Annotated in this window: 106 protein-coding genes, 4 tRNA genes and 1 pseudogene (1 of these 111 only partly in view); 57 read left to right on the top strand and 54 right to left on the bottom strand. The window is 63.0% G+C overall.

All coding sequences use genetic code 11. The features are described 5' to 3' along the window. Positions 1–211 precede the first annotated feature (211 nt). On the bottom strand, positions 212–1789 hold the full coding sequence (locus AC04SG_RS15570) for a trimethylamine methyltransferase family protein (protein ID WP_488551768.1): 1578 nt from the start codon (positions 1787–1789) through the stop codon (positions 212–214). A 244-nt stretch (positions 1790–2033) separates the two neighbouring features. Here AC04SG_RS15570 and AC04SG_RS15575 point away from each other — a divergent pair, with 244 nt between their 5' ends. The 4 genes from AC04SG_RS15575 to AC04SG_RS15590 all read left to right on the top strand — a co-directional run bounded on the left by AC04SG_RS15575 (position 2034) and on the right by AC04SG_RS15590 (position 7524). Then, positions 2034–3209, top strand: coding sequence for an MFS transporter (locus AC04SG_RS15575; protein WP_488551769.1), 1176 nt, complete (start codon positions 2034–2036; stop codon positions 3207–3209). A gap of 135 nt (positions 3210–3344) precedes the next feature. Continuing rightward, positions 3345–5402 (top strand): prolyl oligopeptidase family serine peptidase, encoded by a 2058-nt coding sequence (locus AC04SG_RS15580; RefSeq protein WP_488551928.1) that lies wholly within the window; start codon positions 3345–3347, stop codon positions 5400–5402. Between the two features lie 253 nt (positions 5403–5655). Continuing rightward, positions 5656–7035 carry an aspartate aminotransferase family protein gene (locus tag AC04SG_RS15585; RefSeq protein ID WP_488551770.1) on the top strand — a complete coding sequence of 460 codons (1380 nt, stop codon included), beginning with the start codon at positions 5656–5658 and terminating at the stop codon, positions 7033–7035. A 123-nt stretch (positions 7036–7158) separates the two neighbouring features. After that, the gene (locus AC04SG_RS15590) at positions 7159–7524 is read left to right on the top strand and encodes a hypothetical protein (RefSeq protein WP_488551771.1); all 366 of its coding nucleotides are present in this window, start codon (positions 7159–7161) and stop codon (positions 7522–7524) included. Between the two features lie 368 nt (positions 7525–7892). Here the strand turns inward: AC04SG_RS15590 and mmsB are convergent, their stop codons facing one another. From mmsB to AC04SG_RS15605, 3 genes are read right to left on the bottom strand one after another with little or no spacing between them, the layout of a single operon-like run. Beyond that, entirely contained in the window at positions 7893–8777 is an 885-nt protein-coding gene (gene mmsB / locus AC04SG_RS15595; protein WP_488551772.1) for a 3-hydroxyisobutyrate dehydrogenase, read from the bottom strand. 55 nt (positions 8778–8832) lie between these two features. Further along, on the bottom strand, positions 8833–9201 hold the full coding sequence (locus tag AC04SG_RS15600) for a four helix bundle protein (RefSeq protein WP_488551773.1): 369 nt from the start codon (positions 9199–9201) through the stop codon (positions 8833–8835). Positions 9202–9244: 43 nt separating this feature from the next. Continuing rightward, positions 9245–10411, bottom strand: coding sequence for an isobutyryl-CoA dehydrogenase (locus AC04SG_RS15605; RefSeq protein ID WP_488551774.1), 1167 nt, complete (start codon positions 10409–10411; stop codon positions 9245–9247). A 127-nt stretch (positions 10412–10538) separates the two neighbouring features. Here AC04SG_RS15605 and AC04SG_RS15610 point away from each other — a divergent pair, with 127 nt between their 5' ends. After that, the gene (locus AC04SG_RS15610; RefSeq protein ID WP_488551775.1) at positions 10539–11171 is read left to right on the top strand and encodes a dimethylsulfonioproprionate lyase family protein; all 633 of its coding nucleotides are present in this window, start codon (positions 10539–10541) and stop codon (positions 11169–11171) included. A gap of 3 nt (positions 11172–11174) precedes the next feature. Continuing rightward, positions 11175–12650 carry a cobyric acid synthase gene (locus tag AC04SG_RS15615; RefSeq protein WP_488551776.1) on the top strand — a complete coding sequence of 492 codons (1476 nt, stop codon included), beginning with the start codon at positions 11175–11177 and terminating at the stop codon, positions 12648–12650. Here AC04SG_RS15615 and AC04SG_RS15620 read toward each other — a convergent pair. From AC04SG_RS15620 to AC04SG_RS15635, 4 genes are all read right to left on the bottom strand, one after another. Continuing rightward, a complete protein-coding gene (locus tag AC04SG_RS15620; protein ID WP_488551777.1) occupies positions 12647–13066 on the bottom strand; it encodes a VOC family protein in 420 nt (139 codons plus the stop codon). The two genes, AC04SG_RS15615 and AC04SG_RS15620, sit on opposite strands and share 4 nt — an antisense overlap. A 71-nt stretch (positions 13067–13137) precedes the next feature. Beyond that, positions 13138–13962: a helix-turn-helix domain-containing protein gene (locus AC04SG_RS15625; RefSeq protein ID WP_488551778.1), complete on the bottom strand. Its 825-nt coding sequence runs from the start codon at positions 13960–13962 to the stop codon at positions 13138–13140. A gap of 146 nt (positions 13963–14108) precedes the next feature. Continuing rightward, positions 14109–14279, bottom strand: coding sequence for a hypothetical protein (locus AC04SG_RS15630; RefSeq protein ID WP_488551779.1), 171 nt, complete (start codon positions 14277–14279; stop codon positions 14109–14111). Positions 14280–14331: 52 nt separating this feature from the next. Further along, entirely contained in the window at positions 14332–15117 is a 786-nt protein-coding gene (locus AC04SG_RS15635; protein WP_488551780.1) for a TSUP family transporter, read from the bottom strand. A 203-nt stretch (positions 15118–15320) separates the two neighbouring features. Here AC04SG_RS15635 and AC04SG_RS15640 point away from each other — a divergent pair, with 203 nt between their 5' ends. Then, on the top strand, positions 15321–15746 hold the full coding sequence (locus AC04SG_RS15640) for a TerB family tellurite resistance protein (RefSeq protein ID WP_488551781.1): 426 nt from the start codon (positions 15321–15323) through the stop codon (positions 15744–15746). 119 nt (positions 15747–15865) lie between these two features. Here the strand turns inward: AC04SG_RS15640 and AC04SG_RS15645 are convergent, their stop codons facing one another. From AC04SG_RS15645 to AC04SG_RS15665, 5 genes are all read right to left on the bottom strand, one after another. Continuing rightward, positions 15866–17488, bottom strand: a complete 1623-nt coding sequence (locus AC04SG_RS15645; RefSeq protein ID WP_488551782.1) for an ABC transporter ATP-binding protein — start codon at positions 17486–17488, stop codon at positions 15866–15868. Beyond that, on the bottom strand, positions 17485–18354 hold the full coding sequence (locus tag AC04SG_RS15650; RefSeq protein ID WP_488551783.1) for an ABC transporter permease: 870 nt from the start codon (positions 18352–18354) through the stop codon (positions 17485–17487). The genes AC04SG_RS15645 and AC04SG_RS15650 overlap by 4 nt, the downstream gene beginning before the upstream one ends. Then, positions 18351–19298, bottom strand: coding sequence for an ABC transporter permease (locus AC04SG_RS15655; protein WP_488551784.1), 948 nt, complete (start codon positions 19296–19298; stop codon positions 18351–18353). Before AC04SG_RS15655 ends, AC04SG_RS15650 begins: the two co-directional genes overlap by 4 nt. Further along, positions 19295–20773: an ABC transporter substrate-binding protein gene (locus AC04SG_RS15660; RefSeq protein WP_488551785.1), complete on the bottom strand. Its 1479-nt coding sequence runs from the start codon at positions 20771–20773 to the stop codon at positions 19295–19297. Before AC04SG_RS15660 ends, AC04SG_RS15655 begins: the two co-directional genes overlap by 4 nt. Before the next feature lie 122 nt (positions 20774–20895). Beyond that, positions 20896–22176: an acetylornithine deacetylase/succinyl-diaminopimelate desuccinylase family protein gene (locus AC04SG_RS15665; RefSeq protein ID WP_488551786.1), complete on the bottom strand. Its 1281-nt coding sequence runs from the start codon at positions 22174–22176 to the stop codon at positions 20896–20898. 223 nt (positions 22177–22399) lie between these two features. Between AC04SG_RS15665 and AC04SG_RS15670 the strand changes: the two genes are divergently transcribed. Further along, complete coding sequence (locus AC04SG_RS15670; protein ID WP_181056001.1) at positions 22400–22831, top strand: L,D-transpeptidase; 432 nt, start codon at positions 22400–22402, stop codon at positions 22829–22831. 4 nt (positions 22832–22835) lie between these two features. Here the strand turns inward: AC04SG_RS15670 and AC04SG_RS15675 are convergent, their stop codons facing one another. The 10 genes from AC04SG_RS15675 to AC04SG_RS15720 form a co-directional block, all read right to left on the bottom strand. After that, positions 22836–23846: a lipid A biosynthesis lauroyl acyltransferase gene (locus AC04SG_RS15675; protein WP_488551787.1), complete on the bottom strand. Its 1011-nt coding sequence runs from the start codon at positions 23844–23846 to the stop codon at positions 22836–22838. A 4-nt stretch (positions 23847–23850) separates the two neighbouring features. Continuing rightward, positions 23851–24879: a zinc-binding dehydrogenase gene (locus tag AC04SG_RS15680; protein WP_488551788.1), complete on the bottom strand. Its 1029-nt coding sequence runs from the start codon at positions 24877–24879 to the stop codon at positions 23851–23853. A 37-nt stretch (positions 24880–24916) separates the two neighbouring features. Beyond that, the gene (locus tag AC04SG_RS15685; RefSeq protein WP_488551789.1) at positions 24917–26188 is read right to left on the bottom strand and encodes a beta-ketoacyl-ACP synthase; all 1272 of its coding nucleotides are present in this window, start codon (positions 26186–26188) and stop codon (positions 24917–24919) included. A 42-nt stretch (positions 26189–26230) separates the two neighbouring features. Beyond that, on the bottom strand, positions 26231–27421 hold the full coding sequence (locus AC04SG_RS15690; protein WP_488551790.1) for a beta-ketoacyl-ACP synthase: 1191 nt from the start codon (positions 27419–27421) through the stop codon (positions 26231–26233). 56 nt (positions 27422–27477) lie between these two features. Next, positions 27478–27759, bottom strand: a complete 282-nt coding sequence (locus AC04SG_RS15695; protein ID WP_006335407.1) for an acyl carrier protein — start codon at positions 27757–27759, stop codon at positions 27478–27480. 177 nt (positions 27760–27936) lie between these two features. Beyond that, positions 27937–29082, bottom strand: a complete 1146-nt coding sequence (locus tag AC04SG_RS15700; RefSeq protein WP_488551791.1) for a slipin family protein — start codon at positions 29080–29082, stop codon at positions 27937–27939. A 367-nt stretch (positions 29083–29449) separates the two neighbouring features. Further along, positions 29450–29519: transfer RNA gene (locus AC04SG_RS15705), tRNA-Asn, on the bottom strand. 2 nt (positions 29520–29521) lie between these two features. After that, a tRNA-OTHER gene (locus tag AC04SG_RS15710) sits at positions 29522–29595 on the bottom strand. A gap of 216 nt (positions 29596–29811) precedes the next feature. Next, a complete protein-coding gene (locus tag AC04SG_RS15715) occupies positions 29812–30357 on the bottom strand; it encodes a histidine phosphatase family protein (RefSeq protein WP_192257444.1) in 546 nt (181 codons plus the stop codon). Between the two features lie 204 nt (positions 30358–30561). Beyond that, complete coding sequence (locus AC04SG_RS15720; RefSeq protein WP_488551792.1) at positions 30562–33576, bottom strand: caspase family protein; 3015 nt, start codon at positions 33574–33576, stop codon at positions 30562–30564. A 110-nt stretch (positions 33577–33686) separates the two neighbouring features. Here AC04SG_RS15720 and AC04SG_RS15725 point away from each other — a divergent pair, with 110 nt between their 5' ends. The 3 genes from AC04SG_RS15725 to AC04SG_RS15735 all read left to right on the top strand — a co-directional run bounded on the left by AC04SG_RS15725 (position 33687) and on the right by AC04SG_RS15735 (position 37501). Then, entirely contained in the window at positions 33687–34637 is a 951-nt protein-coding gene (locus AC04SG_RS15725) for an AEC family transporter (protein ID WP_488551793.1), read from the top strand. Positions 34638–34831: 194 nt separating this feature from the next. Then, entirely contained in the window at positions 34832–36289 is a 1458-nt protein-coding gene (locus AC04SG_RS15730; protein ID WP_112565342.1) for an NAD-dependent succinate-semialdehyde dehydrogenase, read from the top strand. 186 nt (positions 36290–36475) lie between these two features. Further along, on the top strand, positions 36476–37501 hold the full coding sequence (locus AC04SG_RS15735; RefSeq protein WP_488551929.1) for an aldose epimerase family protein: 1026 nt from the start codon (positions 36476–36478) through the stop codon (positions 37499–37501). 7 nt (positions 37502–37508) lie between these two features. Here AC04SG_RS15735 and AC04SG_RS15740 read toward each other — a convergent pair whose 3' ends face one another. After that, positions 37509–38429, bottom strand: a complete 921-nt coding sequence (locus AC04SG_RS15740; RefSeq protein WP_488551794.1) for a sugar kinase — start codon at positions 38427–38429, stop codon at positions 37509–37511. 156 nt (positions 38430–38585) lie between these two features. Between AC04SG_RS15740 and AC04SG_RS15745 the strand changes: the two genes are divergently transcribed. Both AC04SG_RS15745 and AC04SG_RS15750 read left to right on the top strand, forming a co-directional pair. Next, a complete protein-coding gene (locus tag AC04SG_RS15745; protein ID WP_477341982.1) occupies positions 38586–39029 on the top strand; it encodes a FixH family protein in 444 nt (147 codons plus the stop codon). A 4-nt stretch (positions 39030–39033) separates the two neighbouring features. Then, the gene (locus tag AC04SG_RS15750) at positions 39034–40233 is read left to right on the top strand and encodes a cytochrome-c peroxidase (protein ID WP_488551795.1); all 1200 of its coding nucleotides are present in this window, start codon (positions 39034–39036) and stop codon (positions 40231–40233) included. Position 40234: 1 nt separating this feature from the next. On the opposite strand, the gene AC04SG_RS15755 is transcribed toward AC04SG_RS15750, so the two are convergent. Further along, positions 40235–40687 (bottom strand): Lrp/AsnC family transcriptional regulator, encoded by a 453-nt coding sequence (locus AC04SG_RS15755; protein WP_488551796.1) that lies wholly within the window; start codon positions 40685–40687, stop codon positions 40235–40237. 164 nt (positions 40688–40851) lie between these two features. Here AC04SG_RS15755 and putA point away from each other — a divergent pair, with 164 nt between their 5' ends. Continuing rightward, entirely contained in the window at positions 40852–44460 is a 3609-nt protein-coding gene (gene putA / locus AC04SG_RS15760) for a bifunctional proline dehydrogenase/L-glutamate gamma-semialdehyde dehydrogenase PutA (protein WP_488551797.1), read from the top strand. 88 nt (positions 44461–44548) lie between these two features. Beyond that, positions 44549–45610, top strand: coding sequence for a glycosyltransferase (locus AC04SG_RS15765; protein WP_488551798.1), 1062 nt, complete (start codon positions 44549–44551; stop codon positions 45608–45610). Positions 45611–45648: 38 nt separating this feature from the next. Here AC04SG_RS15765 and hmuQ read toward each other — a convergent pair whose 3' ends face one another. Genes hmuQ through AC04SG_RS15790 form a run of 5 tightly spaced genes read right to left on the bottom strand, consistent with a single transcriptional unit; the run spans position 45649 to position 49955 of the window. Continuing rightward, positions 45649–45963 (bottom strand): heme-degrading protein HmuQ, encoded by a 315-nt coding sequence (gene hmuQ, locus AC04SG_RS15770; RefSeq protein WP_112565354.1) that lies wholly within the window; start codon positions 45961–45963, stop codon positions 45649–45651. A gap of 51 nt (positions 45964–46014) precedes the next feature. Further along, a complete protein-coding gene (locus AC04SG_RS15775; RefSeq protein WP_488551799.1) occupies positions 46015–47097 on the bottom strand; it encodes an energy transducer TonB family protein in 1083 nt (360 codons plus the stop codon). Position 47098: 1 nt separating this feature from the next. Beyond that, positions 47099–47539: a hypothetical protein gene (locus AC04SG_RS15780; RefSeq protein WP_488551800.1), complete on the bottom strand. Its 441-nt coding sequence runs from the start codon at positions 47537–47539 to the stop codon at positions 47099–47101. Between the two features lie 5 nt (positions 47540–47544). Further along, positions 47545–49692 (bottom strand): TonB-dependent hemoglobin/transferrin/lactoferrin family receptor, encoded by a 2148-nt coding sequence (locus AC04SG_RS15785; protein WP_488551801.1) that lies wholly within the window; start codon positions 49690–49692, stop codon positions 47545–47547. Continuing rightward, on the bottom strand, positions 49638–49955 hold the full coding sequence (locus tag AC04SG_RS15790) for a hypothetical protein (RefSeq protein WP_488551802.1): 318 nt from the start codon (positions 49953–49955) through the stop codon (positions 49638–49640). The genes AC04SG_RS15785 and AC04SG_RS15790 overlap by 55 nt, the downstream gene beginning before the upstream one ends. Here AC04SG_RS15790 and hemP point away from each other — a divergent pair. From hemP to AC04SG_RS15815, 5 genes are read left to right on the top strand one after another with little or no spacing between them, the layout of a single operon-like run. Beyond that, on the top strand, positions 49948–50154 hold the full coding sequence (hemP, locus tag AC04SG_RS15795) for a hemin uptake protein HemP (protein WP_477231294.1): 207 nt from the start codon (positions 49948–49950) through the stop codon (positions 50152–50154). The two genes, AC04SG_RS15790 and hemP, sit on opposite strands and share 8 nt — an antisense overlap. Positions 50155–50177: 23 nt before the next feature. After that, positions 50178–51236 (top strand): hemin-degrading factor, encoded by a 1059-nt coding sequence (locus AC04SG_RS15800; protein ID WP_488551803.1) that lies wholly within the window; start codon positions 50178–50180, stop codon positions 51234–51236. A 12-nt stretch (positions 51237–51248) separates the two neighbouring features. Further along, positions 51249–52145 (top strand): heme/hemin ABC transporter substrate-binding protein, encoded by an 897-nt coding sequence (locus AC04SG_RS15805; RefSeq protein ID WP_488551930.1) that lies wholly within the window; start codon positions 51249–51251, stop codon positions 52143–52145. 4 nt (positions 52146–52149) lie between these two features. Then, positions 52150–53247, top strand: a complete 1098-nt coding sequence (locus AC04SG_RS15810; RefSeq protein ID WP_488551804.1) for a FecCD family ABC transporter permease — start codon at positions 52150–52152, stop codon at positions 53245–53247. A gap of 23 nt (positions 53248–53270) precedes the next feature. Beyond that, a complete protein-coding gene (locus AC04SG_RS15815) occupies positions 53271–54059 on the top strand; it encodes a heme ABC transporter ATP-binding protein (RefSeq protein ID WP_488551805.1) in 789 nt (262 codons plus the stop codon). 5 nt (positions 54060–54064) lie between these two features. On the opposite strand, the gene rirA is transcribed toward AC04SG_RS15815, so the two are convergent. Continuing rightward, positions 54065–54526, bottom strand: a complete 462-nt coding sequence (gene rirA / locus AC04SG_RS15820) for an iron-responsive transcriptional regulator RirA (protein ID WP_112565484.1) — start codon at positions 54524–54526, stop codon at positions 54065–54067. Positions 54527–54806: 280 nt separating this feature from the next. Between rirA and AC04SG_RS15825 the strand changes: the two genes are divergently transcribed. From AC04SG_RS15825 to AC04SG_RS15835, 3 genes are all read left to right on the top strand, one after another. Next, positions 54807–56102: a DUF445 domain-containing protein gene (locus AC04SG_RS15825; protein ID WP_488551806.1), complete on the top strand. Its 1296-nt coding sequence runs from the start codon at positions 54807–54809 to the stop codon at positions 56100–56102. A gap of 267 nt (positions 56103–56369) precedes the next feature. Beyond that, positions 56370–56795, top strand: coding sequence for a phasin family protein (locus AC04SG_RS15830; RefSeq protein WP_488551807.1), 426 nt, complete (start codon positions 56370–56372; stop codon positions 56793–56795). A gap of 178 nt (positions 56796–56973) precedes the next feature. After that, positions 56974–57471, top strand: coding sequence for a MaoC family dehydratase (locus tag AC04SG_RS15835; protein ID WP_112565372.1), 498 nt, complete (start codon positions 56974–56976; stop codon positions 57469–57471). Positions 57472–57486: 15 nt separating this feature from the next. Here AC04SG_RS15835 and AC04SG_RS15840 read toward each other — a convergent pair whose 3' ends face one another. After that, positions 57487–58941, bottom strand: coding sequence for an MFS transporter (locus AC04SG_RS15840; RefSeq protein ID WP_488551808.1), 1455 nt, complete (start codon positions 58939–58941; stop codon positions 57487–57489). A gap of 131 nt (positions 58942–59072) precedes the next feature. Here AC04SG_RS15840 and AC04SG_RS15845 point away from each other — a divergent pair, with 131 nt between their 5' ends. After that, positions 59073–59966: a LysR family transcriptional regulator gene (locus AC04SG_RS15845; protein WP_488551809.1), complete on the top strand. Its 894-nt coding sequence runs from the start codon at positions 59073–59075 to the stop codon at positions 59964–59966. A 4-nt stretch (positions 59967–59970) separates the two neighbouring features. Here AC04SG_RS15845 and AC04SG_RS15850 read toward each other — a convergent pair whose 3' ends face one another. Continuing rightward, a complete protein-coding gene (locus AC04SG_RS15850; RefSeq protein WP_488551931.1) occupies positions 59971–61320 on the bottom strand; it encodes an aminotransferase-like domain-containing protein in 1350 nt (449 codons plus the stop codon). 190 nt (positions 61321–61510) lie between these two features. On the opposite strand from AC04SG_RS15850, the gene AC04SG_RS15855 reads away from it, so the two are divergent. Then, on the top strand, positions 61511–62374 hold the full coding sequence (locus AC04SG_RS15855) for a DMT family transporter (RefSeq protein ID WP_488551810.1): 864 nt from the start codon (positions 61511–61513) through the stop codon (positions 62372–62374). A gap of 26 nt (positions 62375–62400) precedes the next feature. Here AC04SG_RS15855 and AC04SG_RS15860 read toward each other — a convergent pair whose 3' ends face one another. Genes AC04SG_RS15860 through AC04SG_RS15870 form a run of 3 tightly spaced genes read right to left on the bottom strand, consistent with a single transcriptional unit; the run spans position 62401 to position 64843 of the window. Next, a complete protein-coding gene (locus AC04SG_RS15860) occupies positions 62401–63441 on the bottom strand; it encodes a zinc-dependent alcohol dehydrogenase family protein (RefSeq protein WP_488551811.1) in 1041 nt (346 codons plus the stop codon). A 39-nt stretch (positions 63442–63480) separates the two neighbouring features. Further along, entirely contained in the window at positions 63481–64131 is a 651-nt protein-coding gene (gene maiA, locus AC04SG_RS15865; protein WP_488551812.1) for a maleylacetoacetate isomerase, read from the bottom strand. Between the two features lie 4 nt (positions 64132–64135). Then, entirely contained in the window at positions 64136–64843 is a 708-nt protein-coding gene (locus AC04SG_RS15870) for a fumarylacetoacetate hydrolase family protein (protein ID WP_488551813.1), read from the bottom strand. 208 nt (positions 64844–65051) lie between these two features. On the opposite strand from AC04SG_RS15870, the gene AC04SG_RS15875 reads away from it, so the two are divergent. Beyond that, positions 65052–65735 carry a response regulator gene (locus AC04SG_RS15875; protein WP_023681717.1) on the top strand — a complete coding sequence of 228 codons (684 nt, stop codon included), beginning with the start codon at positions 65052–65054 and terminating at the stop codon, positions 65733–65735. Positions 65736–65840: 105 nt separating this feature from the next. Here the strand turns inward: AC04SG_RS15875 and AC04SG_RS15880 are convergent, their stop codons facing one another. From AC04SG_RS15880 to AC04SG_RS15895, 4 genes are all read right to left on the bottom strand, one after another. Beyond that, positions 65841–66269 carry a hypothetical protein gene (locus AC04SG_RS15880; protein ID WP_488551814.1) on the bottom strand — a complete coding sequence of 143 codons (429 nt, stop codon included), beginning with the start codon at positions 66267–66269 and terminating at the stop codon, positions 65841–65843. A 49-nt stretch (positions 66270–66318) separates the two neighbouring features. Then, the gene (locus tag AC04SG_RS15885) at positions 66319–66624 is read right to left on the bottom strand and encodes a DUF6392 family protein (RefSeq protein WP_488551815.1); all 306 of its coding nucleotides are present in this window, start codon (positions 66622–66624) and stop codon (positions 66319–66321) included. A 151-nt stretch (positions 66625–66775) separates the two neighbouring features. Continuing rightward, positions 66776–68119, bottom strand: a complete 1344-nt coding sequence (locus AC04SG_RS15890) for an ATP-binding response regulator (RefSeq protein ID WP_488551816.1) — start codon at positions 68117–68119, stop codon at positions 66776–66778. Positions 68120–68123: 4 nt separating this feature from the next. Beyond that, complete coding sequence (locus AC04SG_RS15895) at positions 68124–69230, bottom strand: FIST N-terminal domain-containing protein (protein ID WP_488551817.1); 1107 nt, start codon at positions 69228–69230, stop codon at positions 68124–68126. 325 nt (positions 69231–69555) lie between these two features. On the opposite strand from AC04SG_RS15895, the gene AC04SG_RS15900 reads away from it, so the two are divergent. The 4 genes from AC04SG_RS15900 (at position 69556) to AC04SG_RS15915 (ending at position 73472) form a co-directional block, all read left to right on the top strand. Beyond that, positions 69556–70056 carry a (2Fe-2S)-binding protein gene (locus AC04SG_RS15900; RefSeq protein ID WP_112565388.1) on the top strand — a complete coding sequence of 167 codons (501 nt, stop codon included), beginning with the start codon at positions 69556–69558 and terminating at the stop codon, positions 70054–70056. A gap of 108 nt (positions 70057–70164) precedes the next feature. Next, positions 70165–72516 carry a xanthine dehydrogenase family protein molybdopterin-binding subunit gene (locus tag AC04SG_RS15905; protein WP_488551818.1) on the top strand — a complete coding sequence of 784 codons (2352 nt, stop codon included), beginning with the start codon at positions 70165–70167 and terminating at the stop codon, positions 72514–72516. A gap of 12 nt (positions 72517–72528) precedes the next feature. Further along, positions 72529–73326, top strand: coding sequence for an FAD binding domain-containing protein (locus tag AC04SG_RS15910; RefSeq protein ID WP_477341932.1), 798 nt, complete (start codon positions 72529–72531; stop codon positions 73324–73326). Positions 73327–73361: 35 nt separating this feature from the next. Next, entirely contained in the window at positions 73362–73472 is a 111-nt protein-coding gene (locus AC04SG_RS15915; protein WP_488551819.1) for an MFS transporter small subunit, read from the top strand. A 17-nt stretch (positions 73473–73489) separates the two neighbouring features. On the opposite strand, the gene AC04SG_RS15920 is transcribed toward AC04SG_RS15915, so the two are convergent. The 3 genes from AC04SG_RS15920 to AC04SG_RS15930 all read right to left on the bottom strand — a co-directional run bounded on the left by AC04SG_RS15920 (position 73490) and on the right by AC04SG_RS15930 (position 75298). Beyond that, positions 73490–73978: an SRPBCC family protein gene (locus tag AC04SG_RS15920; RefSeq protein ID WP_488551820.1), complete on the bottom strand. Its 489-nt coding sequence runs from the start codon at positions 73976–73978 to the stop codon at positions 73490–73492. 73 nt (positions 73979–74051) lie between these two features. Continuing rightward, positions 74052–74543, bottom strand: a complete 492-nt coding sequence (locus tag AC04SG_RS15925) for a GNAT family N-acetyltransferase (protein WP_488551821.1) — start codon at positions 74541–74543, stop codon at positions 74052–74054. Next, on the bottom strand, positions 74540–75298 hold the full coding sequence (locus AC04SG_RS15930; protein WP_488551822.1) for a copper homeostasis protein CutC: 759 nt from the start codon (positions 75296–75298) through the stop codon (positions 74540–74542). The genes AC04SG_RS15925 and AC04SG_RS15930 overlap by 4 nt, the downstream gene beginning before the upstream one ends. A 201-nt stretch (positions 75299–75499) precedes the next feature. On the opposite strand from AC04SG_RS15930, the gene AC04SG_RS15935 reads away from it, so the two are divergent. Further along, the gene (locus tag AC04SG_RS15935; protein ID WP_488551823.1) at positions 75500–75928 is read left to right on the top strand and encodes an SRPBCC family protein; all 429 of its coding nucleotides are present in this window, start codon (positions 75500–75502) and stop codon (positions 75926–75928) included. 32 nt (positions 75929–75960) lie between these two features. On the opposite strand, the gene AC04SG_RS15940 is transcribed toward AC04SG_RS15935, so the two are convergent. Both AC04SG_RS15940 and AC04SG_RS15945 read right to left on the bottom strand, forming a co-directional pair. Continuing rightward, complete coding sequence (locus tag AC04SG_RS15940; RefSeq protein WP_488551824.1) at positions 75961–76392, bottom strand: cupin domain-containing protein; 432 nt, start codon at positions 76390–76392, stop codon at positions 75961–75963. A gap of 64 nt (positions 76393–76456) precedes the next feature. Further along, a complete protein-coding gene (locus tag AC04SG_RS15945; RefSeq protein ID WP_210388284.1) occupies positions 76457–76618 on the bottom strand; it encodes a hypothetical protein in 162 nt (53 codons plus the stop codon). A 254-nt stretch (positions 76619–76872) separates the two neighbouring features. On the opposite strand from AC04SG_RS15945, the gene AC04SG_RS15950 reads away from it, so the two are divergent. Both AC04SG_RS15950 and AC04SG_RS15955 read left to right on the top strand, forming a co-directional pair. Next, positions 76873–77250 carry a hypothetical protein gene (locus AC04SG_RS15950; protein ID WP_488551825.1) on the top strand — a complete coding sequence of 126 codons (378 nt, stop codon included), beginning with the start codon at positions 76873–76875 and terminating at the stop codon, positions 77248–77250. A gap of 1324 nt (positions 77251–78574) precedes the next feature. Continuing rightward, positions 78575–78780: pseudogene (locus AC04SG_RS15955) on the top strand (IS1 family transposase); the annotation flags it as partial. Here the strand turns inward: AC04SG_RS15955 and AC04SG_RS15960 are convergent. Further along, positions 78777–78965, bottom strand: a complete 189-nt coding sequence (locus AC04SG_RS15960; protein WP_112563427.1) for a DUF1059 domain-containing protein — start codon at positions 78963–78965, stop codon at positions 78777–78779. The pseudogene AC04SG_RS15955 and the gene AC04SG_RS15960 overlap by 4 nt on opposite strands. A 418-nt stretch (positions 78966–79383) precedes the next feature. On the opposite strand from AC04SG_RS15960, the gene AC04SG_RS15965 reads away from it, so the two are divergent. Further along, positions 79384–79548 carry a hypothetical protein gene (locus AC04SG_RS15965; protein WP_488551826.1) on the top strand — a complete coding sequence of 55 codons (165 nt, stop codon included), beginning with the start codon at positions 79384–79386 and terminating at the stop codon, positions 79546–79548. Positions 79549–80481: 933 nt separating this feature from the next. Then, on the top strand, positions 80482–81372 hold the full coding sequence (locus AC04SG_RS15970) for an adenylate/guanylate cyclase domain-containing protein (protein WP_488551827.1): 891 nt from the start codon (positions 80482–80484) through the stop codon (positions 81370–81372). A gap of 249 nt (positions 81373–81621) precedes the next feature. On the opposite strand, the gene AC04SG_RS15975 is transcribed toward AC04SG_RS15970, so the two are convergent. Next, positions 81622–81696 (bottom strand) — tRNA-Asn (locus AC04SG_RS15975). A gap of 231 nt (positions 81697–81927) precedes the next feature. Here AC04SG_RS15975 and AC04SG_RS15980 point away from each other — a divergent pair. The 9 genes from AC04SG_RS15980 to AC04SG_RS16020 all read left to right on the top strand — a co-directional run bounded on the left by AC04SG_RS15980 (position 81928) and on the right by AC04SG_RS16020 (position 93696). Continuing rightward, positions 81928–82188 (top strand): hypothetical protein, encoded by a 261-nt coding sequence (locus AC04SG_RS15980; RefSeq protein ID WP_192257346.1) that lies wholly within the window; start codon positions 81928–81930, stop codon positions 82186–82188. Between the two features lie 449 nt (positions 82189–82637). Next, positions 82638–82711 (top strand) — tRNA-Cys (locus tag AC04SG_RS15985). Between the two features lie 109 nt (positions 82712–82820). Continuing rightward, a complete protein-coding gene (locus tag AC04SG_RS15990; protein WP_488551828.1) occupies positions 82821–83495 on the top strand; it encodes a protein-L-isoaspartate O-methyltransferase family protein in 675 nt (224 codons plus the stop codon). Positions 83496–83681: 186 nt separating this feature from the next. Beyond that, entirely contained in the window at positions 83682–85070 is a 1389-nt protein-coding gene (locus AC04SG_RS15995) for a TolC family outer membrane protein (protein WP_203278402.1), read from the top strand. Between the two features lie 211 nt (positions 85071–85281). Beyond that, a complete protein-coding gene (locus AC04SG_RS16000) occupies positions 85282–86226 on the top strand; it encodes a PopZ family protein (protein ID WP_488551829.1) in 945 nt (314 codons plus the stop codon). A gap of 256 nt (positions 86227–86482) precedes the next feature. Next, a complete protein-coding gene (locus tag AC04SG_RS16005; protein ID WP_488551830.1) occupies positions 86483–89266 on the top strand; it encodes a valine--tRNA ligase in 2784 nt (927 codons plus the stop codon). 358 nt (positions 89267–89624) lie between these two features. Then, on the top strand, positions 89625–90869 hold the full coding sequence (locus AC04SG_RS16010) for an OmpP1/FadL family transporter (RefSeq protein WP_488551831.1): 1245 nt from the start codon (positions 89625–89627) through the stop codon (positions 90867–90869). Positions 90870–91160: 291 nt separating this feature from the next. Next, positions 91161–92885 (top strand): dihydroxy-acid dehydratase, encoded by a 1725-nt coding sequence (ilvD, locus tag AC04SG_RS16015; RefSeq protein WP_488551832.1) that lies wholly within the window; start codon positions 91161–91163, stop codon positions 92883–92885. Further along, entirely contained in the window at positions 92872–93696 is an 825-nt protein-coding gene (locus AC04SG_RS16020) for a tetratricopeptide repeat protein (RefSeq protein WP_112564806.1), read from the top strand. Before ilvD ends, AC04SG_RS16020 begins: the two co-directional genes overlap by 14 nt. 61 nt (positions 93697–93757) lie before the next feature. On the opposite strand, the gene AC04SG_RS16025 is transcribed toward AC04SG_RS16020, so the two are convergent. The 4 genes from AC04SG_RS16025 to erpA form a co-directional block, all read right to left on the bottom strand. After that, positions 93758–94012: a hypothetical protein gene (locus AC04SG_RS16025; RefSeq protein WP_488551833.1), complete on the bottom strand. Its 255-nt coding sequence runs from the start codon at positions 94010–94012 to the stop codon at positions 93758–93760. Positions 94013–94127: 115 nt separating this feature from the next. After that, positions 94128–94922 carry an exodeoxyribonuclease III gene (gene xth, locus AC04SG_RS16030; protein ID WP_488551834.1) on the bottom strand — a complete coding sequence of 265 codons (795 nt, stop codon included), beginning with the start codon at positions 94920–94922 and terminating at the stop codon, positions 94128–94130. Positions 94923–94929: 7 nt separating this feature from the next. After that, a complete protein-coding gene (locus AC04SG_RS16035; RefSeq protein ID WP_488551835.1) occupies positions 94930–95322 on the bottom strand; it encodes a VOC family protein in 393 nt (130 codons plus the stop codon). Positions 95323–95326: 4 nt separating this feature from the next. After that, entirely contained in the window at positions 95327–95674 is a 348-nt protein-coding gene (erpA, locus tag AC04SG_RS16040; RefSeq protein WP_142865088.1) for an iron-sulfur cluster insertion protein ErpA, read from the bottom strand. Positions 95675–95750: 76 nt separating this feature from the next. Between erpA and AC04SG_RS16045 the strand changes: the two genes are divergently transcribed. The 9 genes from AC04SG_RS16045 (at position 95751) to tatC (ending at position 107041) form a co-directional block, all read left to right on the top strand. Further along, positions 95751–96965, top strand: coding sequence for a deoxyguanosinetriphosphate triphosphohydrolase (locus AC04SG_RS16045; protein WP_488551836.1), 1215 nt, complete (start codon positions 95751–95753; stop codon positions 96963–96965). A 62-nt stretch (positions 96966–97027) separates the two neighbouring features. Further along, positions 97028–98785: an arginine--tRNA ligase gene (gene argS, locus AC04SG_RS16050; RefSeq protein WP_488551837.1), complete on the top strand. Its 1758-nt coding sequence runs from the start codon at positions 97028–97030 to the stop codon at positions 98783–98785. Positions 98786–98888: 103 nt separating this feature from the next. Continuing rightward, positions 98889–102203, top strand: coding sequence for an SPOR domain-containing protein (locus AC04SG_RS16055; RefSeq protein WP_488551838.1), 3315 nt, complete (start codon positions 98889–98891; stop codon positions 102201–102203). A gap of 133 nt (positions 102204–102336) precedes the next feature. Beyond that, the gene (gene nagZ, locus AC04SG_RS16060) at positions 102337–103356 is read left to right on the top strand and encodes a beta-N-acetylhexosaminidase (RefSeq protein ID WP_488551839.1); all 1020 of its coding nucleotides are present in this window, start codon (positions 102337–102339) and stop codon (positions 103354–103356) included. 61 nt (positions 103357–103417) lie between these two features. Further along, a complete protein-coding gene (locus AC04SG_RS16065; protein WP_192257679.1) occupies positions 103418–104221 on the top strand; it encodes a segregation and condensation protein A in 804 nt (267 codons plus the stop codon). Beyond that, on the top strand, positions 104218–105003 hold the full coding sequence (scpB, locus tag AC04SG_RS16070) for an SMC-Scp complex subunit ScpB (RefSeq protein ID WP_488551840.1): 786 nt from the start codon (positions 104218–104220) through the stop codon (positions 105001–105003). Before AC04SG_RS16065 ends, scpB begins: the two co-directional genes overlap by 4 nt. Positions 105004–105183: 180 nt before the next feature. Further along, positions 105184–105405 (top strand): twin-arginine translocase TatA/TatE family subunit, encoded by a 222-nt coding sequence (locus AC04SG_RS16075; protein ID WP_023667688.1) that lies wholly within the window; start codon positions 105184–105186, stop codon positions 105403–105405. 29 nt (positions 105406–105434) lie between these two features. After that, a complete protein-coding gene (tatB, locus tag AC04SG_RS16080) occupies positions 105435–106181 on the top strand; it encodes a Sec-independent protein translocase protein TatB (RefSeq protein WP_488551841.1) in 747 nt (248 codons plus the stop codon). Beyond that, a complete protein-coding gene (gene tatC / locus AC04SG_RS16085; RefSeq protein ID WP_488551842.1) occupies positions 106178–107041 on the top strand; it encodes a twin-arginine translocase subunit TatC in 864 nt (287 codons plus the stop codon). Before tatB ends, tatC begins: the two co-directional genes overlap by 4 nt. Before the next feature lie 264 nt (positions 107042–107305). Here the strand turns inward: tatC and AC04SG_RS16090 are convergent, their stop codons facing one another. Continuing rightward, complete coding sequence (locus AC04SG_RS16090) at positions 107306–107629, bottom strand: VOC family protein (protein ID WP_488551843.1); 324 nt, start codon at positions 107627–107629, stop codon at positions 107306–107308. 15 nt (positions 107630–107644) lie between these two features. Then, entirely contained in the window at positions 107645–107848 is a 204-nt protein-coding gene (locus AC04SG_RS16095; RefSeq protein WP_488551844.1) for a hypothetical protein, read from the bottom strand. A 272-nt stretch (positions 107849–108120) separates the two neighbouring features. Between AC04SG_RS16095 and serS the strand changes: the two genes are divergently transcribed. The 4 genes from serS to AC04SG_RS16115 all read left to right on the top strand — a co-directional run bounded on the left by serS (position 108121) and on the right by AC04SG_RS16115 (position 112495). Continuing rightward, on the top strand, positions 108121–109425 hold the full coding sequence (gene serS, locus AC04SG_RS16100) for a serine--tRNA ligase (RefSeq protein ID WP_488551845.1): 1305 nt from the start codon (positions 108121–108123) through the stop codon (positions 109423–109425). Then, a complete protein-coding gene (gene surE / locus AC04SG_RS16105; protein ID WP_488551846.1) occupies positions 109425–110186 on the top strand; it encodes a 5'/3'-nucleotidase SurE in 762 nt (253 codons plus the stop codon). Before serS ends, surE begins: the two co-directional genes overlap by 1 nt. Positions 110187–110212: 26 nt before the next feature. After that, entirely contained in the window at positions 110213–110866 is a 654-nt protein-coding gene (locus AC04SG_RS16110) for a protein-L-isoaspartate(D-aspartate) O-methyltransferase (RefSeq protein WP_192257302.1), read from the top strand. Between the two features lie 117 nt (positions 110867–110983). After that, positions 110984–112495: a peptidoglycan DD-metalloendopeptidase family protein gene (locus AC04SG_RS16115; RefSeq protein WP_488551847.1), complete on the top strand. Its 1512-nt coding sequence runs from the start codon at positions 110984–110986 to the stop codon at positions 112493–112495. A gap of 126 nt (positions 112496–112621) precedes the next feature. Here the strand turns inward: AC04SG_RS16115 and AC04SG_RS16120 are convergent, their stop codons facing one another. Next, positions 112622–113247, bottom strand: partial view of an NAD-dependent epimerase/dehydratase family protein gene (locus tag AC04SG_RS16120; RefSeq protein WP_488551848.1) — the 3' portion only. 487 nt of this gene lie beyond the right edge of the window; 626 of the gene's 1113 nt are visible here — the last part of the coding sequence; its start codon lies beyond the right edge, outside the window — the gene reads right to left on this strand; it ends in the stop codon at positions 112622–112624.

The following is a 113247-nucleotide window of genomic DNA, read 5'->3' on the forward strand; positions in this document are numbered from 1 at the left end:
CGAAGATCCCAAGCTCTCCCGCGGCTGTAACCTCAGGTGGTACGGGCGACTTCGCCAAGCCAAGGTCCGGGCGGCCGCCCGGACCTTGGCTCAATCGCTTCAATCCCACGAAATCTCTCTCGTGTAGATACAAGGTGGCTCGGCGAAGCTCGGGGGTCGACCGTTCATCAAATCCATACGAATGATCAGTTCATCAAACCAACACAGATGATCAGAAATCGGTCGGCGCGCCGCCTTCGGAGCGGCGCTTTTCGACGAAGTCGTTGAGCTCTTCGCGGATCGCCGGGTCCATATAGGGCTCTTCGTAGGACGCCAGCCGTTCCTTCCACACCTTGTTGGCCTTTTCCAATGCGGTCGGCGAGCCGGCTTCGGCCCAGGTTTCGAAATTGCGCCAGTCGGAGAGGATGGGCGAGTAGAAGGCGTTCTTGTAGCGGTCTTGCGTGTGCTGGGTGCCGAAGAAATGGCCGCCGGGGCCGACAGACTGGATGGCGTCGAAGCCGAGCGCCTCTTCGGAGAGGTCGAGCGGGGTCAGGAACTCCGCCACCATCTGCAACAGGTCGATATCGAGAATGGTTTTTTCGTAGGAGCAGCGCAGGCCGCCTTCGAGCCAGCCGGCGCCGTGCATCATCAGATTACCGCCGCCCTGGATGGCGCCCCACAGCGAAAACACGCTTTCATAGGCGGCCTGCGCGTCGACCGTGTTGGCGGCGCAGGTGTTGGAGGTGCGGTAGGGGATCTTGTAGCGGCGGGCAAGCTGGCCGCCGACCAGCTGTGCCTTCATGTATTCGGGTGTGCCGAAGGCCGGAGAACCGGACTTCATGTCGACATTGGAGGTGAAGCCGCCATAGCCGACCGGCGCGCCCCTGCGCACCATCTGCGCAAAGGCGATGCCGGACAGTGCCTCGGCATTCTGCTGCACCAGCGCGCCGGCGATGGTGACCGGCGCCATCGCGCCCGACAGCGTGAAGGGCGTGACGACGACGACCTGGCCCTTGCTCGACATCTGGATGATGCCTTCCATCATCGGCACGTCGAGTTTGAGCGGCGAATTGGTGTTGATGATGGTGAAGACGGACGGCTCTTCCAGCATCTGCTCGTGGCTGATGCCGCGCGCGATGCGGGTGATCTCGATGCCGTCGACATTGCGTTCCTTGCCGAGCGAATAGATGTGAAACACCTTGTCGGTCAGCGTGGCGAGGTCGCGGATGCATTCGAGATGGCGCACCGAGGGATGGATGTCGGTCGGCTCGACCGGATAGCCGCCGGTGCAGTTCAGGATGTTGTGCATCTGCGCCAGGCGCAGGAAGTTGCGGTAGTCCTGCTGGTTACCCGGGCGGCGGCCGCGATCGAGGTCGGAGCAGTTCGGCGCCGAGGCCATCATCGACAGGATCACATTGTTGCCGCCGAAGCGGACATCGTGCGCCGGGTTGCGGGCATGCAGCGTGAATTCCGACGGGCAGTTCGAGATGAGATCGAGGATCATGTCACTGTCGAAGCGCACGCGCTCGCTGCCCGCGGTCACGTCGGCGCCATGTTCCTTCATGATGCGACGGGCTTCGTCATGCAGCACGTCGACGCCGATTTCCCTCAAGACGCGCAGCGAGGCGAGGTGGATCGATTCCAGCTCATCGTCGGAGACCAGCTTGGTCGGCGTCAGCGGGTTTCTCAGCTGTCGGAAAGCCGGCTGTTCGAAGGCGGCCAAGCCGCCGGCGCGCTTGCCCGCACGGCCACCACGACGGGCGCGGTCGGTTGCCAAAGGCGGTTCGGCTGGGTGCAGGGCGGCGGTCATGATGGTCCTCGTACGATGCGGGTAGCGGGCGGCATAATGGACCGGCGGCTGTCCGGCCATTGCGGAGGCGGCGACCACTAGGACGAGGGAAGCGACATGCCGGAACGGCAGTTTGCGACAGATAGGACGCGTCCACTGGCCCTTGGCGCAAGGGGATTTCGGCGGCGGCCCTTCCTTTCGCGAATTCGAACCGCTAGCTCATGGTTTGCCGCTGAATGGTCCGGCAGTTCACATGGAAAGCAGCATGGCCGCGACCGGTTCGAGCGATGGCGAAGCGGGGACGCAATGGGCAGCGCTTGCCGGCGTTACCGCGGCGCTCGCCATGTTCGGCGCCGCGCAAGGGCTGAGTTCGCCGCTGTTTACGCTGCTGATGCAGAAACAAGGCATGTCGCCGGCGCTGATCGGCTTGTCGGCTGCGATGATGCCGCTTGGCCTGATCCTTTCGGCATCGTTCGTGCCGGCAGCCGTTCGGCTGGTCGGCGCGCGCACGCTGGCTGTCGGTTGCTCCTTGATCGGGGCGCTGTGCTTCCTCGGCATCGGCTATCTGCAGGACTGGGTGGGCTGGTTCGTCCTCCGCTTCATCATCGGTATCGTCATCAACCCGCTCTATGTACTGGGCGAAGTTTGGGCGCTCTCGCTAGCGCCGCCATCGCGCCGTGGCAGGGTGATGGGGGCATTCAACACTGTGCTGGGCGCGGGCTACGCTGCAGGGCCTTTGGTCCTGACCGCGGTTGGCATATCGGGTTGGGTTCCTTTCCTGGTGGGGACGGCTGGCTTCGTGCTGTGCGCCGCGATCCTGCGTGCTGTTTCGTCAAGCCTTGCCGGCTTCGAGGACGACGGCCAGTCGTCCGGTGGATTTTTCGATTTCGCCAGGCTGGCGCCGGCACTGTTGTTTGCCGTGCTGGTTTCGGCGGCGGTCCAGCAGGGCACCTACGCATTGATGCCGGTCTTCGGTGCTGCCTATGGCCTGCCCGAAAGGATACTGGCGGCGCTGGTGATGGCGCTGTCGCTGGGAAACATCTTCCTGCAAATCCCGCTCGGCCTGCTGGCCGAGCGTTTCGGCGGGCGGGCGATGATCATCTTCTGCGCATTGGCGACAACGACGTGCGCGGTTCTGCTGCCGTTGCTGATCACGACGCCGGCCATCTGGCTCGTCCTTCTCGTCATGGGTGCGGTCGGTTATGGCGTCTACACCATGGCGCTGGTCGAGCTCGGCAGCCGCTTCAAGGGAACGGTGCTGGTCGCCGGCAACGCCGCCTTCGCCTTGATGTGGGGCGCTGGCGGCATTGTCGGCCCGCCCGGCGCCGGCGCCTTGATGCAGGTCATCGGCCCGCTCGGCCTGCCGGTGGTCATCGCCGGCCTCGACGCACTGCTGGTGAGCTTCGCGCTCTACCGATCCTTCAAGCGCCAAAACGCCTGACGGGGGTTGTCTGGAGCGGGGCTAACCTCCATCAGTCTCGATGCCCTGACGTCACCATCTTGAATAAAACCGCCTGGGACGCGATGTAGGCAGGGCCGCCCGCCAATAGCTTGGAGACCATGCGTGACCCAATCGATGACAAAACGCCAGACCGAGACCGCCGCCGAGGATAATTTCCTCTGGCTGGAAGATCGGACCAGCAAGCAATCGCTCGACTGGGTTCACCAGCAGAATGAGGTGACGGTCGGCGAGTTGCAGGGCGATCCGTCCTATCAGGCGGCGTTCGAGACAGCGCTCGACCTGATGACGGCCGAAGACAACATTGCGGTCGGTGCTGCGCTCAACGGCCATGTCTATAATTTCTGGCAGGACAAGACCAATGTGCTCGGCCTCTGGCGCCGCACGACGGTCGCCTCCTACAAGGCCGAGAAGCCCGACTGGGAGACGATCATCGACTTCGACGTGCTGTCGGCCAAAGAGGGGGTGAAGTGGGTGTTCAGCGGCGTCAGCCGGCTCTATCCCGACTTCAATCTATGCCTGGTGGCGATGTCGCCGGATGGCGGCGATGCCAGCGAGATGCGCGAGTTCGACATTGAAGCCAAATCCTTCGTCGAGGGCGGCTTCCGGGCTCCCGCCTCCAAATCCGGTTTTTCCTGGCTGGACAAGGATGCCGTCCTTGTCTCTGCCGCATTCGAGGAAGAGGACAAAACCCAGTCCGGCTATCCGCGCGTCGTCAAACTTTGGAAGCGCGGCACCCGTCTGGAAGACGCGACGCCGATCTTCGAGGCCGAGAAGCAGGATCTCGCGGCCGGCGTCGGGGTCGAATATGACGGCGACAAGCAGTATCTGTTTCTGGCACGCGCGATCGCCTTCTTCTCCTCGCATAGTTTCCTGCGCCTGCCATCGGGCGAAAACCGGCGCATTCCGCTGCCGGACGATGTCACCGATACGGCCCTGTTCAAGGGTCGGTTTGTATTCAGCGTGCGCAGCCCTTGGACGGCGCCGGACGGCACTGAATGCTTGCCGGACGGCCTCTATTCCCTGGATTTCGAGCGCTGGATCGACACCGGCGACCTAGCTCCTGTCGAAACCATGCTTGCGCCGGCGCACCGCGTGTCGATCGCCGGCATTGCCCGCACGCAGGACCGGCTGTTCATCAACCTGATGGACAATGTGCGCGGCAAGGTCATCGTCGCCGAGCGCAAGGGGGAAAGCTGGTCGCTCAAGCCGGTCGCGCTGCCCGAAAACGGCAATGTCGGCATTGCGCATGCCGAGCATTTCGGGGCCAGCGTTTCGTTCTCCTTCACCGATTTCCTGACGCCGAGCTCGATCATCTGGTCGGACGACGATGGCGAGACGCTGGCCACGGTGAAGTCGCAGCCGGCGCGTTTCGATGCCGCGCCGCTGATTTCCGAACAGTTCGAGGCGCGCTCGAAGGACGGCACCATGATCCCCTATTTCGTCGTCAGGCGGCGCGACCAGAAGGGTCCGGTGCCGACGCTGCTTTACGGCTATGGCGGCTTCGAGGTGCCGCTGCTGCCCGGCTATGCCGGCGTGCGCGGCAGGCTGTGGCTGGAAAAGGGCAATGCCTATGTGCAGGCCTGCATCCGCGGCGGCGGCGAGTTCGGACCGGCCTGGCACCAGGCGGCGCTGAAGGGCAATCGCCAGACTGCCTTCGACGATTTCGCCGCGGTGGCCGAAGATGTCGTCGGGCGCGGCATCGCCACCGCCGGCTCGCTCGGCATCCAGGGCGGTTCGAATGGCGGCTTGCTGACCGGTGTTTCGCTGACTCAGCACCCCGAGCTGTTCGGCGCCGTCATCATCGAAGTGCCGCTGCTCGACATGCTGCGCTACACCGACCTGCCGCCGGGCGCCTCGTGGATGGGCGAATACGGCGATCCGTCGAAACCGGAAGAGGCCAGGTGGTTGGGCACCTACTCGCCCTACCAGCATGTCTCGGGCGATGCCGCCTATCCGCCGGTGCTGCTGACGACGTCGACCGCTGACGACCGCGTCCATCCCGGCCATGCCCGCAAGATGGCGGCGCGATTGCAGGAAGCTGGGCACGACAGGACTTTGTTCTTCGAGGAGACCGAGGGCGGACATGGCGGGCGCGGCGACCGCCGACCGCAGGCTGCACAAACCGCGATGAAATATGTCTTCCTGCAAAGGGCGTTGTCCGCCAAGGCCTAGACCCCTCGTGGGCCAAGCGAAGGGTGGTTCACCTCGACCAGCCTTTGCTCTAAGGTGCCGGCCATGGCTCTCGTCAGGATCTTGGTTAGCGCCTTTGGGGCTCGCGTATTTCGGGTCGCGGTGACGCCGTCACCGCGCACGCTGCGTGCGGAGCTTTTGCGGTTGTGCGCCCGCATCGGTTATTCACCACCTGCCGTCCTCTGACGAATTCGCCCCGGCATCGCCGGAATGATTTCAGAGGAAAGATCCAGACATGACCTATCAGAATTATTCGCTGAAGCAGCTTCAGCAGATCGACGCTGCGCATCATCTGCATCCGTTCACCGACCACAAGGAATTGCGAGAGGCCGGCTCGCGCATCATCACCCATGCCAACGGTCCGTTCATCTACGATGCCGAGGGTACGGAAATCCTCGACGGCATGGCCGGCCTGTGGTGCGTCAATGTCGGCTATGGCCGTGACGAACTGGCCGACGCTGCCTACGCGCAGATGAAGGAATTGCCCTACTACAATTCCTTCTTCAAATGCTCGACGCCGACGCCGGTGCTGTTGTCGAAGAAGCTGGCCGAACTGGCGCCCAAGGGCGTCGCCCAGGTATTCTACGGCTCCTCCGGCTCGGAGGCCAACGACACGGCGCTGCGGCTCGTGCGCCACTACTGGGCGCTGGAGGGCAAGCCTGACAAGAACCGCATCATCTCGCGCAAGATGGGCTATCACGGCTCGACAATCGCCGGCACCTCGCTGGGCGGCATGGACCTGATGCACAAGCAGCTCGGTGGGCCCGTTCCCAACATCGTCCATGTGATGATGCCCTATGCCTATGAGTTGGCTCTGCCTGGCGAAAGCGACCATGATTTCGGCCTTCGCGCCGCCAAGGCGGTCGAGGACGCCATCCTCGAAGCCGGCGCCGACAAGGTCGCCGCGTTCATTGGCGAACCGGTGATGGGAGCAGGTGGGGTAAAAATCCCACCGATGAGCTACTGGCCGGAAGTGCAGCGCATCTGCCGCAAATACGATGTGCTGCTGATGCTGGACGAGGTCATCACCGGCTATGGCCGCACCGGCGAATGGTTCGCCGCGCAGACCTTCGGCATCGAGCCCGACACCATCACCACCGCCAAGGCGCTGACGTCGGGCTATCAGCCGCTTTCGGCACTGCTGGTCGGCGACCGCATCGCAGCGACACTGGTCGAAAAGGGCGGCGAGTTCTATCACGGCTATACCTATTCCGGGCACCCGGTCGCTTGCGCGGTGGCGCTGAAGAACCTGGAAATCATTGAGCGGGAAGGTCTGGTCGACCGGGTCAAGAACGACACCGGGCCTTATTTTGCCCAGGCGCTGCAGGAGCGCATCGCCGGCCACGAGCTGGTCGGCGAGGTGCGTTCGATCGGGCTGATGGGGGCGATCGAGATCGTCAAGAACAGAGCGACCAAGGAACGCTTCCTGCCGGCGGGCAGTGCCGCCGTTACGGTCCGTGACCACGCCATCGCGCAAGGCATGATGCTGCGCGCCACCGGCGACACGATGATCCTGTCGCCGCCGCTGATCTGGACGCGCGAGACGATCGACATGGCTTGCGAGCGCATCGCCAGGGCGCTCGATCTGGCGCTAGCGGATTTGCGCAAGAAATAGGCGAATCGATCGCAGGGGCGCTGCGATCAGGGCGCCCCTGGCAACTTCGTGACTTCAGGGAACGATAGCCGCCGTCGCGCGTAGTGTCCTCAGCCGGCGGGATCGGCTGCAGTTGAGGGGTTCATGAAAAAGATCACGAAGACACTGCGCACGCGAGGATCGGGCGCCATAGGAGCCGACCTGATGCTGGCGCCATTGGTGATGGCCATGCGCCTGCCTCTGATGGCGGCCGACGCACAAAACGGCAGAGGCCTTGGCTCCGAGACTGCACGCGCCATCAATGAGAAAGCCACGGCCGTTGCCGAAGGTGCGTTTGCCGCGCAAATGGCGCTGTTCCAATCGGCAGCGCGCTTCTGGCCGGAGATTTTTTCCGGCCGCACGCCGTCGCTGTTCAACGGCATAGCCGTGGAACGGTCGATCAGTGCGGCGCTGAAGCCTGCCAGCCGCGCGGTGAAAGCGAATTTCCGCCGGCTGTCGTCAAAGGACTGATTGAGGCTTCGGGCCCACCTCTGCCGACTTTGGCGTCGGGTCAAAGCCGGTTTCCGGTTTTGCTGCGCCTGCGCTGGAAATATAATCGGACGACGCAGTAATAGTGCCTAGAAACGCAAAAACCGCGCCCCATAGGGAACGCGGCTTTGCCAGATACGCATGGCGTTTCGCCAACAAAACACTTGCGAAACTTACGGGCTCCGGTACGCGAGACCTGATCCGGAGCGCCGGGCGGATGCGATATGTCCGCCTCGCCATCCGTTGTATAGGCACATCGTTACCGTCGGGTTATCGAGAACTTAAGCAAATCTAAATTTGCAATTTTTCCATACGAGAAAAATCGATAAAAACGCTGCAAAATTCGAAACTTATAGAGAATTGCCGCGCAGGAAATTTATGATCCCGGAAAAATCGGCGCCGCCATTTCCCTGCGCGTTGAACAGCGCATAAAGCTGGGCTGCTTCGGCCCCCATCGGCGTCACCGCGCCGGCACTTTGGGCAGCCTCCTGCGACAGTTTCAGGTCCTTCAGCATGAGTGCCGCGGCAAAGCCCGGCTTGTAATCCCTGTTGGCCGGCGATGCCGGCACTGGGCCGGGCACCGGGCAGTAGGTGGTCAGCGACCAGCACTGGCCGGACGAGGTCGAGGCGACGTCGAACAGCGCCTGATGCGAGAGGCCGAGTTTTTCGGCCAGCACGAAGGCCTCGGCAACGCCGATCATTGAAATGCCGAGCATCATGTTGTTGCAGATTTTTGCCGCCTGGCCGGCGCCGTCATCGCCGCAATGGACAATGCGGCCGGCCATCGGCTTCAGGATCGGTTCAGCGGCAGCAAAAGCTTCGGTCGACCCGCCGGCCATGAAGGTGAGGGTGCCCGCGGCAGCTCCGCCGGTGCCGCCGGAGACGGGGGCATCGATCGAATGCAGACCGTGCTTCTTTGCAACGGCATGGGCCTTGCGGGCTGATTCGACGTCGATGGTCGAGGAATCGATGAACAGCGCGCCTGGTTTGGCCTTGGGCGCGATGTCTTCATAGACCGACAGCACGTGTTTGCCGGCAGGCAGCATGGTGATGACGACATCGGCGTCTTTCACCGCGGCAACAGCATTGGCCATTACCGTCACACCATGTTCACGGGCGACCGTGAGGTTTTCCGACACAAGGTCAAAACCATTCACCGTATGCCCCGCTTTGACCAGGTTGGCGGCCATCGGATTGCCCATGTTCCCTAGGCCGATGAAGGCAATGGTAGTCATAGTGGTGCTCCATGATCAGTAGGCAGTAGGCAGTAGGCAGTAGGCAGTAGGGCGACTATTCGGGTGCAAGTTTGATGATAAGTTGGCGAAGCATTTTTCCGATGCCCTCGGCCGCCAGCAGCAGGTGATCGGCTTGATCATGCGTGGCAAGGCCAATGCGTTCAGCGATCTGGAGGTGTGTCTCGAACTCCTTCAGCGAGCCTTGAGCTATCCTGAGAAATTGCTGATAAGAGCCTCGGTTGTCTCGACCATATCCTTCCGCGATATTTGCTGGGATAAAGGTTGCTGAGCGGCGGATTTGACTGGTCAGCCCATACAATTCCTCTTTTGGCCATGTCTTTGTCAACGAGTGCGTGGCGACGGCCAGATCCATCGCCTGCTGCCATACGATAAGATCCTTGTACGAATTGATCTTGCCGGTCATCCTACTGCCTACTGCCTACTGCCTACTGCCTACTGCCTACTGCCTATCGGCCGATCAATGCCCGCGCGATAATCACGCGCATGATCTCGTTGGTGCCTTCGAGGATCTGGTGCACGCGCAGGTCGCGCACCAGCTTTTCGATGCCGTAATCGTGCAGATAGCCGTAGCCGCCATGCAGCTGCAGCGCCTCGTTCGCGACGTTGAAGCCGATATCGGTGACGAAGCGCTTGGCCATGGCCGACCATTTGCCGGCATCCGGTGCCTTGCGGTCGAGTTTCGAGGCGGCGGCGTAGAGGAAAATGCGGGCCGCCTGCAGCTCGGTCTCCATGTCGGCCAGCCTGAACTGCAACGCCTGGAACTGGTTGATCTTCGAGCCGAAGGCCTTGCGCTCGGCGGTATAGGACAGCGCCTTTTCGAGCGCCGACTGCGCGCCGCCGAGCGAGCAGGCGGCAATGTTGAGGCGGCCGCCGTCGAGCCCGGCCATGGCGATGCCGAAACCGGCGCCTTCGCCCGACAGCAGGTTTGCCGCCGGCACCTTGCAGTCTTCAAAAATGACCTGGCGGGTCGACTGCATGTGCCAGCCCATCTTGTGCTCATTGGCGCCGAAGGAAAGGCCGGACGCATCCTTGGGCACGACGAAAGTGGAAATACCCTTGGGACCGTCGGCGCCGGTGCGCGCCATGACGACATAGAGGTCGCTGTCGCCGGCGCCGGAAATGAACTGCTTGGCGCCGTTCAGCACATAGTCGTCGCCGCTCTTCACCGCGCGCGTTTTCAGCGCCGCCGCGTCGGAGCCCGAGCCGGGCTCGGTCAGGCAGTAGCTCGCCAGCCATTCCATCGAGGTCAGCTTCGGCAGCAAGCGCTGGCGCTGCTCGTCATTGCCGAAGCGGTCGATCATGGAGGCCGCCATGTTGTGGATGGAGATGAAGGAGGAAAACGCCGGATCGGCGTGCGCCAGCGCCTCGAAGATCAGCACGGCGTCGAGACGGCCGAGCGCCGAACCGCCGACATCGTCCCCGACATAGATGCCGCCGAGGCCAAGCGGGCCGGTCTCGCGGATCACATCGGCGGGAAAGTGTTTTGCCCGGTCCCATTCGAGTGCATTGGGCGCGACGCGATCGGCGGCGAAGGCCTGCGCCATCTCCTGGATGGCGCGCTGCTCCTCGTTGAGTTCGAACTGGTTGGTGCTCGCATCGACCGCGGCGTCCATGGCGTGCTCCCTGTGTTTCCCCTTGCTGGGGGTTGGCTTGCTGGCCTGTTGTTTTTGGCTTTGCGCGCCGCCCAATCTAGACCAATGATGCCGCCGCGCAACCCGGCCTGCCGCGCAGCCGCTTTGCATGAATGGATCAACGGAGCATTGTGTGCCGACATATCTCAGTGAGCTGCTCGGCCGTTTCCACGGCTATCTCCGAGGCGTGGACAATGCACTGGTGCGTGACGCTGTCGCCCGAATCGACTGGACAATGCCGGCCCGTGCGCTCGAACCGCATCCGCTGCCTTGCCTTTCTCAACTCGACCTCATCGCCGAACTGGCGCCTCCGGATGCGCAGCCTCTGGTGCAGCTGCTGGCGGAGCGCCGCAACGATCTGCATTGGGGGCAGACCTACAATGCGGCGGATTTCGGCTCGGCGTTCCTGCAGAAATACGGCTGGCTGGAGGTTTTTGGGCTACGCGGCCATTTCGCCAACGACGAGGTCGCGGCCGGCCTGCTGATCCTCGGACCTGATATCACCTATCCCGATCATCATCACGTTGCCGAGGAGATCTACATTCCGCTGACCGGCGGTACCGAATGGCGGATGGGCGAGGGCGGCTTTCACGTCCGCCAGGCACGCGAGGTGATCCACCACGCCTCCAATGTCAGCCATGCCATGCGCACAGGCAGCGAGCCGCTGCTGGCGCTCTACATCTGGCGCGGCGGGCCGCTGGCGCAGAAGTCGACCATTCCTGGCGCGCAAGGTAGGGGCTGAGCCATGGCCAAAGCGATCATGCTGCAAGGCACCGGCTCGGATGTCGGCAAGACCGTGCTGGTGGCGGGTCTCTGCCGCGCCGCAAAAAACCGTGGGCTGAAGGTCAGGCCGTTCAAGCCACAGAACATGTCGAACAATGCCGCCGTCGCCGACATTCCCGGCGATGTCAGCGCCGGCGGCGGCGAGATTGGCCGTGGGCAATGGCTGCAAGCGCTGGCCTGTGGTGTCCAGCCGACCGTGCATATGAATCCGGTGCTGCTCAAACCCCAGAGCGACATCGGTTCGCAGGTGATCGTGCAGGGCAAGGTGTTCGGCGAAGCGCGAGCGCGCGACTACCAGACGATGAAGGCAGGGCTGATGGACGCCGTGCTGGACTCCTGGGGCAAGGTCGGTGAGGGCGCCGACCTGGTCATCGTGGAAGGCGCAGGCTCGCCGGCTGAGATTAATCTGAGAGCCCGCGACATCGCCAATATGGGCTTTGCCACGCGCGCCGATGTGCCTGTCATCCTGGTCGGCGACATCGACCGCGGCGGGGTCATCGCTTCGGTCGCCGGCACGCATCTGATCCTGCCGGAGGAAGACCGGCGCATGATCGTCGGCTACCTCATCAACAAGTTCCGGGGCGATGTCTCGCTGTTTGACGACGGCATCGGGTCGATCGAAAAATTCACCGGTTGGCGCTGCTTTGGTGTCGTACCCTGGCTGAAGGCGGCAGCGCGGTTGCCGTCGGAGGACTCGGTTGTGCTCGAACGCCTGGCCTCCGGCGAGAAGCGGGCGTTGAAAGTCGCGGTGCCGATGCTTGGCCGCATCGCCAATTTCGACGATCTCGACCCGCTCAAGGCCGAACCGCAGGTCGAAGTGGTGTTCGTGCCGCCGGGACAGCGCCTGCCGGAAGATGCCGGGCTGGTGGTCATTCCCGGCTCGAAATCGACGGTCGGCGACCTCATAAAGTTCCGCGAGAATGGCTGGGATCGCGATCTCCTCGCCCACCGCAAGCGCGGCGGCCACGTCGTCGGCATATGCGGCGGGTTCCAGATGCTGGGTCGCATGGTGCGTGACCCCGCCGGCATCGAAGGCAGCGTCACCGAGGCCGAAGGGCTAGGTCTGCTCGACATCGAGACGGTGATGGAACCGGAAAAGACGGTGCGCAATGTCAGCGCGCGCTCGGTGCCGTTTGGCTTGCCGCTCGAGGGCTACGAAATCCATCTCGGCCGCACCACCGGGCCTGATATGGCGCGGCCATCCGCAGTGATCAACGGCATCGACGACGGCGCCATTTCCGCCGACGGCAAGGTTTTCGGCACCTATCTGCACGGCCTGTTTTCCGCCGACGCCTTCCGGGCAAGATTCCTGGAGAGCCTCGGCGTCAAAGGCGGCGGCATCGACTATCGCGCCGAGGTGGAAAAGGCCCTGGACGAGGTCGCAGCCGAGCTGGAGAGGCATCTCGACTGCGATGCAATTTTCGGGCTGGCCCGTTAGCCGGCTTCGCCCGCCTTCGGCCAGTACGTCCCGAACGACCAGACATTGCCTTCCGGGTCGCGGCAAATGAATTCGCGGCTGCCATAGTCGCGGTCGGTCAATTCCTGGATGATCGTGGCGCCGGCCTTTTTGGCTCTGGCATGGGCGGCATCGGCATCGTCGACGGCGACATAGATCGACTTGCCGCCGCCGGAACCGGGCTCACCGACCATCTTGCCGTAGTCGTCGCTGCGCGCTGTACCCAGCATGATCATCGAGGTGCCGAACACCAACTCGGCATGGTGCACGATGTCGTCCTCGCCATAACGGGCGCGGACTTCGAAGCCGAAGGCCTCGCCCAGCCAGTCGATCATTTTTCCTGCATTCTTGTAGCGCAGCGCCGGATAGAGTCGGGGTGCTTCAGCGGTGGCGGGCATGAAAACCTCCTTCATTGGGTTGGTCGATAACCCACTCTGTTCGAAGGCTTTCCCGCCGTCTTGAAGAAATGTTACCTCAGCGCTGTGGGGGGATCGCCGGCGAGCTGGCGGAACTCCCGCACCAGATGTGCCTGGTCGGCATAGCCGCAATCGGCGGCGATATCGGCCCAGTCGCTTTGGTCCTGCCGCGACAGGCCGAGCGCACGGTTGAAGCGCACGATGCGCGACAGCGTCTTCGGCCCGATGCCGGTCGCATTGGAGAACTTGCCGGCGAGATGTTTCCGGCTCCAGCCCAGTTTGGCGGCAATTGAGGAAATACGGGTTCGGCCGCCGGACGCGATGATGCGGTCATAGGCCCAAGTGATTTCAGGCGGCGTGTCAGCCGCATGCCCGAGACGGGCGGCGATGAAGGCCTCGACAAGGTCGAAACGCGCCGCCCAGTCCGGCGCGTTGCCAAGCCGTTCACGCAGCGCCGTGCCCTCGGCGCCAAGCACATCGTCGAGCACGACCATGCTGTCGGTCAGCTCGCTCATCGGAAGGCCGAAGAAGCGGCGGGCGCCAAGCGGGGTGAAGTTGATCTGCACGCAGCAGGCGGCGCCAAAGGATTCGATGATTACCGGGCCGGCAAACAGGCCGGCGGCGAAACTGGCGAAACGGTCATTGTCGCCGGGATCCTTGCCAAGGCCGATGGCGAACGGCTCGGCGAAGCTGACCACTAGCGGCACGGTCAGCGAGGCATATTCGATGTTGCGGAAATGGCCGGGCGCGGTTTCGCGATAGCCGCAAATGTCAGACACAATGCCCTCGAGCGCGGGCGGCGGAGCCCGCCGGCGCATCTCGAACCGCCCGGCGATGGAGAGGTCCTGTTCCTTGCGGCGCTGCATATCGATCGGCATAGGCCATCCTTTGCCGACCAAATCTAGCAGACGCCCAATCCCGAATCAAAACGGGGCCTGAATCAAAACGGGGCCTGATCAAAAGGGGCCGAAAGCAAAGCGCCCGGCTTTTGGCCGGGCGCTTCGGTTGCCTGAGATATGCGTGCTTAGGCGCCGCGCATCATGCAGCCGGCGGCAAGCACGATGTAGGCGATGAGCATAATCCAGACCGATGCCAAGGGAATAAACGCAAGAACGCCAAGTGCGGCGAGAACGCCGATGATGGCGATGACAACGGAAATAATGAAAATAAGCTGAGTGGGTGCACTAAGATTCATGTGTGGTCCCTCCAACATGATTCGTACGGCTACATTCTATCAAAGCGTGGGCTCATACACCAATTAGCTGGCGTAGTGGGTTTGCCGGATCGGCCAGCAGCTTGATCGCCAGCGCCAGGCAGATGATCACCAGAAGCGGCTTGATCAGCCTTGCGCCGATGCGGATGGCAAGGCTGGCGCCGAGACGCGCGCCGAGGAACTGGGCGACACCCATCATCAGCCCGATCTTCCAGTAGATGACACCGGCGATGGCAAAGACGATGAAGCCGCCGATGTTGGAGGCGAAATTGAGCAGCTTGGTGTGCGCCGTCGCCTTAAGCACGCCGAAGCCGGCGAGGCTGACGAAGGCCAGCATGTAGAAGGAGCCGGCTCCCGGCCCGAACAGGCCGTCATAGAGGCCGACTAAAGGGCCGATGATCAGCCCGAACAGGAAGGGTGACAGGCGCTCGGCGCGGTCGACATCGTTCATGTTGGGTTTCACCGCGAAGTAGAGCGCAATGGCGATCAGCAGCAGCGGCAGCAGCGCCCGCAAGAGATCGCCGGGCACGAAGGCCGCCAGCAAAGCGCCGACGGCACTGCCGGCAAGGGCGAGAATCGCGGACGGCAGCTGGCGCCGGAGATCGACATGGCCATTCATGGCGTAGTGGATGGTCGCCGAAGCGGTGCCGAAGATGCCTTGCAGCTTGTTGGTTCCAAGTGCTGCCACCGGCGGGAAACCGGCAAGCAGCAGGGCCGGGATGGTGATCAGGCCGCCGCCGCCGGCTATCGAATCGACAAAGCCGGCGGCAAAGGCGGCGAAGGCGAGCATGATGATTGTCTGGGTGGCGAGGTCAAACATCGGGATTTCTGGGCATTCCGGCGGGAAAAGAGATGCCGCGCCTTCGATCATGGCGACCTGGTTTGCGCAAGGCCGAATCCGCGCACCTCTATCCAGGCACGTTGCGCTTGGATTTCCTGTGGTGCATGTCATTATCCCAAAACCGCTGCGCACTTTTGGGTCACATGCGCCGGGCGGATCAGGAACAAGGGACGCTGTTAGCGATGGCATTGCTCGATCAGATACGCTCGATCTTCGATGGCGACCCCGGCGTGCGCAAGGTGGCCGACGACCCGGTGCTGTCGGCGGAACTGCTGATGTTGTTTCGCATGATCCTCGCCGACGGTTCGGTGTCGGAGAGCGAGATGGTCGCCTTCCGGCGTATCTGCAAGGAGGCCTTCGGCATCCCGGAAACCAGCATCGACGCGGTCATCGAATACCTCAACGAGTTCGGCTACGAGACCAACGGCTCGCAGGCCATCGCGCTGTTTCGCGATCTCGATGTCGAGCGGCGCAAGCTGCTGGCACGCCATATGGCCGAGATCGCCAAGGCCGATTCAAAATTGGCCGAGAGCGAGGTGCGGCTGCTCCGCCGTACGCTCGATCTGCTCGACATCAGCCCGGTCGATGTGGTGAAGCCGGAAGAGTGAAGCCGGAAGAGCTGGGCTCGACGGCGGCTAGCCGGGTCCCCGCTGCTTCGCAGCGTCCCAGCGTTCGCGACCTTTCATCGTGCCACTGGCACGATGAATTCGCTGCGCGAATCGGCCGCTCACCCCTGTTCCTGCATGCGCCGTGCGATCGCCCGGTGCAGGTCGGGAGCGGCCGCCACCAGCGCCTTGGCGGCCTCCGACTGCGGATGGTCGAGCACATCACTCGTCTTGCCGCGCTCGACGATCTTGCCGTCATGCATGACCAGCACCTCGTCGGTGATGGCGCGGGCGACGGTCAGATCGTGGGTGATGAAGAGATAGGCGATGCCGAGCTTCTGGTTGAGCTCGGCGAACAAATCGAGGATCTGGGCGCGGATCGAGACGTCGAGTGCCGAGACCGGTTCGTCGGCAACCACCAGCTTCGGCCTGGTAATGATGGCGCGGGCGATCGACAGGCGCTGGCGCTGGCCGCCGGAAAATTCATGCGGATATTTGTCCATGTCGCTGGCGCCGAGACCGACCTCATACAGCGCATGCGCCACCATCTCGCGGCGCTCGGCAGGCGTCGGCTTTTTCTCCAGCACATGCAGCGGCTCGGCGACCAGTTTTTCGACCTTCTGGCGCGGGTCGAAGGAGCCGTAAGGGTCCTGGAACACCACCTGCATGTCGCGCCGCGCTGCTTTGAGCTCTGCCTCGCTCTTGCCGGTGATGGTTTTGCCGCGAAAGCGGATCGTTCCCGAGGTGGATTTGTCGAGTGCCAGGATCATGCGGGCGAGCGTTGACTTGCCGCAGCCGGAGCGGCCAACCAGCGCCACCGATTGACCCGGCGACAGCGACAGGGAAACGTCGTCGACGGCGCGGATTGGCTTCGGGCGTTGGAACAGGGAGGTGCGTCGGCCGGAATAATCGCGCGTCACGCCTTCGACCTGAAGCAGGGGTTTGCCCTCTACGGTAGCATGCGCCTTGGCGCGCGCCGGCACATGCATCGAGGCCAGCGCCAGCTGGCGCGTGTAGGGATGCAGCTGTTCCGACAGCGTGCGCGCGGTGTCACCGGCCTCCATCACCTCGCCATGGCGCAGGATGGTGATGCGGTCGGCCATTTCGGTCACGACCGCGAGGTCGTGCGAGATCAACAGCAGACCCATGCGGTTTTCGCTGACAAGGCCGCGCAGCAGGTCGAGGATCTGCGCCTGCAGCACCACGTCGAGCGCCGTGGTCGGCTCGTCGGCGATCAACAGCTTGGGTTTCAGCGCGCAAGCGATGGCGATGACGACGCGCTGGCGCTGGCCGCCCGACAGTTCGTGCGGATAGCGCGACAGCGGGAATTTCGCTTCGGGCAGGCCGACGCGGTCGAGCATTTTGCGCGCCCGGTCTTCGGCGTCTGCGCGAGTTGCTTTGGTGTGCCAGCGTATGCCTTCGGCGACTTGTTCGCCGATGGTTTTTACCGGATTGAGCGCCGTCATCGGCTCCTGGAAGACCATGCCGATGTCGTCGCCGCGCAGCGCGCACATCTGGTCCTCGGTGGCCGCAAGGATGTCGATGCCGTCGAAAGAGACGCGGCCGCTGGCGCGCGCGGCGTGCGGCAGAAGCTGCATGATGGTCAGCGCCGTCATCGATTTGCCGGAGCCGGATTCACCGACCAGCCCCATCACCTCACCGGGCGCGACTGAGAGCTCCACCCCTTTCAGGATCGGCGTGTCGCCGATCGCCAGCAACAGGTTTTCGATCTCCAGCAGGCTCATCGCTGCCGCCGCGATTTCGGGTCGAGTATATCGGCAATGCCGTCGCCAAGCAGGTTGAGGCCGAGAACGGTGACGACGATGGCCATGCCCGGGAAAATCGCCATCCATGGCGCCACCACCATGCGCGTCTGGGCGTCGAACAGCATGCGGCCCCAGCTCGGCATTGGCGGCTGTGCGCCGAGGCCGACATAAGACAACCCGGCTTCGGCGAGTATGCCGAGCGCGAACTGGATGGTGCCTTGCACCAGAAGCAGCGTGGCGATGTTGGGCAGCACGTGTTCGATGCTGATCTGAGTCCTGCTCTTGCCGGCAGCACGCGCGGCGAGGATGAATTCGCGCGGCCAGATCGCCAGCGCGCCGGCGCGGGCGACGCGGGCAAACACCGGAATGTTGAAGATGCCGATGGCGATGATGGCGTTGATCGCGCCCGGCCCGAAAATGGCGGTGATCATGATCGCCGACAGCAGCGCCGGGAAGGCGAAGACGAGATCGTTCAGCCGCATCAGCGCCTCGTCGACAAATCCGCCGCGCGCCGCGGCAAAGGTGCCGAGCGGCACGCCGACGCCCATGCCGATGCCGACCGCGACCAGTGCCACGGCGATCGAATTGCGGGCGCCGACCATGATCATCGACAGGATATCGCGGCCGAAATGATCGGTGCCGAACCAGTGCGCCGAAGAGGGCGCGAGCGTCTTGTCCGAGATCACCAGCTTGGTCACGTCGTAAGGCGTCCAGACGTAAGAGACGAGCGCCATTGCCACCACCAGCACAGTGATGGCGAAGCCGATGAGGAAGGAGCGGTTGCGGAATGCTTTGGCCAGGATGCTGCCAAACGTCTCCTCTGGGATGTCGATGTGCAGCGTCATTGCCGGCCTCGAAGGCGGGGGTCGACGATGGCGTAGGAGACATCGACGACGAGGTTGACCGCAATGACGGCGACGACCAGCAGCATGACGATGCTTTCGACGACAATCAGGTCGCGCTGGGTGATTGCCTGGAACACCAGCCGGCCGAGGCCGGGGAGATAAAAGACGTTTTCGATGATGATTGTGCCGGCAAGCAGGAAGGCGAATTGCAGGCCCAGAATGGTCAGCACCGGGATCATCGCATTGCGCAGCGCGTGCCGCCACAGCACGGCGCGGTAGGGCAGGCCCTTGGCGCGAGCGGTGCGAATATAGTCCTCGTTCAACACCTCGATCAGCGCCGAGCGGGCGACGCGAGCCAGGATCGCCGCCTGCGGCAGAGCGAGTGCTACGGCCGGCAGCAGCAGCGATTTCAGCGCCGGCCAGACACCGGCGCTCCAGCCGGGAAAGCCGCCGGCCGGCACCAGCCGCAGCCAGACGGCAAAGAGGTAGATCAGCATCAGCGCGAACCAGAAGTTCGGCACGGCGACGCCGAGCTGGGCGGCGCCCATGGCGATGGTATCGCCGGCCCGGCCGCGCCGGCTGGCGGAATAAAGCCCGACAGGGATGGCGATAACGGTGGAAAGCACCAGCGCGATCAGCGCCAGCGGCAGGGAAACCGCCATGCGTTCGCGCGCAAGGTCGATGACCGGCACCGAATAGGTGTAGGAGCGGCCGAAATCGAGGCTGAGCAGGCCGCCCACCCAGTGGAGGTAGCGCAAGACCAGTGGCGCGTTGAGCCTCATCTGGTTGCGCAGCAGCTCGACCTGCTCGGCGCTGGCGTTGAAGCCAAGCATCAACCGTGCCGGATCGCCGGGCAGGATTTCGAGCACGGCGAATACCACCATCGAGGCCAGGATCAAGGTCGCGATGGCGATGGCGAGGCGTTTGAGGAGGTAGGCGGTCAATCCGTCCACTTCACCTTGGTCAGGTCATTCGCCTGGATCGGCGCGTTCTCCCACAAGCCTTGCAGCTTGGCGTCCCAGACGCCGACCTTCGGCAGTTCGTAGAGGAAGCCGACCACGGCATCGTCGGCCAGGATCTTCTGCGCTTCGCCGAGCAGCGTGTTGCGCTTGGCGTCGTCGGAGGTGAGGTTCAGCTCGGCGATGATCTTGTCGAAGGCCGGATTGTCGTAGTTGAAGTAATAATCCTTGCGCGAATAGATATCGATGTCGTTGGGCTCGGTGTGGGAGACGATGGTGAGGTCGTAATCCTTCTTGGTGAACACCTGATCCAGCCACTGCGCCCATTCGACCGGAATGATCTCCAGATCGATGCCGACATCGCGCAGCTGCGAGGCGATGATCTCGCCACCGAGGCGGGCATAGGAGGGCGGAGGCAGTTTCAGCGTCGCCTTGAAGCCATTTTCCAGGCCGGCCTGTTTCAGCAATTCCTTCGCCTTGTCGACATTGTGCGGATAGAGGCCGGTGAGGTCGACATAGGCCTTGCTGGCGGGCGACATGTGCGAGCCGATCGGCACGCCGAGGCCGGCCGAGGCGCCGTCGATGATCGCCTTGCGGTCGAGCGCGAAGGCAATCGCCTGCCGCACCTCGAGCTTGTCGAAAGGCGGCTTCTTGTTGTTGATCGCCAGAATGGTTTCGCCCTCGGTCGAGCCGATCACCACCTTGAAACGCGGGTCGTCCTTGACCTGCGCGACGCTGTCGGGATCGAAGAAAGGGAAGGCCTGGATGTCGCCGGAAAGCAGCGCCGGCACGGCAGCCGCGGCATCGGGAACGATGCGGAACTCGGCCTTGTCGAGAGATACCGGAGCGCCCCAGTAGGTGTCCGATTTCACCAGGGTGATCGACGAGCCCTTGGCCCAGCTCTGGAACTTGAACGGACCGGTGCCGATGGGCTTTTCCTTGTTGGTGTCGGCGCTCTCGGGCGCCACAATCACCGCGTCGCCCCAGCCCATATTGTAGAGGAACGACCCTTGCGGGTTCTTCAGCGTGACCTTGACCGTCGCCGGATCGACGACTTCGACCGTGTCGATGGCAGCGAACAGGCCCTTTTGCGCGTTGACGGAATTGTCGGCGCGGGCGCGGTCGAGCGAGAATTTCACGTCGCTGGCGTCGAAATCGGTGCCGTCATGGAACTTGACGCCGGTGTGCAGCTTGAAGGTGTAGACCTTGCCGTCATCGGAAATGGCCCAGCTCTCGGCGAGGTCAGGCAGCACTTCGCCGTTCGGGCCGATGCGGGTCAGGCCCTCGAAGACGTTGGCATAGAGCACTTCGTCGATCGCGGCGGCAGCACCGGCGGTCGGATCGAGATGCGGCGGTTCGAGGGTAATGCCGATCACCAGGTCAGTACGCGCGGCAAACGCCTGGGAGTTGGTGGCCAGCGCCAACAGCGCGGCGGCAAGAATGGTTTTCCACAATTTCATCGTGCAACTCCCAAATGCTCGAACCCTGATGCGATAGAAGCGTGATTTCGAGGTGGAGTAAATTGCGTTTCGTGCTCTGCGGCGGCGCCGGGAGGAATGTTTTTTCGGCTGATGTCGACGGATCAGCCGGTAGCCGTTCCTCTAAGCAGCACATTGAGCCCGATCGCCATCACTTTGGCCGACTCCACCATGTCCGAGATACCGACCCATTCGTCGGGCCGGTGGGCGAGATCGAGAATGCCCGGACCATAGGCGATGCAATCGTAGAGGTGGCCGATGCGGGCAATGTGCTTCTGGTCGTAAGTGCCTGGCGAAATAATATAATCCGGCTCGCGGTCGAAGATCGCCATGATGCCTTGCGCCACCGCCTTGACCACTGGCGCATCGCGCTCTGTCATCAGCGGCAGAACCTCCATCAGGTCGCGGATTTCGTAGTCGAACTTTTTGCGCTCGCGCTTAAGCCGGTCGAGGATATCGGTCACTTCGCTTTTGACCGTGGCAAGGTCCTCCTCGAGCAGGAAGCGGCGGTCGATGGTCAGCCGGCAAGCATCGGGCACGTTGGGCGAGGGCAGGCCCGGGCGGAAATCCTCGGTCTGGCCGCCATGGATCGAATTGATGTTCATGGTCGAGCGCTTTGCCCCTTCAGGGACGACAGGCATGCGCGTCACCTTGCGGTCGAGCGCCGGAAACAGCTCGTCCTCGAAGGCCTGCAGCACCGCGCCCATGTGGCGCACCGCATTGTCGCCTAGGAACGGCATCGAGCCATGCGCGATCTCGCCCTTGGTCTCGATCTCCGCCCACCAGACACCGCGATGGCCAAGGCAGATGCGGTCCTTGTTCAGCGGCTCCGGGATGATGACGTGGTCGACCTTCGGTTTCGAGAAATAGCCAAGTTTCGCCAGGTGGGCGACACCACCGAAGCCGCCTGACTCCTCATCGACCGTGCCCGAGATTTCGATGGCGCCGGGAAAATCGGGGAAAACCTCCATGAAGGCCTCGGCCGCGATGATCGAGGCGGCCATACCGCCCTTCATGTCACAGGCGCCGCGGCCGTAGACCCTGCCGTCCTTCACCATGCCGGCAAAGGGATCGACGCTCCAGCCTTCGCCGGCTTCGACGACATCGATATGCGAATTGAAATGGACGCAGGCGCCGGGCGAGCGGCCGTCGAAGCGGGCGACGACATTGACGCGCGGATAGCGGTCGGTATCGCCGGGCGTGCCCTCGGCGCGGATGAATTCGGTTTCGAAGCCGCGCTTGCTTAGCCGGGTAGCAATATATTCCGCGCAGGGGCGATAGGCTTCACCCGGCGGGTTGATGGTCGGGAAGCGGATCAGGTCGGCGGTAAGCTGGACCAGTTCATCGGAACGGTCGTCGATCGCTTTGAAGAGTCGTTCGTTCATCAGGAGAGTTGAGCAACGAACGGGTGGCTTTTGCAAGCGTCACGCCATCGGCGTGGAAAGTACGTATCGCAGCAGCAACTATAGCGGGAAAATCGTTCAAATTCGCTGCTTTAGATTGGCGATTTTATCAAGGAGTGTGTGTTAGATCACTCACCTGTCGTTAAAAAGATGAAAAACCGCGTGATGACAGAGCAGGCAAGGGGCATCAAAGGGGTTTGATCTCATGACTAAAATCGTTCTCATGGCGGCAGCTTTTGCTGCGATGCTGTTTGGCACGTCCATCGAAAGCAGGGCTGCTTCGCTGGTGGCCAGCATCGACGTCTCATCGCAGACCATGACCGTCAGCCAATACGGCCAGGTGCTATATCGCTGGAGCGTGTCGACCGCGCGGCGCGGCTATTTCACGCCGCCGGGCACCTATCGGCCGCAACGGACGGCGCGGATGTGGTATTCGAAGAAATACCACATGTCGCCAATGCCTTATTCGGTGTTCTTCCATGGCGGCTACGCCATCCACGGCACCAATGCGGTGAGGCAGCTTGGGCGTCCGGCCTCGCATGGCTGCGTGCGGCTGCACACGGCAAATGCCGCGACCTTCTATTCGATGGTGCGGGAAGTCGGCTTCGGCAACACCCGGATCGTGGTGACGAACTGACGACCTAAGATTGCCGCTGCCGCTGGCCGGCAGCGTCCTTGGACTGCCCACGCCGGCGGCGACGCCGGCCTGAGATTTCCCACCTCTTGTGGAACCACATCCACTGTCCCGGGTCCTCGCGAACCCAGCGCTCGACGACGTCGGCGAGCAGTTGGGTGGTGGCTGGTACGTCGACGCTGCCGCTCTCATTGCGCGGTAGAGTGAGCTTGTCTTCGATCTCGAGGCGGAAGCGGTTGCCGGGCAACCGGATGCAGCGCGCCGGATAGACATCGCAATCATAGTGGCGGGCGAGCATGCCCAGAACCGGATTGCTCTGGCACGGGCGGCCGAAGAAGGTCGTCTCCAGTCCGCTGGAGAATTTCTGGTCGACCAGAACGCCGATATTGCCGCCACTCTCGAGAATGGACGCCAGCGCGAAGGAGGCGCCGGTGGAGGAGGGCAATAGAGCGCCCATGCTCGAACGGCGGGTCGAGTGGATGTAGTCAGCGAGGTACGGGTTGTTGGGCGGGCGAAACAGCGCCGTGATCTGCATGCCGAAGGTCGCGGCCGCCACCGGCAAAAGCTCGAAATTGCCGAGATGGCCGGTGAACAGGATGTGCGGCTTCTGCTCGGTGGCGATGTGCTTGAAGTGATCGACGCCACCGACTTCGACGCGCCCGGGCGTCGTCGCGTTCGGGTCATAGTCGAACAGCGCATCGAGGAAGATGTATTCAGTGGCGAGGCGGGCCATGTTGCCCCACATGTCGGAAGCGATGGCCTCGATCTCGGCGTCGCTCTTGTCGGGGTAGGCGAGACGCAGATTGTTGATGGCGACGCGGTGGCGTCCGACCCGCGGGCCGATGCGGCGGGCGGCGCGGTCAGCGAAATTGAGCGCGCTGTCGGCCGGCAGCAGACGCAGCAGCGAGATGATCGTCATCGCCGCACGTGCCACCAGCCAGTGCTCCATCTGGCGCAGTCTTCGGCCATAGCGGAACATGAAGTCCCGACGGGCTTTTTTGAACACCTTGCCGACCATTGTCCTAGGAGACGCGCAGGATGATCTTGCCGAACACGTCGCGGCCTTCCATGCGCTTCAGCGCGGCGTCGATCCCATCGAAGTCGACTTCGGTGTCGATGACCGGGGCGACCTGACCGGCCGCCATCTTCTGCATGGCGTTGGCCATGTTCTCCATGCGGCAACCGAAGGAGCCCAGCAACTTCAGCTGCTGCTGGAAGAGCTGCATCAGATTGATCTGTGTCGACACGCCCGAGGTCGAACCGCACGTGACCAGGCGGCCGCCGCGCTTGAGGCACAGCATCGAGGCGGCAAAAGTGTCGGCGCCTACATGTTCGAAGACGACGTCGACGCCCTTCTTCTTGGTCAGCTTGCGCACGACGCCTTCGAAACGGTCGTCACGGTAGTTGATGACATGGTCGGCGCCGAGTGCCTTGGCCTTGTCGATCTTGTCGTTCGAGCCGACCGTGGTGATGATGGTGCAACCCATGCGCTTGGCCAGCTGGATCGCCGCCGAGCCGATGCCGGAGCCGCCGGCATGGATCAGGATGGTTTCGCCCGGTTGCAGCTTCGCATTGTCGAACAGCATGTGCTCGACCGTGCCGAAGGTGACGGGCGCGACGGCGGCGCCGACATCGGTCACGCCGGGCGGGGCAGGGACCAGCAGGCGCGCCGGCAGGTTGATCTTCTCCTGCGCGAAGCCGTCGAGATGGAAGCCGTGCACGCCCGATACATGTTCGCAGAGATTGTCGCGGCCTTCGCGACAGGCACTGCAGAGGCCGCAGGTGCGGGCGCCATAGATCGACACCAATTGCCCGGGCAGCAGGCTGGAAACGCCGGGACCGACGGCGTCGACTTCGCCGGAGGCTTCGGCGCCGACGACCAGCGGCAGCTTGCGCTTGGCAAAGGCCATGCCACGCCAGCCCCAGACGTCGATGTGGTTCAGCGCCACCGCCTTGATGCGCAGCGTGACCTCACCTAGTGCGGGCGGCGGCGGGGGCGGCAGGTCCACCGTTTCAAGACGGCGGTCCTCGATAAGTTGCAGTGCGCGCATAAGGCCTGTCGGTTCTGTTTGAGCGGAAAGCGCTCGCTTAGACCGGTTCCCGCGCCATGACAAGGCAGGTGTTCTGGCCGCCAAAGCCGAAGGAGTTCGACAAAACCGTGCCGACTTCGGCATTGCGCTTCTTGTTCGGCACCACGTCGAGCACGATCGCCGGGTCGGGATTGTCGTAATTAATGGTCGGCGGAATAACGCTTTCGCGCATGGTCATCAGCGAAAACGCCGCTTCGACGGCGCCCGCGGCCGACAGCGTGTGACCGATCATCGACTTGTTCGACGAGATCGGCATCGAGCCGATCCGCTCGCCGAACACGGTCGACAGCGACAGATGCTCCATCTTGTCGTTTTCCGGCGTGGAGGTGCCGTGGGCGTTGACATAGTCGATCTCGTCCTCGCTCAAACCGGCGTCGGCCAGAGCGGCGCGTACCGCCGCAATCGCCGGCGAACCGTCGGGCTTGGAGCGGGTGCGGTGGAAATCGTCGGCCTTTTCGCCGCAGCCACGCAGGATGCCGAGGACGCTGGCGCCACGGGCAAGGGCAGCCTCAAGCGATTCCAGCACCAGCGCGCCGGAGCCTTCGGCCAGCACAAAGCCGTCGCGGTCCTTGGAGAAGGGTTTTGAGGCCTTTTCCGGGATATCGTTGTGGGTCGACAGCGCCGACAGCAGCGAGAAACGGATCAGCGCCTCGGCGGTTGCAGAGCCGTCGGCGCCGATCGACAGCGCCAGGTCGCATTCGCCGCGGCGGATTGCCTCGACCCCGAGCTGGATGGCGGTAGCGCCCGATGCGCAGGCGGTCGACAGCGTGATCGGCAGGCCGCGCGTGCCAAACCGGTCGGCCAGCCGGTCGGCGATGGAGCCGAACTGTGTTGTTTCGAATATGTCCAATTCCTTCAGGCCGCGCGCCACCCTGAGCAGCCTCTCGGCGCCGGCGTCCTTGTTGTCGGAATTGTAGAGCGAGAATCGATCATGCCAGTCGAGCTCGACCGGCGGTGAGGCAAGGAAGAGCGGCCCGCCGAAATCAGAGGAATCGAGGCCGGATTCGGCCACGGCCTCATTTGCTGCGGTTTCGGCCAGCTCGTAAGTCAGCAGGCTGGCGCCCTTAGAGCTTGAGTCGAGGAAGTCGACCATGCCGGAGATGCGGGTGTTGAGGTGGTCGACGGGAAAGCGAGTGATGGGGTGGATGCCCGATTTGCCGGAGGTCAGCGCCGCCCAATTGTCTGCCTTGCCGACGCCGAGCGAGGTCACCACGCCGATGCCGGTGACGGCGACGATCGGCCTGCCCATGTGATCTCTGAGATTGGCCATCCGGAACCTCTTAACTTTGCAGCATGGTCGCGCAGCGCCGCCTCAGGCGGCGTTGACCATCGCCATGCCCTCGAATTGGTGATAGCCGATCGCCGTTGCAAGCACAGCTTGCGGAGTGCCTTCGAACGGCTTCTCGGTCGCGGCGTCGAAAACGGGGTAGGCGGCCTTGCGGTCGACAGCCAGTGCGGCGAGCGCCACAGCGAACGGAAACTGCGCTTCCTTCATATGCCCGGTCAGCGTCGCGAAACCGCGCGCCGATATCGCCGGATTGGCATCGAGCGCGGCCTTCTCGGCTGATGTTGCCGTATGCGCGCCGGAAGCGCCGGATATGGCAAGCAGCTTACCGTTCGGGAGTGCTGCCTGTTTGAGCAACGCCGCGATCTCGGCGTCGAGTTCGCCGCGCGAGCGCCGGGCGCGGCCGGAGACGACCGGTCCGAGCTCGGCATAGATCTTGCGGCCACGGCTTGTCGCGTGTTCGCGCTGTTCCAGCACCAGGAAGGCACCGCCGGAGCCGGAGACCAGGCCGCCACCCTCGGCACCCTGTCTTTGCCAGACCGGCTTCCACGGGCCGCGATGCAGATAGCCGGCCAGTTCATAGCCGAGCAGCATGTCGGAATGTTCGGTCTGGAAGGCGCCGCCGACCAGAATATGCGTCGACTGTCCCGAGCGGATACGCGCGGCAGCCGTCTCGACGGCGGCGACACCGGCACCTTCCTCGCCCATGAAGGTCCTCGACGATCCGGTCACCTTGTGGACGATGGAGATGTTGCCGGCGAGCAAATTGGAAAGCTGCGCCAGGAAGAGCGTCGGCCGCAATTCGGTGGTCAGCTTCTCGTTCAGCAGCACGTCGCGGTCGTTGCGGCTTTCCGAAGCGGCGAGGATGGCGGCATCGACCGCCTCGTCGCGCTCGCCGCCGCCGGCGGCGACAACCATGTCCATGGTCGTGCAGAGCTCGTCATTGCCCTTGATGCCGGCATCGTCCAGCGCCAGGCCGGCGGCATAGGTGCCGAGCCGCTGCCAGGTTTCCATCTGCCGCTGGTCGCCGCGCTTGGCGATCTGCAGGTTCCAGTCGATCTCGGGCAGCGGATGCACGGTATAGGGTGCAAAGCGCGCGGGTTCGAGCACCGGCTGCAGGCCAGGCTGCGCCAGCTTCTGCCAGTGGGCGTCAGGGCCTTCTCCCAGCGAGGAGACAAGGCCAATGCCAGTGATGACGACGTCGCGGGGGCTGCTCATGAGCGGCTTTGTGGGTCAGGCGGCGCAGCCCGTCAAGGCCGCGCGCTTGCCCGATATCAGGCGTTCTTGGCGGCGACCAGCGCGTCGATCTTGGCGCACAGGTTCTTCATGACGAAGTAATCGTCGGTCGAGGCCTTGCCGTCATTGACTTCCTGGGTCCACTTTTCCAGCGGCACCTTGATGCCGAATTCCTTGTCGATGGCGAAGACGATGTCGAGGAAATCGAGGCTGTCGATGCCGAGATCGTCGATCGTGTGGCTCTCGGGGGTGATGGTGTCGATATCGATCTCGCTGGTGTCGGCAATGATCTTGGCGACTTTGTCGAACGTGGTGGACAAGGGCTCTTCCTTCGGTTGCGGGCGGAATCTGTCCGCATCTGGTTTGGGCGCTGTCTAATCGGTTTTTCCCGGCAGGAAAAGGCCTGATGCGCCGGGCGCAGATGGGGAGGGGTCTCAAGAAGCGCAAGAAGGGCCGCCGGCTGATCCGGCGGCCCTTCCATTTGACGTAACGTCAGCTCAGCTCTCGCGCAGCTTGACGATGTCGTTGAGCAGTCCGCCCGTTCCGTTGTGGACGGTCAGCCGCTCGACCTTGCCGGCGATGGTTTCCAGAGCCTCAAGCTCCTTCAACCGCAGCATCACCGGGTTCTCGGCCATCACCCTGGCTGTGTTGAGGAGCGAACGCGTGGCGTTCGTCTCTTCGCGGCGGCGGATGACGTTGGCCTCGGCCTGCTTTTCGGCCGAAACCACCTGGTTGAGGATTTCGCGCATCTCGCCCGGCAGGATCACATCCTTGAGCGAGATATCGCTGAGCTCGACGCCGATCGCGGCCATGTCGGCACGGACCTTGGCCGCCGCCTCCTCGTCGACCGTCACCTTCTTTTCGAGGATCTGGTCGAGCGTCAGCGCGCCAAGCGTCTTGCGGAAGGCGTACTGCAGGGCGCGGTAGAGGGCTTCGGAGAAGTCCTTCACCATGCTCACCGCCTTGACCGGGTCGACGACCTGGTATTCGGCGGCAATGTTGATCCGGATCGTCACCCGATCCTTGGTCAGCACTTCCTGCCCTGCGACATCGAGCGACTGGCGCTTGAGGTCGACGACCTTCACCTGCACCATGCGTCCGACATTCCAGAACGCATGCACGCCCGCCGACAACGTGCGCACCAGCACACCGTCGACGAACAGCAGTCCGGCCTGGCCATCGACGACCGGATGGACGGACATCAATTCCGTCTTCCTGCTTTGGCCGAGCCGGCGCATCAGCGCCGGATCGATGGCAAGATCGACTGCGGTGTCGACCAGCGTCACCTTCCACGGGCCGGCATCCGTCCACAGCACCAGCTTGCGATCCGGCGCCAGCGCAGCATGCAGATTGCCGTCACGCTCGATGACGGCGACCTCCGTGCGTCCGGTGCGAACCACGGTCAAATGACGCGAGGCTACATCCGGGAGCTTGTCGAACAACGCCTTCTCGTACGCCGAAGCGAATTCCGGGTTCTTCAGATCGTGCCGCGACACCTCAAGGTTGCCGCGCCGGTTGGCGAGCGAATGCTCACCCGGCAGCAGGACAGCCTTGATCTCCCCCTTGTAAAGGGTGAGGGCACGTTCGTTTTCCCTCACGAGGACGCGCTCGCGTCCAAGAACCTTGTCGAGAATAGTCGTCATTGTCTTACTCCTGTCGGGCATGGCCCCATGCGAGGCGTCACGTCATGCGTCGATCTTCCCTTCGTTTCTCGTTTCAAATCGTCTCGTACTTCCAGCCCGGCACGAATGATCCGGGGACCGGTGACATCAATCCGTGGCGGGCCTTCGGGAGCGGATCGCGGGGCAGCCAAGCGGGCGCCGGAGGCCTTGGCCTCCCTTGCCGGCGACGCTGCGCCTTGATCGTCACCGCGAGCCTGGCCGCGAGCCGATGGCGTCGGACCCTTCGATACGGCCTCGGCCCGTGGGCTTCGGCCGCCTTGAGGTCTTCAGCATTCCGGTCCCCGGACCGTTTTTGGATAACACCACCCAAAGGTGTTGGCTTATCAGGCCAATGGAGAAGGACTCGAACCTTCGACAATCAGATTAACCGTCTGATGCTCTACCCAAACTGAGCTATCCGTGGTGCAGACAGCAGGACTCGAACCTGCGACCTCCGGACCCAAATCCGGCGCTCTCCCCCTGAGCTACATCCGCGATCCCAATCCCCGAAACGGCGCCGTATACAGGGCGACAAAGCCGCCTGCACGGGCGGAGACGAAAGCTCCAACCGTTGTGCTCGCTTCGGTTTTCGTGACCGGGAGCGCGCCTATAGACCCTGCGACGGGTTGTCGCAAGCGGCATTGTAGCGGCGAATTTGCGGCTTCTTTCGGCGGTGGTATTTCGGCAACAGTGCGAGGGATGGCGGCCTTGTCAGAAAGTGACGCGACCGAGCACGCGCAGGCCGTCCCCTTGCGGCTCGACCACCACCGCTTCGCCTTCGCGCGGCGAGACGCCGGTCAGCGCGACGATGTTTTCGAGATGGGTGACCATGACCAGATTGTCGGAGCCGGAATAGGCACGGATCTCCTTTATGACCGCTGCGAGCTGCGCGGCCTTCTCGGTCGGATCGCTCTTCAGCAGATCGAGCGGTGCAAAAAGCTCCGGCTCGGCTTCGAAGGCGATACGGGCGGTATCGAGGCAGCGGCAGTAGCGGCTGGACAGCACCCGCTCGATGGGCGCGGCGCGGGCGCCGAACAAGGCGCCGATCTTGCTTGCCTGCTGCTTGCCGCGCGCCGACAGATTGACCTGGGTGGCGCAGTTGTCGATGTCGAAATTGGCCGGGTCGGTGGTGCCGGTGACCAGCGCGTGGCGAAGCAGCACGACATGGCCGCCGTCACGCAAAAGCGCCCAGCCGGCATCTGTCGCATGGGCCGCGGCCGGGAGAACAAGCAGAAATAGCGCCACAAATCGAATCATCTGATACCTTCCGAGAGCCCGATGTCGGCCCCGGTTATTCGCATATAGGGATCGGAAAGCCGGCACAAAGACAAGCGAAAGGCGGACCCAAGCGCGTCGCGCCCGAAACGGATTCACGCGACGCGCTCTGGATTTTGTTCTTATGCATGTCGTTGTCCCAAAACCGGGGTCACTTTTGGGCGACATGCATTGGCGTCCGCAATTTCATTTTTTCGCCATCTGCTTCTTCGCCAGATCGATCTTCTGGTCGGTGAGCGGGATGGGGATCGTGTAGCCGGCTTCAGTAAAGCCCTGCTTGGCGTTCTCGAAGAATTCGATCGCCTTGAGATATTCCGGCTTGCCCGCCCCATAGCTGGCGCGGTTCCAGTGGACGTCACCAAGATTGTTCTGCTCGAAGGCCCACTGCAGTGGCTGGGTTTCACGCGTAAACACCTTCAGCGTCGCCGTGAACGCCGCTTCGGCGTCGTTGAGATATTTGTCGGTCCGCTGGAGATTGCCGAGATTGAGCAGGCTCATACCGATGCCATTTTGAGCATTGGCCCAGTCAACCGGTGCTGCCTCGATGGTGAGTATTTCGAGCGCTGCCCGCCGCGCCGCAATCGAATCCTGCAAGGTCTTGGGATCGGCATTGCTCATGCTCAACCAGTGCAGCGTCGAGCCCAGGCCGGCCTGGGCCAGTGCCCATTGCCGCGGGTTGGTCTCGCGCTTGTACTCGCGCAACGCATTGCCGTAGGCGTCGACCGCATCGCTATAGTGTTCGGGCTTGTCGGTCACGCCGCCCAGCAGCTGCAGCGTGTTGCCGAGATTGTAGTAACTCATGGCCCAGTCCTGCGGGAACTTCCGCCTGACATAGACCTGCCGTGCCGCCTGGAAGGCTGCCGCCGACTGTTCCAGCTTGGCCGCATCACGCGTGCGCTGGCCGAGCGTCTGGTAGATCGAGCCGAGATTGTTCTGCGCCGAGGCCCAGTCCATCGGGAAGCGCTGGCGGGTGAACACAGTCAGCGCGTCATCATAGGCGGAAGCTGCTTCTTCAAGCGTAGCCGTGCCCATATCGAAGCGGGCAACACCGCTCAGCGCATTTCCGAGATTGAGACGACTGGTGGCCCAGGACACCGGAAAGGTTTCCCGGGTCCGCACTTCCAGCGCGGCGCGGAAAGCGTCGGCCGCCTCATTGATCTTGGCCTTGTCGTTGAGCTGGATGCCAAGTGTGACCAGCGTGTTGCCGAGATTGTTCTCGACCATCGCCCATTCCACCGGCGTTTTGGCGCGTGTGTACTCCTCGAGCGCCAGCCGGTAAGCGGCTTCGGCCTGCTTCAGATGCTCGCCGACGGGTTCGCGTTCGGAGAGTGCATAGAGGGCGAGGCCAAGATTGTTCTGCGAAGATGCCCAGTCCACGGGCAGCTTGTCGCGCGGGCGCTTCTCCAGCGTGGCGCGCATTGCTGCCACCGCATCGTTCAGGCGCTTGGGGTCGCTTTCGCGTTCCCCTATCTTCAGCAGTACATTGGCCAGGTTGTTCTGCGCAGCGGCCCAGTTGCGATCATCTTTCTCGCGCTCGAAGACGACAAGCGAATCGCGAAAGATCTGCGCCGCTTCTTCCAGATGCGCGGTCTCGGTTTCGCGTTCGCCGATGGTTTGCAGCACGACTGCCATGTTGTTGCGAGTGATTGCCCAATCGCGATTCAGTTCACCGTCGGGGATGAAGTTCAAGATGACATGATAGGCCTCGATGGATTGTTGCAGGGCATTGAGGTCGCCCGTGGCGTAGCCATAAGCGTTCAGCGCCTCGGCCTCCTGGTTCTTGTAGTTCCAGCGCAGCTTGTCGTCCCATTTCTCGACCAGCGAGAACGCCTTGGCATAGTCGTTGGCGGCGGATTTGTAGTCGAAGACCAGTGCGGCGGCGTCGGCGCGTTTGGCATAGATGGCGGCGTCGGCGATGCGCTTTTGCCTGACCAGATCCTCGGCTTCGTCAACCGCACCGCTGTTTTGCTCAACCCGGCCGACCGCGTCATCGAGGAATTTGCGCGCCGTCACCATGGCGCCCTGGTTGATGGCTTTGTCGGCGGACGCGACCAGGCGGCTGATCTCGGGATCGTCGGTGCGCAGCGCCGCGCGCTCGGCCATCATCTTCTTCAGGCGCTCGGCCTGGCCGTCCAGGACCTTCTGCAGGTCGTTCGGGTCTTCCGGGATCTTTTCCGTTCCGAGCGCCCTGAGCACGCCGTAGAGCGCATCGAGCGGCACGCCGTCCTGCAGCGAGGCCAGTTCCACCTGCGCCCGCTTGGGATCGGGCAGGTCGGAGATGGTCAGCAGCAATTGCCGTCGCTCACCAGTGATCAGCCCATCATCGCCGGTCGGTTCCGGCGGCGCGACGCCGAAATAGAGCAGACGGCGCAGGCTCTCGCTGACCCAGGGGCGCTGCTTTGCCTTGGTGTCGAGATAGACCTCTTCGGTCACCATGCGCATGACCGAGCCGAATTCCGTACCCTTCATCGCCGTGAGGTGACGCAGAAGCGCCGCCGCATAGGGGCTGTTTTGGCCTACGGCGCCATCGAGCGCCGGGCGGCCCGGCTCCGCGGCAAAGCCGACCACCGTGCCGAGGCTGGCATCCTCCGCCGTTGCATTGCCGAGCGCCTTCGCGCCACGCACCGGTTCCAGCCCGCCGGCGCCGATGGGCTCGGCGGAAGCCGTCGGCGCCAGGCGTACGACCGCATCGGCCGGAAACGGATTGGTGCGGCAGGCGTCGAGCAGCACGATCGTCACCGGCACGGTCTTCTTCAACTCGTCCATGACGGCCGAAATCGGCACCAGCGCCTCACCGGCATTTTTCAGCGAGGAGACGTCGGCGTCGACCGGCACCAGAAAGTTCTCGCCGCCGGCCTCGATGCCATGGCCGGAATAGTAGATGAAGGCGACGTCGGCGCCTTCGGCATCCTCGGTAAACCGCTCCAGGTCGCGCTTCAGCTTGGCGGCATCACGATCGGTGACGTTGCGGGCGTCGAAACCGAGGTCGGTCAGCATCTTGGCCATGTCGCGGGCATCGTTGGCCGGATTGGCCAGGGCCGCGATATGGTCGTATCTCGATTGGCCGATGATCAACGCCACGCCCTTGAGGCTTTTGGTCTCGGCCGCCTGAGCCACCGATACGGCAAGGCAAAGCAGCACGGCGACGAAAGCCGCCAGCCGCCGGACAAGATTGCCTTTCGAGGTGCCGACAAAGGCCATTTGTCGTGTCGTCCGCCCAATGATCCAAACCCTCTATAAGCCTGCCAGCCGACGATGATCAAATTCGGGCGCGATTGCGCCGCGAGCATGGCTCGCTTATCCCTCGGGAAATGTCGCCGCTCACCGAAACTGTCCTCTTCGTCTTCAGCCTTGTCGCGCTCGGATATGTCGCCGGGTGGACCGGCTATCTCCGGCCGGCGAGCGGCGAGGGCATCTCCGAATTCGCCGTCAACGTGGCGATGCCGTTGCTTCTGTTCCAGACGATGGTGAAGTCCGACTTCCATGGTGTCGCGCCATGGTCGCTATGGGGCGCTTACTTCGCGGCCGTCGCGATCACCTGGGCCGCCGGCCATCTGGTCACCACCCGTGTCTTCGGCAGGGATTCTCGTGCCGGTGTCGTTGGCGGCGTGTCGTCGGCGTTTTCCAATGTCGTGCTGCTCGGCGTGCCCTTTATCCTCGGCATATTCGGTGCGGATGGCTTCGAGGTGCTGTCTCTGCTGGTCTCCGTGCATCTGCCGACCATGCTGATGGCCTCGATCGTGCTGTTCGAAGTGTTCGGCCGCGGGAGCGGCGAACCCGTGCATCCCTTGCGCGTTGTGCGTAGCTTCCTCAGGCGGCTGTTCATGAATCCGTTGATCATCGGCATTCTGGCGGGGCTTGCATGGCGCATCACCGGTGCGCCGCTGCCGGATGTCGCCATGCGCCTGGTCGATGCGCTGGCCGCTACGGCGGCGCCGGTGGCGCTGTTCGCCATGGGGCTCAGCCTGCGCCGCTTCGGCATTTCGGGCAATGTCCGGCCGGCGCTGGTGCTTTCGGCGCTGAAACTATTCCTGATGCCGGCGCTGGTGCTGGTCTTCGTCTGGCTGCTCGGCCTGCCGCCCTTGACGGCCAAGGTGGCGGTGATGGTGGCCGCGATGCCATCCGGCGTCAATTCCTACCTGATCGCCGTGCAGTTCAACACCGGCCAGGCGCTGGCGTCGAACCAGATGACCATCGCCACCGCCTGTGCCGTTCTCACGACGACCTTCTGGCTGACGGTGGTGGTTCACGTCTTCGGTTAGGCCACACGGCAATTTGCCTGTTGCGGCTCTCGTCTTGCTCTGGCCCAACCCCTATATGCCATCTTGCGATTGCTTGCGGGGCTTGCCCTAGGTTAAGAGCAGTGGCTTCAGCGTGCCGGCTCCGCAGCCTTTGCGCACGCTCGTCGAAGAGATCCAGAAACCGGCCCGTCAGTGCGCCGAACGGAGGCTAGACCATGCTTCAGAAAACCAGCCATTTCATGCGCCAGGCCAATCTCATCAACGGCGAATGGGTGCAGGCCGACAGCGGCCAGACGGTCGACGTCAACAACCCGGCCACCGGCCTCAAGATCGGCACCGTGCCGAAGTCGGGCAAGGCGGAAACCCGCCGCGCCATCGAAGCCGCCGCCGAAGCCTTCAAGAGCTGGCGCAAGACCACCGCGCTCGAACGCTCGAAGCTCTTGCGCAAGCTGCATGACGCGATGATGGATAATCAGGACGTGCTGGCCGAACTGCTCACCATCGAGCAGGGCAAGTCGCTGGCCGAATCCAAGGGCGAGATCGGCTCGGCCGCCGCTTACATCATGTGGTTCGCCGAGGAAGGCCGGCGCACTTACGGCGACGTCGTGCCGTCGCCGTGGGGCGATCGCCGCATCCTGGTGACCAAGGAGCCGGTCGGCGTCATCGCCGCCATCACGCCGTGGAATTTCCCGTCCTCGATGCTTGCCCGCAAGCTCGGCCCCGCACTTGCCGCCGGCTGCACCGCCGTCGTCAAGCCGGCCTCGCAGACGCCTTACTCGGGTCTCGCCTGGGGCGCGCTTGCCGAGGAAGTCGGCTTCCCCAAGGGCGTCGTCAACATCCTGACCGGCTCGGCTGCCGAAATCGGCGATGAGATCTGCGCCAACCCGCTGATATCGAAGATCACCTTCACCGGCTCGACCGAGGTCGGCAAGATCCTGATCCAGAAGTCGTCGGTCACCGTCAAGAAAGTGTCGATGGAACTCGGCGGCAACGCGCCGTTCCTGGTCTTCGACGATGCCGATCTCGACCGTGCCGTTGCCGGTGCGATCACCGCGAAGTACCGCAATTCCGGCCAGACCTGCGTTTGCACCAACCGCTTCCTCGTGCAGGCCGGCATCTACGACAAGTTTGTCGAGAAGCTGGTCGCAGCCAGCAATGGCCTGAAGGTTGGCTCGGGCCTCGAAGAGGGTGTGCAGCAGGGACCGCTGATCGACGTGAAGGCGGTCGAGAAGGTCGAGGAATTCATCGCCGACGCCACGTCCAAGGGCGGCAAGGTTGTTGCCGGCGGCAAGCGCCACGCGCTTGGCGGCTCGTTCTTCCAGCCGACTGTCATCGCCAATGCGAAGCCTGACATGCGCTTCATGAAGGAAGAGATCTTTGGCCCGATCGCCCCTGTGTTCAAATTCGAGACCGAGGAAGAAGCCATCGCGCTCGCCAACGACACAGAGTTCGGCCTTGCCGCCTATTTCTACACCGGCGATCTCGGCCGCGCCTTCCGGGTCATGGAAGGTCTGAAATACGGCATGGTCGGCGTCAATGAAGGCCTGATCACCACGCCGGAAGCGCCGTTCGGCGGTGTCAAGGAATCGGGCCTCGGCAAGGAAGGCGGACATCAGGGCATCGAGGATTATCTCGACACCAAGTATGTCTGCATTGGCGGCCTCGGCCTCTAACGCTTAGAAAGGCGGGGCAGGCTATGCGCCTGCCCTTGCCAGACGACATTCAGCCGGCCTAGAGCGGTTCAGCGGAAACGCCGAACCGCTCTATCTCATTGTTTTTCGCAATTCCGGACGGAAAACCGTTTCACACTTTTCCTGGAATTGCTCTAAGTCGACAGATCAACGAATTAGCATTTGGGCATAGCGATGAAGGACGGCGAGGTCTTCGGCACGACGCAGGCGGGCGAACCCGTCCGCCGGTTCACCATCCGGGGCGGCGGCATCAGCGCCAACATCATCGGGCTCGGCGCCATCATCCAGGATCTGCGGCTTGCCGGTCACGACGCCCCGCTGGTGCTGGGCTATGACCGCTTCGAGCCTTATGAGACCGACCGGGCCTTCTTCGGCGCGGTCGTCGGCCGTTATGCCAACCGCATCCGCGACGGCCGCTTCACCATCGCCGGCCAGCGCTACCAGACCGAACGCAATTTCCTGGGCAAGCACACGCTGCATGGCGGTTCGCGGGGCTTTTTCCATCGGCCATGGACGGTTTCGCTGCACGGCCGGGATTTTGTCACGCTGACCCTGCACGATCCCGACGGCACGATGGGCTTTCCCGGCGCGCTCGACGTCACCTGCACCTACCGGCTGAAGATCCCCGGCACGCTCTCCATGGAGCTGACCGCCACCTGCGAGGAGCCGACGCTGTGCAATCTGGCGCAGCATTCCTATTTCAATCTCGACGATGGCGGCAGCAGTGACATTCTCGACCACCGGCTGATGCTGAATGCCGGCGCCTATACGCCGGTCGATGGCGAGATGATCCCGACCGGCGTGATCAAGCCTGTCGACGGCACACCTTTCGACTTCCGCCAGGCGCGGCCGCTGCGCATGGAAACGGAAGGCGAGCAGCTCCCCTACGACGTCAATTTCTGCCTTGCGTCCAGCCGTGGTCCGCTTCACCAGGTGGCGTGGGCGCAAGGCGCCAATTCAGGCGTCGAGATGGAGGTCTGGACCACCGAGCCAGGCCTGCAGCTTTACACCGGCCAATATGTCACGCCGACCTCGGGCGGCCTGGGCGGGCGGCGCTACAAGGCGTTTTCCGGCTTTTGCCTCGAGGCACAGGCCTGGCCCGACGCGCCGAACCGGCCCTATTTCCCGCAGGCCACGCTGTGGCCGGGACAAATCTATCATCAGGTCACGGAGTATCGTTTCCGCTTACCCTGAGATTTCCTCAGCTGTTGAAAGCGGTTTTCAGCGTTTCGAACGGCGCCAGCGCACCGCGCACCTGCACGACAGCGGCGGCGACGCGATGCGCGCGCTGCACGGCCTCTGCTGGCGCATGGCCGGCAAGCCGGGCGGCGAGATAGCCGCCATTGAAGGAATCGCCGGCGCCGGTGGTGTCGACGGGGGTGGCGACATGCTGGGCCGGGACCGGCTGCAGGGTTCCGCCAGTGGCGATCAATGCCGGCTCCTCGCCATTCTTGACGACAACTTCGCCGACCAGTTTTCCAAACCGCGCTGCGGTCGCTTGCGGCGCGGTGTCGCCAAACAGCATCTGCTCGTCGGGGAAGGTCGGCAGCGCGATGTCGGTGACGGCAAGCGCATCGAGGATCGCAGCTTGCGCCTCTTTGCGACTCTGCCAGAGGCGCGGCCGGTAGTTGGGGTCGAAGGCGACCAGCGAACCGGCAGCGCGCGCCTTGGTCACCGCTGCCAGCAACGTCTTGCGCGCGGCGGCGTCGAGAATTGCCAAAGTGATTCCGGAGAAATAGACAAGCGCCTGGTTTTCAAGGCTTTTTGCCAGGGCGACCGAGTCCGAGGCAAGCCGCCTGGCCGCCGCGTCGCCGCGCCAGTAGGTGAAGGCGCGTTCGGCGCCGGTCAAGGTGATGGCGTAAAGGCCGGGCCGGGCACCCGGGATGACCGGGCTGGCGCCGATGCCGATGCCGTTTTCTGCGAAAAAGGAAATCTGACCCTGCGAGAACGGATCGTCGCCGAAGGCAGAGACGTAAGTGGCGGGCCTCTCGCCGCTCAGCGCATGCAGTGCCCATAGCGTGTTGAACGTGTCGCCGGCAAAGCCCATGCGCCAGTTGGGCCCGGTCTGGCCGGACAGTTCGAGCATGCATTCACCGATCGAAGCGATGCCGTCTGCTGCCATAATTCTCCCTCGGGGTTTGGTTTCGGTCCTGTAGCTTTTTGCGGCCGGCAGCGCCATGCTTGGCGGCGACGGATTTTTGCGCCAGAAGCGTTTTCCCACAGAAGCGGCGGGACGCGAATTGCTTCCCGGGACGTTATGTTTGGAAGAGGAACCGGTTTGGCATCGATATGGCGTTATCTTCTTGCGGGCCTTGGTCTGGCCGCCTTGCTGGCTGGCATACTGGCGATCGTCTATCTGACCGCGCCGCAGTCGGCGCCGGGCCCGGATGTTTCGCGCTCGAAGAAGACGGCGAATGGCCTGTTTGTCGCAAGTTTCCAGCCGGAGCGGGGCGTTATCAAACAAGGCGAGCTGCAATCCTGGCTGCTCACCTTGAAGACGGTCAAAGGCGATCCCGTGGAAGGTGCGGCGATCTCGGTCTCCGGCGGCATGCCGCAGCACAATCACGGCCTGCCGACCAGTCCGCAGGCGACCGATTATCTGGGCGAGGGGCGCTACCGCATCGAGGGGTTGAAATTCACCATGAGCGGCGTGTGGCAGTTGCGCTTCGCCATTTCAGCCGCGGCCGGTTCCGACACGGTCGTCTTCAACGTGGTGCTGTGACCCGATGAGCCGCCTGTCGCGTCTTCTGGCACTGGTGGCGGTTTTGCTGGTTGCCGGCTGCGGCAAGCCGGATTTTTCCGATGCCGAGAAGAAGACCATCGCTTCGCTGGCGCTGAACGCCTTGCCGGTGCTGAAGCCCGACACCACCAACCGCTTCGCTGACGTGCCGGCCGCAGCGGCTTTGGGCTCCACTCTGTTCTTCGACCAGGGCATGAGCCATGACGGCAACGTGTCGTGCTCGACCTGTCACAAGATCGACCGGCAATTCCAGGACGACCTGCCGCAGGCCGTCGGCGTCGGCCGCACCAATAGGCGCTCGATGCCGCTGGCCGGGGTGGCGCGCAATCCGTGGTTCTTCTGGGACGGACGGCGCGACAGCCTGTGGGCGCAGGCGCTGACGCCGCTGGAAAACCCGCTCGAGCAGGCGGGAAACCGCGCCGCCTTCGCGCATTACATCCAGAAGCGGTTCGGCGAGCGCTACGAGCGGATCTTTGGGCCGATGCCTGACCTTTCCACCGTGCCGGCCAATGCCAGTCCGCTCGGCAACGAGGCCGAGCAGGCGGCCTGGAAGGCGATGACTGCGGCCCAGATGGACGATGTCAACCGCGTCTTTGCCAATATCGGCAAGGCGATCGCCGCCTTCGAACGGTCGATCGAACCGGCGCAGACGCGCTTCGACCGTTTCGCCATCGACCTGGCGTCCGGCGCCAAGCCGAAAGCCGACGATGCCTTTTCGCCGGAGGAAATGCTCGGGCTGAAATTGTTCATCGGCAAGGCCAATTGCGTGACCTGCCATAACGGGCCGCGCTTCACCGACAACAGTTTCCACAACACCGGCGTGCCACCGGTGAAGGACTTGCCGCTGGATCGCGGCCGCTTCGATGCCGTGGCGCAGGTTGAAGCTGATCCGTTCAACTGCTTCGGCGCGTTCCGCGATGGTGACGCCGGCGCCTGCGGCGAACTGCGCTTCATGGTCAAGGACGCGCCCGAACTGATGCGCGCCTACAAGACGCCGTCGCTGCGGGGCGCGGCGACGCGGCCGCCCTATATGCATGCCGGCCAGTTCTCCTCGCTGGAGGAGGTGGTGGCGCATTATTCGGCGGCACCCGCTGCTGTCGAGGGCATCTCCGAGGTGCACCCGCTGCAGCTGTCGGACCGCGAACGCGCTGCGCTGGTGGCATTCTTGAAGACGCTGTCGGAGTGAGTCAGCGGTCCTTCACCGTCTCCATTGCCACGAAGGTCGAGGTCTGGGCGACGTGCGGGAGCGCCGAGATGCGCTCGCCGAGCACGCGGCGGTAGGCGGCGATGTCGGTGGTGCGGACCTTCAGCAGATAGTCGAAGCTCGACGCCATCATGTGGCACTGCTCGATTTCCGGCACGGCCTGCACCGCGCGGTTGAAAGCGTCGAGGGCGGCCGAGCGCGTATCCGACAGTTTGACCTGGACGAAGGCGACGTGGCCTTCGCCCATGCGCTCGCGGTCGATGATCGCCTGGTAGCCTCTGATGTAGCCGTCCTTTTCCAAGCGCTTTACCCGCGCCTGCACCGGCGTCTTCGATAGGCCGACGTTGCCGGCCAGTTCCGACATGGACAGCCGTCCGTCGCGCGCCAGGGATGACAGGATGTTTTTATCGATGCGGTCCAATTGGTCTTCTGTCACTGATATTGCAGTCCAATTTATGAGGAAATGAGCACAATGATAGTTCATTCGGCCTGCAATGTCGATTTCTTTGGACCGGTTGAAAATACGGCTCTGTGCTAGCTTGCGCCATTCGGTCCGGCGACCGCCGGCCCGTTCCCTGATGCTCGCTCCGCAGGACCGCCATGCCGCTCGACACCATCCGCCAGCAGATCCGCGCCAACTACCTGCCCGACGAAGACGCGGCGGTGAAGAGGCTTGCCGAAGCAACCGGGCTTTCCACCGAAGACCGCGATGCGATCTCGGCTCGTGCCGCCGATCTGGTGCGGGCGGTGCGCGGCTCGTCCGACCCGCGGCTGATGGAGGTTTTTCTCTCGGCCTACGGCCTCTCCACCAAGGAAGGCGTGGCGCTGATGTGCCTGGCCGAGGCGCTGCTGCGCGTGCCCGACACCGAGACCATGGACGACCTCATCGCCGACAAGATCGCGCCGCATGACTGGTCGGCGCATTCGGGCGGTTCGAGTTCGATCTTCGTCAATGCCTCGACCTGGGCGCTGATGCTGACCGGCCGCGTGCTCGACGAGGGCGAAGGCGGCATCGAAGGGACGCTGCGCTCGATGGTGCGAAGGCTGGGCGAGCCGGTCATCCGCAAGGCGGTCGCCGCCGCCATGCGCGAAATGGGCGAGCAGTTCGTGCTCGGCCGCACCATTGCCGAGGCGATCAAGCGCGGCCGTCCGATGATCCAGAAAGGCTATCTCTATTCCTTCGATATGCTGGGCGAGGCGGCCCGCACCGAGGCCGACGCGCTGCGCTATCTCAAGGCCTATGCCGACGCCATTTCCTCGCTCGATTCCGGTTCGAACGGTCCCGATATCCGGCAGAACCACGGCATCTCGGTCAAGCTGTCGGCGCTGCATCCGCGCTATGAAGAGGCGCAGAAGGAAAAGATGCTGCCTGTCATGGCTGAGCGGCTGCTGTCGCTGGCGCTGGCCGCACGCCATTCGCGCATGGGCCTCAACATCGACGCCGAGGAAGCTGACCGGCTGGATCTGTCGCTGGATGTCATCGAGCGCGTGCTGGCCGAGCCGGAGCTTGCCGGCTGGAACGGCTTTGGCGTCGTCGTCCAGGCCTATGGGCCACGCGCGGCCTTCACCATCGACTGGCTCTATGCGCTGGCGAAAAAGTACGACCGCAACATCATGGTGCGGCTGGTCAAGGGCGCCTATTGGGACACCGAGATCAAGCGGGCCCAGACGCTCGGGCTTTCCGGCTACCCCGTCTTCACCCGCAAGGCCAACACTGACGTTTCCTACATCGCCTGCGCCAAGAAACTGCTTGGCATGACCGACCGCATCTATCCGCAATTCGCCACCCACAATGCGCATACCGTCGCCGCCATCCTGTCGATGGCCGACAATCGCGACGCCTTCGAATTCCAGCGCCTGCACGGCATGGGCGAGGCGCTGCATGAGACGGTGCGCCAGGCCGAAGGCACGCGCTGCCGCATCTATGCGCCGGTCGGCGCGCATTCCGATCTGCTCGCCTATCTGGTGCGCCGCCTGCTGGAGAACGGCGCCAACTCCTCTTTCGTCCATCAGCTGACCGACGAGGATGTCGAGCCGGAGGATATTGCGCGTGATCCGCTCGAGACGGTCGAGAGCCAGGGCCCCGCCGCCAATCCGGCGATCGCTCGTCCGGCGACAATCTTCGGCGCTGGGCGGCGCAATTCGAAGGGGTTCGACATCGCCGATCCGGTGACGCTGGCGGCGATCGACAAGGCCAAGGCGGCCTTCGCCGGGCCCGAGCGCTGGCATGCCAAGCCGATCACGCGTGCGGCCGGCTACGGCAAGCAGCGCCGGGTGGTCAATCCGGCGAAGCCCGACGAGGTCGTCGGCACGGTCAGCGAAGCCGCCGGCAAGCAGGTCGCGACGGCCGTGCGCTTTGCGGTGGAGGCGCAGCCTGCCTGGGCGAAGCGGCCCGTCGCCGAGCGTGTCGCGATCCTCAACCGCGCCGCCGATCTCTATGAGGCCAATGCCGTCGAGTTCTTCGCGCTCGCCACCCGCGAGGCCGGCAAGTCGCTGGCCGACGGCGTCGCCGAAGTGCGCGAAGCCGTCGACTTCCTGCGCTACTACGCTGCCGAAGCGGCGAACAATGAAGCGGGCACCGAGGCGCGCGGCGCCATCGTCTGCATCTCGCCTTGGAATTTCCCGCTCGCCATCTTCACCGGCCAGATCGCTGCCGCGCTCGTCACCGGCAATTCGGTCATCGCCAAGCCGGCCGAACAGACGCCGCTGATCGCCTTCCGCGCCGTCGAACTGTTGCGCGAGGCCGGTGTGCCGGAGGATGTCATCCAGCTTCTGCCCGGCGATGGCCCGTCGGTCGGCGGACCGCTGACCGCGGACCCGCGCATCGCCGGCGTCTGCTTCACCGGCTCGACCGAGGTCGCCAAGCTGATCGAAAAGCAGTTGGCCGAGACGGCAGCGCCTGATGCCATGCTGATCGCCGAGACCGGCGGCCTCAACGCCATGATCGTCGATTCCACGGCACTCCCCGAACAGGCGGTGCGCGACATCCTGGCGTCTGCCTTCCAGAGTGCCGGCCAGCGCTGCTCGGCGCTGCGCGTGCTCTATGTGCAGAAGGACGTCGAGAAGAAGATGCTGGAGATGCTGAAGGGCGCCATGGAGGCGCTCACGATCGGCGATCCTTGGGCTATTTCGACCGATGTCGGTCCGGTCATCGACGATGAGGCGCAGGCTTCGATCCGCGACTATTGCACCACGATGGGCCTGCAGGGCCGGCTGATCGCCAAGCTCGAAGCACCGAAAGATGGCCGCTTCGTCGCGCCGCATGTGGTCCGGGTCAAAGGCATCGAGGAGATGGAGCGCGAGGTGTTCGGCCCGGTGCTGCATGTCGCCAGCTTCGACGCCGACGGGATCGACGCCGTTATCGCCGCCATCAACCGCAAGGGCTATGGCCTGACCTTCGGCCTGCACACCCGCATCGAGGGCCGCGCCCAGCATTTCGTCGACGGCATCCATGCCGGCAACATCTATGTCAACCGCAACCAGATCGGCGCCGTCGTCGGTTCGCAGCCCTTTGGCGGCGAGGGGCTTTCAGGCACCGGGCCGAAGGCCGGCGGTCCGCATTATCTCCGGCGGTTCCGCAAGGGGCCGGAGGCCGGCACCGAGATTGCGGAGGGCCACAAGGTGACGGCGACCGAGCTCGCTGACAACCTGCCTGATCCGACGCTTGGCGGCTGGTCGACGCGGCCGGACCGCATCGCCATTTTGAGAAAACATCTGCGCGGCAAGGGCGCAGCGGCGATCGGCGCTGCCGCTGCAATCGATTTCGGCCAGGTCGACCTGCCCGGGCCGACCGGCGAGGCCAACACGCTGTCGCTGTCGCCGCGCGGCCGGGTGCTGTGCCTCGGGCCGGACGCCGACACGCTGCTTGCCCAGACGATCCAGGCGCTTGCCGCCGGCAACGCGGTGCTGGCCGTGGCGCCCGGCGCGCCGGCAGCCCTCTCCGCGTTGACCGGCAAGGGGCTGCCGTTGGCAGCCATAGATGGCCGGCCCGACCCGGTCGAGGCGCGTTCGCTGCGCGTCGACGTTGTCGCCTTCTCGGGCAAGCCGGAAGCAGCCCGCATCGTGCGCAGGGTCATCGCCAACCGGAGCGGCCCGATCGTGCCGCTGGTCAGCGAAGTGCTCAACCCGGCGGCCTATGCGCATGAACGCGCCGTCTGCGTCGACACCACCGCTGCCGGCGGCAATGCCAGCCTGCTCGCCGCGGCGTAGGGAACTCTTCGCGGCTCGCTTGCCTGTGACTGGTTGCAAGGATATGCGCTGATAGAGAACAGTAACCCGAGCGGGCGCAGCCGAGCCGATGGAAGACACGTCCCTACCGTTCGAGCTGCCGCGCGTGGCCGTGGTCATCACCTGCTATAATTACCGGTCTTATGTCGAGCGTGCCATACGCTCTGTGCTGGCGCAGACCTACCGGAATTGGGACTGCGTCATCGTCGACGATGCCTCGACCGACGGCTCGGCCGAGCATGTCCGGCAGCTTCTCCAGATCATAGACGATCCGCGCCTGCGCCAACTGGTGCGCCAGGACAATGGCGGGCAGATCGCGGGCTTCCGCGATGGCTTTGCCGCGACCGATGCGCCTTTCATCGCATTTCTCGATGCCGATGACGTCTGGCTGCCGGACTTTCTCCTCGCGCATCTGTCGGCCCATCTCAACACGACGCATTCGGCCGCGCTGTCCAGCTCCGACGTTTTTCTGGTCGATGGCAACGACACCTTGCTCGCCGGTACTTTCCTTGCGTTGTGCAAACCGCGTTCCGGGCCGGAACGCAATGGCGTCGCCATTGGCCCCGGCGGCCAGCTTTCCGGCATGGCGCCAGGGATCCCCTATGCATCGCAGCATCCCGTAACCTATTTTGCTCCGAACGTGTCGGGCTGGCTGTGGTCGCCGTGCTCGGCCATCCTGTACCGGCGTGGTGCGCTGGAGCCGGTATTGTCGTTCCCTTTCAAGGCGAAAGTGGGGACCGACTACCTGACGGCAACATGTGCGCATATGGCCGGTGGCAGCCTCATCTTGTCCGAATGCCTCGGTCTCTATCGCCTGCACGGGTCCAACCTATCTACCAGCACTGCCTTTGCCGGTGGTCCTGTGCTGCAAACGCCTGGCTTCAGAACCTACAGGAGCGTCCTGGCTGCGGATGTCGTCGACTATGTGCTGGCGAATTCAACTTGGCTCAGCGATGTCAACGGGCGCAATTTCATACCCGCATTCCTGAAGCAGCATGTGCGCCAATTCAGGGAAATCGCCCGCGATCCGCGCCTTGTGCGTTATCTGTCCCGCGGACAGCCTTTGCAACGGCTGCGCCTGCACATTGCCGGATGGTTGCGGCGGCTGGGCGGCCGCGGCTCGATGCGATAAATGACAAGAGCGCCTGAGGTTCTCACGCTCGAGTCGCGTCAGGCGCCTTCGACGACCGAGAAGCCTTCGAACTGCGGATGGCCGAGATAGTGCACCTTCGAGGTGCCGGCGTTGCGGTGGGCGGCGCGGAAATTCTCGGATTTGGTCCAGGCGACGAAATCCTCGTGACTTGCCCACACCGTGTGCGAGGCAAACAGCGTGTAGCCCTCGGTCTCGTTGACCGGGCCGCGCAGCAAGTGGAATTCCCTGAAGCCTTTCATCTCCGAGAGGCTGGAATCGCGGTTCTTCCAGACATCCTCGAAGGCGGTCTCCGAGCCATTCTGGACCTTGAAGCGGTTCATCGCGATGTACATTGGCTTCCTCTTGAATTGGCGGACGACATTTGGCGAAGGTCTACGAGCTGCTTAAAACGGGCCGATCCGCGCCCTGAACACCCAGCTTGACATGCCGGTCTCGGGTGGAATGGGCGGGAACGGGGCCTGCTGGCGTACCAGTTTCAAAGCGAATTGGTCGAGTTCTACGGATCCTGAACTTTCGGCAAGCTGCAGGTCGCTGATGCTGCCATCGGCCATGACGACGAAAACGACCCTGGCATTGTTGAGAGCCTTTTCCTGAATCTCTTTCGAAACACGGCGGTTGGCGCGGGCAAGCTTGTTTTGAACTTCAACGCTGTAACCGGATTCCATCGCATTGCCGGCTGCGTCCTGTTTTTTACCCTTGCTGGCCGCCGCCAGCGCGTCACGTTCCTCGCCATCTGTCGCGCCAGCGTCTACCGATTCTGATGGGCTAGGCCTCGGGCTCGGGACCGGGGCCTTGGCATCAGGCAAATCAACAGGAGGCTCGTCGGCGGGCGGCGCCTCTGAACTTTGCGGTTGAACGGCTGGCGATGTCGGCTTCTCAGCCACTGGGGCGGCACTTTGATCATTCGGGATCGCCGCCGTCAGTGTATCTGGAGCGACGATTGCCTGTTTGGCGGCTTCCGACGCAGGCTTGGGTGCCGGCGGCTCCTTGACGGGTTTGGCCGCCTCGGTTGACGGCGCGGGTTGAACGGCCTCGGGCTTGGCCGGCTGCGGATCGGCTACCAGGGCAACATCGATCGCGTCGGGCGGCAGGTTTTTCAAAGCGGTGCCGACGACATCGGCGCCGGATTGTTGGGAGCCTTCGGCTTGTATCGCATCTCCGGTATCGAACGTTCCGGCGGGTGCGACCAGGAAAGCGGCTGCTGCCGCCGCGTGCAGCAGGCAGGAGGCAACGATCGCCACCGTCCATTTGCGATCGGCCGCCGGCCGCGCAAGCGGCGCGGGCGGCGCAATCGCCAGTTCGTTGCCGGCGTCGTCGGGGAGGGGGCTGATGTCCTGCATATCTTGCGGCGAGACCTGCCGCGAGCGAGGCGGGATTGTCAAATCAAGATCGGTTGCCGGCCATGACGGCGGACCGGAGACGGGCCAAGCCGCGCTGTCCTGCCAGAAGGCGGGATGCAGGCCCACCTCAGACGCCGAAAGCGATACCAGTCTTGGTCTGCGTTTTCAGCCCGCGCATGCAGGCGCCCGGCTCGACACCGGTGCCGGCGCATTCGGTGGCGCTGTTGATCAGCACGCGGCTGAGTTTGGCGCAGTTGGTGCCGGCGAGGTCGAAGCGGGTCACCTTGGTCTTGCCGGCGGGTAGATCCTTGAAGTCGAGCACGCTCAGACGGTCGACGACGCCGGCCTCGTTGAACAGCGCGATCTCGAAGGCCGCCTTGGACAGATCGGCGCCGAGCGCATTGTTGACGACGAAAGTCAGCCGGCAACCCTTGTCGGAGGGTTGGGCGGCATTGAGCTCGAGGCTGAGTTGCGGCGCCGGCGCGGACTGCGACCACGCCGGCATCAAGCCGAGCGACATCGCCAGCGTCGAGGTCAAGAGACGAAGCGATGTCGTCAACTTTATCATCAGTGTCAGCCTCCAAAGCGCATGGTTGCGGCCAGCTTCAGCGTGATGCCGGGCTCGTAGATGACGGCGGTGGTGCCGCCGTTCAGCGGGTTGGTGTATTTGACATCGAACAAATTGTCGGCGCGGAAGTCCACCTTCAAATTGTCGGTTGCCTGGTAACTGGCGAAGGCGTTGACCAGCGTATAGTCCTTGGCAACGGGATTGCCCTTCGGCTTGCCGTTGTACTGCACCTCGCCGCCGACGGTCAGCCTATCCTCGAGGAAACGGAAGCCGAGCTGCCCGGTGACCTGCGAGGACGGGATGGTGGCAAGGTCGGCCCGCTCACCTTCATAGGAGATGGTGTGACCGTTGATGATAGAGGCCGACAGCCCGGCATAGCCCCAGGCGGCATCGTAGACGCTTTCCAGTTCGAAGCCGTTGATCTTGGCCTGGGCGAAGTTCTGGTACTGGAAGCAGATCGGGATGCCGGGGCCAAACGGGCAGCCGCTGGTCGGGTCGAATGCCGACAGCGTCACGCCCTCGATGTAGTCGTCGACATTGTTATGGAAGTAGGCGGCCTTGAGCCGAAATGCGTCGCCGGCTTCGATGATGTCGTTCAGCTTGTAGTTGACGCCGAATTCGGTGGTCTTGCCGGTTTCGGGCCGCAGGTTCGGGTTGGGCAGGAACGGGAAGGTGACGCCGGCCGGATGATTGCCGCTGATCAGCGTCTCGGTCAGCGACGGCGAGCGGTAGCCTTCGGCGTAGGTGCCATAGAATTGCAGGCTAGCCAGGCTGGCGCTTTCGAAGGGCGAGACCCCAACGGTGATGCGCGGCGACAGCCTGTCGCCTGAGGTTTCGTTGTCGGAGTCCTTCAGGCTGTAATTGTCGTAACGCAGGCCGGTGATGACTTCGAGCCAGTCCCAGCTCAACTTGTCCTGGATGTAGGCGCCCGAAACGTTGCGCTTGCCCGACGGCGTGTAGAAGCTGTCGCCGCCCGACGTGCCGCCGGTCTCGACATCGTCGCCGACCCAGTCGCCGCCATAAGTCAGCTCATGCGAGATGCCGGCGGTCTCCAAGCGCGACGTGTTCCAGATGTCGACGCCGGTGGTGCCGACATCGAAGGTCGACGTCGAGCCTGCCGGAAGCACGACGGGAAGACCGGTGACCGGATCGAAGCGGTTTTGCGGAACAAGCGTGGTCAGGTCGAGATTGGTCTTGTTGTAGGAGGCGTTGATGTGGAGATCGAGCCAGCTCTTGGCGTCGTCGGTGATACTGTAGCGGGCGGTGAAGGTGTTCGACTTCAGGTCGACATCGTTCGCCGGCACGCCGCCGCTGGTTTCCGTCCAGCCATCACTCGAACCGACCCAGCCGAGCTTCAATTCGCTGTCTTCACTCGGGCGGATGGTGGTCTTGAGCAGGCCGCTCAGCACGTCGAAGCCGGTGCCGGCGACGGTGTCGCCGCTGCCATTCTTGTAGTCGTCGTAGTCGCGGTAGACGATGTTGCCCAGGACATCCCAGTTGTCGTTGAATTTGTAGGCGCCGCTGGCGCTGGTGGTCCAGCCCTTGCCGTTGCTTTCATAGCGCCCGGTGATGGATGCGCCCCAGGTCTCGCCTGGCCTGAGGAAATCCTCGGCATCCTTGGTGTCGAAGAAGACGACGCCGCCGATGGCGCCGGAGCCATAGGTGTTGGCGGTCGGTCCGCGAATCACGTCGACGGACTTGATGAGTTCGGGATCGACATAGAAGGTCGACTGCGTGCCGTGGTCGGAGCGCTGGAAATTCTGCCTGGCGCCGTCGACGATCACCGCGACGCGGCCGAAATCCTGCAGGCCGCGGATGTTGATGCTGGAACTGACGCGCCGTGCGTCGGCCTGCACGGTAACGCCCGGCACGCCGAGCAGCGTTTCATTGGGTGTCGTCGCCATGCGGCGTTCGAGCTGTTCCTGGTCGACATGGCTGGCCGAGGCCAGCGATTCGATCGCCGTTTCGCCGGTGCGGCTGATGACGAGGATCTTGTCGAGCAGCGTCACGCCGGCCGGCGCGGGCTTGGTGTCCTCGGTTTTCTTGCTCGGATCAGTCTGCTGCTGGTCGGTAGCTTGTTGTGCGCTGGCCGGCGGCGTCAACAATGCGATCGCTGCTGCCCCCGCAAGCAAGGCTGCAATTGCCTTTGCCATAGGCCGATGCGCCGGATCGGCGTTTGCCAGATCCAGTCGTCCACGATTTGCCAACCCCATTGCCCCAACTCCAGGTTCGATGCTGGCTGGCGGCGGCGCTCGCTGGCATTTTTCATTTCGTCCGGCGTCTTAAATGTTGACTCATTTGGTCCGGTAATGCACTGACTAATAAACATGACTATTCGAGTCAAGAAATGAATCGGCATTTTTGCAACGCCTAGCCAGACGCCCGGCACAGGAAAGGGATCGACAGAAATGAACACCCACAATCCCAACGACTTCCGTTACCGCGTCCGCCGTTCCGAGGAGGCGCCAGCCCGTTTCGACCGGGTGCCGCTGGCGGTGCGGACCTTGTCGTCCAACACGCTGTTCCAGGGCGAGCACGAGATCGGCATCGAGCACCATGGCGCGCTCTACCGGCTCAAGATCACCCGTCAGGGCAAGCTCATCCTCAACAAGTGACGAACCAGACAGGTAAGTAGGGCATGGACCAGCGCGTAAAACCCGCTCCGCGTGAAATCCGGCGGGCGCGGGCAGATAATCCGAAAGCGCGCGAGCGCGATCTTGCCGCCGAACTCGGCATTTCGGAGGCCGAACTGGTCGCCGCCCATTGCGGCGAGGGGGTCGTGCGCGTCGAGCCGCGCGTCAACGATCTGCTGACCGGCCTCGACGCCGTCGGCGAAGTGATGGCGCTGACCCGCAACGAAAGCGCGGTGCACGAGAAGATCGGCGTCTACGACAAGGTCGTGCCGGGCACGCACAATGCCATGGTGCTCGGCGAAAACATCGACCTGCGCATCTTTCCCAAAGTCTGGGCGCATGGTTTTGCCGTGGAAAAGCGCGACGGCGGCGACATCCGCCGCAGCCTGCAATTCTTCGACGAGGCGGGCGATGCGGTGCACAAGGTGCATCTGCGGCCGGCGTCCAATCTTTACGCCTATCAGAAGCTGGTGGCTGGGCTCGAATCGTCGAACCAGGAGCCGACCGTTTCTGTCGCAGGCTTGGCCGAGGACGACGCTGAAACGCCAGGCGTCGCCGCAAACATCGATGATCTGCGTGACCGCTGGAGCCGGCTGACTGATGTGCACCAGTTCTTCGGCATGCTGAAGGCGCTGAAACTCAGCCGCCGCCAAGCCGTGCGCATGGTCGGCCAGGATTATGCCTGGCTGCTCGACAATGACGCCGTCAGCGCCATGTTCCATCATGCCGCCGCCGGCGGCATGCCGATCATGTGCTTCGTCGGCAACCGCGGCTGCATCCAGATCCATTCAGGCCCGGTCAAGTCGATCAAGCCGATGGGGCCGTGGATCAACGTCATGGACGAGACTTTCCATCTGCATTTGCGCACCGATCACATCCAGGAGGTCTGGGCCGTGCGCAAGCCGACCAAGGACGGTCATGTCACCTCGCTCGAAGCCTATGGCGCCGACGGCAAGATGATCATCCAGTTCTTCGGCAAGCGCCATGAAGGCGAAGGCGAGCGCGACGACTGGCGGTTCCTGGCCGAAAACCTGCCGCGCATTCCAAGCCCGACCGCAGCCTGAGGACCCATGACCATGTTTTCTTTTCCCAGGCTGTTCGGCTTGCGGCTTGCTTCGACGATCGGCCTTTCGCTGCTGATTGCCGCCTTGCCGGCACGTGCAGCTGAAGGTGTCGCTGTCTTTGCCGACACATCCAGGATTACGGCGATTGGCGGCTCCATCACCGAGATCGTCTACGCGCTTGGCGAAGAGGGCCATCTCGTCGCCCGCGATTCGACCAGCCGCTACCCCGCCGCCGCGATGGCGCTGCCCGACGTCGGCTATATGCGCCAGCTGTCGGCGGAAGGTGTTTTGTCGGTCAATCCGTCCGGCATCCTGGCGCTGCATGGCAGCGGGCCGAAGGAAGCGGTCGATGTGCTGAAGAAGTCGAGCGTTCCGTTCATCGACGTGCCCGAGCACTATAGCCATGACGGCATCCTGGAAAAGATCCGCATCGTCGGCAAGGCGCTCGGCGTCGACGCCAAGGCCGAGACGCTTGCTGCCGAGACCGATGCCAAGCTGAAGGCGGCCGAAAAACAGACGGCGTCGATCAAGGAGCGCAAGCGCATCCTGTTCGTGCTGTCTATCCAGGGCGGCAAGATCCTCGCCGCCGGCAGCGACACTGCCGGCGATGGCATCATCAAGCTCGCCGGCGCGGTCAATGCGGTCGAAGGTTTTTCCGGCTACAAGCTGATGTCCGACGAGGCCATCGTCACCGCCAGGCCCGACGTGATCCTGGCGATGAAAAATGCCGGACCGCCGATTGCGGAGGCTGAGCTGTTCGCCATCCCGTCGATCACCTCGACGCCGGCGGGTGAAGGCCACAAACTGATCCTGATCGATGGCAGCTATTTGCTTGGCTTCGGGCCGCGCACGGCCAACGCCATTCACGATCTCGCCGTCTCGCTCTATGGCAGTCAGGTCACGGACTGAGCGAATGGTGGATCAGTCGATCGCCGGCGCGGCGGGCAAGGTGGTGGCCGAAGGCGATCGTTCGGGGCGCGCGCGCCTGGTTATTTTGCTCCTGTGCGTGGTTCTTGCGCTTTCCATGTTCCTGTCGCTGACATCGGGCGCCTCCGATGCGTCGGCCGTCGGCGTCATTCGTGACTGGCTGACCGGCGTTGTCCCGGCCGATGCCGCACTCGGCGCTCGCGACCGGCTGATCGTCTACGACATTCGCATGCCGCGCGTGCTGCTCGGCGTGCTCATCGGAGCGGCACTCGCCGTGTCGGGCGCGGTGATGCAGGGCCTGTTTCGCAATCCGCTCGCCGACCCCGGCCTGATCGGGGTGTCAGCCGGATCGAGCCTGGGCGCCGTCGCCGTCATCGTGCTTGGGACGACCTGGCTGGCGCCGCTGACTTTGGCGCTGGGCAGGATGGCCTTGCCGCTCGCCGCCTTTTGCGGTGGGTTTGCGGTGACGCTGGTGCTCTACCGCGTCGCCACGCGGCAGGGGCGCACCTCGGTCGCCACCATGCTGCTTGCCGGCATTGCGCTCGCCGCACTTGCCATGGCGCTGACCGGCATCCTCATCTTCATGGCTGACGACCGGCAATTGCGCGACCTGACCTTCTGGCAACTGGGCTCGCTTGGCGGCGCCACCTGGCCGAAGATCGCCTCCGTCGGCCCGATCATCGTTCTGGCGCTGGCGGCAATGCCGTTCATGGCCCGCGGGCTCAATGCACTGGCGCTCGGCGAGGCGACAGCCGGCCATCTCGGCATCCCGGTGCAGCGGCTGAAATACACCGCGATCGTCGGTGTCTCGGCCGCAGTCGGCGCTTCGGTCGCGGTCAGCGGCGGTATCGGCTTCGTCGGCATCGTCGTACCGCATCTGCTGCGGCTGCTGATCGGTCCGGACAATCGCTATCTCTTGCCGGCATCGGCGCTGCTCGGCGCCTCGATGCTGCTTCTGGCCGATGCCGTCGCCCGTGTCATCGTTGCGCCGGCCGAATTGCCGATCGGCATCGTCACGGCGATCGCAGGCGCGCCGTTCTTTCTCTGGATCCTGCTGCGCAAGCGCGGCGTAATCGATTTGTAAGACTTGAAACCTGTGAGGCGGGCATGATCGAAGCACGCGATGTCTCGGTGGCGATCGGCGGCAAGCGCATTGTCACCGATGTCGACTTTACCGCGCGGCCCGGCGAGATCGCGGCAATCGTCGGGCCTAACGGCTCGGGCAAGACCACCTTTCTCAAGGCACTGTCAGGTGATCTGCCGTTTTCAGGAACGGTTGATATCAACGGCCGCGACCTGGCGGCGATGAAGCCGGTGGAGGCTGCAGCCGCGCGTGCCGTGCTGCCGCAGGCGACGACGCTGTCGTTCCCTTTCACCGTGCGCGAAGTGGTCAGGCTCGGTCTTGTCGGCGGCCGCTCCGGCATGCTGCCGGGCGAAAACGACCGACTGCCGGAGCGGGCGCTGGCTCGTGTGGATCTCGACGGCTTTGCCGGCCGGTTCTACCAGGAGCTTTCGGGCGGCGAACAGCAGCGTGTGCAGCTGGCGCGCGTGCTGTGCCAGGTCTGGGCGCCGGTGCTCGACGGCAAGCCGCGTTACCTGTTCCTCGACGAGCCGGTTTCCAGCCTCGACATCAAGCACCAGCTGATCATCATGAACATTGCCCGAGATTTCGCCCGGCGCGGCGGCGGCGTGATTGCCATCCTGCACGACCTCAATCTGACGGCCATGTATGCGGACCGGGTTTTCGTCATGCATCGCGGCCGGCTCGCCGCTGACGGTTCGCCGCAAGAGGTGCTGAGCGACGACCTGATCGAAAAAGTCTTCGATTGCCGGCTGCGGGTCGGCGTGTTGCCGGCCGCCAACATGCCGTTTGTTTTGCCGCAGTCCGCTGTCTAGAAAGTTCAGGCGGCCGGAGCGCGCTGCACCAGCATGTCGATGCCGAGCAAATGGCGCACGTTCGGCCGCGCCGCCACCATATCGGCAATCGTGTAGCGGGAGAGTACGGCAAAGAAGGCGTTGAGCGCCTCGCGCAGCGCCGAGTTGAGGGCGCAGCTGTCGACCAGCGGGCATTCGGCGGCGTCGTTCTCGAAGCACTCGGCCATGGCGAAGCTCTCTTCGGTCACCCGCACGACGTCGAACAGGTTGATCTGCTCGGCGGGACGGCCAAGCCTGACGCCGCCATTGCGGCCGCGCACCGTCTCGACCAGACCGTGTTCGACCAGCGGCTGCAGGATCTTGAACAGGAAAAGCTCCGACACAGAATAAGCGGCCGCGATCTCCGGAATGCGGCTCAGCCTCTCGGTGTTTGCCGCGCAATACATCAGGATGCGCATGGCGTAGTTGGTCTGGCGCGTTAACCGCATTTCATTCCTCACCAAGTGCTGGCGCATTGGAACTGCACCAGATTTTAGATTTGTGCTGGTGCGGCTTTCTCACCCGGAGTTTCGGATTCGCCCACACTGGCCTCTAGGGAATATGGCCTATACCTTGGAACAATTCCAGACTGGGATTGCAGGATAGATGAATATTCCTGTCAACTTTGTGTGCGTAATCGGCATGCCTTGAGGCGAAATCGGCCGTCCTGTCATGTCACGGGCCGAAACAGTCCCTAAATACCCTGAGATCGACGAGGAGCGGCCCACAATGTCTCAATCGGCCCCGTCCCTGGTGTCCGGCGGTTTCGATACCGAAGCAGGCGCCAAGCTTTCCGCGCTGCGGTGGACAAAGTTCCTCGCCACGGCCGCGCTGGCGCTTTGCGTCGTGGTCTTTGCCGTCGCCAAATCGTTCGAGGGCACTTATCCGTGGCTGGGCTTTGTCGCGGCCTTCGCGGAGGCGGCGACCATCGGCGGCCTGGCAGACTGGTATGCGGTGGTGGCGCTGTTCAAGCGGCCGCTCGGCCTGCCGATCCCGCACACAGCCATCATCCCGGCGAACCAGAACCGCATCGCCGACAATCTCGGCCGCTTTATCGAGGTCAATTTCCTGGCGCCCGAGCCGGTGCGCAAAAAACTCGCCGAGGTCGATTTTGCGGTGCTTGTGGCCGACTGGCTGACTGACGCCGAACGCTCTGCCGGCCTGTCACGCTTTGTCGTGCAGCTGGTGCCGCAGACGCTTGCGGCAATCGAGCAATCCGGCCTGCGTGGTTTCGTCACCAGCCGCATGCTGGAGCAGATCGACAAGGTGCCGCTGGCGCCGCTGGCGGCCGAGCTGCTGTCGGCGCTTACCGACGACCGCCGCCATCAGAAACTGTTCGATGAGTTCACCCGGGTGATCGGCCGGTTCCTGAACGACGAAGAGGCGCTGGCGACCATGCGCGAAAAAATCCGCGAGGAATTGCCGTCGCTGTTCAACCTGTTCCGCGCTGACGCTTACCTGTTGAAGAAAATCGTAGCGTCCGCCGGTTCGCTGCTCGACGAGGTGCGGGCCGATCCCGATCACCCGATGCGCGCCGAATTCGATCGTTTCGCGCATTCCTTCATCGAGCGGCTCAGGACCTCGAAGCAATACGCCAAGCGGGCCGAGAAACTGAAGCGCGATTTTCTGGCGCGGCCGGAGGTCAAGGCGCTGGCCAGCGACATGTGGGAGAGTCTGCGCCTGTTCATCGAACAGGACGCCAAGGCGGAGAATTCGATTGTCCGCGAGCATCTCGCTAACATGTTCGTCGAAGTCGGCCGCCATCTTGCCGGCGATCCGCAGATCAGGGCCGACATGAACCAGGGCTTTGTCGTGGCGCTGGCCTCGTTCGTGGAGAGCCAGAAAAGCGGCGTGTCGACATTCATCGCCGACCAGGTCAAGCGCTGGGACCTTGCCCAGCTGACCAGGCTGATCGAGATGAACATCGGCAGGGACCTGCAATATATCCGCTTCAACGGCATGATCATCGGCGGCCTTGCCGGCGTCGCGCTCTATGTTGGTGAGCTGCTGTTGCTTGCCGGTTGACCTGCTCTTTGTTGGAGCATGATCTTTTTCCGAAAACCGGTTCCCACTTTTCGGGATCATGCTCGCCGCCAAATTGCATTGCGCGGGCGAATGGACACGCGGCGCGCGAGTGCTATTGTCCAGCCTAGAGCAGTTCACCGTTTCACGGAAAACGGCGACCTGCTCTAACTCTTTGTTTTGACGCAATTCCGGACGGAAAACCGTTTCACACTTTTCCTGGAATTGCTCTGGGTTCAGCATTTGCGCAAACTGGGGAGCAAGCGACCAATGGCCAAACAACCCGAATCCGATTCTTTCCTGGACATGTTCAGCCGGTTCGGCCGCGACCTGAAGGTGCCGAATGTCGAGGCGATCCTCGCGCATCACCGCAAGAACCTCGAGGCGCTGGAGAAATCGGCGCGGGCGGGGGCTGCCGGCGCGACCTCGCTGCTGTCCCGGCAGCGCGAGATGCTGCAGGACACGCTGCGCGAAATCAGCGACATGGCGCAGAACTACAAGGCGCCGGGCAATCCGCAGGAGTTGATGGCGAAACAGGCGGAGTTCGCCAAGAAATCCTTCGAAGCCGCCCTGAAAAATGCCAGCGAAGTGGCCGAACTGGTCAAGAGGTCCGGCACCGAATCCGTCGAAATCCTGCGCGAGCGCATCAAGGAAGCGATGGAGGAAATCCGCTCCGGCTACGAGAAGAAGAAGTGATCTTGGGCACGGCCTGACCCGCTGCCCGCCGCCTCTGCACAGACGGCCGTTTGCGGCGCATGGCCATGGATGAGGCGTACCGTTCGGCGGAAAATGACGGAACGGAATCGCAACAGGCGAATTGACAGGGGCGGTCGGTTCGTGGTCCGAGGCATTTGGAGCCATCGGGAAAGCAGGAATGACGGAAATACGGCCGAAAACGCCGCCGACCTTTGAGCAGCTAAGGGCGATGGCCGGGCAGGAGCTCGGCGTGTCGGAATGGACGACGATCGACCAGAGCCGCATCAACCAGTTCGCCGAATGCACCGGCGACCATCAGTGGATTCACGTCGATCCGGAGCGGGCCAAGCGGCAAAGCCCGTTTCGCACCACGATCGCGCATGGCTATCTGACGCTGTCGATCATCGGCGCACTGGCGCTCGATCTGGGCGTCGTGCCCGAAAACACGCAGGCCGCCTTCAACTACGGCTTCGACAAGGTGCGTTTCCTGGCGCCGGTCAGGGTCGGCGCACGAATCAGGCTGCGCTCGACGCTGTTGTCGGTGGAGGACAGGGGGCCGGGCCAGTATCTGATGAAGGCCGCCAACACCGTCGAGATCGAGGGTGAGCAGAGGCCGGCTTTGACTGCCGAAACGCTGGTCATGCTCTATGAGCGCCGCAAGCGGGCCGCAACTTAAGCACCCTACCTTCGATCACGATGGCGGTTGCCGCGACGATGACCTGTCGGCTGATCGGGCCGATAGCAGCGCCAGCAACAGTGCAGCCACTGCCATAGCCGTTGCTGCCTGAAAGGTGACGAGCATTCCGTGCGCGGCTGCTGCTGAGGCCGACACCTCCTGGCCTTGCCGCCCTCCCGTCGATGCGGCCGCAAAGATGGCGCCCATCAGCGATGCGCCGGTGATCAGGCCGAGATTGCGCGACAGATTGAGCAGGCCGGACACGACGCCGCGCTCACCGGCGGCGACACCGCCCATGACGGCGGCATTGTTGGATGTCTGGAACAGGGCGTAGCCGAAGCAGGTGACGGCGATCGGCATGACATAGCTGGCAATGCCGAGTTTTGTCATGGCGAGCGACAAAAGCGAGGTGCCGATGGCGAGGGCGAGCAGCCCGGCGATCATCATCCTGTTGGCACCGAAGCGATCGGTGAGGCGGCCGGCGATAAGCGCCGAGAGCGCCGAGACCAGCGGACCGGTCGACAGCACCACGCCGACGATTGCGGCATCGAGCCCGAGCCCGCGCGCCAGATAGAATGGAGCGACCACCAGCGTTGCCATCATGATCGTGGCGACGACGAGGTTCATGGCGAGGCTGGCGGTGAGGCGGATGTCGTACAACCGGGCAAGCCGGATCAAGGGATTCTTCGCCCTCGTTTGCACAACGCCGAACATAACGACGCCGATGCCGGCCGCGATCAGCAGGCCGATGTTGAGGGCGCCGAAATTGCCGCGACCGAGCGTCATGGCCAGCGCATAGGCGGCGAGCGTCAACGTGAGCAGCACGGTGCCCACTGCATCGAAGCTGCCTCGATCGGCTTCGACAGCCTTGCCGCGGGCAGGCAGGGCCAACCAGGCGAGGGCGAAGGCCGCGACGCCGAGCGGGACATTGACGAGGAAGATCGCCCGCCAGCCGAAGCCGGCGATCAGCAAGCCGCCGAGCGAGGGGCCGAGCGTCGTGCCGATCGCCGACATGGCGCCGAGCAGGCCCATGGCGCTGCCGGTTTGTTCCTTGGCCACGGTCTCAGCGACAAAGGCCAGCGTCAGCGCCATCATCAGCGCCGCGCCCAATCCTTGCACGGCGCGCGCCGCGATCAGCAGCCACAGCGTCGGCGCCAGGCCGCAGAGCACCGAGGCCAGCGTGAACAGCGCGATGCCGCCAAGCAGCAACGGCCGGCGGCCGACCATGTCGGCCAGCCGTCCGGCGCTGACGATCAAGGCGGTGATGGCGAGCAGATAGGCCAGTACCACCCATTGCACCGACTGGAACGACGAGCCGAAGGCCTGCATCAGGGACGGCAGGCCGACGCTGGCAACGCTGGTGCCAAGCGACGACAGCAGCGTGGCGAGCGACAGGCTGGCCAGCGCCAGGACTGCGGACTGGGTTTGTCGCGGCACCGATGCGCGCTCGTTCTGCTCAGCAATTGCCATGGCGATCTCCTTCTTTCAGGCCCGGGAAACGGACCTGTTGGAGATCTAATTTCTGAAGTGGCATAGCGAAAGGCGCAGCATTTGCATCTTATCCATGCATCAAACGCCATGTCATGTGTTACAATCCGTTGATGACATCGCCCGATCTCAACCTGCTGTTCGCGCTCGACGTCCTTTTGGCCGAAGGCAGTGTGGCGCGCGCCGCGAGCCGGCTGCGGCTCAGCCCTTCGGCGATGAGCCGCACGCTGGCGCGGCTGCGCGAGGCGACCGGCGATCCGCTGCTGGTTCGGGCCGGCCGGGGCCTGGTGCCGACCCCACGGGCGGAGGAATTGCGTCAGCGGGCTGGCCGCGTCGTTGGGGATGCCGAGGCGTTGCTGCGCCCTGCCAGGCTCCTCGATCTCGCGAAGCTGGACCGGATCTTCACGCTGCGCACCAATGAGGGCTTCGTCGAGGAGTTTGGACCGCGTCTTGTCGCCCGCATCCAGGCCGAGGCGCCCGGCGCGCGGCTGCGCTTTGCGCCCAAAGCCGACAAGGATGTCGCCTCGCTGCGCGACGCGGCGATCGACCTGGAAATCGGCGTTGCAGGCGAAACCGGACCTGAAGTGCGCATACAGGCGCTGTTCCGCGACCGCTTTGTCGGCGCGGTGCGAGCGGGTCACCCGTTGAGCGAAGGCGTGGTGACGCCCGAACGCTATGCCGCCGGCCGCCACATCAGCGTTTCAAGACGTGGCCGGGAGAGGGGACCGATCGATGAGGCGCTGGCACAACTTGGCCTGCAGCGGACCGTGGTGTGCATGGTTTCCGGCTTCTCGGCAGCACTCGCCATGGCGCGCGATTCCGATCTGATCGCCAGCATCCCCGAACGGCATACGCAAGGCGCACGCGCCGGCATGGTCAGCTTTCCGCTACCGGTCGCCACGGTCGAGGTGACCATCTCGATGCTCTGGCATCCGCGGCTTGATGCTGACCCGGCGCAGCGCTGGCTGCGCGATTGCGTGCGCGAGGTCTGCGCGGCCTCTCGGTGAGCGATCAGCTCGCCATTGCCGTCTCAAGCACCCGGAAAATCCGCTCATCTGCGCACTGGGCAACGTTGAAGCGCAGGAAGCGGCTGGCGGTTCCCGACAGGCTGAACGCGTTGCCGGGCGCCAGCACGATGTTGTCGGCCAAGGCACGGCGGGCGATGTCGGCGGCATCCACGCCATCGGGCAGGCTGCACCACAAAAACAAGCCGGCGGGCTGGTCGATCCATGGCGTGATGCCGATCGTTTTCAGGCGCGCGCCCGTCTCGCCCATAGCGCGGGAAAGGCGCGCCCGCAGCAGATCCATGTGCTTGCGATAGCTGCCGTCCCTGAGCAGCGCCAGCACCAGCTCGGCCGCCAGCCGGCCGCCGCCGAAAGTGGTGGCGATCTTGAGGTCGGTGAGCTGTTCGATCCAGTCGCGGGGTGCGGCGATGAAGCCGCAGCGAACCGAAGCCGACAAAGTCTTGGAGAAACTGCCGATGTGGACGACGCGACTGAGGCCGTCGAATGCAGCAAGGCGCGGGGCGGGGCTGTGTTCAAAATCGGCGAAGATGTCGTCCTCGATGATGGTCAGGTCCGACTGGTCGGCGAGCTTCAACAGCCGGTGCGCGGTGACCGGCGACAGGATCGCGCCGGTCGGGTTGTGGATGGCGGAATTGGTGATGTAGAGGCGCGGCTTGTGCTCGGCCAGCACCTGCGCGAACAGCTCGATGTCAGGTCCCGTTTGCGTGTAAGGCACGCTGACGACCTTGGCACGGTGGGCGCGCAGCAGCGCGTGAAAATTGAAATAGCAGGGATCGTCGACCAGCACGGTATCGCCGGGCTCGATCAGGAACCGGCACAGGAGATCGATGGCCTGCGTGCCGGATTCCGTCAGCATGATCTGTTCGGGTGAAACGTCGATGCCATGCCCTTCCATTCGTCGCGCCAGCAATTGCCTGAGCGACGGCAGGCCGAGCGGCGTGCCGTAATCGGCGAGGTCGACATCGTCGGCTCGCGCCACCGTGCGCAGCGCCCGGCGCAAGGCGGACTGCGGCATCCACGAGGCCGGCATCCAGCCGCAGCCGGGTTTCAGCATTTCGCTGCCGGCTTCCAGCGACTGGCGCGAGACCCAGAGCGGATCGATGGCGCGATCGAGCCTGGGTCCGATCTCGGCCAGCGAGAGCGGCGCCAACGATCCGGCGGCATAAAAGCCCGAGCCCGGCCGCGAGCGGATCGCGCCTTCGGCGGCAAGCCGCTCATAGGCCTCGACCACGGTCGACTTGGACACCTGCATGGCTTTGGCGAAAGCGCGGATCGAGGGCAGCCGCGCGCCAGGCGTCAGGCTGCGCGCGGCAATCCGCTGGCGAATGGTCGCCATGACAGTTTCGACAAGCGTGTGGGAGATGGTCGTGGTCGCGGCAAGGGCGTCTGCAGGGTTGGTTTTGAGAGCGCGTTCGATCATCTGTATTGCTCAATCGACCATTACAGTTTTGCAAAATTGTACCGCATTGTCTCTGGCATTTCCATACCCTCCGGCCCGATAGAGGGTAAAAGCAATGGAGCCTGGAATGGACAAGAGCGCGAGCGGGTGGGTGAACGGATTCGTCGGCGTGTTGATCTTCTCAGGCTCGCTGCCGGCGACGCGCGTGGCGGTGGCGGATTTCGATCCGACCTTCCTGACTTCGGCCCGCGCGGCGATTGCCGGACTGCTCGGTCTGGCGATGCTCATTCTGTTCCGGCAGAAGCGCCCGGAGCGCAGCGATTTTCTGTCGCTGGTGATCGTGGCCCTTGGCGTGGTTGTCGGCTTTCCCTTGCTGACGGCGCTGGCGCTCAAGCACGTCACCTCTGCCCATTCCATCATCTTCGTCGGCCTGCTGCCGCTGGCCACTGCGATCTTCGGCGTGCTGCGCGGCGGAGAGCGTCCACGGCCGGCCTTCTGTCTGTTTTCCTGCATCGGCAGCGCGCTGGTCGCCGGTTTTGCCCTGATGCAAGGCGTGACGGCGTCACCGGTGGGCGACGGTCTGATGCTGGCCGCCATCATCGTCTGCGGACTGGGCTACGCGGAAGGAGCCGCGCTGTCGCGCCGGCTCGGCGGCTGGCAGGTCATTTGCTGGGCGTTGGCGATCTCGCTGCCGATCATGCTGGTGCTGACGTTCGCAACGCTACCGCAATCCTTTGCCGCCATCGGCTCCGGCGCTTGGGCAGGTCTCGCCTATGTCTCGCTGTTCAGCATGCTGATCGGCTTCGTGTTCTGGTACCGCGGCCTGGCGCAAGGCGGCATCGCCGTCGTGGGACAATTGCAGCTGCTGCAGCCTTTCTTCGGCCTCGCTTTGGCGGCGACGCTGCTGCACGAACAGGTAAGCCCGCTGATGGTTGTCGTTACACTCGGCGTCGTCGCGTGTGTGTTCGGGGCGAAGAAGTTCGCGCGGTAGTTTGGGTGCGGAGGGCGGCTCCGCCCCTAAAACTTCGTCACAACCCCAATGCCGATGCCCTCGAACCCGCCCATCGCCATCAAGGCAGCCGGCGCTTCCTCAAGACTGATCCTCTTGCCGACCAGCAGTTCCGGCTTGAGCTTGCCGGTGCGGATCATCTCCATCATTGCGGGGTAGCGATAGGCCTGCATGCCGTGGCTGCCGAGGATTTCGAGCTCGAAGGCGATCACCTTGTCCATCGGCACTTGCGGGCGGGCGTGTTCGCCCAGCATCAGGCCGACCTGCACGTGGCGGCCGCGCCGGCGCAGATTGGAAATCGAGTTGAACGATGTCGTGGGATGGCCGAGCGCGTCCATCGACATATGCGCGCCGCCATCGGTGATCTGCTTGACCGCCTTGACGACATTCGGCGTGGTCGAGGCGTTGATGGTCGCCACCGCGCCGATCTTTTTGGCGAAATCCAGCTTCTCGTCGGTGAGGTCGATGGCAATGACATTGGCGCCCATGGAACTGGCGATCATGATCGCCGACAGGCCGACGCCGCCGCAGCCATGCACCGCCACCCATTCGCCGGGCGTCACCCGGCCCTGGTCGACGATGGCGCGAAACGAGGTGACGAAGCGGCAGCCGAGGCTGGCGGCGGTGGCGAATTCCATCTCCTCGGGCAGGCGCACAAGATTGGTGTCGGCATGGTCGATGGCGACATATTCGGCAAACGAACCCCACGCGGTGAAGCCGGGCTGCGATTGGTGCTCGCACACGTGATGATTGCCGGAGGTGCACTCGAAACAGCGGCCGCAGCCGACGCAGAACGGCACGGTGACACGCTCGCCGGCCTTCCAGCGGGTCACCCGCTTGCCGACGGCGACAACGATGCCCGCCAGTTCGTGGCCGGGAACATGCGGCAGGGTGATGCCGGCATCATGACCCATCCAGCCATGCCAGTCGCTGCGGCAGAGCCCCGTCGCCTCGACCTTGATGACGACGCCGTCGGCGGCCGGTTTGGGATCCGGCACGGTCTGGATCGTCGGCGCTTCGCCGAATTTCTCGAAGACGACAGCTTTCATCAGGTGGTCCTCATGCTCTGCGCCAGCAACATTACGCTTCTATTCCGCATCTATCTGGTTCTCCGGCGCTGCCTTCTGAAAGGCCGGCAGCGCCATGCAGGCGGCGTGGATGCGCGAGATCGTGGGATAGGGCGTCAGGTCGACGCCGAAACGGGCGTTGCTGGTGATCTGGGCAACCAGGCAGATGTCGGCGAGGCCCGGCGCGTCGCCGTGGCAGAAGGTGCCGGTCTCTGGCGACGAAGCCAGAATCTTTTCAAGCGGCTGAAAACCTTCGTTCACCCAGTGGCGGAACCAGTTGACGACATCCTGGTCGCCGGCGCCGAACAAGGTGCGCAGCGAGGTCAGCACGCGCAGATTGTTCACCGGGTGGATGTCGCAGGCGATCATCTGCGCCAGCATTCGCACGCGCGCCCGGCCGAGCGCGTCCTTCGGCAACAGCGGCGGTTCGGGATTGGTCTCGTCGAGGTATTCGATGATTGCCAGCGACTGCGTCAAAAGCGTGCCGTCGCCAAGGATCAGCGCCGGCACCAGCCCCTGCGGATTGACGGCTAGGTAAGCCGGCTCCAGATGGTCGCCATGGCGCAGATGATGCGGCACGTAATCGTAGGCCAGCCCCTTCATCTCCAGCGCGATGCGCGCGCGGTAGGAGGTGGAGGAGCGATAGTAGTTATGGAGGACGAGGTCGCTCATCGGATCACGGCTTGCCCATGGAATCTTGGCCGACAGTGATCTCGATCGTGCCGATGCCGTCGACGCCGCCGGTCATCGTCTGGCCGGGCGCCACCGCGCCGACGCCGGCCGGCGTGCCGGTGAAAATCAGGTCGCCCGGTTGTAGTGCAACCGACTCACTGCAGATCGAAACGATATCGGCGATCGGCCAGATCAGTTCGGCGAGATCGCCATCCTGTTTCACCGCGCTGTCGACGGCGAGCCAGATGCGGCCCTTTTGCGGATGGCCGGATTTCTGCGCCGGCACCAGCGAGCCGCAGGGCGCCGAGCGGTCGAAGGCCTTCGACCAGTCCCAGGGACGCGCCGCTTTCTTGGCCTCGTCTTGCAGGTCGCGGCGGGTGAGGTCGATGCCGACGCCGTAGCCCCAGACATGGTCGAGCGCTTGCGCGCGGGGAATGCGGAAGCCGGCCTTGCCGATCGCCGCAACCAGCTCGATCTCGTGGTGCAGGTTTTTGGTCAGCGGCGGGTAGGGGATCGTGCTGCCGCTGTCGACCACCGCATCGGCCGGCTTGGTGAAGAAGAAGGGCGGGTCGCGCTCGTCATTGCCGAGTTCGCGGGCATGCGCGGCGTAGTTGCGGCCGACGCAGAAGATGCGGCGCACCGCAAAACGGTCGGCCGAACGGGCGATGGCGACCGACGGGATTGCGGGCAAGGGGAGGACGAAGTCTGTCATGCGCGGTCTTTCTGCTTCAACTGCCGGCACATTTGACCGATTTGGACCGCCGGGCAAGGCATGAGCGTCCGCAAAAGCGTCGGCGCCGCCTTGATTGTTTGGAAGAAGTCGGCTTCGCCTCCGGGGTTAAGATGGCGATAGACTATTTGCCAATAAGCTGGCCATACCAGCGGGAGTATCCTGTCCAGGAAGGACTGAAACGAACCCCATGACCGCAATCAACGATCGCGCCCGCTTCCTGATCATCGACGACCATCCGCTGTTTCGCGAGGCGTTGCACAGCGCCGTGCAGATGGCTTACCCGGAAGTCGACACGGTGGAGGCGCGCTCGATCGCCGAAGCGCTCGATCTTCTGGGTGGGATAAAACCGTTCGATCTGGCGCTGCTCGATCTCAACATGCCCGATGTGCATGGCTTCGACGGGCTGCTGCAGCTCAGGACCCGCCATCCGCGGCTGCCGGTGGTCGTCGTGTCGGGCTATGAGGAGCCGAAGATCATCTCCGAGGCGCTGTCCTATGGTGCTGCCGGCTTCATCCCGAAATCGGCGCGCAAAAGCGATCTCGCCGCCGCCATCCGCTCGGTGATGGAGGGCGCGATCTATGTGCCGGAAAACTACGAGGGACAGCCGCCGGACGCCGACAGCACCGACCGCGCCGACATGGTGCAGCGCCTGGCCAAGCTGACGCCGCAGCAGCTACGCGTGCTGCAGATGCTGCGCCAGGGCCTGCTCAACAAACAGATCGCCTACGAGCTGCAGGTCGGCGAGACCACGGTGAAGGCGCATGTCTCGGAGATCCTGCGCAAGCTCAACGTCTACAGCCGCACGCAAGCGGTGATCGAGGTGTCGAAGCTGGACAATGCGGAGCTGTTCAGGGATCAGGCCGGGTTCTGATCGGGTGCCAATGGTCGGGCGAGCATGGCCGAGATGCGCTGTTCGTAAGGTGTGAAGAGCGGGTTTTGCGTAATTGCACAAGGTTTGCTGATTTCTGTCGGTATATTAGAATGATATAGACGAAACTATTGTTCTTGCTTCTTCCAATTCCTCATCCATAAGATGTTGCGCTTCATCAAGCGAGATGTATGTGACGAGCGCAAAATCATTTCCGTCTGATAAGTACCACGCAGACAGCACTTGTTTTTCGATCTTTGATAATACACCAACACACATTGTGTCATTAAATTTCTTGGCCCAAATATTCTTGGTATCTATATCGTTTTTTTGACAAAACTCGAGCATAAATGACCTAAGAACGCCAAAATCTGCGTTTGGCTTTTTCCCGCCTCGATACTTTGCAATAGAGAATTGAACAGCGCTGACGCCCGAAGCCTTAGTTATGGTGGGCGGTGATCCTGCAGGAAGGTCGTCAGTTATGTCTTCCCACCCGACGGGCGCGTCGAAGGTGATGCCATGGAATTGCACTATCATTGTGGGTTTCGCGGGTCTCTCTGTCACGCATGGGCAACGCTTCGCACAGTCACGGCACCGCGTCGGCGCGCATCAGCGTCACCCTCCTTATCCGATCTGCATGAGCCTGATATTCGATGTGTATTGAATGATCCGCCTCGTCAAATCGGTCCCAAGGACCGTATTCACCCAGAATGGGATCTGTCCGTGCGGCGCCGCTTTTTGAGGGCGTGCCAAAACTGCTCAGCACGCCGTTGCGACTGGATGAGAAGGGAATGTGCCAGAGGTCCCGATCCAGATTGTCGGCTTCTATGAATATGCAGTCTATCTTGTCGTCGATATCGGAGGTGATGGAAAAATTATTGGGCTTAGACACATAGTTTATGCGGATTTCCGGCAGGTCATCATCGATCGTTTTTTAAACTTCCAGGACATGAAGGGTGATGACGCCAGGAGCGATGAAGCCGGCTTTCCTAGGTAGCCAAGAATATTATTAGCCATCGGTTCTACCTACCGCACAACCTGTTTCAGGCCAGCAAATGCGCCAGCAGCGCCCGCAACTGCGCCGGTTTCAGCGGCTTGCGCATCAGTTCGATGCCGGCGGCGCGGGCGGCTTTGGCTACGGCTTCGGAGGCGTCGGCGGTGACGATCAGTGCCGGCACGGCGCGGCCGATATAGTCGCGGACTTCGGCTATTGTTGCGGTGCCGAGGTCGCCGTCGTCGAGATGCTGGTCGGCAATGACGATGTCGGGCACCCAGTCGGTGTCACCGAGCAGGCCGAGTGCGTCCTCGGTCGAGGTGGCGGCGCGCACCAGGCATTGCCAGCGCTCGAGCAGGAAAGTCATCGCCTGCAGCACATCGGCGTCGTTTTCGACCAGCAGCACCTTGGTGCCGAACAGGCCGTAGCCGCGCGGACGCTCCATCTCGGCAAGGCTGGCGATGGCGTCGGCGCTGGCGCCAATGCCGACCGGAACATCGATGTGGAAGATCGTGCCGCGTCCGACCTTCGAGGAGAACGTCACGGGATGGCCGAGCGCGGCGGCCATGCGCCGCACGATGGCAAGGCCGAGCCCCAGCCCGCCGCCGGAGATTCCGGCATCGGCCGGAATGACGGAGCCGCGATGGAACTCCTCGAACACCGCCTCGCGCTGGTCGTCGGGAATGCCGCAGCCGGTGTCGGCGACGTCGATGCGGATGGTATCGCCGCGATGCCTTGTGCCGACCAGCACGCCGCCCGAACGGGTGTAGCGCAGTGCATTGGACAGGATGTTCTGCAGGATGCGGCGCAACAGCGTGCGGTCCGAACGCACCACGGCGCTGACCGGGCGGAATTTCAGTGTCAGCCCCTTCAGCTTGGCAACCGGCTGGAAATCCGAGCGTAGCGAGGAAAACAGCGTCTCCAGATTGACGTCGCCAATGTCGGGCTGGACCACGCCGGCATCGAGTTTGGAAATGTCGAGCAGCGTGCGCAACAGGTCTTCCATGGTCTCCAGCGAGCGCTCGACCTGACGGACGAGTTTCTTGCCCTCGTCACTGGTCTGCACTTCGGCCAATGCCGAGACGGAGAGGTGGGCGGCGTTCAGCGGCTGCAGCACGTCATGGCTGGCGGCGGCCAGGAACCGGGTCTTGGACAGGTTCGCCAGTTCGGCGTTTTCCTTGGCGGCGCTGAGGTCGATGTTCGACTGCTCCAGCCGGCGCAAGGTGGAGTGCAGTTCCTCGGTGCGGATGCGCACCCGGTTTTCCAGCGAAATCGCGGTCTGGAACAGCGAGAAGGCATTGCCTTGCTGGTCCATCGAGCGCTCGACGCGGCTGACCAGGGCGGCGTTGATCTTCTTCAGCCTGTCGACGTCGTCTATATCCCTGAGCGGCATGGGTCTATTCCGCCGCCTGGCGCTCGCCGAAAGCGATGCCGGTGAAGGTCTGGTTGAGGTGCATCGAGCGGTACTGTTCGCCATAGGTGCCGAAGCCGATGACGTTGTTGACCCGGTAGAGTTCGGAGATATCGCGGAAGACCTGGCGGTTGCGCGCATCGAGCCGGCGCAGCACGCAATCGAAACCGAGGATCATGTCGATGCCACCCAGCCGCTCCTCGACGTCGCGCAGTGCGGCACGCGTCGATTCCACCATGTCCTTGGGCTGGGCGATGGACAGCACGACACCGTCGTCGATGGCGCAGAAGAACGACAGCGAGCCGTCGGGATGCATCTTCTGGATCGAGCGGCAGTAATATTCGCCACCCACCTTCACCACCACCGGATGCGAGGCGAAGCTCATCGGCGTCAGGGTCTGCGCGACGATGCCGACCGAGGCGGCATATTCCTCGGCCGCATTGGTGGCGTTGAATTCGCGCACGGTGCGGTGGTCGGGATCGGATGCCGTCACCACCAGCTTCTCGTCTGTGGGGACGAAATTGTCGGTCTTGAAGACATGGAAGGGAATTTCGGTTGATATCAGCACGATGATGGCGCTGTCGGAGGCCACCTTGCCGTTCGAGATCAGCCTGGTGGTTTCGAATTTCAAATCGTCGCCCGCCGAACCGCCGATCAGCGGGATGTCGTCCAGCCCCCAATGGATGGCCGAGGTCACAGCTTCCTCGGCAAAGGACAGGCCGTCGATGAAGCAGAGCGCAAAGGTGCTGTCGGAATGGCAACTGCCGATGCGCCCGTGCAGCAGGCGCCGCAAGGCCTCGACTTCACCGGTGATCCTGTCCATGCCCGACGAGGAGAGATTGTCGACCATGGCGCTGACCGCGCAGAATGAGGCCGAAGGAAGCAGAAGAGCCAGCACATGGCCTTCCTCCAGTCCCTGCGGGGTGATCTCGCCGGCAGTCGAACAGGCGGCATAGGCCAGCGTCGGCGCATGGGTCTTCAGCGCTTGCGACAGGGCGGTGGCGTCGACCAGGCTCTGCGAGAAGAACAGCAGCGCAAAGCCGGCGTTGATGGAAGCGGCCTCGGTGGCGACCGCCCGGGCGAATGCATCCATGTCAGGCTCGTCTGTGGTGAGCGCCGACAGACCGGATGCATAGCTCGTCCGTGAACTGGCCAGCAGCTTTCTCCGCATTCCTCCGACGCATTTTTGTGTGCGCCTGTTTTTATGTCTTTTGGCGCCAGCGTCGATGACATTGTTGCCTTCAATCCGCGCTTTGGCAATGGGGCGGACGAGCCGATAATTTTCGTTTTGTCCATGACCGAAAGTACAATGAGCACCGTGTGTTTTTTGCGCGTTGTGCGGTGTACGAATAGCGCCTGGCCGAGCGCCAAAGCCGCATCGGCAGCATGATTACCGAGGTTATACCCAGGGAGGATGCATGTCGGACGTTTCGTTTGTCGTGAACGGAAAACGGGTCAGCGGCGCTGCCGAGGACCGAACGCTTCTGGTTCATTTCCTGCGCGAAAATCTTGGTCTCACCGGAACGCATGTCGGCTGTGACACCTCGCAATGCGGCGCCTGCGTCGTGCATGTGGACGGCAAAGCGGTGAAGTCGTGTTCGATGCTGGCCGTGCAGGCCTCCGGGTCGACTGTGGTGACGATCGAAGGGCTCGCCAACGGCGCCGACCTGCATCCGGTGCAGGCCGCGTTCAAGGAACATCATGGGCTGCAATGCGGCTTCTGCACGCCAGGCATGATCATGACGGCGACCGACATGATCGCGCGCCATCCCGAAGGCCTCGACGAAGCGACGGTTCGCACCGAGCTCGAAGGCAACATTTGCCGCTGCACCGGCTACCACAACATCGTCAAGGCGATCCTCGCCGCATCGAAGACGATGGCGAAGGCGTCGAAGGGCAGGGCAAAACAGGCAGCTTAGGGAGTAGGCAGTAGGGAGTAGGGCAAACGGCCATACTGAACCGCGAGATTTCCCCCTACTGCCTAACTCCCTACTCCCTATTCCCTTAAATTCCGGAGGAATTTTCTTATGGGTATTGAAGGTATTGGCGCACGCGTGGCGCGCAAGGAAGACAAAAGGTTCATCACCGGCGCCGGCCGTTATGTCGACGACATGGTGGTGCCCGGCATGAAGCATGCCGCTTTCGTGCGCAGTCCGCACGCGCATGCGCAGATCAAGAAGATCGACGTCAAAAAGGCTCAAGGCATGCCCGGCGTCATCGGTGTCTTGACCGGCAAGGAACTCAAGGCCGACGGCATCGGCAACCTGATCTGCGGCTGGATGATCCATTCCAAGGATGGCTCGCCGATGAAGATGGGCGCCTGGTCGCCGCTCGCCGTCGACAAGGTGCGTTATGTCGGTGACGCCATCGTCATCGTGGTGGCCGAGACCAAGGGCCAGGCGCGCGACGCGGCCGAGGCGGTCGAGATCACCTACAAGGAATTGAAGGCGGTGGTCGATGCCACCAAGGCGCTGCAAAAAGGCGCGCCGCAGGTCCATGCCGAGGCCGAGGACAATCTGATCTTCGACTGGGAGATCGGCGACGCCAAGGCGACCGATGCGGCGATCAAGGCCGCCGCCCACGTCACCCGCATGAAGATCGTCAACAACCGGCTGGTTCCCAACGCCATGGAGCCGCGTGCGGCCCTTGGCCATTACGACAAGGCCGAGGACCATTACACCTGCTGGACGACCTCGCAGAACCCGCATCTCGCGCGGCTGGTGATGAGCGCCTTCTACAATGTCGCGCCGGAAAACAAATTGCGCGTCATCGCGCCCGATGTCGGCGGCGGCTTCGGCTCGAAGATCTATATTTATCCCGAAGAGATCGTCTGCCTGTGGGCGTCGAAGAAAACCGGTGTGCCGGTCAAATGGGTGGCCGACCGCACCGAAAGCTTCCTAACCGACGCGCATGGCCGCGACCATGTCTCGACGGTCGAAATGGCGTTCGACAAGAACAACAAGATCACCGGCTTCAAGGTCGACACCATTGCCAATCTCGGCGCTTACATGTCGCTGTTCTCGTCTTGCGTGCCGACCTATCTCTACGCGACGCTGCTGTCGGGCCAGTACAACATCCCGACGATCCACGCCAATGTACGCACCGTCTACACCAACACCGCACCGGTCGACGCCTATCGCGGGGCAGGACGGCCGGAGGCGACCTATCTGCTGGAACGCACCATGGAGACGGCGGCGCGCGAACTCGGGGTGTCGCCGGCCGAACTGCGGCGCACCAACTTCATCACCTCCTTCCCGCATCAGACGCCGGTGATCATGAATTACGACGCTGGCGACTACGGCGCTTCGCTCGATGCGGCGACAAAGGCGTCCGACTATGCCGGCTTTGCCAAACGCAAGGCGGCCGCCGCCAAGCAAGGCAAGCTACGCGGCATCGGCATGAGCTGCTACATCGAGGCCTGCGGCATCGCGCCGTCGGCGGCGGTCGGCTCGCTAGGCGCCGGCGTCGGTCTGTGGGAATCGGCCGAGGTGCGGGTCAACGCCGTCGGCACGATCGAAGTGTTGACCGGCTCGCACAGCCATGGCCAGGGCCATGAGACGACCTTCGCGCAGCTCGTCAATCAGCGCTTCGGTGTGCCGATCGACTCGGTCTCGATCGTCCATGGCGACACCGACAAGGTGCAAATGGGCATGGGCACCTACGGCTCGCGCTCGGGTGCCGTCGGCATGTCGGCCATATCAAAGGCGCTCGACAAGGTCGAGGCCAAGGCCAAGAAGATCGCCGCCCACCTGCTCGAGGCCGACGAGGGCGACATCGTCATCGAGAATGGCGAGGTCAAGGTCGCCGGCACAGACAAGAGCCTGCCCTGGTTCCAGGTGGCGCTTGCCGCCTACACCGCCCACAATCTGCCGGCCGGCATGGAGCCGGGGCTGAAGGAAACGGCGTTCTACGATCCGGCCAACTTCACCTTCCCGGCGGGCTGTTACATCTGCGAGGTCGAGATCGATCCGGAAACCGGCATGACAGAGATCGTCCAGTTCGTCGCCGCGGACGATTTCGGCAACATCATCAACCCGATGATCGTCGAGGGCCAGGTGCATGGCGGCATCGCCCAGGGCATTGGCCAGGCGCTTCTGGAAGGCGCGCATTATGACGCCAGCGGACAGCTGCTGACGGCGAGCTACATGGACTACACCATGCCGCGCGCGGGCGACCTGCCGTCGTTCAAGGTTTCGACCTCCAACACGCCGTGCCCGAGCAATCCGCTCGGCATCAAGGGCTGCGGCGAGGCTGGCGCGATCGGCTCGCCGCCGGCGGTCATCAACGCCATCACCGACGCCATCGGGATCACCGACATCGCCATGCCGGCATCGCCGTCGACGGTCTGGGCCGCGATCCGCGCGGCGAAGAAGCACTGAGGAGGAACGAAGATGTATTCGGTCAATTACCACCGCGCCACCTCAGTCGCTGACGCCGCCAAGCTGATCAAGAACGGCGACGCCAAACTGCTTTCGGGCGGCATGACGCTAATCCCGGCGATGAAGACCAGGCTTGCAGCACCTTCCGACCTGGTCGACCTGTCGCGGATCAAGGAGTTGCAGGGCGTCAAGGTGTCGGGCAAGACCGTCACCATCGGCGCCGCTACCACTCATTACGACGTCGCCAATGACGAGAAGCTCAGGAAGGCCTGCCCGGCATTTGCGCATTTGGCGTCGCTGATCGGCGACCCTGCCGTGCGTTACAAGGGCACGATCGGCGGCTCGGTCGCCAACAACGATCCGGCCGCCGACTATCCGGCGGCACTGCTGGCGCTGGGCGCTACCATCGTCACCAACAAGCGCGAGATATCAGCCGCCAAATTCTTCACCGGCCTGTTCGAGACGGCGCTGAAGGATGGCGAGATCATCACCGCGGTAAGCTTCACCGCGCCGGCCAAGGCGGCTTACGAAAAATTCCGCAATCCGGCATCTCGCTATGCGATCGTCGGCGTGTTCGTGGCCAAGGGCAAGGACGGGGTCAGTGTTGCCGTCACCGGCGCCGGCGATGACGGCGTATTCCGTTCGAAAGAGATCGAGGCGGCACTGGCGAAGAACTTTGCCGCATCGGCGCTCGACGGCGTCAAGGTTTCGGCGAAGAATTTGATGACCGACCTCCACGCCTCAGCCGACTACCGCGCCAGCCTGATCGCAGTGATGGCAAAACGCGCGGTGGCGGCCGCCAACGCCTGAATTTTTCTGACATGAGTGACTGGAAAGGGGCCTTCGTGGCCCCTTTTTATACGCTCAAGCTTACGCTCGCCTGGCTGCTCGTCGGCTTTCCGCTGCCGTGGGGGTTCTGGATGACCGTCAACAGCGCCACGGCGCTGTTCCAGTAGCGCTCAGCGAGACGGCATCAGGCTGCTTCGCCCTTCTTCTGCGCCGCGAGATAGCGGCGCAGGCCGGCTTCGCCGCGCGGCGTCGTCCAGCGATGGTTCCAGGCAAAGGCCGGCCTGAGCAACGGCGCCAGGAATTTGAGGATCGGCCTCTCGACCGTCACCTGCCAGACGAGATCGACGTGGGTGCCGGTTCCCGAAGGCGACAGTTCCGCCCGCCACAGGCCATCGAAATCGCCGAATGTCTTGACCACCACCAGCCGGCCGGGCTCGAGCTCGGCCGCCTCGATGATGAAGTTCAATTCATAGGGCAGGGCGCCGCGCGCCCGGGCTTTGGCGCGCGAGCCGACGACGCCCTTGCCCTTGCGGTCGAGCGGCACGACCTCCTTGTAGACGTCGCCCCACCACAGCGGCAGCAATTCGGCGTCGGAGAGCACGCCCCAGACCTGTTGCGGCGTCGCCTCGGGAATGTCCCAGCTTTCGTCGAAGCGGAAGACGTTGCTCGGCATTGGTGTTTCGCCCCCGGCTGCTGGAAGCCGCTACATTAGTTCTGGCTTGTTTACGGCACCAGAGCCGCTCGTGTCAGCCGGCGATCTGCCTGAGGTAGTAGCGCACCGCCTTCATGCCGCCATGGATCACCGCGTCGCCGACCTCGGCAAAGCCGAGCGCGGCGTGGAAGGCGTCCGAAACCGGATTGGGCGGGTCGGCATTGACCTCGCAGGTGACGATGCTGTGGCCGGCGCGGGCGACCTCTGCGAACAGATCCTCATAAAGCCGCCGGGCATGGCCGCGGCCGCGGGCCTCGCCGGCCACGACGACGCGGTCGACATAGACGAAGCGTGGATAGCGCTCGCGGAACCAGAGGAAGTTCGGGCTATCGTAGCGGGCATCCTGGTCGAAGGTCATGATAAAGGCTTCGAGGGATCCGATGCGCCTGATGTAAAACGCTTCGCCAAGCAGGAAGGATAGCCGTTCGGGTTCGAGCCATGACAGTTCGGCCGCATGCTCGTTGTTGAGCGCGAGGATCGCCGCTTCGTCCTGGGGCGAGACGCGGCTGATCGGTGCGGCCGTCATGTCCTGACTGCCGCAATCGTCGCCGCCACCAGCGCCGCGTCGGTCACCGTGGTGCGGTACTCGCGGTCGAGATCGGTGCCGCCCATCCCGACGTGCGGGTTGCGGTAGGTCATTGTGCTCGGCACGTCCTTGAGCGCGGCGAAATGCATTTCCGTCAGCCCGGTGGCTGCCAGCACCCCAGCGATGTTTCCGGGATCGAGAGCGCCGCAGCCGAGGATGATGATGCGGCTGCCGGCCTGGCGGACCAGCTCCGCCAACAGGCCGGCGCCTTCCACCGCGGTGTCCCTCTGGCCGCTGGTCAGCACGCGGCCGACCTTGCAGCGGATCAGCGCTTCCAGCGCCTCGGCGGGGTCGCCGGTCATGTCGAAGGCGCGGTGGCAGGTGACGGCGAGCGGACCGGCCGCCTCGACCAATGCGCCCATGCGCGCCTCGTCGATGGTGCCATCCGCATTGAGGCAGCCGACGACGACACCGGCGACGCCGAGGTCGCGAAGTGCTGCGACATCGGCGAGCATCGAGCGGTATTCGGCCTCGCTGTAGAGGAAATCGCCCCCGCGCGGCCGCACGATGACATGGAAGGGAATGGTCGCGCTCTCGAGTGCGGCGCGCACCGTGCCGAAGCTGGGCGTGATGCCGCCTTCGACCAGGCTGGCGCAGAGCTCGACCCGGTCGGCGCCGGCGGCCTGCGCCGCCAGCAATCCGTCGATGCCTTCGACGCAGATTTCGATCAGGGGTGGGCGCGGCTCTTTGGTCACGGGCAATCCAGTCAATGGTTTCGCGCAAAGCCCTAGCATCGGGCCGGTTGGCGCGAAAGCGCGAACAGCGTGCCGCCATTTGGGCCAGGAGGCCAATTCCCGACTTGACAGTTCAATAACCTGCCAGTTATGAATTAACCCATAGCTGATTGGTTATTGATTATGCTTGAGAAGCGGCTGCAACAAAGAGGAGCAAGGCACATGACGGAAACCAAATCGATCGTCGTCGAGCGTCTGATCCCACATTCGGCGGAAAAGATATGGCGTGCGCTGACCATGCCCGAGCTCATCGCCGAGTGGCTGATGCAGAATGACTTTTCGGCGGAAGAGGGGCATCGCTTCACGTTCCGGGCGGCGCCGGTGCCAGGCTGGTCCGGGATGACGAACTGCTTGGTGCTGAAGGTCGAGGAGCCGCACCTGCTCGCCTACAGCTGGGGCGACGGGACGGAATCAGACAGCGGCTTGAAAACCGTGGTGACCTGGTCGCTCATACCCGAAGGGGCGGCGACCCGAGTGCGAATGGAACAGTCTGGGTTCCGGCCCGCCGACGAGCGTGGCTATGTCGGCATGGGAAGCGGCTGGCCGCGCATCCTCGAGCGGCTTGAGCAGGTGGCCGGCAAACAAGGCTGACAATCAGCCTCTTTGCCGCCGATCTCCGCCGGCTATTGCTGCAGCACCGTGTTCTTGGCGCCTTGCTCGACCTGGTCGATGACCAGGAGCTTGACCGGGCCGTCGCCGATATTGGTCGCCTGGTGCCACTGGCCGATCATCTCGACGATGAAATCGCCAGTCTTGTAGGTGTTGCTGTTGCCGGTCTCGACATTCGTCACCTTGAGCGTTCCAGCCTCGACATAGGCGTAGCGGGCAAACGGGTGCTTGTGCACCGGCAGTGTGGCGCCCACCGCAATATCGTAGGTCGAGACCAGCACCTGGACATTTTTCTGCGGCAGCACGATCGGCTGGCCGGAAGCCGTCTGGGTACGATCGGCAAGCGGCGTCACGACGACGGGTGGACTGGAACTGTCCAGTGCGGCAGCAGGGTTTGCAGACAGCGCTGTCGCGAGCAGCAGTGCCGATGCCAGAATCTTTCGCATGGGTCCTCCAGGTTTTGCCTACACCGTCCCGCAGCAGGGATGAACGCGAGCTGGCGAGCCTTGGCTATCTGTACGCCTTGAAGGCAATCAGACCAGAGAAGACGATTATCGCCATCAGGATCAGCACCCACGCACCGACGTTACGCGAAAGGCGCCTCCGGCGACCGCGCACGGCCTGGTCCCTCCAGCGTTTGGCCTGATCAGCCCCTATATTCAGTTTGTCCATTTTGCCTTCTCCCCGCGATCACAATGCGGTTCATGCCATTTGGAGTCCAGATGTTGTCCCTGCCGTCCTATCGCCGCCCCTCTGGACATCGCTTCGGGGCTTTGCACAGAGCTAGTTTCTTCTGCGCCGATGGCATGTCGCGCATCTCAAAGGATCGTTTCCATAGGCCGATTCCAGATCGAACTGAATTCGATGTGAATCCCTGCTAAGCGTGGGCAAGGCTTCATCAAAATGAACGGCGACATGGTTCACGAATGTATGGAATCGATGGATGGAACAGCATCGGGAGTTTCGAGGTTGCGGGAATGTGTTGGCTGGGAGATCGCCCAGGTGCGCGGTCCGCGAAAGCGATCATCGAGGTCGAATGCGCTGAACGTGTAGCCAAGACGGCCAGATTGAAATCGCTTCGCATGGCGCAAATTTTGCTGGAGGCGGATCCGTACGTTTCATTCAACGAGGAACTCGACTGCTCGGTGCTTGTCGCCGTACTGGCGCGGGAACCTAAACGCCCACGTCCCGAATCCAGCGTGGGCCATCACCGGCTGCTGGATCCCAGCACGACTATTCCCTTTTTTCCATCAAAGTCTAACGACTGGAAAAGTGCATTGGAAAGCACTTGTCGTAACCGTTGATTCAACCATTGCTGGTATTGAGAGGAGGTGTGGGAGCGGCTCCGACAGTGCGGCGGGGGTTGGGTGCCGGAGCCGCCTGCGCAGCCGGTTGGGATTTGACCGCGCCGTCCTATTCTGGGACAGCGCGGTCAATGATTCGTTAAAATTCTCCGGATCTAATTTCTCCGTATCTAATTAAGTGTATACTAATTGAATTGTCGGTTGGCGGCAGGGGCACTGCGCAACGCGATTACGCGATGCTGGGCGCGACATCCTGGGGCAATGATTCGGCCGGCGGCAGTTCAGCCAAGCGCTTCTTGGCGCAATGCCATCTTCACGTTGGTCGACGACGTAAAGGGGCCGGCGCCGCAATGGAGGTTGCCTGATCAGCGCCGGCCAAGCGGGTATCGGGTCCGCCGCAGCTGCAGCGGTAGCTGATTCTTGACGTAACGTCATGCCGTCCTGTGATGGGCACAATCGCTGGCATTGAAGCCAATCTGGTGAAGCCTTCCCGCCCACCAATGACGACAATTGGCGGTTCGATGTCCGACATCGTCGACAAGTGAGGGCCGTCAAAGTGAATTGGTTAACAGATTGGCAGAACGGCCTCTGATTTGATCGGGGGAAGACTTGGCACCTTTTGTGCAAGTCTGGAATTGCCGGCTAATCCCGGCCCTGATTTGTGTGACAAATCGGGATGGGCTCGTCGGGAGTTGGGGGTTGGGGCCAACATCCGGCGAGTTCCGGTTCACAATGGAGATAGCTGCCCAAAGGCGAGACCTGACCTTCGAGGATCATTGTCCCGGCTCAGCTAAGCGCATGGGCTCGGCGACTTTGGTTGCAAGCACAAGATGCACGAAATCAAACCGGCGCCTAGGCAGTCGGGTTTGGGGCTTTACCTGCCTAAGCGCCGGCCGGGCGGAATTGACCCACCGCTGTAGGACCTAGCCGACTTTCGCCGTACCTTCGTCATGCGTTTGAGCAGGAGAGATCAAAACTGGGCCGCCAACCGACGGCGGCAAGCGATTCCGCCAAGCAATCAGGTCTGCCGTGTCTATAGTGCCCGTCGCCAAAATTACAGGTTGGCCCGAGAGGCAGAGAAGCGGCGCGAGACCTATTTCGGGAGCGAGTTCAGAAACGCTGAGAGCGCAGGAAAGATTGCTGGCTTGCCGGACATAGTTATCTCCATCGGGCGTCCCCACGCTCGAGCAAAAATACGAAGATATTAGCAGTCGCGCAATTAGGACCGAAGGTCTCAGTACACTGGGTAGTGGGTCAGTTTGGAATTCCGTCCCGATCACAATAGGCGTTTTCGCCTATGCGCCGTCTGGAAATAGGCGGAATCAACGGCTTTTCCAAGAAGGTGGAAGCCCACGCCAACGCGGTTGCCCTCCACTTCATGTATTACAATTTCGTTCGTTGCGCATGACCCCGGCCATGGCTGCCGGCGTCACCGGCAAGCTTTGGGAGATCGCGGACATCGTTGCGCTGATCGAGGCGAAGGAAGCCGAAAAGCCAGTAGTGTGTGGTCCCTACAAGAAGCGCGCCTAACCAGCGACAATCAGCTTCTGGACTTGATCCCGATCCCCTTGTGACCATTGTTTCGGGTCTTCCCCGTGAGCAACTTCGGCGTGAAGTTCGACGTGCTTCATTACCTCGGACGCGCTCTCTGCCGTGAAGCTCGCCGGGCAAGATTCCATCCCCGGATAATCCCTGCATCGATACGTGTATGGCATTGCTGCCTCCGTATATTAGCGAACGCTATAGGAGAGCGAGCGAATGCCGATTTTGTCAACGAATTTCAAACTGACCCACTACCGTACACTGGGCCTAAAGGCGGTCTAGCGATCGCCCACAGTTCCGGATGGAATCTAATCGGCGTGTCAGGGACTCAACCCCGCCGCGCTATGGTATTTCTGGCTGTGCTTGGGCCTTGTCGTAACCGTTGATTCAACCATTGCTAGTAATAAGACGGATGTGGGAGCGGCTCCGACACACTGGGCTGGGTAGGGCGCGTTTGCCGGAGCCGCCTGCGCAGTCGGTTGGGATTTGACCGCGCCGTCCTATTTTGGGACAGCGCGGTCAATGATTCGTTAAAATTTTCCGGAACTAATAAAGTGCATGCTAATTGAATCGCCGGTTGGGGGCTGGTGCATGCGTTTGAAGTTTGTCGAGCTGTTGATGCCGACCCTTGTGGTGAAGCCTCCCGAGGGCGATGCCTGGATTCACGAAGTCAAATTCGACGGGTATCGATCGCAGATAGTGATCGACGAAGAGGGCGCGCCTTTTCACCCGCCGCAGCCTGGACTGGACCTCTAATATCGCGACCTCACCGCAGCAAGTGCCGAGGTCGGCGCCGAGAGCGCAATCATCGACGGCGAGATCATCGTTCTCAAAGGCCCTGTTCGACTTCGCGGCTTTACGCAAAGCGATCACCTGCCGGCAGCACGACTTGTACTTCGTGGCATTCGACCTGCTGCACCTAAACGGCCATGATCTCCGCGAGATGGGCCTGGAGGAGCGGCTGGCGTCAAGTTGGGCCGCGTCGCGACCGTGAAGCATATTCGCGGCGAGCAGGACTTGCGGCACGCCTCGTTACAGGATTTCCGAGAGGAGACATGATGCTGTTTCGTTGCGGAGATAGAACGCTTCGACCGACGATTAACATCCCTTATCGCCGGTTTTTGTCCCGCCGCCCTTCGTTCGTTCGAAAAGGCGACGGGACACCTTTCGACCCCTAGCTTGGCGGCTGCGCCGGCCCTGTCCCCGTTCCACTGGAGGAACTGCACTTCCTTCCCGGTGATAGTCAGCACGGCGTTCAAGAGCACCTCATGCAGGAGACGGGTAGCTCGGTAGTGGCGATAGCTGTTGTGAGCGTTTTGACCTGGCCATGGTGGCGAGCTCCGTTGAAGGGGTTCGCCGCAACGAGGACAATAATCCTATATGGCTGAGCGCATGGCAAGCGGTTGGAGATAGTTTAAAAAAGGCCGACGCTATGGGGTTGGGTGGGCAGGCGCCGGCCAAAGGCGGGTAAGGTCCGCCGCTTGAGAAGCGTAACTGGGTCGCCTGCGTGCCCTTAATGGTATGATCGCCCAAGTCAGCCGGCGGCCGGCAGCATCAGCACTGCAACCGCCCGGACGGCCATCAGAGGCAGGCGGGCCAGGCCCACCATGTCGTGCTGACGGTAGCGCCACACTGCGCTGCCGTGCATTCTACAACGCAAGCACAGGCCGGTGCCGGAGCTTTAGGACGATGGATCAGGAAAGAGTTCTAGCCGCAGTCCTCTTAGCCGATGTGGTGGGCAGCACGCCGCTCTATGAGCGTATCGGCGACGATGCCGCTCTGCAGCAGGTCTCGGATTGCCTAGACGCGATACGCGAGATCGCCGCCCGGAACGGCGGTGATTTCATCCACTCGAAGGGCGATGACGTGCTTAGCCTGTTCGAGCGGCCAGAGGGGGCGCTGAGGGCCGTCCGTCAAATTGTCAGCCAGCTGACGAGAGGGTCGCTGACCACCCGGATCGGATTGCACTTCGGGGCGGTTATTCGCACGCGGGGCGAAGTATTCGGCGACGTTGTCAATGTCACCGCAAGGTTGTCCACCACGGCCAACCCGGGGGAGGTGCTGATCAGCCAGAGCTTCTTCGAAGCCCTTTCCTCAGAGGGCCGCAGTTCCTTGCGGCTCATCGACAAAATGCCCTTCAAGGGGAAGGAAGAGCCGTTCGACGTCTATACCCTGGGTGGCGATGATGGGGCACTCACTACGCAGATCGCCAGCCGGGGCACCATTATCGATAGGCGGTTCGCCCCGCCAAGGCACATCAATCTGGTCATCCGTTATGGGGATCAGTTGCGATCTTGCCGCAACAACGAATTCGTGACCATCGGCCGATCTCCTGAATGCAATATCGTCGTCCCGCGGCCCTGGGTCTCAAGGCACCACGCGACCTTCACCATTTCGAACGGCAGGGCGGGGCTTGTTGAGCGAAGCTCGTCGGGCACATTTGTGTCGACTGGGCCCGACCATGAAGTGTTCGTTCGCCGTGAAGCCGTTCTCCTGTTCGGCTCCGGCGTCATCTCGCCTGGGCGGAGGTCGTCCCTCAGCGACGCTCAGATCCTTAGCTACGAAATTATCTCAGGCTGACCCCGGCTGGAGAGCATCGGGGCGGCGAAGGCGAGGCGAATCGCCAATGCTGCAGCAAAGGCGCGCCAATTCCGTCTCGGCCGTGTCCGTTGCAGGCCGATCAAATCGTCAAAAACGTGTTCCACGGCCATTTTCTCTCCTTCGAGCGATCTCGTGCCGATCGGCGCCTAGCGAAGTCGAGTTGTGTAGATATGCTGTAGACCAGCCAATTTTCGGCTGTTCCTGCAACTCTGAAACCTATGGAAATGTTGGCTCCCCGGGCCGGATTCGAACCAGCGACCAACCGGTTAACAGCCGGTTGCTCTACCACTGAGCTACCGGGGAACAGAGGCTCTCATGTGAGTGGCGCAGCCTATAGCAAACCCGTTTCGGCTTTGCAAAGAAGCATTTCGCATTTTTTAGCGCTTTTTCATGCGATGGTTTCTGGCAATCGCCCGATGACACCACATATGAGCGGTCTTGGACGCCGTCCGGCCCTGGTCGGCGGAACCGAAAGGGCAATTGCAGCCTTTACCATATATGGCTTTAACTGGTGGCAACCGGATCGAGTTCGACATGACTGCAGCAGGCGAAAACCAGGCATCGGCGCGGAAAATTTCGGTGTTCGGCCGCGAGTTCACCATGCCGCGCTCACGCGGCCTCAGGATCGCCATCGGCGGCGTGCTGGTGTTTTTCGGCATTCTCGGCTTCCTGCCGATTCTCGGTTTCTGGATGATTCCGCTCGGCCTTTTGGTGCTTTCCTACGAATTTGCCGCGGTGCGCCGCCAGCGGCGGCGGTTCGTCGTCTGGTGGGAACGACGCAGGCGGCCGGGTTGAATGTGATGGGCGCACGGTCCCGGCTCAGCCGTCGCTGCGCTTTTCCAGCCCCCTCGCAGATTTCCTTGAGGACGGCAGCCGCTGAAGCCGGCCGCGCGCGATCGTGCGGCGAGAGCCGGCTTGCGCCCTCGATGGCAAGGCGGTCGATCGCGTAGCGCACAAGCTGTTCGCAGCGCAGCAGCGACAATCTGCCCGATGTGTTGGATTCCCGGTCTGCCGCGGGCCGACGCATGAATTACCTCCATCTTCCGCTACGCAGAGCCATGGGTTCGAGTTTCGTCTGCCTCTCGGTCACGCTTAATGACCGGCTAATATGCTGGCGTGCCAAGAGATTAAGCCGCTCGGAACCACGTTGCGGAGGCTGACGCGGAAAGCGCGCCGGAATGCTGCGCGGGCGCTTGACGACCTTTCGTCGCCACCATATTGAGTTCGCTCGCCGGGAGCGACGAGGCCTCGTGGCGGAGTGGTTACGCAGAGGACTGCAAATCCTTGCACCCCGGTTCGATTCCGGGCGAGGCCTCCAGTTGCTTCAGCTCCCGCGCGGCGGGGGCTTGAGTTCCGGTCGAATGCGCCGCAGTGTTGGCGCGGCAAGCGCATTTCGGCGCATTGGTTTTTGACGGATTGGTTGGGACATGAGCGCTGATTTCTCCGAGCTTCGCGTCAAGATGGTCGACGGCCAGGTCCGCACCACCGACGTGACAGACGCAGCATTGCTCGATGCCATGCTTGCCGTGCCGCGCGAGGCCTTTGTCGGGGCCGGCCAACAGGCTCTTGCCTATATTGACGAGGATATCCGCATTTCCGACGGCGCCGACGGTAGCGGAGCGCGCTACCTCATGGAGCCGTCGCCGCTGGCCAAGCTTTTACAGCTGGCGGAGATCGCTGCCGGCGATTCGGTACTCGATGTCGGCTGCGGCACCGGCTATTGCGCAGCACTCCTGTCCAGGCTGGCAAAATCCGTCATTGCTCTGGAAAGCGATGCCGCGCTGGCAGAGACGGCCAAAGCCGCACTCTCGGCGCAGGGCTGCGACAATGTCACCGTGGTCGCCGGGCCGCTGCCGCAGGGCCATGCCGCCAAAGCGCCCTACAATGTGATTCTGATCGGCGGCAGCGTCGAGGAAGTGCCGGCGGCGCTGCTCGGCCAACTCGCCGAAGGTGGCCGTCTGGTCGCCGTCGAAGGGCAGGGCAATGCGGGTGTGGCCCGTTTGTTTTTCAAAGCAGGGGGGGTTGTAACCGGAAGACGGGCATTTAATGCGGCAATTAAGCCACTACCGGGATTTGAACGCATTCATGCGTTCGAATTCTAAGTGATTTTACCTTGCAGCAAAGGCGCTGTCATGTTGGCTTGCGATTGGACAATCGTTGCTGATTTGGTTAACCGGTGTTTCGGGAGGCCGTCAGCGGGGGAACGATAAATCGACGCGGCGCCGGCTGATCCCTAGGGGTGGGCTGGCGTGGCGTGGTTCCCGTGCAAAACGAATGAGGGATTTAAAGTGCCGTCCTTAGCCAAAAGCTTGTTTGCTACCGTCCTTATTTCCGCGACAGCGCTTTCGCCGATAGCCGCCTCGGCGGAAACCATTCTCGGCGCGCTTTCCAAGGCCTACCAGAACAATTCGTCGCTGAATTCGGCCCGTGCGGGCGTGCGCGTCACCGATGAGGGCGTGGCGATCGCCAAGTCGGGATACAGGCCGGTCATTACCGGGAGTGCGGACGTCGGCTACGCCAGCCGGCACCTCAACGGTTCAAACACCGGCACTCGTCTGACAACCGGGAGCTTCGGCGTCGCCATCAATCAGATGCTTTTTGACGGGTTTCAGACCAAGAACAACGTCGCGGCAGCCGAGGCGCAGGTCAAGGCGTCGGTCGAGAGCCTGCGCAACACCGAAGAGAATACGCTGTTCAACGCGGCAAGCGCCTACATGGATGTCATCCATGACCGTCAGGTGGCGGTGCTGACCGAACAGAATTTGCAGTTCCTGACCGAGCAGGCGCGCGCGGCGCGCTCGCGCTTTGAGGTCGGCGAGGGCACGCGCACCGACGTGGCGCAGGCCGACGCCTCGCGCTCGGAGGCGGTGGCGCAGTTGAGTGCGGCGCGCGCGCAGGCACTGGCCAGTGCCGCAACCTATCGCCAGATCGTCGGTGACGAGCCGGGCAACCTCAAGGCGGCGTCGCCATTGGCGAAGCTTTTGCCGAGGAGCCTCGATGCGGCGATCGACATCGCGGCGACCGAACATCCGGCCATTCTTTCTACCGAACATCTGGTCGACGCGGCCGCATTTCAAGTGAAGTCGCACGAAGGTGCGCTGCTGCCGCAGCTTTCCGCTTCCGCCGGCGTTTCGGACGACTACTCCAAAAACTCGCCGGAAACCTTGACGTCGCAGAATGGCACTACCCGTTCCGCTAACATTGGTGCGACGCTGACCATTCCGATCTATTCGGGTGGCCGCACCTCGGCCCTGGTCCGCCAGTCGAAGGAATCGCTCAGCCAGGCTCGCATTGAGGTCGATGTCAGCCGCGACCAGGTGCGTCAGGCGGTGACATCGGCATGGACGCAATACACCTCTGCACAGGAGAGCGTCGCGGCCAACCGGCAGGTGATCGCCGCCGCGCAGTTGGCTTTGAACGGCGTTATCGAAGAGCGCAATGTCGGCCAGCGCACGACGCTCGATGTGCTGAACGCCCAGAACGATGTCATCAGCGCCAAGATCAACCTTGCCACCTCCGAGCGCGATGTGGTGGTGGCGAGCTATGCTATTCTTTCGGCCATGGGCCGCCTGTCGGTCGAGCGCCTGGCGTTGAATGTGGTGAAGTACAAGCCTGAAGAGCACTACAGAGCCGTCAAGGACAAGTGGATCGGTCTGCGCACACCGGACGGCCGCTGATCGCGCCCAGGCGGTTTCAAGTCCCGCCAGGATTGGAGTGTTGGAGCGCCGCGCATCCCAGGGATGCGCGGCGTTATCCTTTTGTACCGACAGGATCTTTTCCGAAGAAGGTTTTCGGTTCGCTGCCATGTCTAAATTGTTGAAATCCCGCATCTCCCGAGATTGGGGATTCTCCGATGGCGATCCGTCGGCTACGCTGTCGCCATGATTCGTGTCCGGCTTTGACGGACAGAGAATCTTAGAACGGGTCACTACAGCGCCGGAAGAAATACTGGCTTCCATCAGAAGGATCATCGAAGACAGCGACACCGGCCGCAAGCAGCCGGGTGACGCCGATGAGTTGCGTCAGGACCTTGTACCTGCCGCCGGGCCGGCCTCGGATGTCGAGGCCTTCCGCAGCGATCTGCACAGCGTGGCCGAAAGCAAGAAGCCGTTGACGCTGGCCGAGGTGCAGGCGCAACTGGCCGAACCTGTCGCGGCACGGCTGGAGCCGCGCTCCGAGCCGGCTTCGGTGAAGCCGGCCACGCCGGCAAATCCTGCTGCTACAACCGTCGCGCCCCCCACGCATGCGCCGATGACCCTGGCGGAAGTGAGCGCCAGAATAGCCAGCGAGTCTGCCACGGCGGCCAGGACAGAAGCGCCGGCCCGGCCAAAGGCGGAGACCACCGATTCCATCGTCACCGATTGGCGGCGCGAAATTGCAGCCGTGGGCAGTCAGACAAAGCCCGCCGATGTGGCCAAGCCGCTAGACGTCAGGCCGCAAGAGATCAGGCAGCAAGAGGTCAGGCAGGAAGAGGTCAGGCAGCAAGAGACCGGGAAGCGGCAGGCTGCTGCGGCGGAGATCGAGGCTTTCGAGGACGATCTCGCAGCCGAGTCGGCTTTCGAGTCAGGCCCGTCGCGCAGCGAGCAGGCGCGCCAGGCCGATGCAACATCGGTTCGCCCGGCGATCGTTTCGGAACACACCGGACGGCAGGTCGCAGCGGCTTTCGGCGAGCTCTCCGACGCCTTTGCCAGCCGCAGCAAGAAGACCTTCGACGAGATGGCCGAGGAGATGCTGCGGCCGATGCTGCAGGATTGGCTGGACAACAATCTGCCGACGCTGGTCGAGCGCCTGGTGCGCGAGGAAATCGAGCGCGTCGCGCGCGGTGCGCAGTAATTCCGCCGAGCCCGAAGAGGAAAAGCGCGGCCCTGAGCTTTTTGTGAGCTTCAGCTTCCCTTGGCTGCTGTGGCAAAAGCGATCAGGTTGCCGTCGATATCCGCGGCAATGAAAACACGGGCATGGCCTTCCCGTTGAAATGACCGGGGCGACGCCTATTTGCCGGTGAAGGACCAGGCCGCCCTGCGGTTGACTTGGCCAAAACCTTCCGATTTACACCGGACCAGCAAACTCCCGACAGCGCGGACCATTTCCCATGCTTGAAAAGACCTACGACGCCAAGACCGTCGAGCCCAAGATCGCCAAAATATGGGAAGAGGCGGACGCCTTCCGCGCCGGCGCCGGGGCAGAGGAGGGGGCCGAGGCCTTCACCATCGTCATCCCGCCGCCCAACGTCACCGGCTCGCTGCATATGGGCCACGCGCTCAACAACACGCTGCAGGACATCCTGGTGCGCTTCGAGCGCATGCGCGGCAAGAATGTGCTGTGGCAGCCCGGCATGGACCATGCCGGCATTGCCACGCAGATGGTGGTCGAACGCCAGCTGATGGAAAAACAGATCCATCGCCGCGACCTCACCCGCGAACAATTCATCGAGAAGGTCTGGGAGTGGAAGGCCGAATCCGGCGGCGCCATCTTCAACCAGCTGAAGCGCCTCGGCGCCTCGGCCGACTGGTCGCGCGAGCGCTTCACCATGGATGAAGGCCTGTCCAAGGCCGTGCTCGAAGTCTTCGTCAGCCTGTACAAGCAGGGGCTGATCTACAAGGACAAGCGCCTTGTGAACTGGGACCCGAAGTTGTTGACGGCGATCTCCGACCTCGAGGTCGAGCCGCAGGAGGTCAACGGCAATCTGTGGCACTTCCGCTACCCGATCGAGGGCGAGGCGTTCGATCCGGAAAATCCGAAAACCTTCATCACCGTGGCGACGACCCGCCCGGAGACGATGCTGGGCGATACGGCGGTCGCCGTGCACCCGGACGACGAGCGCTACCGGCATCTGGTCGGCAAGAATGTCGTCCTGCCGATCGTCGGCCGGAAGATCCCTGTTGTGGCTGACGAGTATTCCGATCCGGAAAAAGGCTCCGGCGCGGTCAAGATCACGCCGGCCCACGACTTCAACGATTTCGAGGTCGGCAAGCGCCACAAGCTGCCGGCCATCAACATCCTGACCATCGAGGCAGCCATCAAACTGACGGACAACGAGGACTTCCTCGCCGGCCTTGAGATCACGCCGGAGCGCCAGGCCGTCTGGGACGAACTCGACGGTCTCGACCGTTTCGTCGCGCGCAGGAAGATTGTGGAGCTGATGGAGGCCGGCGGCTTCCTCGACAAGGTCGAGCCGCACCGTCATGCCGTGCCGCATGGCGACCGCGGCGGCGTGCCGATCGAGCCGTTCCTGACCGAGCAGTGGTATGCCAATGCCGCCGAACTCGCCAAACCGGCGATCGCCTCGGTGCGCGAAGGCCGTACCAACTTCGTGCCGAAGAACTGGGAAAAGACCTATTTCGACTGGATGGAGAACATCCAGCCCTGGTGCATTTCGCGCCAGTTGTGGTGGGGCCACCAGATCCCGGCCTGGTACGGGCCTGACGGGCGCGTCTTTGTCGAGAAGACCGAGGAAGAGGCGCTGGCCGCTGCCATCGAATATTATCTGGCGCTGGAAGGGCCGTGGAAGGCCTGGGTCGAGGACAAGCTCGAGAATTTCAAGCCGGGCGAGATCCTGACCCGTGACGAGGATGTGCTCGACACCTGGTTCTCCTCGGCACTGTGGCCGTTCTCGACGCTGGGCTGGCCGGACCACACGCCGGAACTGAAGACCTACTACCAGACCGACGTGCTGGTGACCGGCTTCGACATCATCTTCTTCTGGGTCGCCCGGATGATGATGATGGGCCTGCACTTCATGCACGAGGAGCCATTCCACACCGTCTATGTGCATGCGCTGGTGCGCGACAAGAACGGGCAGAAGATGTCGAAGTCGAAGGGCAACGTCATCGATCCACTCGACCTCATCGACGAGTTTGGCGCCGACGCACTGCGCTTCACGCTGACGGTGATGGCGGCGCAGGGGCGCGATGTGAAGCTCGATCCGGCGCGCATCGCCGGCTACCGCAATTTCGGCACCAAGCTATGGAACGCGACGCGCTTTGCCGAGATGAACGAGGTCGCGCGCAATGACGATTTCTGGTTGAACGACGCCAAGCTGCCGGTCAACCGCTGGATCCTGACCGAGCTGACCAGGGCGTCGCACGCGATCACCGAGGGCATTACCAGCTACCGCTTCAACGAGGCGGCGGGCGCTGCCTACCGCTTTGTCTGGAACCTGTTCTGCGACTGGTATCTGGAACTTCTGAAGCCGGTGTTCATGGGCACTGACGAGGCAGCCAAGGCGGAAAGCCGCGCCTGCGTCGCCTTCGTGCTCGACGAAATCTACAAGCTCCTGCATCCGATGATGCCGTTCATGACCGAGGAATTGTGGGCGCAGACGGCAGGCGAGGGCAGGACGCGCGCAACGCTGCTTTGCCACGCCGCCTGGCCATCACCAGACTTCGAGGACGCGGATGCGGCCGCCGACATCAACTGGCTGGTCGATCTGGTCTCCGGCATACGCTCTGTGCGCTCGGAGATGAACGTGCCGCCGGCAGCGATCGCGCCGCTGGTGGTGGTCGGCGCAAGCGCCGAGACCCATCAGAGGCTGGAACGCCATGCTTCCGCCATTAAGCGGCTGGCGCGGGTCGGCGACATCTCGCTGCAGGACGCAGCACCCAAGGGCTCGGCCCAGATCGTGCTCAACGAAGCGATCATCTGCCTGCCGCTCGGCAGCCTGATCGATCTCTCCGCCGAGGCGGCGCGGCTGCAGAAGGAACTGGCCAAGGTGACCGAGGAAATCGCCCGGTTGCACAAGAAGCTGTCTAACGAAAGATTCGTCGCCAGCGCGCCGGAAGAGATCGTTGCAGCCGAGCGCGAAAAACTCGATGAATACCGTGATCAGCAGGAGAAGCTTTCGGTGGCGTTGACCAGGGTGCGCGACGCCGGTTGAACACCGGATTCGCGAGGCGCCGACAAGCGCGTCGCGACTGCTCTTTTGCCCGAAAAATAGGCATTCCGTTGCGTTAATATTGACGTAAACGGAAAGTTTCAGCCCCATTGTTGCCATAATGTAACAATCGGGCGGAATGCCGGCAAAACAGCCGGATTTCGTGCCGTTTTAAGCGTTTCTTCTGATTTTTTTCCTAATGTGCCTCCCAAATGGCCATTTTCGGACCTGCTGGCCAGGCCGCCACTGTGTTCGAAATGCGGTCCGCAAGAGTGTACGTGTACGCTATGTGATTTCATTGTTGCACCGTTAACCTGAATTGGTTCTAGCTTGACGCACTAGTATTTCGGGGAGGACATCCATGAGCAATTTGCGTTTGAAAACACTGCTGGGGGCGGGGTGTTTTTCGCTGGGCTTGATCGGATCGGCGGTGGGGCCGGCGCATGCCGGGGGCATAGAGCGCGGCGGCTACGACATCGATCTTTTGTTCGATCCGGCGCCGTTCGCCTCGGAAGCCGAGGCGACCTTCGTAATGCCGCAGCGCAAGCTCAAAAATGCGGTCGATACCGACCCGTTTAACGGCACCGTGATTGGTTCGAGCACGGCCGATGACAGCGAGAGCTACTGGGTGCCGCGCATCGGCTTCAAGGCTCAGATCGTGCAGGGCGTCGACTGTATGGCGGATTATTCGCAGCCATGGGGCGCGCATACCTCCCCTGGTCAGTGGGCCGGCGCCCAGTCAAACATGGAAACGGATATCAAGAGCAACAACTACGCCGCCACCTGCTCCTACAAGATGGATGCAGGCAAGGGCCAGCTTCGCTTTATCGGCGGTGTGTTCTATCAGGAAGTCTACGGCTTCAAGGAAAGCCTTGTGTCGCCGGCTCTCCCCGACTTCAGCCTCACCGGCCGCGTTGATCTCAAAGGTACCGGCTGGGGCTGGCGCGCTGGCATTGCTTACGAAATCCCCGAAATCGCTTTGCGCGCCAGCCTCGTCTACAATTCGCAGGTGAAGCTCGACAACCTCTCCGGCACGCTCGATTTGACGAAAGTCGGCGCTCTTGAGCCGACCGACATTTATGGCGAAGCGTCCATGCCGGATTCCGTGGAATTGAAGCTTCAGTCCGGCATCGCGCCCGGCTGGCTCGCCTTCGGGTCGATCAAGTGGGTCAACTGGAGCGTGTTGCAGAGCATTCCGATCTGTTCGCAGGCCTCAAAAGGCCTGGCACCCTGCACGACGGTTTCCCCTTTCCCGGTTAGGATGACCTCGCTTGATCTGATGTATCGCGACGGCTGGACTGTCACTTCCGGCATTGGCCACAAATTCAACGACCAGTGGAGCGGCGCCGCCCAGATTTCGTGGGATCGCGGTACAGCCCATGGCGTGGGCTCGCAGACCGATACCTGGACGCTGGGTGGCGGCGTCGCCTATACGCCCACGGCCAATATTGAAGTGCGTCTGGCGGGTGCGGTCGGTGTGCTGACCAGCGGCCATTCCGGAACCCTGACCGACGAAAACGGCTACGTGGCTGGCACGGACGTCAGTTATGATTTTGGCAACGATTTGGTCACCGCCATTTCGGGCGGTATCAAGATCAAGTTCTAAGCCCCAGAAATTGAAGAGAAAAAGGTCGGGCAATGCTCGGCCTTTTTCGTTTGCGGGCACGGCGGCGAGCCATGCCGGCGAAGGCTTGCGTTGCAGATACGCCTCACCTGCGCCGCCCCTCGGGATTGTGACGTTTTGGCAACAGTTTCTGAACAACCCCCGCGCTAGAGTTCCGCCCGACCAAATTGCCCATTTCCCGCCATAAACCCGGCGCACCTCGAATTTGTCTCGGGACACGCGCCAGAAGGCTCGGCGATGAGGCAGGCCGCACCGCCCGCGGCAAGGAAGAGTATGGACGCCAAAGTCATTTCCAAGGCCAAGCTCCCGAGCCGCCATGTGACCGTCGGTCCGGCGCGTGCGCCGCACCGTTCGTATCTCTATGCCATGGGTCTGTCGGCGGCCGAGATCGCTCAGCCGCTGGTCGGCGTCGCCTCCTGCTGGAACGAAGCCGCACCTTGCAACATCTCGCTGATGCGTCAGGCGCAAGTGGTCAAGAAGGGTGTGGCCTCCGCCAACGGCACGCCGCGCGAATTCTGCACCATCACCGTCACCGACGGCATTGCAATGGGCCACCAGGGCATGAAGTCGTCGCTGGTGTCGCGCGACGTGATCGCCGATTCGGTCGAACTCACCATGCGCGGCCATTGCTACGATGCGCTGGTCGGCCTTGCCGGCTGCGACAAGTCGCTGCCCGGCATGATGATGGCCATGGTGCGGCTCAACGTGCCGTCGATCTTCATCTATGGCGGCTCGATCCTGCCCGGCAGCTATCGCGGCCGCCAGATCACCGTGCAGGATGTGTTCGAGGCGGTCGGCCAGCATTCGGTCGGCACGGTCAGCGATGCCGAGCTGCTCGAGATCGAGCAGTCGGCGTGTCCGTCGGCCGGCTCCTGCGGCGCCCAGTTCACTGCCAACACCATGGCGACCGTCGCCGAGGCGATCGGCCTGGCGCTGCCCTATTCCTGCGGTGCGCCGGCGCCCTACGAGATGCGCGACCGCTTCAATTTCGCCTCCGGCGAAAAGATTATGGAGCTGATCGCCAAGAACATTCGGCCGCGCGACATCATCACGCTGAAGGCGCTGGAGAATGCGGCGACTGTGGTGTCGGCCACCGGCGGCTCGACCAATGCGGCTTTGCACCTGCCGGCCATCGCGCATGAAGCCGGCATCAAGTTCGACCTGTTCGACGTCGCTGCGATTTTCGAAAAGACCCCCTACATCGCCGACCTCAAGCCGGGCGGCAAATATGTCGCCAAGGACATGTTCGAGGCCGGCGGCATTCCGCTGCTGATGAAGACGCTGCTCGACCATGGCTATCTGCATGGCGACTGCCTGACCGTGACTGGCCGTACTTTGGCCGAAAACATGGAGCATGTTGCCTGGAATGATAGCCAGGATGTGGTCCGTCCCGCCAACCGACCAATCACCCAAACCGGCGGTGTCGTGGGCTTGAAGGGCAACCTTGCCCCCGAGGGCGCGATTGTGAAGGTCGCGGGCATGACGGAGCTGAAATTCTCAGGCCCGGCACGCTGTTTCGATTCGGAAGAGGAATGTTTCGAGGCGGTCACGCACCGCAACTATAGGGAAGGCGAGGTTCTCGTCATCCGCTACGAAGGTCCGCGCGGCGGTCCGGGCATGCGCGAGATGCTGTCGACGACGGCGGCGCTCTACGGCCAGGGCATGGGCGGCAAGGTGGCCCTCATCACCGACGGCCGTTTTTCGGGCGCGACGCGCGGTTTCTGCATCGGCCATGTCGGGCCCGAAGCTGCCGTCGGCGGACCGATCGGACTGCTGAAGGACGGCGATGTGATCTCGATCGATGCAACCAAAGGCACGATCGAGGTCGACCTGTCCGAGGCTGAACTGGCAACGAGGGCGAAGGCCTGGAAGGCGCGCACGACCGACTACCAGTCCGGCGCGATCTGGAAATATGCACAGACGGTAGGGCCTGCCCGCGACGGCGCGGTCACCCATCCCGGCGGTGCCAAAGAAACACATTGCTATGCGGATATCTGAGTTGTTGAGGTCATCTGTCCTTCCGGCACTGGTCGCTGTTGCGATCTTTGGCGCCGTGGGCCAGGCCATGGCCTTCGACGACAAGGTGTTCGACGACAAGACCGGCGTGAAGCCGCAATCGAGCCCGTGGGCTGTGTTCCAGTTCGGCTTCTCCGCCTACAAGAGCGGCCACAAGGAACAGGCGGTCGAGGCCTATAAATACGCCGCCGAAAACGGCCAGATAGGCGCCACCTGGAAGCTCGCGCGCATGTATGCCGAAGGCGACGGCGTGACCCGCGACGACTATGCGGCCTTCAAATTCTTCTCCGAGATCGTCGATCAGGATGTCGAGCCAGGATCGCCGGAGGAAAGCTATGTCTCCGACGCGCTGGTGGCGCTGGGCGACTATCTCAGGACAGGCATTCCCGGCAGCCCTGTCGAGGAAAACGAGGTCGCGGCGCAGGAATATTACATGCGCGCAGCCGCCAATTACCGCAATCCGAACGCCCAGTTCGAGATGGGCCAGATGTTCCTGAAGGGCGAGGGCGGCGTGAAGGCCAGCGTCAAGCAGGCCGGCCGCTGGTTCCAGCTCGCTGCCGAAAAGGGCCATGCCGGCGCCCAGGCGACGCTGGGCAATCTTCTGTTCCAGAGCGGCAAGATCGTGCGCGGGCTGGCGATGATGACGGCCGCGCTCGAACGCGCCTCGCCGGCCGACCAGCCGTGGATTCGCGGCATGCAGGAAGAGGCATTTGCCGCCGCCGGCGAAGCCGACCGCCGCACCGCCATATCGCTGGCGGATGATATTCTCACCAAGGGCGGCGGCGACCAGTAAGGGTCGTGCGCTGATCTCCCCCGCAAGGGTCCTGCAAGGGGGGAGATCAGCTCTCGACTTATCAGTTCGCGATCGGTTCCGTCGGCACCGCGCTGTGCGCCGGCACCGAGATTGGCGTAACCTTCAGGTGAGGCTTCATCGTGTTGTCGGGGCAGGTGTCGCCGATCTTCGTCCATGAGGTGTTGTTGAGCACGAGGTCGCAGCGGGCCATGTGGCTCTGGTCGGAAACCGTCAGGCAAGCGACCTGGCCAACCTGGTACGACTTGCCATTGGCCAGGCACTGCTGGTCGGCGAAGGCCGCTGCGGGTGCAGCCATGGCAAATGCCAGGCCGATCGGACAAAGAAGGAATCGTATGGTCATGGAACCCCAGCCGCCATGCTGATTTCCGAATGAAGAGCGCGATTGTGGCGATATCAGGGTTCGGCAGCTATCAGGCCGGCAGCAAGGCCAGATCGATCGCCACCGGCACGTGGTCGGACGGTTTTTCCCAGGCGCGCACGTGCTTTTCGATCGAGGCCGAGGAAAAGCGGTTGGCGGCTTCGGGCGACAACAACAGATGGTCGATCCGGATGCCGTTGTTCTTCTGCCAGGCGCCGGCCTGGTAATCCCAGAAGGTGTAAACATCGGCGGCGTCGGTGACGGCGCGCACCGCCTCGGTGAAGCCGAGATTCTTCAGCCGCCGGAAGGCCTGCCGGGTCTGCGGCTGGAACAGCGCATCGCTCAGCCAGTTCTCGGGAAACCGCGCGTCGATCGGCTCGGGGATGACATTGTAGTCACCGGCGAGCACCAACGCCTCTTCCAGAAGCAGGCGCTGCTCGGCCCAGCGATGCAGCCGCTCCATCCAGGACAGCTTGTAAGGGAACTTCTTGTCGTCATCGATCGGGTTGCCGTTGGGCAAATAGAGCGAGGCGACGCGCAGTGCGCCCTGGTCGGTCGAGAATACGCCCTCGATAAAGCGCGCCTGCTCATCCGTGTCGTCGCCGGGCAGGCCCCTGGTGACCTCGTCGAAGGGCATGTTCGACAGCAAAGCGACGCCGTTAAAACCTTTCTGGCCATGGGTTTCGACATTGTAGCCCAGCGCCTCGATCTCGGCGCGCGGGAACTGTTCGTCGACCGTCTTGATTTCCTGCAGGCAGACGATGTCGGGCTGGCTCTCGGTCAGCCAATGGGTGAGGTTGCCGATGCGGGCGCGGACGCCGTTGATGTTCCAGGTGACGATTTTCATGGCGGCCTCAGGGGTGTTCCGGCGGGAGACGTTCGACAAGCCCGATCGTATTGCCTGCCGGGTCCTTTAGAAAGGCCATCCATTCGCTTTCCCCAGCCGGGCCGAACGTGCCTTCGGTATCGTTGTGGACGAGCGCCGGCGCTGCGGTGAACGGAACGCCTGCGGCTTTCGCCTCGGCGTGGAAGGCTTCGAGCCCTGCTATGTCGAGATAGACGATCCCTGCCGGCACGCCGTCGGTGAACAGCAACCTGATATCGCCGGCCATGATGAAGGCCATGCCGGGCGGATCGTAGCGGGCGTGCACGCCCAGGCCGAGCACATCACGCCAGAAGGCCAGCGTGACATCGAGATCGCGCCCGGCCGACAGCGCGACCTGACGGACCGCGCCGATGGCAGACATATCGTTAGATGGAAAAACTGGTGCCGCAGCCGCAGGAGGCGACTGCATTCGGGTTGCGGATCTGGAACGACTGGCCCATCAGATCGTCGACGAAGTCGATCACCGAGCCGCCCATATAGACCAGCGAGAGGTCGTCGATCAGCACGGTGGCACCGTCCTTTTCGATGGCGACGTCGTCGTCATTGCGGGTATCGACCAGGTCGAACTTGTAGGAAAAGCCGGAGCAACCGCCGCCTTCGACGGAGACGCGCAGCGCGGTCTTGCCGGCTTCGCCAGACACGATTTTGGCGATCCGCCTGGCGGCGGAGTCGGTCATCTCGACTTTCATGGCAGTCTTGGCATCAGCGCCCATGGGCGTCACCTTGCTTTCGGTTTCACATGATAGGTATGAAGCGGGAAGGGGCAAGTCAACTGCGGCGGCATCAGCCATGACAAATGAGCTTGGCGACATCGGCTTCGGCTATCGGCCGCGCGCGGCCTATGCCAGTGATCCCGCCAAGTCGCGTGGGCGGCTTTATGACGAGGTCGAAAGCCCGACCCGCACGCCGTTCCAGCGCGACCGCGACCGTATCATCCATTCCACCGCGTTCCGCCGGCTGAAGCACAAGACGCAAGTATTCGTGGCGCATGAGGGCGACCACTATCGCACCAGGCTAACGCATTCGATCGAGGTGGCGCAGATTGCGCGGGCTCTGGCGCGGGCGCTGCGCGGCGATGAGGATCTGGCCGAGGCGGTCGCCCTGGTGCACGATTTCGGCCACACGCCGTTCGGCCATACCGGCGAGGACGCGCTGAACGAGCGGATGTCCCAATGGGGCGGCTTCGACCACAATGCGCAGTCGCTGCGCGTGGTGACGCGGCTGGAGCGGCGCTATGCCGAGTTCGACGGGCTGAACCTGACCTGGGAGACTCTGGAAGGCCTGGTCAAGCACAATGGCCCGCTGACCGACGCCAAGGGAAAGGGCCTCAAGGGCCTGGTGCCGCAGGCGATCCGTGACTATTCCGAGCTGCACGACCTCGAACTCGACCATTTCGCCGGCATCGAGGCGCAGTGCGCGGCGATTGCCGACGACATCGCCTACAACACCCATGACATAGATGACGGCCTACGCTCCGGCTTCCTGACCCTGGACATGCTGGAGACGGTTGCCCTGCCGGGATCGATCCTCGAAAGCGTGCGCGCGCGCTATCCCGGCCTTGACGATGTGCGCACCGGCCATGAGTTGATGCGCCGACAGATCACCATGATGGTCGAGGATGTCATCGTTTCGACCACCGCCAACCTGGAGCGCATCAAGCCCGACAGTGCCGAAGCGGTGCGGGCGGCGGGCGAGACGATGGTGACGTTTTCCGCCGGCATGGCGGCGACCGAGAAGGATTTGAAGGCGTTTCTCTACAAGCACCTCTACCGGCACGATGAGGTGATGCGCGTGCGTGGCGACGCCGAGCAGATCGTGCGCGACCTGTTCGATGTCTATTTCGCCGATCCGCGCGCCATGCCGGATGGCTGGCGCGAAGGGCTCGATCGGGCCGAGGATCGCATCAAGGCGCGCAGCGTCGCCGATTTCCTGGCGGGGATGACGGACACCTATGCCTTGAAGGAACACCGCCGTCTGTTTGACCATACGCCCGATTTAAGCTAGGGCGGGCGCGATTTGCCGGCCAATGAGCCGGTTCTCCTGCACAGTCCGCCAGAGCAAGACCCATGAACATCTTCGCCGATTTCAGCGCGCGAATCACAAAAGCCGTCGAAGCGCTTGATTTGAAAGACAGTAATGGCGTTTCGCCTGACCTGTCGCGCATCGCCGTGGAGCCGCCGCGCGACGCCAGCCATGGCGATCTCGCCACCAATGCGGCGATGGTGCTGGCCAAGCCGACCGGGCAGAACCCGCGCGCGCTGGCCGAACGGCTGGTGGAAGCGCTGCGCAGCGACGCCGATGTCGCCGCAGCCGACGTCGCCGGCCCGGGCTTCGTCAATCTCAGGCTCAAGGACGCTTTCTGGCAGACGCATCTGACCGCTCTGCTCGGGCAGGGCCGCAACTATGGCCGCTCGACCATCGGCGGCGGCAAGAAGACCAATGTCGAATATGTGTCGGCCAACCCGACCGGACCGATGCATGTCGGCCATTGCCGGGGTGCGGTGGTCGGCGACACGCTGGCCAATCTGATGGGCTTCGCCGGCTATGACGTGACCAAGGAATACATCATCAACGACGCCGGCGGTCAGATCGACGTGCTCGGCCGCTCGGTCATATTGCGGTATCGGGAGGCGCTCGGCGACGAGATCGGCGAAATTCCGCCTGGCCTTTATCCCGGCGACTATTTGGTCCCTCTTGGCCAGGCGCTGGCGAAAGAGTTCGGCCGCAGCCTGCTGCAAATGCCGGATGACGAGGCGCTGGCCATCGTCAAGGACCGCGCCATAGATGCGATGATGGTGATGATCCGCGAGGACCTGGCGCTGCTCAACGTGCATCACGACGTGTTCTTCTCCGAGCGCACGCTGCATGCCGACAACGCCAAGAAGATCCGCTCGGCGATCAACGATCTGACGCTGAAGGGCCACATCTACAAGGGCAAGCTGCCGCCGCCCAAGGGCGAAAAGCCGGACGACTGGGAAGACCGCGAGCAGACTTTGTTCCGCTCGACCGCGGTTGGCGACGACATTGACCGGGCGCTGGTCAAGTCCGACGGCTCGTTCACCTATTTCGCCGCCGATGTCGCCTATCTCAAGGACAAGGTCGACCGCGGCTTTGTCGATCTGATCTATGTGCTGGGCGCCGACCATGGCGGTTACGTCAAGCGGTTGGAAGCGCTGGCGCGGGCGATTGCCGGCGACGACGTGAAGCTCACGGTTCTGCTTAGCAATCTGGTCAAGCTGTTTCGCGACGGCGAGCCGGTGCGGATGGGAAAAAGGGCTGGGAATTTCATCACGGCGCGGGAAGTCATTGAAGAGGTCGGCCGGGACGCGGTGCGCTTCATGATGCTGTTCCGCAAGAATGACGCGCCGCTCGACTTCGACTTCGCCAAGGTGACCGAACAATCCAAGGACAATCCGGTGTTCTACGTGCAGTACGCCTCGGCGCGCTGCCATTCGGTGTTCCGGCAAGCGAGCGAGCAGTTGGGCGAAGCCAATTTCGACCGCAAAAGCCTGGCGGCCGCCTCGGCGTCGCTGACCGATGAGGGCGAGATCGGCCTGATCCGGAAGCTGGCTGAATATCCCCGGCTGATCGAATCCGCAGCCCTTGCGCTGGAGCCGCATCGGCTGGCATTCTACCTCTACGATCTGGCCTCCAGCTTTCATGGCCACTGGAATCGGGGCACCGATAATCCCGACTTACGTTTTGTTAAGGTTAACGACCGACAATTGACATATGCCAGACTAGGGCTGGTGCAGGCTGTTTCGGATGTTTTGACCTCCGGCCTGACGCTGATTGGGGCTGATGCGCCCACCGAAATGCGTTAGGTTTGACTAAAAAACCTGTCACCATTTGCCCACATTGCGCTGGTAAGGGCCAACCCTGCGCGACGTCCATGGCGTCCGAATGAGTGCGAGTTCGGGAACAATAATGGCAGACAGAACCCAGCTGAGAGCAGCCGACAACAACGACATCGCCGAGGATGATCCGTTCGCGGAACTGACCAGGATCATGGGTTTCGATCCACGCCAGCCGGTCAAACCAAAGGCGCCGGTCGTCCAGAAGGTTGCGGACGAGGGCGATTTCGACATCGACCTCGAGAAGGAGTTGATGGGCGAACTCGGCGACGACTTCGCCTCCATGGAGGTTAGCCAGCCAACTCCCGAGCTTCACCAACCTGCCGCCGCGAGTCGCGAGCCGGCTTCAGATGCCGCGATGGACGATGCGCTTGCCGCTTCGCTGGACCATGATTTCGTGTTCGACGACGCCGCCGATCATGATTTTGGCGCTCGCCCGCAGGCCGTGGCGCCAGCCGCCGAGCCTTCGTTTGCCGAGCCTGCATTCGACGAGCCTGCATTCGATGACGATTACGACATGGCTGTCGCCAGTTCGCTGGAAAACGTGTCGCCGCTCGAAGACGACCTGCCCATGGACGACGAGCTTGCCGCTTCGCTCGAGCAGGGGTTGCGGCTCGATGGCGATGCGACGGATGACGTCGAACACGGCGCTGGTGTCGCCGAGGTTGCTGCTGCACCTGCTGACGATGTCGCATTCGACGATGATTTCGACAATGCCGTCTCGCTGTCGCTGGAAGACGAACTGACGCTGGACAGAAATGTGCCGGCGCAGGACCAGTATGCCGCTCCGGCAACCGGGGTCGTCGATGCCGGCGACCACGCTGTTGCCGATGAGGATTTTTCCGACCATTTCGACGACGCAGTGGCCGATGTCGACATGGATTTCGCTGCCCGGGATTTTGCGGGCCAGGATTTCGAGCCTCAGGCTTTCGAAGCTCAGCCTGTTGAAGCCGAGGCTCCGGAAGAGCGCGATCTGGATGTCAGCGATCTGGAGGCCAGCGCCCCGGTTGAGATGGATGCGCCGGAAGTCGACGAGACGCCGGCGTGGACTGCGGAGGCAAGCCCCTCTCATGAGGCGGCGCACGAAGCGTTCGACGATTTCGACCTGAGCATCGACGACGCGGTTGCCGACCACGAGCCGGCTGCCGAGGTCGCCGCCGCCCCGGTCCAGCCAGCCCCAATCGCACCCGCTTATGTAGCGCCCGCTATTGTGGCGCCCACCGTTGTGGCGACCCCGGCCGCGCCGGCTGCTGAGGAACGGACTTTGGAAGATGAACTCAACGCGCTGCTTGGCGCGATGACCACACCACGGCCGGCGCCAGTCATCGAGCCCACACGGGCCTATGAGCCTGTCGTGCCGGTGCAGCGGTCCGCCGCGGCGCCGGCGGCTCCTGCCGACAATCTTGACTGGGACCTGGACGAACACGGGCCTGCGCAGGCTCCTCAAGCCGCCGCGGCCAAGAACGATGCCGAATTCGACGATCTGCTTGCCGGTGAACTCGAGGGCCATGAGCCTGAGATCGAATTCGACGATCATGCCTTCGACGCGGCCTTGGCCAAAGGCATCGATCTCGGTGATGACGACACAGCCGCACCGGCCGCTGGCGATTGGCGCTCGACGCCGCCGGAGCCGGCGCGTTCGTGGAGCCGCGTGACCCCGACCCCCGCCCAGCCTTCCGTTGCTGCGCAGCCCCAAGCTTCTTTTGCAGAAAAGCCTTCCGTGCCTGCGGCAGCCGTGCCAACCTATCGCGACCAGCCGGTCGCGGCGGCCGCCCATGTGGCGCCGGCGCCGACGCGCCAAGCGCCGCCTCAGGCTTATGACGAGATGCCGGATGTCGAGACGGTCGATGTGCCGGAGCGCGTGGTGGCGATCGCCGACGACCTCGATATTCCCGAGCTCAGCTTCCAGGAAGACGAGCCGGCGGCCTATGACGATATCGACGCCGAATTCGCCGGCCTGCTAACCGACATGAACGCGGTGGAAGTGGCGCCGCCGCCTGCGGCCACGCGCAGCGCCGCCTATGACGACGATTCCTACAGCTCCGGTTTCAGTTCGGGCCATGAGCTCGACCAGCGCGCTTATGCGGCGCAGCCCGCCGATGCGCCTGCCGCCGCAGCGCAAACTGCCTATGCAGCCGGTGGCTTCGACATGGGCGATTTGCCCGGCAGTCAGCCGGTTTCGCAGGCCGACGATTTCTCGGTCGACGAACTCGACTACGATCCGGACCTGGACGAGGCGATGACGGTGCCGGGCCTTGCCGAACAGGAAGCGGCAAAGCCGCGCCGAAGCGGCCTGTTTATCGCAGCCGTCGTCGGTGCGGTGGCTGTCATTGGTGGCTTCGGCGCCTTTGCCTTGTCGTTTGGCGGCAAGGGCGGCAGCGACGCTCCCGTGATCGTCAAGGCAGACAACACCCCGATCAAGGTCAAGCCGGAAAATCCGGGCGGCGCTGTCGTGCCGAACCAGGACAACAAGGTTTATGACGCGGTCGCTAAGGGCACCAAACCGGCCGAGCCGGTGCAGGAGAAGCTGGTCACATCAACCGAAGAGCCGGTCGATGTGAAGGCAAAGGAGCCGGAAAGCCGCGTTGTCGATTTGTCGCCCGACGAGACCGACGCTGCCCCGGGCACAGATGCCGCCGGAAACCCCGACGCTGCCGGCAATCCCGATGCGGCTGCAGCACCCGCGCCCAAATCCGAGGACCGCATCGCGCAGGTTCTGCAGGAAGCCGACAAGAACCCCGATACGGTCGCCGTTGCCCCGCGCAAGGTGCGGACCATGGTGGTCAAGCCTGACGGCTCGCTGGTGGCACGCGAGGATCCGGCGCCGGCCGCGCCGCAAATTGCGGCGGCCGAGCCGCTTGACCCGGCGCCGCAGCACGTCGCCCCTTCAGCCGATGCCGAGCAGACCGGCACCGTGGCGCCCGCCACCGATCAGGCAAACAGCGACCAGGCCAGTGCCGTGACCGCCAAGCCGGTCAAGCCGGTGAAGCCGGCGGCCGCGCCGAAGGTTGAGACCCAGTCCGCCAACACGCCGGAGACGGTTGCCGTGGCGCCGCAGCGCCCGTCCGACCAGCCGGTCGACGTGGTCGGCGAGGTCAAGCCCGACCAGGTTGCCTCGATTCCGGCGACGGCTTCGACATCAGGCGGTTCGTGGTCGATGCAGATTGCTTCGCAGCCGACGGTCGAAAGCGCCCAGGCCAACTATGCCGACCTGCAGCGCCGCTACGGCAGCGTGCTGGCCGGCCGCACCGCCAACATCGTCAAGGCCGAGATCGCCGGCAAGGGCACTTTCTACCGCGTCCGCGTCCCGGCGCAGTCGCGCAATGATGCGATTAATCTGTGCACCAGCTACAAGGCTGCCGGCGGCAACTGCTTCGTGTCGCGCTAAGACCTGATCCAATTATCAAAGCCGGCGCGTCCCAAGGGGTCGCGCCGGCTTTTTCATGTGGATGAGCAAGCGGTTCAGGCGCTTGCCGTCGGGGGTGATTCCCTTTGACGGCGCGAAGCCCTAAACTCAAGGGATGACCGAATCAAAATCCATGATCCTCGGCTGTGCCGGGAAATCGCTCACTCGCGACGAAATCCGTTTCTATCGCAATGAATGCCCGTGGGGCTTCATCCTGTTTGCGCGCAACATCGGTGAGACCGAGCAGATCCGCGATCTGGTCGCCGAAATGCGCGACTGCATCGGGCGCCCCGATGCGCTGGTGTTCATCGACCAGGAAGGTGGAAGGGTGCAGCGCCTGCGGCCGCCGCTGGCACCGAACTATCCGGCCGGCGGTGCGCTCGGCGCATTGTGGCGCAAGGACCATGATGCCGGCACGCGTGCCGCCTGGCTGATGGCGCGGCTGCATGCCTTCGATCTCTTGCGCTACGGCATCTCGGCCGATTGCCTTCCGGTGCTGGATGTGCCGATCGAGGGCGCCAGCGACGTTATCGGCGCGCGCGCCTATGGCAAGGAACCGCGCCCGGTCATCGAACTTGGCCGCGCCGCGGCGGAAGGGCTGATGTCGGGCGGCGTGCTGCCGGTCATGAAGCACATTCCGGGCCATGGACGCGCCTTTGCCGACACGCATTTCGAACTCCCTGTGGTCGATGCCTCGCTGAGCGACCTTCAGCGGCATGATTTCGCCCCGTTCCGGGAGCTTAGCCATCTGCCGATGGCGATGACGGCGCATGTTGTCTACAGCGCCATCGATCCAAACAACCCGGCGACGACGTCGGGCAAGGTCATCGACGAGATCATTCGCCGCGAGATCGGCTTCGACGGGCTTCTGATGAGCGACGACACTTCGATGAAGGCACTTTCTGGGGATTTCCCGACAAAGGCGGCCGCGATCCTTGCGGCGGGCTGCGATCTGGTCCTTCACTGCAATGGCGTTTTCGAGGAGATGGCGGGCATCGCATCGCGAACCAGAGGACTTGAAGGCACGTCGCTGGAACGCGCCAAGCGGGCGCTGACCTATATAAGGGATCGTGACCGGGCCGACGAAACCGAGATACGCGCCGAGTTTGCCACCTATTTTGACGCAGTGGCCTAGACAGGAGACAAAGGGGCAAGTGGCGGAAACATTGGACAGCAAGGCTGCGAAGGCCGCACCGATGGACCGTCTGTGGGCCGAGAACGACGATTCACGCGTCACCGGCGATCCGTCGCTGGTCGTCGATGTCGCCGGTTTCGAAGGTCCGCTCGACCTTCTTCTGCACCTTGCCCGCACACAAAAGGTCGATCTGGCGCGCATTTCGATCCTGGCGCTGGTCGAGCAATATCTGACCTTTGTCGAGACGGCGAGGGCGCTGCGGCTCGAGCTTGCCGCCGACTATCTGGTGATGGCGGCGTGGCTGGCCTTCCTCAAGTCGAAGCTTTTGATCCCCAAGCAGCCCGGCGAGGAAGGCGAGAGCGGCGAGGAACTGGCGGCGGTGCTGCAATTCCGGCTGAAACGACTGGAGGCCATGCGCGACGCCTCGGCGCGGCTGGTCAACCGCAACCGCCTCGGCCGCGACGTGTTTGCGCGCGGCATGCCCGAAATGGTCATCGTCGAAAAGCGCAACGCCTATTCGGCCTCGCTCTACGATCTGCTCACCGCCTATGCCCAGCAGCGCCAGAAGCAGGCGATCACCAATGTGACGATCGCCAGGCGCGGCGTCTGGTCGCTCAAGGATGCGCGCGACATCCTGGCCCGGCTGATCGGTTCGATGCGTGACTGGACGACGCTCGACAGCTTCCTGATAGAATATATGACGAGCCCGGAAGAACGGCGCACGGCGATCGCAAGTTCGTTCGCCGCGACACTGGAACTGGTGCGCGAGCGCCAGATTGATGTGCGGCAGGAGCAGGCATTTGCGCCGATCTATCTGCGCGACCACCGGGCATCGGCAATCAAGGCAGTTGAGGTGGCATCATGAGCGAACGCGCCAACGCTTCGGTCATTCCGTTCAAGGTCGAAGAAGAGACGGAGGAGGGCATTATCGCCCAGGACCCGACCGAGACCCACAATTCGCCCCAGAACGCGCCCATGAATCCTGGCGAGCGGCTGCATATGGCGGAAGCCGTGCGCATGGCCGAGGCGATCGTGTTCGCCAGCGCCGAGCCGGTCAGTGAAAAACAGCTCACAGCCAGACTGCCCGACGGCATCAATATCGCCGCTGCCATGGCCGATCTGCAGCAAATCTATGCGCGGCGCGGCGTCAATCTGGTGCGGGTCGGCGACGCCTGGGCATTCCGCACCGCCGGCGATCTCGCCTTCCTGATGAGCAGGGATACCGTTCAGCAAAGGAAGCTCTCACGCGCGGCGCTCGAAGTGCTGGCGATCATCGCCTACCACCAGCCGGTGACGCGTGCCGAGATCGAGGACATCAGAGGCGTCGAGACGTCGAAGGGCACGCTGGACGCGCTTCTGGAGACGGAATGGGTGCGGATGCGCGGCCGTCGCCGCACGCCCGGCCGTCCGGTCACCTACGGCACGACAGACAGCTTCCTCGACCATTTCGCGCTGGAGGAAATCCGCGATCTTCCCGGCATGGACGAGTTGAAGGGGGCTGGGCTGCTTTCCGGCCGCATGCCGTCGAATTTCGCCATCCCGCTGCCGCCGGCCGATCCGGACGCGCTGACCGAGGATGAGGACGCGCTGACCGACATCGACCTCGAGGAGCTCGGCCTGTTGACGCCGCGCGTCACGGAAGATTGACCCGGCAGCGCCTGTCAAAAGCCGCTTTCCGGATGTAGATGCGCCGATTGGTAGCGGGCAGCTTTGCCGAAAACGCGTGACATAAGCCGCGCCTTCATAAACTTTGTCGCGGTTGTGTTTGAATCCCAACGCGAAAACGCATAGATCATCGCCAGGGAAAACATTCGAGAGAGAGTTACAATGGGTTCATTTTCGATTTGGCACTGGATGATCGTGCTGGTGATCGTGCTGCTGGTGTTCGGCCGCGGCAAGATTCCCGAGCTGATGGGCGACATGGCCAAGGGCATCAAGAGCTTCAAGAAGGGCATGGCCGACGACGACACCGCCGATGACAAGCGCACCGTCGAGCACCGCCCCGACGAGACCGTTTCGGCCGTGAAGGAAAAGGCCAGCAAGAGCTGAGCCCAAGGTTCTAGTCGGAACAGATTGCCATGTTTGAAGTCGGCTGGACCGAAATGCTGGTGATCGCGATCGTCATGATCGTGGTCGTCGGGCCCAAGGATTTGCCAAATATGCTGCGCACCTTCGGCCGCACGACGGCGAAGCTGCGCGCGATGGCCGCCGACTTCCAGAAGCAGTTCAACGAGGCGCTGAAGGAAGCCGAACTCGACGACGTCAAGAAGTCGGTCGATACGCTCAGGGGCCTTAATCCGGCAGCCGAGATCCGCAAGCAGCTCAATCCGTTCGAACAGGCGGCAGCCGATGTGCGCTCCGGCGTCGATGCAGTGATGAAGCCGAAGCCCGCCGTCGATCCCTCAACGCCGGCGGCAGAGACACCGCAGGCAGCGGAGCCGCTCAAGAATGGCGCCACGGTGATGCCCGGTGTCAACGGACCGGACGCTGCCCCGCCAGCGCCGATCTTCCCTGATATGACCGACGAGCCCGTGGTAACAGCGGCCGCTGCAACGACAGCGCCGCAAAAAGCGCCTGCAAAGAAGGCAGCGGCACCGAAGCAAGCGAACGCCCCGGCACGCAAGACAGCGGCAACCAAGGCAGCGCCGGCAAAGGCCGCACCTGCGGCGAAGGCTTCGGCCAAACCGTCGGCAGCGCCTGCCAAGGTGGCACCGGCAAAAGCCAGTAAATCAGCTGCTGCACCAAAGGCAGCTACAAAGGCTGACCCGAAGCCTGCGCCGGTCAAAAAGCCTGCGCCTAAGAAGACGGCTGGAGCCGCCAAGTGAGCATTACGGACAGCGAAAAGGACGAGATCGAGAAGTCGTCGGCTCCGCTGATGGAGCATCTGATCGAACTGCGGCGGCGGCTGATCTGGTCGATCGGCGGCTTCTTCGCCGCTTTCCTCGTCTGCTTCTTCTTTGCCAAGAAGCTGTTCAACCTTTTGGTCATCCCGTTCAAATGGGCGACACAATGGGCTGGGCTCGATCCGCACAAGGTCGAGCTGATCTACACGGCGCCGCAGGAGTTCTTCTTCACTCAGGTCAAGCTTGCCATGTTCGGCGGCATGGTGATCGCCTTTCCACTGATCGCCACCCAGATCTACAAATTCATCGCGCCCGGCCTCTACAAGAACGAACGCAACGCCTTCCTGCCATTCCTGATCGCTTCGCCGATCCTGTTCCTGATGGGCGCGTCGCTGGTCTATTTCTTCTTCACGCCGATGGTGATGTGGTTCTTCCTCGCCATGCAGCAGGCCGGCACCGACGACCAGGTGCAGATTTCGCTGCTGCCGAAAGTGTCGGAATATCTCAGCCTGATCATGACGCTGATCTTCTCCTTCGGCCTGGTGTTCCAGCTGCCGGTGGTGACCAGCCTGATGACGCGCGTCGGCATGCTGTCGTCGAAGGCGTTGGCCGAAAAGCGCAAATGGGCGATCGTCATCGCCTTCGTCGTCGCGGCCGTGCTGACGCCGCCCGATCCGATGAGCCAGATCGGTTTGGCCATCCCGACCATCCTGCTTTACGAAGTGTCGATCTGGGCGGCCCGGTTCATCGAGCGCGATCAGGTCAAGCAGAAGCTGGCGCGCGAGAAGCAGCAGGTTGAGGAAGAGGTGGCCGAAAAGCCGGCGGACGTATCCTCCACATAGGCAGGCGCCGGGCTCGGAATCGGTGCACGGGGAGGGTGCTTTGTGAGGGCAGCTGTGCTATAGGTTTTGGCACGGTGCTGACTTGCGCCAACAACCCGCCGCCGAGGCGGGTTTTTTATTGGCACAATCTACATTTCCTGTGGATTCACAGGAATCCACGCAGTTTTCGTAACGCCCGCCGACCTTCTATCGCTAGGACTTACTCGACGCGCAGCACTCGCCCGGTCACATCGGTGATGAAGGCGCCCTTGGTTTGGTCAAGTATCACCAAGGCGTTGCCAACGGATCACGAACGACGGCGCAACGGCCAATGGGGATATCGAACGGCTTCTTGATAATCGCGCCGCCCGCTTCGACGAAGCGCTCCAGCGCGGCGTCAACACTGTCCACAAGCAGATCCACCTCGGGACCTAGATCGGTATGCAAGACAAGCTCCGTGTCCGTTCCCGGCATTCCAAGTCCAACTGCCTCTGGCGATCGCCAGAGAAGCGGATGCCCAAGGGCTTCTGAGTAGAACCCCAGAGCGGCATCCAGGTCTGCCACCTTGAGCATCACGCAATCGATTTTGTGGAACAGTGGCCCGCTCATGGCACTTCCGGTGTATCAGGTGGGTTCGGCAGATAGGTTAGATGAGTGTGTCGAACGGCAGGTTTTCGGTTTGAACATCTGGGCCCCGGTGTCGATGGGGATTTCGCCGAGTCGGCATGAGCCAAGCGTCGCAATAATTCGGACAGATCGAGGCATTGCGCTGGATTCAGTTTGCTCTGCCACGCTCGCCTTCAGCTTCTCGAAGTCCAGATCGTCCATTTTGCCGCTCCAAAAGCGGCCGCAACACTACGCTCCAGCCCGTTCCGGCGCAACCGGATCGGAATTTCCCTACTGTCCTTCACCGCTCGAAACAGGCTCGCCGCGCTGACGCCATCAAGCCCGATCTTGCATCGATCAAGGATGCGGTTTACCCCCTCTGGCCTGAAACGCATCGCTAAATCGGCGCTGCGTTTCGAGCCTTATTCTTGAGCAGATCGTAGCGCAAACCGCCGCGCATTTTTGGCGGCATGCTACCGCAGGAGCTTCTGACTATGCTTGATATCAAATGGATTCGCGACAACCCGAAGGCCCTTGTCGAGGCGCTGGCCAAGCGCTCGTGGTCGGCTGACGAGGCGCAGTCCACGGTCGATGATCTGATCGCCAAAGACGAGGCGCGGCGCGAGCACGTCACCGAATTGCAGACCAAGCAGGAGCGCCGCAACGCCGCCTCAAAGGAGATCGGCAACGCCATGCGCTCGGGCGATGCGGCCCTTGCCGAAAAGCTCAAGGCCGAAGTCGGCGACATCAAGACCTTCATCCAGAATGGCGAGGCGCGCGAGCGCGAACTCGACAAGGCGCTGAACGACGCGCTGGCGGTGCTGCCCAACGTGCCGCTCGACGACGTTCCGGTCGGCAAGGACGAGCACGACAATGTCGTCAAACACATTGTCGCCCAGGTGCCGACGCGGCCGAACTGGGTGAAGGAGCATTTCGAGATCGGCGAAGCGCTCGGCATGATGGATTTCGAGCGGGCGGCAAAGCTGTCAGGGTCGCGCTTCACCGTGCTGAAGAGCGGGCTGGCGCGGATGGAACGCGCCATCGGCCAATTCATGCTCGATTTGCACACGACCGAGCACGGCTACGAGGAAATCATCCCGCCGCTGATGGTCAAGGACGAGGTCCTGTTCGGCACCAACCAGTTGCCGAAATTCGAGGACGATCTGTTCTTCACGCCGCATGGCGATGGCCGACTGGGCCTGATCCCCACTGCCGAGGTGCCGCTCACCAACCTGGTGCGCGAAGAAATCACCGCGCATGAGAAACTGCCGCTGCGCTATACCGCGCTGACGCCGTGCTTCCGCTCGGAAGCAGGGTCGGCCGGACGCGACACGCGCGGCATGCTGCGCCAGCACCAGTTCTACAAGGTCGAGTTGGTCTCGATCACCGACCAGGAGTCTTCGCTGGCCGAGCATGAGCGGATGACGCAATGCGCCGAAGAAGTGCTGAAGCGGCTGGAACTGCCGTTCCGCACCATGGTGCTGTGCACCGGCGACATGGGCTTTGGCGCGCGCAAGACCTATGACATCGAGGTCTGGCTGCCCGGCCAGAACGCCTATCGCGAAATCTCTTCTTGCTCGGTCTGCGGCGATTTCCAGGCCCGGCGCATGGATGCCCGCTACAAGGACAAGGACGGCAAGGGCAACCGCTTCGTCCATACGCTGAACGGCTCGGGCACCGCTGTCGGCCGCGCTCTCATAGCTGTCATCGAAAACTACCAGAATGAGGATGGCAGCGTAACCATTCCTGAAGTGCTGCGGCCTTACATGAGTGGTCTGGCGAAGATCGAATCGAAATAATGCGCATTCTTCTGACCAATGATGACGGCATCCACGCCGAGGGCCTGGCGTCGCTCGAACGCATCGCCCGCACGCTGTCGGATGATGTCTGGGTGGTGGCGCCCGAGCAGGACCAGTCGGGCTATGCGCATTCGCTGTCGATCTCGGAGCCGCTGCGCCTGAGGAAGATCGGCGAAAAACATTATGCCGTGCGCGGCACGCCGACCGACTGCGTCATCATGGGCGTCAAGAAGATCCTGCCCGGCGCGCCTGACCTGATCCTGTCGGGCGTCAATTCCGGCGCCAACATCGCCGACGACGTCACCTATTCCGGCACGGTCGCCGGCGCCATGGAAGGCGCGCTGCTCGGCATCCGCTCGATCGCGCTCAGCCAGGGCTATTCCTATGTCGGCGAGGATCGCGTTGTTCCCTACGAGACCACCGAGACGTTGGCGCCGGCGCTGCTGAAGAAGCTCGTCGCCATGCCGGTGCCCGACGGCGTGCTGCTCAACGTCAATTTTCCCAACTGCCTGCCTGACGAGGTCGCCGGCACCGTGGTCACCTCGCAAGGCAAGCTGGTGCACAGCCTGTGGGTCGACGAGCGCCGGGACGGGCGCGGCCTGCCTTATTACTGGCTGCGCTTCGGCCGCGAGCCGGTCGAAGGCAAGCAAGGCACCGATCTCCATGCTCTGCGCAACCGGCTGGTGTCGGTGACGCCGCTGCAGCTCGACCTCACCGCGCATGAAATCCGCGATCAACTGACCAAAGCTCTGTCTGATTAAGGTTTTGGCATGAACAAGGTTTTTGCATGAACTTGCCGCTAGACGACCGCGAGGGTTTTGCCGCTTTCCTGCTGCGCCTGCGTGGCCGCGGCGCGGTGCCGAAGGCGTTGATCGCCGCCTTTGAAGCGACGCCACGGCGCGGCTTCCTCAACGGCCAATACCATTCCATCGCCTGGTCGGACGGCATGCTGCCGATCGAATGCGGCGAGGCGATCGAAGGCGCCGACCTGCAGGCGGCGGTGATCGCATCGTTGGCAATAGAGCCCGGCAACCGTGTGCTCGAGATCGGCACGGGGTCGGGCTACACGGCGGCGGTGATGTCGCGGCTGGCGGCGCGGGTCGTAAGCATAGACCGCTACAAGACGCTGGCCGAGCAGGCGAGGCAACGTTTCGAGGCGCTCGGCATCGGCAATGTCGTCGTGCGCCAGGCGGACGGTTCGAATGGGCTTGCCAATGAAGGGCCGTTCGACCGCATCGTCGCCTGGGCGGCATTCGACAGCCTGCCGCGCTTCCTGCTCGACCAGTTGTCGTCCGGCGGCATCGTCATTGCGCCGATCGGGCCGGAAGAGGGCGAGCAAGTGCTGGCCAAGCTGACCAAGGTCGGCAGCCGTTTCGAGCGCGAAGATATCGGAACCGTGCGCCTGCAGCCGATCCTGCGCGGTGTCGCGGCGGTCATCTAGCAGCACGCTCGAATATTTTAAGAAAATTTGCGTCGGATTCTAATGGGTTAACCCGCCAGTAACATTAACGCGCTTTAATCATGACCAGTGTGTACCGGGTCTGTGCGGGTTAGTGCGATGCAATTCAGTGTTTTGAAGGCAAACGGGCGTACTCTGTCGCGGGGTTGCGCTGTCCTCATGCTAGCCGGCGTGGCTGCCGGGTGTAGCTCCCAGGCCTCGCGGTTCAACGGTGTAGACGACGTCTTCACCTCCTCGACCAACAATCAGCGCGCCATCATCGACAAGCAGAGCACCGCGCAGCCCTATCCGGGCGATGTTTCGCCAGCGCCGATCGCTGCAGCACCGGTCGATGGCAGCCACACCCAGTCAGTCAGCCGCTCCAGCCTGGAGCCGGTCACCGTCCAGCAACTACCGCCGCCAAGCCAGCCGGCGGCGGTGGCGCCGATGCGCACCGCTTCCGCGCCGGCACTTGCACCGACACCGCATGTCGACAGGACGATGACGACCGGCACTGTCCAGCCGGCAAGGCCGTTCAAGAATGCTGATGAGCCTTACGCGCCGAAGCCGACCGCCGGCACGCCGCATGCTACCGAGATCGTCATCAGGGACGGCGAGACCATTTCCGGCATCGCCCAGCGCTATCACGTGCCGGCCGATGTGATCATGAAGGTCAACGGCTTAAGCGCTACCAAGGGGCTGAAGACCGGCCAGAAGCTGGTTATCCCGGCCTATGCCTATTCGAGCAAGGGGACCGAGCCGAAAGTTGCCGATGGCAAGCCGGCGAACAGCCCCAAGGCGCCGGCGCCGGAGAAGGTCGCCGTGCTGCCGCAGCAGCCGAAACTCAAGGACGGCAAATCCGCCGCGCAGGTCGACGCCTCGGCCGCCGCGAACAAGCCGAAGACCGAGAAGCCGGTGCAGCAGGTGGCTGCGGCCGCACCCAAGGCTGGCGCCGGCACCTATACAGTTCAGTCGGGCGATAGCCTGTCCTCCATCGCCAGGAAGACTGGCGTCGGCGTCGTCGCGCTGAAGCAGGCCAACGGCATGCAGGACGGGCTGCTCAAGATCGGCCAGACGCTGAAGGTTCCGGCCGGTGGCACTGCAACGGTCGCCACCGCCAAGCCCGCAAAGGTCGATCCGGTGACGACGGCCACTACCCAGCCGGCGGCAAAGCCGACGGAGACGCTCGCCACCTACACGCCGCCGAAGAAGGACGCCAAGGTTATCCAGCAGGCTGAGGACGACGACGCTGTCGCGCCGGATGCCACCGGCATCGGCAAGATGCGCTGGCCGGTGCGTGGTCGCGTCATCTCCAGCTTTGGCGGCGGCAAGGATGGTGTCGACATCGCCGTGCCGGAAGGGACGCCGGTCAAGGCGGCAGAAAACGGTGTGGTCATCTATGCCGGCGACGGCCTCAAGGAATTCGGCAACACGGTGCTGGTGCGCCACGAAAACGGTCTGGTCACGGTCTATGGTCACGCCAGTTCGATCGAGGTGCAGCGCGGCCAGAAGGTCAAGCGCGGACAGGAAATCGCGCTGTCGGGCATGAGCGGCACAACCGACGCGCCGAAGCTGCACTTCGAAGTGCGCAAGAACTCGGCCCCGGTCGATCCGTCCGGCTATCTCGAATAGTCGGGCCGTCTCGAATAGAACAATAAACGATTGCAGGCCGTCTGACCTCCAGTCCGGCCCGCCGGCTCAGCCCGCTCCGCAAGGGGCGGGCTTTTTCAGTTGCGGAAGATTGCCTGACGACCGGACTTAAAGATAATCCTGGAGGGTGTCGGCGATCATCTCCTCGAGGCTGCTGGCCTTAACGCCCAGAAGCGTCTCCGCATCGGAGGAATCAATCAGCAAGGGGGTCTCGAAGAGGTACCTCATCTCGATCAGCTCATGCATGCCGAGCGCTTCCATCTCGGGGATGGAGTAGGAGTGCGTCTCGGCAATATCCCGGCCAAGCATCGCCGCGGTTTTGCGGATAAGCTCGTTGGGCGAGGCGTATTGCGAGGGGACATGAAACGCCCGTCCCCATTCGCTGGTGTAGCGGGAGGCGGCGACGAGCGTCCTGGCGACGTCCTTGGTGAAGCTCCAGGCATGAGTTGCGTCGAGGTCCCCAATGAAAGCTGTAGGCTTTCCCTCGATAATGGAGGGCAGAGCGATCAGCGAGAAGTAGCTGATCGCGCCGTGCCCGAGATAGTCGCTGGACCGGATTTCGATCGCCGGCACGCTGGCGCGGGCCGCCCGCTGCCACATGATCGTCCTGGCGGTTCCCTTCTTCGAATTCGGGTCCAGCGGCATGTCGGAGCGCAGCGGGTTTTCGCCATTCCTGCCGTAACCATAGAGGTTTCCAAGCACGATGAGCTTGGCGCCTACTGCTTCCGCGGCGC

The sequence above is a fragment of the Mesorhizobium sp. CNPSo 4684 genome (assembly GCF_057784315.1).

Coding starts and splice junctions, on each gene's coding strand:
- AC04SG_RS16065 (WP_192257679.1), top strand. CDS start 103,418: ATGGACCGTCTGTGGGCCGAGAACGACGATTCACGCGTCACCGGCGAT.
- AC04SG_RS15635 (WP_488551780.1), bottom strand. CDS start 15,117: ATGTTTGACCTCGCCACCCAGACAATCATCATGCTCGCCTTCGCCGCC.
- AC04SG_RS15830 (WP_488551807.1), top strand. CDS start 56,370: ATGGCCAAACAACCCGAATCCGATTCTTTCCTGGACATGTTCAGCCGG.
- AC04SG_RS16055 (WP_488551838.1), top strand. CDS start 98,889: ATGGCAGACAGAACCCAGCTGAGAGCAGCCGACAACAACGACATCGCC.
- AC04SG_RS15965 (WP_488551826.1), top strand. CDS start 79,384: ATGCGTTTGAAGTTTGTCGAGCTGTTGATGCCGACCCTTGTGGTGAAG.
- AC04SG_RS15650 (WP_488551783.1), bottom strand. CDS start 18,354: ATGACGCTGCACATCGACATCCCAGAGGAGACGTTTGGCAGCATCCTG.
- hmuQ (WP_112565354.1), bottom strand. CDS start 45,963: ATGTACATCGCGATGAACCGCTTCAAGGTCCAGAATGGCTCGGAGACC.
- AC04SG_RS16025 (WP_488551833.1), bottom strand. CDS start 94,012: ATGGCTGCACCCGCAGCGGCCTTCGCCGACCAGCAGTGCCTGGCCAAT.
- AC04SG_RS16090 (WP_488551843.1), bottom strand. CDS start 107,629: ATGAGCGGGCCACTGTTCCACAAAATCGATTGCGTGATGCTCAAGGTG.
- AC04SG_RS15715 (WP_192257444.1), bottom strand. CDS start 30,357: ATGATTCGATTTGTGGCGCTATTTCTGCTTGTTCTCCCGGCCGCGGCC.
- AC04SG_RS15840 (WP_488551808.1), bottom strand. CDS start 58,941: ATGGCAATTGCTGAGCAGAACGAGCGCGCATCGGTGCCGCGACAAACC.
- AC04SG_RS15680 (WP_488551788.1), bottom strand. CDS start 24,879: ATGCGCGCACTGCAACTTATCGAGGACCGCCGTCTTGAAACGGTGGAC.
- argS (WP_488551837.1), top strand. CDS start 97,028: ATGAACATCTTCGCCGATTTCAGCGCGCGAATCACAAAAGCCGTCGAA.
- AC04SG_RS15615 (WP_488551776.1), top strand. CDS start 11,175: ATGGCCAAAGCGATCATGCTGCAAGGCACCGGCTCGGATGTCGGCAAG.
- AC04SG_RS15585 (WP_488551770.1), top strand. CDS start 5,656: ATGACCTATCAGAATTATTCGCTGAAGCAGCTTCAGCAGATCGACGCT.
- AC04SG_RS15880 (WP_488551814.1), bottom strand. CDS start 66,269: ATGATAGTGCAATTCCATGGCATCACCTTCGACGCGCCCGTCGGGTGG.
- AC04SG_RS15920 (WP_488551820.1), bottom strand. CDS start 73,978: ATGCCGAGCAACGTCTTCCGCTTCGACGAAAGCTGGGACATTCCCGAG.
- AC04SG_RS16045 (WP_488551836.1), top strand. CDS start 95,751: ATGACAAATGAGCTTGGCGACATCGGCTTCGGCTATCGGCCGCGCGCG.
- AC04SG_RS15640 (WP_488551781.1), top strand. CDS start 15,321: ATGGCATTGCTCGATCAGATACGCTCGATCTTCGATGGCGACCCCGGC.
- AC04SG_RS15940 (WP_488551824.1), bottom strand. CDS start 76,392: ATGCGAAAGATTCTGGCATCGGCACTGCTGCTCGCGACAGCGCTGTCT.
- AC04SG_RS15895 (WP_488551817.1), bottom strand. CDS start 69,230: ATGGATGCATTCGCCCGGGCGGTCGCCACCGAGGCCGCTTCCATCAAC.
- AC04SG_RS15670 (WP_181056001.1), top strand. CDS start 22,400: ATGACTAAAATCGTTCTCATGGCGGCAGCTTTTGCTGCGATGCTGTTT.
- AC04SG_RS15645 (WP_488551782.1), bottom strand. CDS start 17,488: ATGAGCCTGCTGGAGATCGAAAACCTGTTGCTGGCGATCGGCGACACG.
- AC04SG_RS16075 (WP_023667688.1), top strand. CDS start 105,184: ATGGGTTCATTTTCGATTTGGCACTGGATGATCGTGCTGGTGATCGTG.
- AC04SG_RS15620 (WP_488551777.1), bottom strand. CDS start 13,066: ATGCCCGCCACCGCTGAAGCACCCCGACTCTATCCGGCGCTGCGCTAC.
- xth (WP_488551834.1), bottom strand. CDS start 94,922: ATGAAAATCGTCACCTGGAACATCAACGGCGTCCGCGCCCGCATCGGC.
- putA (WP_488551797.1), top strand. CDS start 40,852: ATGCCGCTCGACACCATCCGCCAGCAGATCCGCGCCAACTACCTGCCC.
- AC04SG_RS15835 (WP_112565372.1), top strand. CDS start 56,974: ATGACGGAAATACGGCCGAAAACGCCGCCGACCTTTGAGCAGCTAAGG.
- scpB (WP_488551840.1), top strand. CDS start 104,218: ATGAGCGAACGCGCCAACGCTTCGGTCATTCCGTTCAAGGTCGAAGAA.
- AC04SG_RS16115 (WP_488551847.1), top strand. CDS start 110,984: ATGCAATTCAGTGTTTTGAAGGCAAACGGGCGTACTCTGTCGCGGGGT.
- AC04SG_RS15665 (WP_488551786.1), bottom strand. CDS start 22,176: ATGAACGAACGACTCTTCAAAGCGATCGACGACCGTTCCGATGAACTG.
- AC04SG_RS15855 (WP_488551810.1), top strand. CDS start 61,511: ATGGACAAGAGCGCGAGCGGGTGGGTGAACGGATTCGTCGGCGTGTTG.
- AC04SG_RS15815 (WP_488551805.1), top strand. CDS start 53,271: ATGATCGAAGCACGCGATGTCTCGGTGGCGATCGGCGGCAAGCGCATT.
- AC04SG_RS15720 (WP_488551792.1), bottom strand. CDS start 33,576: ATGGCCTTTGTCGGCACCTCGAAAGGCAATCTTGTCCGGCGGCTGGCG.
- AC04SG_RS15910 (WP_477341932.1), top strand. CDS start 72,529: ATGTATTCGGTCAATTACCACCGCGCCACCTCAGTCGCTGACGCCGCC.
- AC04SG_RS15700 (WP_488551791.1), bottom strand. CDS start 29,082: ATGACGACTATTCTCGACAAGGTTCTTGGACGCGAGCGCGTCCTCGTG.
- AC04SG_RS15800 (WP_488551803.1), top strand. CDS start 50,178: ATGGACCAGCGCGTAAAACCCGCTCCGCGTGAAATCCGGCGGGCGCGG.
- AC04SG_RS15730 (WP_112565342.1), top strand. CDS start 34,832: ATGCTTCAGAAAACCAGCCATTTCATGCGCCAGGCCAATCTCATCAAC.
- AC04SG_RS15990 (WP_488551828.1), top strand. CDS start 82,821: ATGAGCGCTGATTTCTCCGAGCTTCGCGTCAAGATGGTCGACGGCCAG.
- serS (WP_488551845.1), top strand. CDS start 108,121: ATGCTTGATATCAAATGGATTCGCGACAACCCGAAGGCCCTTGTCGAG.
- AC04SG_RS15935 (WP_488551823.1), top strand. CDS start 75,500: ATGACGGAAACCAAATCGATCGTCGTCGAGCGTCTGATCCCACATTCG.
- AC04SG_RS15870 (WP_488551813.1), bottom strand. CDS start 64,843: ATGACAGACTTCGTCCTCCCCTTGCCCGCAATCCCGTCGGTCGCCATC.
- AC04SG_RS16020 (WP_112564806.1), top strand. CDS start 92,872: ATGCGGATATCTGAGTTGTTGAGGTCATCTGTCCTTCCGGCACTGGTC.
- AC04SG_RS15925 (WP_488551821.1), bottom strand. CDS start 74,543: ATGACGGCCGCACCGATCAGCCGCGTCTCGCCCCAGGACGAAGCGGCG.
- rirA (WP_112565484.1), bottom strand. CDS start 54,526: ATGCGGTTAACGCGCCAGACCAACTACGCCATGCGCATCCTGATGTAT.
- AC04SG_RS16095 (WP_488551844.1), bottom strand. CDS start 107,848: ATGGACGATCTGGACTTCGAGAAGCTGAAGGCGAGCGTGGCAGAGCAA.
- AC04SG_RS15980 (WP_192257346.1), top strand. CDS start 81,928: ATGACTGCAGCAGGCGAAAACCAGGCATCGGCGCGGAAAATTTCGGTG.
- AC04SG_RS15685 (WP_488551789.1), bottom strand. CDS start 26,188: ATGGCCAATCTCAGAGATCACATGGGCAGGCCGATCGTCGCCGTCACC.
- hemP (WP_477231294.1), top strand. CDS start 49,948: ATGAACACCCACAATCCCAACGACTTCCGTTACCGCGTCCGCCGTTCC.
- AC04SG_RS15630 (WP_488551779.1), bottom strand. CDS start 14,279: ATGAATCTTAGTGCACCCACTCAGCTTATTTTCATTATTTCCGTTGTC.
- AC04SG_RS15570 (WP_488551768.1), bottom strand. CDS start 1,789: ATGACCGCCGCCCTGCACCCAGCCGAACCGCCTTTGGCAACCGACCGC.
- AC04SG_RS16010 (WP_488551831.1), top strand. CDS start 89,625: ATGAGCAATTTGCGTTTGAAAACACTGCTGGGGGCGGGGTGTTTTTCG.
- AC04SG_RS15600 (WP_488551773.1), bottom strand. CDS start 9,201: ATGACCGGCAAGATCAATTCGTACAAGGATCTTATCGTATGGCAGCAG.
- AC04SG_RS15750 (WP_488551795.1), top strand. CDS start 39,034: ATGAGCCGCCTGTCGCGTCTTCTGGCACTGGTGGCGGTTTTGCTGGTT.
- AC04SG_RS15970 (WP_488551827.1), top strand. CDS start 80,482: ATGGATCAGGAAAGAGTTCTAGCCGCAGTCCTCTTAGCCGATGTGGTG.
- AC04SG_RS15725 (WP_488551793.1), top strand. CDS start 33,687: ATGTCGCCGCTCACCGAAACTGTCCTCTTCGTCTTCAGCCTTGTCGCG.
- ilvD (WP_488551832.1), top strand. CDS start 91,161: ATGGACGCCAAAGTCATTTCCAAGGCCAAGCTCCCGAGCCGCCATGTG.
- AC04SG_RS16035 (WP_488551835.1), bottom strand. CDS start 95,322: ATGTCTGCCATCGGCGCGGTCCGTCAGGTCGCGCTGTCGGCCGGGCGC.
- AC04SG_RS15590 (WP_488551771.1), top strand. CDS start 7,159: ATGAAAAAGATCACGAAGACACTGCGCACGCGAGGATCGGGCGCCATA.
- AC04SG_RS15890 (WP_488551816.1), bottom strand. CDS start 68,119: ATGCCGCTCAGGGATATAGACGACGTCGACAGGCTGAAGAAGATCAAC.
- AC04SG_RS15875 (WP_023681717.1), top strand. CDS start 65,052: ATGACCGCAATCAACGATCGCGCCCGCTTCCTGATCATCGACGACCAT.
- mmsB (WP_488551772.1), bottom strand. CDS start 8,777: ATGACTACCATTGCCTTCATCGGCCTAGGGAACATGGGCAATCCGATG.
- AC04SG_RS15960 (WP_112563427.1), bottom strand. CDS start 78,965: ATGCCATACACGTATCGATGCAGGGATTATCCGGGGATGGAATCTTGC.
- AC04SG_RS15850 (WP_488551931.1), bottom strand. CDS start 61,320: ATGGCGACCATTCGCCAGCGGATTGCCGCGCGCAGCCTGACGCCTGGC.
- AC04SG_RS15690 (WP_488551790.1), bottom strand. CDS start 27,421: ATGAGCAGCCCCCGCGACGTCGTCATCACTGGCATTGGCCTTGTCTCC.
- AC04SG_RS16110 (WP_192257302.1), top strand. CDS start 110,213: ATGAACTTGCCGCTAGACGACCGCGAGGGTTTTGCCGCTTTCCTGCTG.
- AC04SG_RS15845 (WP_488551809.1), top strand. CDS start 59,073: ATGACATCGCCCGATCTCAACCTGCTGTTCGCGCTCGACGTCCTTTTG.
- AC04SG_RS15765 (WP_488551798.1), top strand. CDS start 44,549: ATGGAAGACACGTCCCTACCGTTCGAGCTGCCGCGCGTGGCCGTGGTC.
- AC04SG_RS15675 (WP_488551787.1), bottom strand. CDS start 23,846: ATGGTCGGCAAGGTGTTCAAAAAAGCCCGTCGGGACTTCATGTTCCGC.
- tatB (WP_488551841.1), top strand. CDS start 105,435: ATGTTTGAAGTCGGCTGGACCGAAATGCTGGTGATCGCGATCGTCATG.
- AC04SG_RS15610 (WP_488551775.1), top strand. CDS start 10,539: ATGAATGGATCAACGGAGCATTGTGTGCCGACATATCTCAGTGAGCTG.
- AC04SG_RS15580 (WP_488551928.1), top strand. CDS start 3,345: ATGACAAAACGCCAGACCGAGACCGCCGCCGAGGATAATTTCCTCTGG.
- AC04SG_RS15805 (WP_488551930.1), top strand. CDS start 51,249: ATGTTTTCTTTTCCCAGGCTGTTCGGCTTGCGGCTTGCTTCGACGATC.
- AC04SG_RS15860 (WP_488551811.1), bottom strand. CDS start 63,441: ATGAAAGCTGTCGTCTTCGAGAAATTCGGCGAAGCGCCGACGATCCAG.
- AC04SG_RS15905 (WP_488551818.1), top strand. CDS start 70,165: ATGGGTATTGAAGGTATTGGCGCACGCGTGGCGCGCAAGGAAGACAAA.
- AC04SG_RS15900 (WP_112565388.1), top strand. CDS start 69,556: ATGTCGGACGTTTCGTTTGTCGTGAACGGAAAACGGGTCAGCGGCGCT.
- surE (WP_488551846.1), top strand. CDS start 109,425: ATGCGCATTCTTCTGACCAATGATGACGGCATCCACGCCGAGGGCCTG.
- AC04SG_RS15575 (WP_488551769.1), top strand. CDS start 2,034: ATGGCCGCGACCGGTTCGAGCGATGGCGAAGCGGGGACGCAATGGGCA.
- AC04SG_RS15810 (WP_488551804.1), top strand. CDS start 52,150: ATGGTGGATCAGTCGATCGCCGGCGCGGCGGGCAAGGTGGTGGCCGAA.
- AC04SG_RS15780 (WP_488551800.1), bottom strand. CDS start 47,539: ATGATAAAGTTGACGACATCGCTTCGTCTCTTGACCTCGACGCTGGCG.
- AC04SG_RS15950 (WP_488551825.1), top strand. CDS start 76,873: ATGTATGGAATCGATGGATGGAACAGCATCGGGAGTTTCGAGGTTGCG.
- AC04SG_RS15605 (WP_488551774.1), bottom strand. CDS start 10,411: ATGGACGCCGCGGTCGATGCGAGCACCAACCAGTTCGAACTCAACGAG.
- AC04SG_RS15785 (WP_488551801.1), bottom strand. CDS start 49,692: ATGGCAAAGGCAATTGCAGCCTTGCTTGCGGGGGCAGCAGCGATCGCA.
- AC04SG_RS15660 (WP_488551785.1), bottom strand. CDS start 20,773: ATGAAATTGTGGAAAACCATTCTTGCCGCCGCGCTGTTGGCGCTGGCC.
- AC04SG_RS15945 (WP_210388284.1), bottom strand. CDS start 76,618: ATGGACAAACTGAATATAGGGGCTGATCAGGCCAAACGCTGGAGGGAC.
- AC04SG_RS15740 (WP_488551794.1), bottom strand. CDS start 38,429: ATGGCAGCAGACGGCATCGCTTCGATCGGTGAATGCATGCTCGAACTG.
- maiA (WP_488551812.1), bottom strand. CDS start 64,131: ATGAGCGACCTCGTCCTCCATAACTACTATCGCTCCTCCACCTCCTAC.
- AC04SG_RS16005 (WP_488551830.1), top strand. CDS start 86,483: ATGCTTGAAAAGACCTACGACGCCAAGACCGTCGAGCCCAAGATCGCC.
- nagZ (WP_488551839.1), top strand. CDS start 102,337: ATGACCGAATCAAAATCCATGATCCTCGGCTGTGCCGGGAAATCGCTC.
- AC04SG_RS15625 (WP_488551778.1), bottom strand. CDS start 13,962: ATGCCGATCGATATGCAGCGCCGCAAGGAACAGGACCTCTCCATCGCC.
- erpA (WP_142865088.1), bottom strand. CDS start 95,674: ATGGGCGCTGATGCCAAGACTGCCATGAAAGTCGAGATGACCGACTCC.
- AC04SG_RS15825 (WP_488551806.1), top strand. CDS start 54,807: ATGTCTCAATCGGCCCCGTCCCTGGTGTCCGGCGGTTTCGATACCGAA.